Genomic DNA, 115343 nt, shown 5'->3' with positions numbered 1-115343 from the left:
GGGCAGTGTAAAAAAGTGCGCCTGCAGGTAAGCCATGTCAGCCCGCGCCGCATCTATCTTTCCCACGTGCAGCGCGCCATCCTGCGCGGTGATATTGATATTATGATCTTCATACACGATCGCAAAATGCAGCCTGGTACGTTGCAGCACCGATACGATCTTTTCTGTGTTGCGCACCAGCAGCGGGTAATCATTGTGCTCCAAAATGCCCGGCCAGTCTATCAGTACCCCATCTATACCACTATACTGCATAAGCAGCAGCTGGTATTCTATGAGTACCGTATCGCCGGAGGCATAAGGCCCGGTAAGCGGGTAATACAATGAAGCGATCTGCCGCTTGCCATCCTTGTCTATCACGTCCGGGTGCGCCGTGGCCATGGTCCAGTGAATGCCCCAGGTATTGGCCGGCGTATTGGTAGCCTTGGTCTCAAACCAGGGCATCAGGTGCACAAAGATCCTGGGTTTTGTATTCCCGGGTGGGTATGGCTGCGCCAGGGCTGCTCCCGTACAGAGCAACCAGCACAGCATGGTCATTTGCAATTTCATTACATTGATGGTTAATGGTGAACCGTTGAATGTTATTCGTGAATGGTTAATCGTCTTTGTTTGACCCGGATATTCCGGACATTGAACGATTAACCATTCCCCTTTAACTATTAACCTCTTTAGTCATTCCCCGGGTTCTGCTTCATCAGCGTATTCCTTTGCAGCTCATTGCTGGGAATAGGCCAGGTATAGGAACGGCTGTCGTCCCACTGGATGGCACCGCCTACCAGGGAGGTGCCGTAGTAAGCCGCTTCCGATTTACCAATGCGCCAGCGGCACACGTCGAACCACCAGTGGCCTTCATTAAAGAGCTCTGCCCAGCGTTCATAGTACAGCGGGTTACTGCCCAGCACCGGGTCATTGATCGCTTTTGTTTTTGCGGTAAGAGATGCATAATCCACGCTGGCATCCGGCGTGTTCACGGGCTTGTTATAGGCGCGGCGGTGCACTTTGTTGATGTATTCCAGCGCTACGGTGTTGTTACCCTGGTGCATCATGGTTTCTGCATACAGCAGGTAAATGTCTGCCAGGCGCAGGATGTAATAGTTAGCACCATCTGCGGCAGGACCGTAGTTGAAAATGTTGTTATCAAACGTGGCATACTTGCGGAAGCTCCAGCCATAGTGTGAGTCGCGCAGGCTGATGCTGCCAATGTTGGAACACTTGGCAATGGGCCGCCAGTTGGTACCATCCAGGCTGGCGCTGTCTATCCACGGTTGCAGTGCACATACTTCCAGGCGGGGATCTACGGTACCGTTGGTACGGTTTGCCAGGGAAGTGGCTTTGTAGGCCGGGTCTATGATGCGGGGCAGGTTGCTTACGGAAGAGTCCTTGCTGGCATCAAACTTCGGGTTCTTGATCATGGTGTAGAGCGGCTGTGGGAAACCAAAGCGTTTCAGGTTGGCATCGTGTATGTACTCGTTGCCATAGCCCAGGGAAATGGGGCTGTTCTCACTGCCATTATCCCCGATCACCGTTACCGCCCAGATGAGGCCCTGGCTGGTGGTAAGGTTGGTAAGTGGCTGGTCAAAGATGCCGTAACCACCGGCAGAGTTGCGGTCTACATTGATCTCGAACAGGGATTCTTCGTTGAACTCATTGGCCGCAATTGCCACAAATGCATCTTTGTATTTGGCATAAGGCATGAGGGATTTACCACTGTGCTGGATCACGTCTTCCAGGATGGGCTGTGCAGCCGCCCAGTTTTGGGTGTACACGTAAGCCTTTGCCAGCAGGCCTTTTGCGGCCCACTCAGTTACACGGCCCTTATTGTTTGCATCATAGCTTACACCTTTGAGCTGGGTAGCGGCGGTTTGCAATTCGCTTTCAATGAAGGCCCACACTTCGCCTACGGCGTTGCGGGCTTTCTGGGTACTGTCTATCCCATTGGCCACCGAAGTAATAATGGGCACGCCCATTTTATCGGCATTGGCGGTACCATTCAAATAGGCCTCCCCGTAAAAACATTCCAGCTCCAGGTAGTACAGTGCCCGTAGGAAATGTGCTTCCCCGCGCATCTGCTCTACGGCCAGGTGCGTATCCGGGCCACCATAATTTTTTTCGTAATAATCCGCACGGTCAAAGAACACATTGCACTCCTTCACACCGCGGTACAGGCCTGTCCACAGGTCATTTACATAACTGTTGGTGGCGGAAGGATGGTTCACCGTAAGGTCCGTCCAGGGCTGGTCTCCGCCGTAGGCCACGTCTGCTGTGTGCTCGCTGGCGGCAAAGTCTTTACACAACATTTCAAAGCCATCCAGCTCCATGGAGCGCCAGTTGCCATAAGCGGCAGCGAGCACCCCACCCAGTTCATTGGTATTTTTCGGGTAATTCAGGTTGGAATAAACATCCGTACGACTGATAGCGGATGGATCTTTAGCGCAGGAAACCAGCAGGAGTATGGCCGGCAGCAGCGCTGCAATTTTTTTATACATACTACAACGTATTAAGATCATGAATGAATAGGGTTACTAGAACGTGGCGTCAAAACCGACGGAGAACACGCGGGTGTGCGGATACTGCCAGGGCGCATCTATACCACGGGTGGTAACGCTGTACTGCGGGCCGGTGGGGCCAGGCACCAGCACGCCGCTCAACTCGGGATCGAGACCGCTGTACCTGGTGATGGTAAACAGGTTATTAGCCATCACGTACAGGCGCGCTTTCTGGATCTTCAGTCGGTTCAGCAGCGTGTTGGAAAAATTATAACCCAGTTGTGCATTCTTCAGTTTCAGGTAGGAGCCATTCTCTACAAAGTAACTGTTGGGCACATTGTAGTTCTGGTTCGGATCATTCACACCGTTGTAATTGATACGGGGTTGTGAAGTAAGCTGGTTGCTGCCGAAGTAGGAGGCATTGAACACCTGCGCAGTGGTATTGCCGTCAGAAAAGGGGAACTGTGCATAGGCTTTCACACCGTTGAACAGCTGCACGCCGGAAACGCCGTTGAACAGGAGGTTCAGGTCAAACGCGCCGTAAGCGAGGTTGATATTGGCACCGTAAGAGAACTTCGGGTTAGGATTGCCCAGCACCTGCTTATCGTCTGCCGTTACTTTACCATCGCCGGTGATATCCTGGTAGATCAGGTCACCTGCATGCGGTGTGTTGCCCAGCTGGGAGCCATGCTTGGCGGCTTCGTCATCTGTTTTAAAGATGCCCTGCACTTTGTAACCCCAGAACCGGCCAAAGGGCGCACCGGCGCGGGTGATGGTGAGGGGGTTATTGATCATGAGGCCAAAGCTGCCGTTACCATAATTATTATTACCATCCAGGATAGGGTTTGCATTCACACCATCCAGGTTCAGTACTTTATTCTTGTTGAAAGAACCGGTGAAGTTTACGCCGTAGCTGAATTTACCCGCATGGTCGTGATAACCCAATACCAGGTCAATACCCTTGTTGTTTACAGAACCGATGTTGGTTTCATACAGCGCGGTAATGCCGGAACTAAGTGCCACGGGCAGGCCATACAGCATGTCATTCGTGGTTTTGTTATACCACTCTGCCGTGAAGTTCAGGCGGTGGTGCAGGGCTTCCAGGTCAATGCCGATGTTGGTTTCTTCCACCTGCTCCCACTTGATCTTTTCATTGGGAATAAAGGTCTGGGTGATGCCTACACTGGGAGAGCCGCCCGGTGAGAAGTTAGCAGAATTTACCTGCTCATACGTGGTGAGGAAGTAGTAGCTGTTGATATTACTGTTGCCCAAACGTCCCCAGCTGCCACGCAGTTTCAGGAGGTCAATGAAAGGCACACCTTTCTTAAAGAAGTCCTCATCACTGATATGCCAGCCGGCGGAGGCAGAAGGGAAGACGCCATGCTGGTTACCGGGGCCAAACACGGTAAAGTTTGCATCGCGGCGCACGGCGCCGGAGATGTAATACTTGCCTGCATAATTATAGTTCAGGCGGCCAAACTGTGATTTCACGAGGCCATTGGGATCATAGCCACCAGTCACAAACGCATCGCTCTGGGAGGTGCGGATAAAGCCAAAGGATGAGCCGCCCACATTGGTTTCAGTGGCATCAATGCCATCATATTTATTCTGGATCTGCTCATACCCTACCAGTGCATTGATGGCGTGCTTGCCAAACAGGTGATCAAAGCTCAGGGTATAGTTGGTGAGCAGGGTCTGGTTGTTGTTCGTATACTTTTCCAGTTTGTTAGACGGGCTCTTTACCTGTCCAAAGTTGTACGGCTCCTGGAAGTAGTTCTGGGCTTCATTGTAGAAGGTGTAACCCAGCGTGGAGCGGAAGGTGAGGTACAGGGGCAGTTGCACTTCCACAAAGGCATTGCCCTGGAGGTTCAATTTCTTATTGAGGATGTGCGCCGTCATGATCTGGCCCACCAGGTTAGGACCGGAATAGCCGGTAGGGCTCTGGCCCCAGATGTTGGACTTGTCCGTCTTATCCGGGTTGTACACCGGCATGATGGGCGTGGTACGGAAAGGCGGGTTGATGGGCGTTGCATAAGGCGGCACCGGGTTGGTATTACGGCCCCAGATGTACAGTTCTTCACCGGCGCGGAAGATCTTGCCCAGTTTAAATTCGGAATTTACGCGGGCACCTATCAGGCGGGAAGCGTTGTTCAGGTACACGCCTTTCTGGTTGTTATAAAAACCAGACACCAGGTAGTTTGCATTGTTATTGGCACCAGATACAGACAGGTTGTAGTTCTGCTCATTCCCACTGCGGAACAGCTCTTTGGTCCAGTCGGTATTGGGCAGCGTATCAGTGTGGTCATTGCCCTGCAGGTAGGTAGGATCAATGGTGCGTTTCATCTTGATCCAGTTGTCGCGGTCCAGCAGCTGCAGGGTGCGGGGCTTGGTGATGCCATAACGGGCATTGAGGTTAATGGTGGGTTTGCCTACCTGGCCTTTCTTCGTGGTGATGATGATCACCCCACCGGCGGCGGCGCTACCATAAATGGCGGCGGCGCTGGCGTCTTTGAGCACGTTGATATCGGCAATATCCGCCATGTTAAAGTTTTCCCCGTTGGTCTGGCGTACCCCGTCCACGATGTAAAGGGGCTGTGCGTTGTTCAGCGAGGATACCCCGCGGATCAATATACTGGAGGGCGCGTCTGGTGCGCCCGAGCTCTTCACGATCTCCACGCCGGCCACGCGGCCCTGGATGGCTTCTGTAACATTGGTCACGGGCTGGCTTTTTACATCAGCGCCCTTGATGGAGGCAATGGAGCCGGTAACGTCTTTACGGCGCTGGGTGCCGTAGCCCACTACCACTACCTGTTCCAGTGCGGCGGTGGTGGGGTGGAGCTGTACATTGAGGGTGGTTTGCCCGGACAGGGTTATGGTATCCGCATCAAAACCCACATAGGAAACAATGATGGTGGCATGGGAAGGCACGGAGAGGTGGAAGATGCCGGCATTGTCGGTGCCGGTACCGCCTTTGCCACCGCGTACCTGCACGCCTGCACCGGGCAGGGGCTGGCCTTTATCGTCGGTGACCTTTCCCGTAAGGGACACCTGCTGTGCGTATGCGCCCGGCGCGAGCCAGGCCAGGAGGAACAACGTGAGCAGTGCTTTCAGTAAATGTCTGGTAAGCATGTAATGAGGTTTGTGCGTGTTAACGGTGTGTTGCATAACGGGTAAATGGGAACGGGGCTGAGACAACCGCCGCTCCATGTTGGAGGGACATTTATTCATTTTCATAAAGTGGTTTTCTGCTGCCGGGCAGCGGGTGACGTGGACGTAATGAATGCTGGTGGAACGCCGGTAGTGAACCGGTGCAGCAAAGAAATGGGTAGGTTAAAACCTGGGCAAGTTTTATAAGAGATATATAGGAAATATTGGGGAATTTCAGGGGGACACAGTGGATAAGGCATTGATATTAAATGCGTTCACAATACATTAAAATATTCTAAATATAACGTAAACGAAGGGGCATTCCGGGCCTATATAACAAGAAAAAGGCGCTTTACTTTATGGCGATAACGGATCATGAAAACTTAAGAAAGGGCTATGCAGGCGGGTACGCTACCGGGTGGGGCCCTGCAATATCAATGGCGTCTTTGAGTCCCGGTAGCCTGGAACCGGAGATATTCCATACGATGTCAAAAGTAGTCGTGTATAAGCCTTACGCTACATTGGTTTTATCTGTAAATGCCCGTTACTCCGCCTTTATCTCCATAATATGATGTTCAAACGCCTCGTTCGGCACTTTTGATCTATTCTTGATCCGGGTCTTATACGTATTGATCGTATTCACCGAATACTCCAGGATCTGCGCAATCTTCTCATTGTCATGGATCCCCATCCGGATGAGCGCAAAGATCCGCAGGTCTGTATTCAACAACTCCTGGTCTTTGAGCTTCACCTGGTCCGCGGGCTCAAACAGCCCGTTGTAGTCCTGCACAAAATTGGGGAATAGTTTCAGGAACACCTTGTCAAAATCGCGCAGCAGGTCTTCCTTTTCCTGCTTCAGGTTAATGTTATTCACCAAAAACCGGATCTCTTCCAGCTTCCGGTCATTCACCTTCTGGTCCAGCGATTTCTTAAACCGCTCCATTTTATTAAAGAACACGGAATTGACATTAAAGAAGTAGCCGATGTATTCCTCTTTAATCCGGTTGGCCTCCTCCAGCTTCGCATTGATCTCCCGCTGGTGGGTGGCCGATTCTGTGATGAGGCGCTGGGCGTGTTTCAGTTTATTGAACTGGCGGAAGATCACCACCGCCAGCCATACCACCACCAGCAGCAGGAAAGTGACGATGGCAGAGTAAATGAACAGCATTTGCTGCTGGCTCTCCACCCGGTTCACCTTTTCCGATTCTATCAGCGGCAAAATAGCGCTCATCTGCACCTTGCGCTGGCGGGCCCCGTAGAACATGGCATCGCGGATGGCTTGTTCAATATAGGCCGCGGCATGCTTTACATCGTCCTTTTTATATAATAAGGTAGCCAGGTTAAAAAGTGCAGCGGTTTCCTTGGTAGAGGTTTTAATATCCGCAATGGCAGCTTCTATCAGAAGGGAAATGGCCGTATCTACCTGCCCGCGCTGGATGTAGATGTCGCTCAGCGTGGAAGCGGTCACCGCATACTGGTGGGTGCTCAGCATAGGGTTGTTGATGATCTGCTGGAAACTGGTCAGTGCACTGTCCATGTTGCCACTGCGGATGTACTTCAACCCGTTGAAGTAAGCATACTGGAAGCTTTTTGCATCGTACAGCTGCAGGGCAGAATCCACGTAACGGTTAGCCAGGCGGGTGTACCCCGGGGTATGATAGGTGTCGTTGTCAAAATCGGCCAGGTCGTAATAATAGCGGGCCAGCAGGGTGTAGTATTCCGCGCGGAGGCTATCCGGCGCATCGTCAATATGCACCAGGCTCAGGGAATCATAGGTTTCCTTGAACATGCCGGACGACAATAATATAAAACTGAGTTTGATGCGGGCAAAGGTAACACGGGCCGGGTCCTGTAGCTGGGCGGCCAGGGTTTGCAGGGTGCGGGCATAGCGGTAGGCGGAGTCGTAATTGAACACCTTGTATTCGTCGTACAGCTGGCCGCACACGGCAAACCGTTCCTGCAGCGCCGCAGCAGGGGTACGGGCAAGGGTGGTTTGAAGGGCCTGGATGCGTTGCCGTTTCACCGCATCGTAGCGGGGCGCCTGGGCAATGGCTTCATTGAGGGTGCGCAAGGTGGAGGCAGGGGTACCCTGTGCCAGCAGTCCCAGGGGCAAAAACAGCAACCAAAGTATACGGGTTGGCAGATATTTCATAACGGATTTCAAGGATACGGCTTTGCCCCGGAATATCCAAATCCGCAGTTTTTCCGGATTGCGTAAACCTTTTTCCCGATGCGGAATTGCCTTGCGGCGGCTATGTTGAACCTTTGCGATCGTAAAAAAAATACCAGCGAAATGGGAAAAAGGAATACAACCGTTTGGAAAAGCTTACTGTTTCTGATGATGCTCTGTAGCATCCGCCCCGTGTGGGCCCTTGGCACGGAAGAAGGCGATGACCAGTTTGGCAGCGTGCACGGTGTGATCCGCACGGCAGATGGAACAGCAGCGCCGGCGGTGACTGTACAATTAAAAGGCACTCATAAAAACACCCAGACCGACGAGAATGGTCATTACGCCATCCGCCGCATAACCGCCGGCGATTATACCCTGCTGGTAAGCCTTATGGGCTATGCCCCGGTAGAAAAAGCCGTATCAGTAACGGCGGGCAGATCCTCCCAGGTAGACCTGGTGCTGGAAGTGTCTAACCAGCAGCTGAAGGAAGTAACAATTGCGGGTAATAAGCGCAATAAATTCACCCGCTCCACCTCCGGTGATGTAGGTAAAATGCAGCTGAACCGCCTGGAAAACGCCCAGTCCTACTCCGTAATCCCGAAGGAGCTGCTGGCAGACCAGATTGCCATCACCCAGGATGATGCGCTGAAGAATGCCACCGGCCTTACCAAGATGTGGGACGCCGTAGGCCGGCCCGGTGCCGGCGGCAGCATCTACCTGCTGCGCGGCTTCACTACCACTGCCAACTTCCGCAACGGCATGCCCAGCGTGGTAAATTCCAAGGTGGATGCAGTGAATACAGAAAGCATTGAAGTGATCAAAGGCCCCTCCGGTACTTTGTTTGGCAGCAGCCTCACTTCTTACGGTGGTCTTATTAACCGTGTGACTAAAAAGCCTTATGACGGCCGCGGTGGTGAAGTAGGCTTCACTACCGGCAGCTATGGCCTTAGCCGTGTTACGGCAGATCTGAACACCCCGCTGGACAGCGCCCACCAGGTAATGTTCCGCCTCAATGGCGCCTACACCAGCCAGGGCACCTGGCAGGACAACGGTTTTTCCCGCAGCGTAGCACTGGCTCCCTCCCTGAGCTATAAAGTAAATGACCGCCTGACCTTCAACTTTGATGCGGAAATTTACCACAACGTAGGTACCGGCTTCCCGATGTTCTTCTACCCTTACTGGCTCACTGTGAAACAACTGGGCGCCAGCACCCCTGACCAGCTGAACATTGACTACAAACGCGCTTACCAAAGCAACGACCTGTCTGTAACCAGCGACAACTACAACTTCTTTGGAGAAGCAGTGTACAAGATGTCCAATAACTGGACCTCCCGTACCCTGGTAACCACCACGCGCAGCACCTCTGAAGGCGCTATGCCCTACTTCTACCCTACTACCGGCGATTCCATCATCCGCATGGCCTGGAAGCCTTCCGGCTATGATAACAGCCTTGATATCCAGCAGAACTTCAATGGTGATTTTCACATTGGCAGCCTGCGTAACCGCCTGGTGGCCGGCCTGGATTTTTACCATTATAACTCCAATATCTATTACCGCGAGTTCGTGAACCAGGGCCAGTCCGACTTTTTCGACATCGTAAAGATGCGCGGTGCAGACCCGAACTACGTAAACCTGAACCGCGACCAGGTGGACCACCTGTACAACACCCTGCCCGCCCCGGCATACCCGTACACGATCATCTACCAGACCAATACTTACAGCGCTTACTTTAATGATGTGCTGAACCTGACTGACCGCCTGAGCGTGATGGCAGGTTTGCGCATCGACTATTTCGATAACAAAGGCACTTTCAACGTACAGACCGGCAAGATCAACGATGGCTCCGCCTACCACCAGACAGCCCTGTCGCCTAAGTTTGGCGCGGTGTACCAGGTGATCAAGGACAAGCTGTCTGTGTTTGGCAACTACCAGAACGGCTTCACGAACCAGCAGGGCGCAGACTCCGCAGGCCACACCTTCAAACCTGAACAGGCTAACCAATGGGAAGGCGGTGTGAAAGCAGGCCTGTTTGACGGTCGCCTGTCTGGCAGCATCAGCTACTACAATATTGATGTGAAGGACGTGGTGCGTGCAGATCCGTCCCACCCCTCGTTCTCCATCCAGAACGGTACCCAGCGCAGTAAAGGCCTGGAAGTGGAAATAGCTGCCAATCCCTTCTCTGGCATGAACGTGATTGCAGGTTATGCCTACAACGACAGCAAGTTTGTCCTGTCTGACAACGACTCCCAGGGCCGCCGCCCGGGTACTGCAGGCCCGGCAAACCTGGCCAATCTCTGGATCAGCTACCGCATTCCTTCCGGTGTGGCAAAAGGCCTGGGCTTTGGTTTTGGTGGTAACTACGCCAGCGAGAACAAGATCATCAATACGGCCAGCCAGGGCGTATTTTACCTGCCTGCTTACACCGTGCTGAATGCATCCATCAGCTACGACCGCGCTAAGTTCCGCGTGGCCCTGAAGCTGAACAACCTGACTGACAAGCAATACTTCACCGGTTATTCCACCTTCAATGCCCAGATGCCCCGCCAGTTTGTGGGCAGCGTAGCATTCCGCTTCTAATAAGCACCAATTTCCGCCATTATAAAACCGCAGGCCGCTGAAAAGCAGGCTTGCGGTTTTTTTGTAATACAAAGGATATCCTTGTACCGCCACCAGCCCACCCCGCTGGCTCAATTTTTTTTATTTTTTTTCTCTTCCGGCCCAGCTCCCCAGCCCTTCCGGTAAAAGTCTCAACAGGTATTATAAATAATTGTATTTTAATATATTACACTGAAGAGTATGCTGTTAAAGTTGGCCTCCCCACCTGTAAGCAAATTGTTAAATGAGTGATTAGCAATGTAGTTGCTACTTTCCGGGACGGGAGAATGTCGTATCTTTGCCCCATTGTTTTACGCACATCCGGAAGATGTGTATCCTATGTAACTAGTCTTGTCCTAGCCAATTTTTTTAAGACACCATTTGATTTACGGTCCTGACCTATTCTAAAATTTAAGCTACATGATCAAACGCCTGAAACGAGTTTTGTTTCCCGTAGTCCTTTTTACAAGTTCAGTTGTCGCGCTGGCAGCATCCCATCCCAGGAGCATTCGTCACCATGGTACAGTCATTGTGAAAACAGTTGCGCATAAATCCGCCGCAGTAGTGCGTTCCGAGGAAATGATGAAGGTATATGACAGCCTGCAGTTGAATGCAACCGGTCTTTCTGAAGGTGCATTCTTTTCTGCATTAACCGGCCTGCAACAGCTGGTGGCAGAGGGTAAACTGCAAAACGACAGTATCATTTCCATCGTGGACTTCAGCCTTCCTTCCACGGAAAAGCGCCTGTTCGTGATAGATCTGAACAATAAGAAATTGCTTTTTAATACGCTGGTATCCCATGGCCGTAACTCTGGCCTGAACAATGCTACTTCTTTCTCCAACAGGCCTAACAGCTTCAAGAGCAGCCTGGGATTCTATATCACCGGCCAGACCTACACCGGCAAGCATGGTCTTTCCCTTCGGCTCATTGGCGAGGAACGCGGCATCAATGACAATGCAGAACGCCGCGGCATTGTGATGCACAGTGCGGATTATGTGAATGATGAGTGGGCGCGTGGTACCGGGCGCATTGGCCGCAGTGAAGGCTGCCCGGCCATCCCGGAGGAGATCAGTGATGAAGTGATCAGCGCTATCAGCAATGGCAGCTGCCTGTTCCTTTACAGCCCGGACAAATTCTACCTGGCGCACTCCCGTTACATTTCCAAAGCCTGACACTTTTCAATATCCATAACGAAAGGCCGTCCCCGCAAAACAGGGACGGCCTTTTTTGTATACGGACTTGCACCTACCGTATCATAATTACAGCATTGCAATTACAGGATCGCCATTGCACTATTGCAGTTCCACTGCGACAGCCGGCCGCTTTGAGATAGCCAGCAATCCCAGGAAGGTGAGTGCCGCATTGATGATCAGCAGCTCCACTCCTACCTGGTAGCCGCCCAACAGGGTTTTAGAGTAAAGTGACAACACATAGCAGCACACCGGTGCCGCCAGGCACACGCCCAGCACCAGCCAGTTCTCTGCAATGGTGCGTTTGGTAAATATGCCAAAGGCAAAAAGCCCCAGCAGCGGGCCATAAGTGTAGCCTGCCAGTGCCAGGATAATATCGATGATGGACTTATTGTTCACCCACTTGAACACCATCACGCAGATAAAGAAGATCAGTGCCATGCAGATGTGTACTGTCTGGCGGGTGCGGGTACGCTGTTTTTCGGTGAGGTCTTCGCGTTTCTTGAGGCCCAGGATGTCAATGCAAAAAGAAGAGGTAAGCGCTGTGAGGGCACCGTCTGCACTGGGAAAAAGCGCGGAAATGAGGCCGATGATAAACACAAAGGCTACAATGGCGGGCAGGTGCAGGGACAATGCAATGGCCGGAAACAGGTCATCCCCGCTGGCCTGCACGCCGCTGCCCAAGGCATCTTTATACAGGTACAAAAGGCCACCCAGGAAAAGGAACAGCACGTTCACCATCACCATGATCACACTGAAGGTGATCATGTTCTTCTGGGAATCTTTGAGACTGCGCACGCTGATGTTCTTTTGCATCATTTCCTGGTCCAGCCCTGTCATAGCCACGGTGATGAAAGCGCCACCCAGGATCTGTTTCAGCCAGAAGCTGCCGCCGCTGGCATTGGTATCAAACACGCGGGTATAACCTTTGGCGTGCAGACTGCTCCAACCTTCCCCTACGGAGAGGCCCAGGAAATGCAGGATGTAATAAATACACACCAGCAGGCCCAGTAGCATGAAAGTGGTTTGCAGGGTATCGGTGAATACGATGGTTTTTACACCGCCTTCAAAAGTGTACAGCAGGATCATGAGCAGCAGTACAAAGGTGGTCACGGCAAAAGGTACGTGCAGGTTGTCCAGGATGAAGACCTGCAGCACGTTGATCACCAGGTACAGCCGGGCCGTAGCGCCCACGGTGCGGGATATGATAAAGAACAATGCACCTGTTTTGTATGACCAGGTCCCAAAACGGTGTTCCAGGTAGCGGTAAATAGAAGTGAGCTGCATGCGGTAATACAGGGGCAGGAGCACGTAGGCTACCAGGAAGTAACCAATGAAATAGCCGATCACGATCTGCAGGTAGGTGAAGCCGGAAGTGCCCACCTTGCCCGGCACGCTCACAAAAGTAACCCCGCTCAGCGAGGTGCCGATCATGCCGAAGGCCACCAGCATCCAGTTGGAATTGCGGTTGCCGATGAAGAAGGAATCATTGTTGGCATTGCGGCTGGTGTACCAGGCTACGCCCAGCAGCACGCAGAAATAGGCAGTAACGATAATGAGCAGTAAGGTAGCAGACATGTTTCAGTGCACGTTTTCAATAAAAGCCCGCGCCGCAGGCCAAGACAACATTTACTGCCAAAAATAGGGAGAAAATACGGAGTTTTCCGGGTGATTTAAAATGGTGTGGGCATGACTAAAACCGCGTAAAAAGAGAGAAGAAACGCTGCAACAGCTCCTCCAGGGGCGTTCCGCTTAGTTTCACAATGAGGGTGACCAGCATTACCAGCAATAGGACACCCAGGTATATTTTGCGGGAAGTGCGGGCCATTTTGTTGCGGAACAGGTTATACGCCAGCACCGGCACTGTAAGGATGAATATGATGCCTGCCACGAGCACCCAGGTAGGGTCATCTACCAGGAAGATGACCAGCCCCGCCAGCATAGGCGCGGTAGACACGATCCTGGTAATAATGCGGAGCGCCCGGTTTTCCGGCTTGCGCTGGTCTTCCGGCAGGAACGTTTTAAGTGTTGCTTCTATCTCATCAAAGTGTTCCAGGTCCTGGGGTATCCAGATCTTGTCGGTACTGCTTACACCGGTCACGATAAGGCCATTGCGGTACCAGCTCACGTTGCTCACTTCCAGGAAGTGAATGGTCATATCCCGGGTGGTGGGAAGTTTGCGGGTAATGCTGGTGCCGTCATAAAGGAAGGTAAGACCAGCCAGTACTTTTTTGCTGCGTTGTATGCCGGCGAATAGCAGGAACCCGTATACGCCTGCCACTGCAATGATGGGAAGGTAATCATTGAAGTTGAACAGCCCGTGGCTGGTCCATACCAGGTATCCGATGTAAAGGATACCAGTAACAGCTATAAGTATCACCTGGGCCCGTACGCTGCGGCGGCTCATGCTCCGCAGGCCCTCCGGTGTAAGTTTCAGTTCTTGCATAGTAATCCGGTGGGTTAATGCAGAACAATTTAAGCAATTCAGGGCAATGTGCACAATGCCCTGTAAATGGCCGGCCGGGCCAACCGTCCGCGAAGCTACCGGCGGATGGCCACAATATTCTGGAATGCGAAGATCTCAAAGGCGATGACGTCATACGGTCCCAGCGCGCAGGGCCCATCAGGCAGCAGCCGGTAAAAATCATAATCCGGCAGCAGGTCTGCAATGTCTTTGAAAAAGGTGCGGGCTATCACGTTCATCTCGTTAAACTCTACCTGGATCACTTTGATCGTACCATTGGCAATACACCGGGCCGCACCTTTCAGCACGTTCAGTTCATTACCTTCCGTGTCTATTTTCAGCAGGGCGATCTCGCGGATACCGTTATCCGTCACAAAATCATCTACCGTGGTGAGGGTGATGTTTACGGCATCCGCCGCTTGCTGGCGCAGACCGGTGATCACCTCCTCGTACATACTGGCGTGTTCGGAGCCGCCGTTATCCGCGTAATCATAGATCACCGCAGTAGCCACCTCGTGGCCGGCACCGATGGGTACGGGAGTGAAATCATGTTGTTGCGCCGCCTGCTGCAGGTACCTAAAGGCTACCGGGTGCGGCTCAAAGGCGTAAACGGGCAAGGATACTTTGCTGGTGCGAAGCAGGATGGAGTAGTGGCCCACATTAGCGCCTACATCCAGCACTACCCCCTTTTCCAGGTGGCCGCTGGCCAGGAGGAAGCGGATGAAGGCACGCTCACCGCTCACCTGGTCATCTTCATAATTTAAGATGCCCAGGCCGCGAAGGCTTAGCTTATACAACAACAGGTTGAGCCTATAGAGTGCCTTTCGGGCAAAGAGGAATACGTATATTCTTTTGATCACTTTCTCTGCTATATTCATATGAAGTAGTTTCTTGGTGTTTTTGGGGTGCCCGGTTATGAAACCGCTCAAAGCGTTTTAGCTTATTTAGCTGATATAGTTGCGGGCGTTTTCAAAGTGCTTCGGTTTGCCCGGTGGAGGTATTGAACACGGGCAGCCCCCGCAAACTGGCCAGCCGCCCGGCCCCGGAGAGAAAGTTCAGTCGCCCTTTCCGGTCACGGCTTTCCCGGAAACGGGACTCCACATAACCTTCCGCCACAGAAAATATCTTCAAGGGCCCTACCCGTTCTTTGCGCACGAAATAAGCATTGTTGCCATAAGTATTAGAACCAACAAACGCATATCCTTTCTCCTCGGCCAGCTGGCAGAGCGCCGCCAGTGAAGCACCAAAATACAAATGGCTGTAATGCGCCGCCGAACGGGTAAACCCCGGCTGGTAGGGTACGGTAACAGGCCGTTCCGGCCCAAACACACTGTTGTATTCCACGATCACGATCACGGGCTGCACTACATCCAAAGCCTTCCATACCCAATAATCATTGCCATCAATATCAATACTCAGCAACCCTGTTTCTCCGCGCATCCCCTGCGATGCGATCAGCTCATTAATGTTCTCTGCTGTAATAAAAGCCTGCAGGGTTTTCAGGTCATACCGGTAGAAGATGTCATCTGCACGGATATAGTCAATCGCCCTGGAAGAGCCGTCAATGACCAATCCCGACCAGTTGTCATTCCGCAGCAGGAAGCGGGTGTTGGACTCTACGTAATCCTCCACGCCAAATTCAATGAAGGTCTTTGTACGGATGTCTATTTTGTTGATGAGATATTGTATAATACCATCATCCCCTGCCTGGGAGAACACCTTAAACTCCGCGGGGCCCAGGCTGTCCAGCACGGGAAGCTGTTTGTTTTGCCGGGAAAGTAAGGTACCTAAGAGCAGAAGATCTGTTTGCTGGTGTTTCCTCGTGCTATTCAAATAGTGGTACAGTATTTTCAGGAGTCGTTTCAAGGCCTGGCTTTTTTTTTAATTGTAGGAGTACGCTGTTTAATATTTCTTAGAACTCATGGATGCTTTCCGGGGGCGTAGTGTCCTGCCACCGGTATTGCCGTATTTCTTCCCCACCATCCGCCACACCAGATTTTGTGCAACGCATGATTTTAATTAACTTGTTCATCGTCTGCGAATGTGTGCTTTTCATAAAACCTTACAATTACTTCCCCGCTGTTCAAGCCCCCTACCGTTATCATTTTTCATTGTCTTACCTGAATTACATCCTATGACATTGAACACCTCCGCCCCGCGTTATTTTTTCAGCCTGGATATGATCAGGGGCTTTGCTGCACTCATTGTAGTGCTGTGCCACTGGCAGTTCTTCTTTTACAAGGACTACACCACGATGGAGATCCCGCTCTCCTCCATGCCGCTGCCAGGCTATCGCTACCTGTCCATTCTCTACACTTATGCCCCTTTTGCGGTGGACCTCTTCTTCCTGCTCTCAGGATTTATCTTTTTCTGGTTTTACGCAGATAAGGTGGCTAACCGTGACACCTCCTTCAATCATTTTTTCTGCTTTCGCCTCAGCCGTCTCTATCCTGTGCACCTGGCCGCCCTTGTTGTTATAGCCTTGCTGCAATACGCCATGATACAAACCAGTGGCGCGCCTTTTATCATTCAGCATAATGACACCTGGCATTTTATACTGAACCTGCTCCTCATCCACTGCTGGGGTTTTGAAAAGACCCCGGCCCTCAATGGGTTCAACGGCCCCTCCTGGTCGGTATCCGTTGAGTTCTTTTTATACCTGCTGTTCTTTGCTGTCAGCTATGCCAGGCTGCAACATAAAAAAGGCGTGCTCATAACCCTCGTAGTGGCCGGGGCCGTGCTGCAATACTTCTATTCCATGATAGGGCAGGGCATTTATTCCTTTTACCTGGGTGCCCTGGTTTATCATGCCTACAACTGGATGCTGCACAAAAAAAATATGCAACAAATCACCCGGTGGGTAACCGGCCTGGCATTGCTGGTGTGGATCATGGTATTATGGGAATACTATGCCCCTTACCTGCGCCCTGCCGCCATGCGACTGATGCAGTACTGCATGCCTTCCCGCAATGAAACGCAGTACACCAGCCTGTTTAACCTGGCCCGCAATACGTTTGTGCGCACCATTGTATCGCCGGCAACCATCCTCACACTGGCCCTGCTGGAAACCGCCCGTGGCGGCCTGCGGGTAAAATGGCTGCAGCTCCTTGGTAATATCAGCTATGCCTTGTACCTGCTGCATTTTCCACTCATGGTGCTGTTTGCGCTCGTCACTAAAATGCTGCATATCCCGCATGCAGTGTTTCAATCCCCGTTAACGATGCTGCTCTTTTACGCGATCCTTATTCCCCTTAGCACTGCTACACATTATTATTTTGAACTGCCTGTCCAGCAGTTCTTCAGGCGGCGTTTGTCTAACAGGCCGGTGCAGGTAGCGGCGGCCACTGCACGGGCGTAGCCGGTTTCCCCGTGAAACCCGGTTGCTGCAAACCAGCTAATCCCTCATTCCAAAACCCTCAATGCTGCTGCTTCATAGCGCCGCATGATCTCATCTATCGCAAGGTTTTCGCGGGCATATGCACAGGCTTTTGTGACAATATGCCTTTGTTCCTGGTAAATAGCCTGGTAGATCCCTTTGTTCAGTGCCTCCTGGTCTTCTGCCGGCACCACCAGCCCTATCCCATACCGGTGCACCAGCTCGTACAAGCTGGTACCGGGATTGGCCGTCACCACGGCCACGCCGCCCACCGCCAGGATGGTAGTGAGTTTGGAAGGCATCACCAGGTCGCTCACACTCATTTTCTGGATCACCAGGTGCACATCGGCCATATTGAGAAAACGGTTAAACTGCTCCGGAGGCCGGGTTTCAAGGAACACGATGTTAGAAAGCCCCATGGCCAGGGCCTGCGCTTCCAGCAGCATGCGGTACGGACCGGAGCCACACACCAGGAACCACAATCCTCCATGCTCCCGGAATGAATGTGCTGCATGCAGGATGGCCTCCAGTCCTTGTTTCTCACCGATTGCCCCGGCATACAGCACAATTTTATCGCCTTCGGCAAACCCAAATTCTTTTTTCAGTTCCGCCCGGTTATCCAGCGGGTAAAACGATCTTATATTGGCCCAGTTTGGAAAATACACCACCATGTCATGCACCACTTTGTCGCGGATCTTTTGCAGCATTCCTTCCGAAATGCTGCTCACCACGTGGGTGTGCCGCAACATGTATTTTTCCAGGCGGAAGAGAAAGTTGAGCAGGCCTGCGTGCCGGATCATGCCCAGGTCTCGGGCGGCTTCTATCTGCAGGTCCTGCACATGATGCAGGCAGTGGCCGCCCCGCAGCCACCGGTATACCACGCCCAATAGCCCCAGGTGAAAAGGTGGTGCCACCGTCATCACCACATCAAACTTTCTGCCCGGCATCAGCCATAGCATCCGCCCCAACGCAGCCAGCACAAAGGTGAGCTCCTGCAATATCCTCCGCTTGCCGGAAGGCGCCACCGGCGTGTATTGCGGGCAACGCAGCACGGTAACCCGGCCCCCTGCGGCCGTGGAAGGGCCCTGCTCCCGGCTGTACCAAAAGCGCCTGCGCCGGTATGGTTCCTGCACCCGCCATTGGGGGTAATACGGATAAGTAGTAAGCACGGTGCACTGGTATCCCTGCTCCGCCAGCCACCGGATCATTTCCCCGTTATACTTGCCTATGCCCACGGGCTCCGGTGCATAGTTTGCCGTAATGAGTAGCAGCTTAATACGCATTTTCGTCGCCTTTAATCATGTTAATTGCTGTCTGGAAAATGATCTGGCAGTCGAGCCAGAAGCTGTAGTGTTCAATGTACCAGATGTCCAGGTCCACCCGCTCGCGGATCCGGCTGGCGTGGCCCCGGCAGCCATTCACCTGCGCCCAGCCGGTAATGCCGGGTTTCACCATCTGCCGCAACATGTAATGTTCCACGGTTTCCCGGTATTCTTTATGCTGGGAGGTAACGTGCGGGCGCGGCCCTACAAACGACATTTCCCCGATCAGTACATTATAAAACTGCGGCAGCTCATCCAGGTTGGTCTTGCGCAGGAAACGGCCTATGCGTGTTACCCGGCTATCGTTGCGCAGCGTGTGCCCCGCGCCGCTATTTTCACCGAGCGCCCTGTGTACCATGGAGCGGAACTTGTAACAGGTGATCTTCTTATTCCGCAATCCCCACCGCTCCTGCCGGAAGAGCACCGGCCCCCGGGAGGTGAGTTTGATCAACACGGCAATGAGCAGGAACAGCCAGCTGAAGGCCGTGAACATGAACAGGGAAAAGGCCACATCAAAAGCGCGCTTCAGCCGCTGCCGTCCCGGATCGTCCAGGGGCGTGGGCCGGATATCCACCACCGGGAAATTGCCCAGCAGGTTCATATTTCCCTTCAGCTCCAGGTAGCGGTGCACATCCGGGATGATCTTTACTTTTTTAGCGGCCCTTTCACTTTCCGTAATAATGTGTGCTGTTTTTGCACCGTCTGTTTCCGGCAATGCCACGATCACATCATCTACTTCATTTGCTTCCAGGATGCTATTGAGCTCTGATAATTTACCCAGGTAGTGGGATGCGGGCATTTCACGGTCGTCTACAAAGCCCACGCAATGGTATCCCAGCTGGTCGTTGGCGCGGATGGCTTCAAAAAAGTTCATAGCCATTTCCCCGGCACCTACGATCAGTACTTTGCGCGCGTGCTGCTTCCGTGCCTGTAGCCGCAGCACTGTTTTCTTTACCAGGTATTTGATCACCAGCACCCCCACAAAAATATTGGCCGAATAAAGGATGGTGAACGTACGGGCGTGGGGGTAATTCTTAAAGCAATAAAAGAACAGGAAGGTGAACACGCAGAGATGCAGCAGCACCGTTTTCAGGATGGCCACAAACTCAGATGCATAAGTGCCCGACTTGTGATAGTCCTGGTACAAATGCACGGAAGTACCGGTAATGGTCCAGGTGCAGGCGCTGAACAGGAAGAGCAGGAGGTTAAGGTGCAAACTGTCCCCGTCTGCAATGTGCCGCTGTGTTAATACAAACGCCACTGCCAGCACTGCATGGTCAATAAATTGTCTTAAAAACTGGTTCGCATGTTTCATGGAGGATGGCTTTCACAAGGATAATGTGTAACGGTCTCCAAAAGGGGCAAAAGGTTATGCGGCAAATAAGGTCAGGACTACTTTTTTTTATATAAAAGATCCATTTGTAAGATCTGTAAGGTGTCGGCCTGGTAATAGCCTACCGGGCCTATAAATTCAAATCCCAGTTGTTTTACAAATTGATGCATGTCGTCAAACAATGGCTCTCCATCATACATGGGCACAAAGGAGGTTTCAAACAGCAGGTAGTCTACCGCCTGTAAGGTAGTAGTGGCGCCCTTCAGCACTTCCTGCTCAAACCCCTGTACATCCAGCTTCAGGAGCACCGGTGGCACCAGTGCAATGGCTACATCATCCATGCGCTGCACCGGCACGGTGATCTGCTGCACCGTGGCAGTGGCCGGCACCACCTGCCGTTGCAAAACAGAAACGGGCAGGGCGGAGCTGGCGTGGGAATAATGGTTTTGATAGAAGTTCAGCGCACCGCTGCTGCTGCCCAATGCAAAGTTGTAAGTACTGATCCGTGCCGCCTTGCGGGTATTGCGCTGCAGTGCGGCATACACTTCCGGTACGGGCTCAAAAGCATGTACCGTGGCACCGGGATAAAAATGGGCGGCAGACAATGCAAACTGCCCCTGGTTTGCCCCTACATCGAGGATGGTCTGCACCGCCGGTATGTAATGCCTGCAATTGTGCAACAGCTGGGTGGAGGCAACAGACCCGCCGGGCTGGAACAGCGCGCCCAGGCCCCTGCCGGACTGCAGGAACACCTTTGCCGCATCTGTCATTTTAAATAACACGTTCATGAGGAAAATTTATGATACCCGCATTTTGATTAAAACTTTACTGTGCCTGTTATCTTAAATACCATGTTCAGGAGGAAAATTTATGATACCCGCATTTTGATTAAACCTTTACTGTGCCTGTTATCTTAAATACCATGTTCAGGAGGAAAATTTATGATGCCAGCATTGCTGATAAAATCCAATGGTAGCCTGTACACTCTTTTCCCAGGTAAATAGCCGCGCCCTGGCCAGGCCGTCCTTTACCAGCTGCTGCCGGAGCACCGGTTGTTCCAGCCGCAGTATTTCCGCGGCAAAAGCAGTGGGTGAAATTTCATCCACCAGCAGTCCCGCATCTCCTACCACTTCCGGCAGGGAGGTAGTACGCGCGGCCACCACGGGGCAGCCGGCTTTCATGGCTTCCCCCGGTGGAAATCCAAACCCCTCGTATGCGGAAGGGTACAACAGGCACCAGGCCTGGTTATACAACCGGTTCAGCTCCTGGGGCGATGCCCGGGGCACCACCCTGAAACGCCCGTCCAGCAAATGTTTCAATCCTTGCAATTCCTGCACGCTCCATTGTTCTCCTCCCACGGCCACCAGTGTATACTGCACCGGCAGCTGCTGTACCGCAGCCACCGCCATGTCAAAATTTTTATACTGCCTGCGCCCACCTACATACAGCACGTAAGGCGCTTCCGTATGCTGCTTTTCCGCAAGCGGAAAAAACGTATCTGCAATACCGTGATGCACTACACATACACGCGAAGGATCGGTATCCGGGTAAAAATGCAGCAACTCGCGGCGCGTGCTTTCCGAAATGCAGATAATACCATCCGCCCGGCGGATGCCATACCGTTTCTGCTGCTGGTTTACCAGCGCCCTGGGAAACCGGGTAGCCAGCTTCCGCTCATGGGCCAGGTCGTGGATGGTGAGGATGTTCACCACATCCTGCTGGGGCGATACCCGCAGGTAACCACCATGGAAAAGGGCTGCCCGCGGCAGCTTGTACCGCAGGGGCAAATAACGCAGGCAGGCAGGCGGTATCCAGCTTTCCCGCACACAGGGATATGCTGCATAATTGAGCCGCTGTTCAAAAATATTTTCTGCATTCAGCCCCGCATTTAAGAAGCGTACGGGCAGCTGTGCCGCGCATAACCCGCGCAGCAGCTCATACCAGTACACAGAAACACCGCCTGTATGCTGGATGGTAAAGACCAGGTTATCCAGGAACAGCTCCATCTGTATCTGTTTTTTTATACGCGCATACCAATGCGGTGATGATCAGGAAAAGGTCTATCTGGCTAAAGAAAAAGCACACCCACACAAATGCAAAATAACTGCTCTCAAACAGGCTGATGCCCGGGTAAGTGCGGGTAAGCACTATGAAAAAACAGATCAGTGAAAAGATGCCAAATTCCGCCAGGATGTAGAACCATCGCATGTTCAGGTTATGCCCTCCCACCCCATTGAGCCGGTATTCGTAATTCAGTTGTCCAAAGAAATACCGCGCCGGGATAAAAGTGCTGTTGCCTGCGCCATAGCCGGACAACAACAGGTAAGGCTCATCCCGGAAAAAATCCACCACGGGCAATTCCATATCCCTTTGCAGGGGCATGCCCAGGAAAACATTGTCTTTCTCCCAGAACTGGGTGTCATAGCGGTATACAGAACGTTTGAGCACCAGCTGGTAAATGCCGCTTTGCTGGTTTTGCGCATACAGCTTGATGAAATATTCTTTACAGGCCGCCACCACCATGAACACACCGATCACCAGCCCGATGGTGGACAATATTTTGCTCCTGGCGGAATGCAGGTGCCCAAACACCAGGTAGGTGAACAAGGCCGCGAGCATATTGATCCAGAACGTTTGTGACACGGTGAGCATGCCCATGAGCACACACAGGGCCGCCAGCCTGTACTCCCGGTCCCTCATAAAAAGCGGTACACACAGGGATATAAAGGCACTGTACACCTTGGGCTCTCCAAAAAGCGCCTGCACCCGCAGTTTCAGAAAGGAACCCGATTGCTCTATCAGGTAACGGTGCTGAAGCCCCAGCACCTCTCCCATCGATACACTGCGGAACACATAAATGCTGATGACCTGCAAAGCCACGATCACGAAGGAATACCGCGCAATCCTTTTCATGATGCGGGTAAACATCTCAAACGATAACACTTCCCGTTCCTGTACCAGCTTGGCCCCGATGGCAAAGAGGGGCAAATAGGTTTTCACATAGAAGTACACGGGCCGCAGGTAGAAGGCACCCTGCTTCCCCGGTGGATAATAAAAAGGATCTTTATACAGCTGCACCAGCAGGAAGATCACCACATTGGACAAAGCGGGCAGCAACAGCAGCAACAGGTAGCGGCGCTGTATTTCCAGCCTGCCGGTGACGAGCCGGTGCCCCTGCTCCAGCATAAACACAATGCCCACGAAGAACGTAGCCGTGAAGGTAGGCCCCACGCTTAGCATGGTGTAAGCCTCCATGGAAAATGCATAAAGGATGGTTTCCAGTGCACTGATGCGCCGCTGGTAGTGCAGGTACAGCAATACCGCCGCAATGACCAGGGGCATGGATTGCTTGAACATCTCCACGTAAGGATTGCTGCTCACCAGGAAACTATAGATAACATCCTCGTTCATACACTCAGGGTAATTCGCTTATATAACTCATGTAAAAATGCATTGCCCCGGATAGCCTGTTTTAACTGGTACGACAGGGAACCGGTATTAAACAAGGTGCGGGTCGTAAAATCATCTGCTTCCCGGTCAATGTCCTGCTGCGCAGGGTGCACCACCCCGGGCAGGCTGCCATACACCATTCTTTTGAACCAGGCAGGCTCCTTGTGCGTGTGGGTGGCACCTTGCCCGTAACCAATATTCCGCACCAGGTTTACATTGGGCGCAATGGCCCAGCCCTGGCGGAACCACACGCTGAGGAACCATTGTATATCCCACGTATCGATCTGCTGGTCCAGGATGGCCCGCATATCGGTGCGGAAGTGGCGGTGCAGCCCCGCCTGCGGATATTGCCGGTATGATTGCAGGGTGAAGTCGTACTGCGCCCATGCCCGCCTCCATGTGGCCCAGCCCCAGATATGCGCATAGCGCGAAAAGTAATAAGAGCCGGTACCCCGCTGTATCCCCATCTGGTAGTTGCTGCCGGCTATGTGCATCACCCGGGCATCGTGGCGGTAGTGTTGCAGCAATGTTTCGCAATAGGAAAAGAAACTGGCATCGGGCACGCAATCATCTTCCAGGATCATCCCTTCCGTCACCGCCTCAAAAAACCAGTGGATAGCACTGCTCACGGCCTTACCGCAACCCAGGTTCCCTTCCTGGAAACGGGTATGTAACTCACAGGGCCAGTCTACCCGCTCCAGCAAAGCCTTTTGTGTGGCGGCACACAGCGCAGCATCCGTAGCATGGCCGGGCCGCGGCCCATCCGCGGCAATGAACAACTGCCTGGGCTGCTGCTCCCGGATCTTTTCAAACACCTGCAGGCTTTGCGCCGGGCGGTTAAAGACCAGGAATAATATGGGTGTGGACAGTTTCATTATTTAACAGCCTCCAGGGCCACTGCATTTTCAAATCTTGATGCCTCTTCTACCAGGCGGAACATCGGATCGGGACAATCATTGAACCCGCAGGCACGCACCTGTGTAAAGCCTGCCTGGCGGAATACCTGCGCCAGTGAGAACTGGTCCCACATGTACAGGTGGTCACTGTTGCCCAGCGTGGCGGTGAGCAGGCCCCGCAAGCCCCTTGGCCTGCGCCGCTTGCCCAGCATGGTCCTTTCCAGGAAGCGGGTATTGGCCTGGCTGTCCTGGCTGGCCAGGTCATCCACATACGCACGCGCCGCCCATGCCAGGTCTGGCACCACGCAGCGGAAATATCCGCCCGGCTTCAGCAGGTGATAGGTGTTGCGCACGGCCAGCAGGCAGTCATCGTACGATAAATGTTCCAGCACATGGGAGCAGTACACGCCATCACAACTGCCGGCTGGCACGCCGGGCAAGGCTTTCAGGATATTGCCCTGCAATACATCCTCCGGGAAGGTTACATGCATGCGGTGTTTCAGCAACGGGCCCAGCAGCGGCAGCTGCTGGATGCGCAGCGTGGGCGACGCATCAAAATTTTTCCAGCCTGCCGGCGCGGAAAACGGGCCGCATCCATATTGAACGTATAGCTTACCCATGTAGGTTCCTGAAAAAATAAGTGTAATAGGTTTTTGCAAAAACAGTGTATCCCACCTGCTGCATGAACACGCCCAGCTCAGAGGCCTCCATATCCGCCAGCAGGAAAGGGCTGGCTTCCACCAGCACGTAAGCCGGCCGGTACTTGCTCCAGTTGTTGGAGCGCAGTACTTCCATGTCCAGTCCTTCCGCATCGATGGTGAGGAAGTCAATGGCCTGGCCGGCAGGGAGGTAATGATCCAGGATATCCGCCAGGGGCCAGGTAGCAATCTCTTTTTTGTGAATGACCCTGTACTGTGGCTCCTGTGTATATTCCTTTACTTTCTCGCCGGAAAAGGTGTTGAGCGCAGGTTCATTAAAAATGTGGTAGGTAAGCTGCTGGCGGGTGGCAGACACGCCCATTTCCAGGTTCACATCCAGTGGCCGGTAGCGGTCAAACAGGGCCTTGGTACCGGGCATGGGATCTATGTTAATGCCCTTCCAGCGCCTTTTGTAAAACAAGTAAGTATTAGACACCCGGAAGGGATGGTGTGCGCCTACATCCACATACACGCCTTCCCGCTTTTCGTGGAAGATGCGCTTGAGGAGCAGGTCTTCCCCCTCCGAGCTGTAAGCCGGGACCAGGTACCGTAGCCGCGGCGCTACCCGCGATGTAATGGCTGCCGCTATTTTCTTCATGCGCTCCATTGATGAAATGTGTTTCACGTAAAAAACTGCCCGGTAAACAGGCGGAAAGAACCGGATAACTGGCGCAGGTCGTCCAGCACCAGCACCGGGGAAAACATCCTGCGCGTAAACACTGGCAGCTGCCCTGTTTTATCCAGCAGCATCAGTATGCCGGATACTGTTGCATACGCCACCACGGTGGCAATGGCCGCGCCCACGCCGCCCATCACGGGAATGAGCGCCAGGTTCACTACCACGTTCACGATCAGCCCCGCCACATTGCTGTAGAGGTACATTTTATATTGCCCTTCGATAAACATATACTGCACAAAAACTGCGTTCAGAAACACCGGTACACTGGCCCAGATGTGGATCATCAGGATGTGGGAGGCAGCGGCATACCGGCTGCCATATAAGAACGGCACGGCTACCGGGGCGGTGCACATGACCCCTGCGGCAATGGCAACGCTGGTCCAGAAAGACAGGCGCAGCCATTTTTCCACCATTTCCACGTAGGCTTTACGGTCGCTGTTCTGCTTTGTCATCAGCCCTGGCAACATGGCCACAGATATTACGGTGGGAAGGGCGTACCACAGCTCCGATATTTTTGCCGCGCTTACATACTCCCCTACCTGTGCGGGACTGGCCAGTACATCCAGCAGCACCAGGTCTACCTTCACCAGCAGCACTACTACCAGGTTGGAAAAGATGAGGGGCCAGCCTTCGGTCAGCAGGGTGCCGGCCAGCACCAGGTCTATCCGCAGCTTTCTGATAGCCGGCAGGCTGCGGCGGTACCGGATCATGATCACCGCATAAGTGACCACCAGCTCCAGCAGTGATACCCACAGGAAAGCCAGCAGCGTACCATCCAGGAATATCACGGCCAGTTTAATCAGGCAAAACAGCAGGAACACGGTCACCTTGGGCAGGATCACCTGTTTAACCGTATGTTTCACCTGGTAGAAATAATCCAGTACATCAAATGATTGCAACACTACGTTCATCGATGAAAAAAGGGTACAATAGAAATACAGCGGGTTATTCCTTTTAGTCAGTAACACAAAGGCCATGCTGATCAGCATACAAACCAATCCCGCCACCAGGCGCATACCCACCAGTGTGTTCACGATCACGTCTTCCCTTTGTTCCTGGTGGATAAATTCCTTCACCGCCATCTTGTCTGTGCCCATCATGGCCAGGCTGCCTACGATCAGTGTGAGCGCCAATCCATAATTCCAGATCCCGAATTCCTGCGGGCCCAGGTGCCGCGCAATCAGCGCCAGGACAATGATGCCCGGGAAAAGCTTACTCAGCTTATCCAGCAATAACCAGCCGCTATTTTCAAATAATTTATGCAATGCGCTGTTTCATTTTTCTTACCAGTGATAACCACGTAACGTTGTTCTTCTTGTTTTCCCCGTAGGAGTAATGATCATAATAGTAGTAGGGATAAAAGGTGTGCTGCTCTATGCCGTTGAACACAATGCCGATCTTTTTGAAAACACCTTTTTTCACGGATTCAGACACCGGCAGCAGTTTTGATTTCAACGTGAAATTATACCGCACCACAAACAGGGCGCAGTCCACTTGTGCGGCCAGGCTCTTTGCATCAGACACAATACCAATAGGCGATGTATCAATGATCACGTAGTCAAATTGCGCTTTCAGTTTATCCAGCAGGGCGGCCATCCGCTGGCCTTCTATCAGTTCTATAGGATTGGGCGGGATGGGGCCTGCAGACACGAGGTACAGCCCTTCTGATCCCGGAACTTTTTTAATGATCTCGTCTACCGTTTTATTACCAATGATATAATCCGTAACCCCGTTATTGTGATCAAAACCCAGGAACCTGGATAGCTTGGGCTTACGCAGGTCCAGCTCCACCAGCACCACTTTTTTATTGTTTACGGTGAGGGCATTGCCCAGGTGGGCGGAAAGAAAGGTTTTGCCTTCACCGGAAATGCTGGATGTAAGGAGAATGGTCGTGGGCCCGGTTTGCGCGGTGAGCAGGAATTTCAGGTTGGTACGCATACTGAACAATTGCTCCACCAGCAGGGACCCGTTTTTCAGGGACAGGTCGCCGGAGCCTTTTGCTTCCTGCTGGTAGATCTCGGCGATCACCGGCAGGTCAAACACGGCTTCTATTTCTTTCTTATTCAGCACGCGGGGGTTCAGGAAATATTTCAGGTACACGTAGGAACTGGCCAGCACCAGGCCCGCGCCGATAAAGCCTACAAATGCCAGGGTTTTATTAGGTGAAATGGGTTTCTCCGGCACAAAGGCGGGGGCAATGATCTTGTTGTCCACCACGTTGCTGGCGTAAGCCACCGCGGCTTCCTCTTTTTTCTTCAGCAGGTAGAGATACAGGCTTTCCTTTACCCCCTGTTGCCGTTTAATGTTGATGTATTCCCGGGCGTAAGTGGGGATGTTCGCTATTTTTCCCTGGATCTGGTTCACCTTTTCCTGGGTTTGTTTTTGCACCACGCCGGCATTCCGCCGGTACCCGGCTATATAATCCCTGATGGTCTTACGGGTATCAGTGATCTGGGCGTCCAGGTTTTGCAGCATAATGCTGGTAGGTTTCAGGGTGAGTGAAAGACGGGCCTTTTCTTTCAACGCTTCCTCATACCGGTTGATCATGGCGGTGAGGGTCTGATCCACATTGCCCACGGGCGCAAAAGGGTAGTTACTGGTGGGATCATTTACATAGGCTTCCACCTGGTCAAATACGGAGAGCTGCAGGTTCGCTTCATTGAGCTGCAGGTCTGCCTCCTTTACCTGTTCCAGCGCCAGTTTAGAGCTGGCATCAATATCTGTGATACCCCGCTGCACTTTAAAATTTTCTTCCTGCTTTTCCAGCAGCCCCAATTCTTCCCGGAGTGAATCGATCCGCACGCCCAGGAACTGGATGGTTTTCAGCGATCCCCTGTTCTTGTCGTCTAGCGTGTAGTCATTGTATTCATCCAGCAGGGCATTCAGGAAAAAGGCCGCCCTTTCCGGCACCGGGTCTTTGTAGCTAACCTCCACCACGGTGGCATCCCGGTTTACCAGCGCGGTGCCAATATCCTCGATCTTATCATTGGCCAGCTCCATCACAGAGTCCACGCGGATGCGGATAGTGCCCGCCGGCAATGGCCCGGAGCCGGTAATGCTGAATTTATCTTTGCCAACGGAAAACGCTTCCCCGGGTTTTACGGTGAATTGCGCATTGCCGCCAGTGTGATCATGCACCTGCTTTACCGCGAGCAAGCCATTTTCAGGCGTTACATCAAAGAGGTAATTGCCCACCTGTAAATTGTTGCTCAGCACCTGGATGGTGAGCGGAGCATGGTTGTACACTTCCTGGTTCTGTACGGCGCCTTTAATATAATAGCGGATGTTCAGGTTATTTTTACCCAGCACCTGCTGCAACAGGATGGGAGATTTGATCACCTCCATCTCATTTTCCATATTCTTGCTGCTGTTGAAAAGGGAAAGCGATTTAAGCGCATCCATTTCCTCGTTGGGACCTTTTTTTTCGTCTTTCAGGTACAGCTTGGCGTCAGACATGTACATCGGCTTCTTGTACTTCAGGTAGAGCAGTGTGCCGCCCACTGCAAGGGCAATGGCCAGCAGGTAGAGCGGCCAGTGGAAGATCATTTTATGCAACAGATCATTGAGATCTATCGCGGCGTTCCGGTTCTTTGTAGCAGTATCTTGACTCATAAACCTGCGGATCATTTGTTAAGAAGAAGGATAGTAGCGATCAGGGAGGCTACGCCAATGATGGCCGGTAGCAATACCACTGTTTTGGAGGCGCCAAACTTCCGGTTGGCACCCGGTTTCACATAGATCACGTCATTGTTGGCGAGGTAATAGTAAGGGGATGAAAGCATCCTGCTGTCATTCAGGTTCAGGGTGGTATAGTTCTTAACGCCATTCACTTCCCGGATGATCATGATATCGTCGCGCCGCGCAGTAACATTCAGGTCGCCGGCCATGCTCAGGGCATCCAGGACGGAAGCCCGCTCCGCCCCTATCCGGAAAGAACCGGGATGTGCCACATCGCCTATCACGGACACCCTGAAATTGACCAGGCGCGTGGATACGTAAGCGTTACGGACGGTCTTATCCAGCTCCGCGGAGATCTCCTGGCTGATACCGGTGGTGGTCTTGTCTTTCACGTACACGGTGCCGATGACCGGCAGGGTAATGTGGCCGGTACTGTCTACCAGGTATCCCTCCTCTATGCCATTGCCGGCGGCTATGGCGGTGGTAGGAAGGGTGGGGTTAAAGATCTGGGACACCTCCTTATCCATAGTGGTGATGGTGACCTGTAAAACATCGCCGGGCTGTATCCTCAATTGTTGCAGGCGATTGACGGAGTCGGCCCCGGTGGCAGCGGCAATGTCATTGAAGTATGTTATTTTCTTTGTGCCAATGCAACCGGTAAATATCACAAACAGAATGATCAGTGGCAGACTGAATTTGAATCCCATAGGAAGTAGTTATGTGCTGCTTTTTTAAGAACAAAACGGGTTATCTGGATAACGGCTGAACAAAATGGGCCTGCCATTGCTTCACCATGGTGGAAGAAGCGTTGGGGTGCATTGAAAGCATTAAAAAGTATATGGGTGCATTCCAAACGGGAAATATGCCGGGGCTCATAAGATAGTATACTGTGCCAGTCACTGCATCCCCATTCATCTTGACAGAATAAATTAAGCACAATAGTTAGTGAACACCAACTCGGTCCCGACATTGAACAAACTAAACATCAAGATCGGAAACTGAATAAAATGGATACATAGGGAAATCCGCCATCCACCCTGGCAGGCCGTGCAGCAAAACGCGCTATCTTTACATTGGAACTTATGGACACGGAACAGCCTAAGAGAAAGATTATCCACATTGACATGGACGCATTCTATGCTTCCGTGGAGCAGCGTGATTTTCCCGAACTGCGTGGCAAGGCCCTGGTGGTAGGCGGCTCGCCGGAGGGCCGGGGTGGCGTGGTGGCCACTGCCAGCTACGAAGCCCGCAAATTCGGGGTACGGTCCGCCATGCCCTCCAAGCGCGCGCAGCAGCTGTGCCCCCACGCCATTTTTGTACGCCCCCGCTTTGCCGCCTACAAGGAAGTGTCTGCCCACATCCGGGAGATCTTTAGCCGCTTTACCGACCTCATTGAGCCCCTTTCCCTGGATGAGGCCTACCTGGATGTAACGGTGGACAAGCTAAACATTGGCTCTGCCCTGGAAATTGCCAAACAGATCAAGCAGGCCATCCGGGATGAGTTGCAACTCACCGCATCGGCCGGCATTTCCATTAATAAGTTCCTGGCCAAAATAGCTTCCGACCTCCAGAAGCCGGACGGGCTCACCTTCATTGGCCCCTCCGCCATTGAATCGTTCATGGAAGCACTACCCGTAGAAAAATTTCACGGGGTGGGCAAGGTTACTGCTGACAAAATGAAACAAATGGGCCTGCATACCGGGGCCGATCTGAAAAAATTATCCGAATCACTGCTGGTGCAGCAATTTGGCAAAGCGGGCCACTTCTATTACCAGATCGTGCGGGGCATAGACAACCGGCCGGTGCAGCCCCACCGTGAAACAAAATCCGTGGGTGCAGAAGATACTTTTGCGGAAGACCTGGAAACGGAAGCGGCCATGAACGCGGAGCTGGAACGCATTGCGCCCCTGGTGCACGACCGCCTGCGCCGGCATGGCCTCAAAGGCCGCACGGTAACGCTGAAAATCAAGTACCATGACTTCCAGCAGATCACGCGCAACCACTCTTTCCTGCACGCCACAGACGACCTGGAACAGATCCTGGACGCCGCTAAAAAGCTATTGCTGGCCACCCTGCCGGATGGGAAACCCGTACGCCTGCTGGGTATCACAATGTCCAATTTCAGCGAGGCTCCTGTGAAAAAAAACAAGCCGGAAAACCCCGGTCAACTCACCTTGTTTTAGCACGTATATGCACAATATTTCATTTGCAATTTGCAAACAGGCAGTGTATTAGCAGAAATTATTTTTTTTATCGGCCCGTTCTTTGTGCAGCTTTCCACAATTAGTTTACATTAGTGGCAAATGGAAGCCATCCGTCGTTGCACACGGCGTATTTTTTTCAATTTTATTTATATATCCGTTGCCTTTTTGCTTAATTATTGATGGCCCGGTTATACGCAACTTTGGATTTACAAACACATCGAAATGGCAAATTATTTTCCCTTCACCATCAGTGACTACAAGGGCACATTTGGGATTGTGGCGGCTGTAGAAAGCCCCGAACTAAACTCCCGGTATTTCGACATTTTCCATAAGTACCACTACGAAGGAAATGGCTATACCTGGGAAGGCATTATCCGGCAGATCCTCGAACAAAAAGCACCCGACCTGCTGCCGCATCTGGAATACGATACCCTGGAAGGCGGCTTTTACGCCTATGCCGATACCAAGGAAAACCAACTCCGGTTTTTAGCTATACTGGTGCCGGTTTTCAATGACGATGAAGCGCTGGAAGACTTCGTGTCGCAGGCAGATCCCGCCCGCATGACCGCTGGTGAACGAGGATAATCGCAGCTAATTTTTCCATAATAAAAAGGCCCGGAAGGAATATTTCTTCCCGGGCCTTTATGGTTTATGTACGTGCCAATCAGAGATGCACCGTTCCAGGCTTTTTACAATGAGCCAGCAGTTATCAGGGATTAGTGGACCAAAGGCCTGCCTCTTTCACAAACACGCGGCGGTTCAGCTTCAGCTGCATCACGATCAGTTCTGCAAGATCTTCCGGCTGCATTACCTTTTCCGGGTTGCCATCTGTAAGTTTCAGTTCCAGGGCCATGTCTGTGGCAATGGTGCTGGGTGTCAGGGAGGTAACGCGGATATTGTGTTTACGCACTTCCTGCATGAGGGACTCGCTCATGGCAATGAGTGCTGCCTTGGAAGCGCTGTAGGCACTGGTAGCCGCCGCGCCACGCTGGCCTGCGGTGGAAGAAATATTTACGATGTCGCCGGTTTTGCGGTCTATCATGGAAGGTAGCACCGCGCGGGTCACATAGTAAGCGCCAAACAGGTTTACCTTCACGATCTCTTCCCAGCGGGCGGGCTCCAATGCCAGGAAGCCGCCAAAGGACGCGATGCCTGCATTATTGACCAGGATATCCACAGGGCCTTCGGCCAATACCTTTGCCACCGCATTATTTACGGAGTTGATATCGGCTACATCTGCCGTTACCGTAAAAGCCTTGCCGCCGGCGGCTTTCACTTCTGCAGCTACAGCGTCCAGGTCTGCGGCCGTACGCGCCAGCAGGCTTACTTTCACCCCTTCCTTCGCCAATGCCAGGGCCAGCGCCCGGCCTATTCCTTTGCCCGCACCGGTGATGAGGGCATGTTTTCCGTTTAGTGATTCCATAACCAGATTGTTAGATGATCAGATGGACAAATTTAATTAAGATTTTCCTGCAGCTCCTTGATCGTCATATTATATAACACACTGTGCCGGTTTTGTACACGCTGTACCAGGTGCACGTGCGCAATGTACTGCTGCACGATCTGGATCTTATCGCTCGGTGTTACCACCAGCAGTTGTAAGTGCAGCTGCCTGCACAGCTCCATCAGGTACGTTGCTTTTTCTTCATCCTGGTTGCTAAAGCTTTCGTCCACCGCGATGAAGCGCAGGCTCTTGCTGTTCTTGCCCTCCCGGGTAATGCCAAACTGGTAGGCGATGGCAGAGCACAGGATGGTGTAGGTAAGCTGCGCCTTTTCGCCACCGGACAACTGTCCCATCTGGCGGTAGGTTTTCTTCAGCTCTTTAGTTTCTGTATAGATCTCGTCGGCCCAGAACTCAAACCAGTTGCGCACATCCATTACGCGGTTGCGGTAGGTTTCGTTCTTGTCCAGTTCATCAATAAGGGGGCGCACTTTCTGCGCAAAGTGTTGCGATTTTTCTTCAAAGCTGGTCTGCTGCCAGTTAGACGACTGGGGCAATGCATCCAGCAGTTTGGCGCGGAACTCCCGGATGTCCGTCCCCGCCGGCACATAGCGCTTGCCCAGCTGGATGAAGGTATCCGGCAGGCGGTTAAAGTTGATACCGCCCAGGGAATGATTCAGCTTGGAAATACTGTTGCTGATATCCCGCTCCCACTTCTCCATTTCTTCATGCAGGCCGCCTATCTTATACGTGATGGTATCGTTAATGAAGGTTTCAAATTCCCGCTTGTATTTGGGCAGGTTTTCGGTTTCCAGCTTTTCCAGCCAGTCCACGTATTCCTGCGCGTAGCGGGCATCCTGGGGCAGGTGCTGCACCTCCCCTTCCCACTCCGGGGAGAACTTCTGCTTTATTTCTATGGAGGGGTTTTTAATGCTCTGGATGCAGCGGTCCAGCAGCCTTTCCTCTTTGTGCAATACTTCGCGCTGCTCTGCCAGGGTAAACTCCTGCTGGTTTTTGAACTGCTGGTATACGGGATCAATATCCTGCAGGGTCACAAAACCCAGGCGGGTAGCGTGTTGCTGCTGGAACGACAGCAACGCGTCTTTATCTTCTGCGGTGATGTGGTCCATCAGGGGCGATAGTACCGCCAGTTGCTGCTGCAGGGCCGTCAATGCATTTTGCTGCAGGGCTTCACTGCGGATGAGGCGCTCCTGTTCCGCGGCCACATTATCCTTTTCCTGTTGCAGTTCCTGCAGTTGCGCCTTCAGCTGGTCCAGTTCTTTATTGGCGCTGCGCAATCCATTCACCTGCTCCATCAGCTTGTGGATGCTGCGTTGAATGCCGGCCGTATCCAGGCCGGAGAAGCCGGGTGTTTCTTCAATACGCATCACCGATACAAACTGCTGCTGCAGGCGGCTGGCCTGGCGGCGGCATTTCTCCAGCTCCTCATCTGCCCGGGAAACCTGCGCTGCCAGCGTGTTGCGGCGACTGATCAGGAAATCCCTTTTCTTTTCATTGTTCCACCCCATCACAAAACGGCTGGGATCTGCTTTCTCCGCACGGTCATCTTTTTCATGCCGGTGGCCATTTTTAATAAGCCCTTGCAAAGTGATGGCCCGGTCATAGCGCTCCATGCCCCGCTCATCATCCAGGCAGGCAAAATTGAACTGGCGGATCACGTGCTGGGCCACCCAGTTGCCAAGTTTATGCTCCGGGTGAAATTCCAGTTTTTCTGCCACGGTACCCTCTTCCGGGTACTGTGGCAGGGGTATTTCCGTAATGTGCTCATACACGATACGGGTGCGCAGGTTGTGATTATTAACATGCTTGTTCACTTTCCTGTAATGCTTATCCGGCACCAGCAGGCGGAGCGCAAAGGAGTGCAGCAGTTTTTCCAGGGATGGCTGCCAGTCCATTTCGGCGGCCTGCACCTGCATCAGCTCCCCGGCAAAGGGCAGTTCACTGGTATCTATCTCCAGGGCTTCACAAAGCTCCTTACGGGCGGCCATGAGGTGGGCGGGAATATTGTTCCTGCTTTGAATCAGGTTCTGTAATTCACTTTCCAGCGCTTTCTTTTCTGCGCCTGCTTTCTCCCGGCTGCTCTGGGCGGTGTACTGGTCTTCTTCATTCTGGCGCTGCCGGTCTTCCAGCTCCAGCTTCCTGCGGCGGGTAGCTTTCTGGATGCGCTGGAAAGTGGCGTCATCCGCTGGCTGGATCTCTTCCAGTTGCAGGGAGTGGCACCATTGCGCAAACGTAGCCACGGCGTGTTCCGCGGCGGCCAGTTTACCTTCCTGGTCCTGTATTTCCTTTTCCAGCTGTTGCAGGCGCTGGCCGGCCTGGTTCTGGTCAATATTGTTGCGGGTCACGCGTTCGGCTTCCTGTAGTTTTTCCAGCCGGGTTTTCATTTCCTGCAACTGCTGCCGGGTTTTGCGGATCTCCACCTCGCTTTCCTCCAGGCCGGCTTTCAGCAGCTCATGTTTGGTAAAGGTGTTCCACACAGCGGCGGTTTCCAGCACGGCCTGCGTAGCGGCAATAGCATCGCGGGAGGCGCTGAACAGTTCCATGTGCTGCTGGATGGGCTGCAGCAGCCGGATCTGGGCTTCCACCTTTTCAATATTGCGTTGCGCATCCAGCAGGGTGGCCAGGTGCTTTTTCAGGTCCTGGAACTCTTCTTCCATATTGCGGGGCTCCAGCATGTGCATGCGGATAAATTCATCCAGGTTACCCAATACTTTGATGCCCACCGTCTGGTTAAATAACTGTAACGCCTGTACGCTTTGCATGCCCAGTACGTGCACCATCTGTTGTGCATACTTACTGGCGGCATCAAACCATTCTATTTGCTTGCGGCCGGCGCCTTTGTTGTAGCGCTGGTCCAGGGAGCGTTTCCAGGCGCCACCCAGGTCAAACGGTTTAAAATCCTCCTCGATATGCAGGGCCTTATGGGCAATGCCGAATACTTTTTTCATGTCCCCGTTCACAAAGTAGCGCACCTGGAACAGGGTTACGTACTGCTCCGCCTCGTTGGCAAAATGCGCCAGCAGGATGCTGTATGCCTCCTCCCGCGATTCGCGCAGGTACAGGGTTTTCACGGTACCGCTGGCCTCGTGGTTCATGGTGCCGTAGCCACCCATTACGTAGGTTTCTTCTGTACGGTCACCCTTCTTTTCGGAACCGGAGCTTTGGTTATAAAAACGGAATTTCTTTTCCGGGACAATAAGCGTCAGCAAGGCATCCACAAACGTGGTTTTGCCGCTACCATTAGAACCGGTGAGCAGCGAGGTTTCCCCCATGGGCTTAATGCTGTGCACCACATCGTCAAAGGTGCCCCAGTTGTAAACCTCCATGTATTGCAGGCGAAAGCCATTCTTGTGTTGATCGGTGCTAAAAACGTTGAGTTGCATCTGCTAAAAAATTTCCAAAAAACAATTTCCTATATCAGGGAAATCCCAAGATCAATTTCCGGGTAAGGGCTTTCAGTTCAGTTGATCATCTCCCAAAAACGGTAGTGGTGGCTCGTCTTGCGGGTTGTCACCTGGCGTTTCCGGCGAGGTAAGTACTCCGTCCGGGATCTGCTCATTGATATCTGAAACAACGTTGTGGATTGGAAATTGTGGATTGGAAGTTCCGGCGGTAATATCAGCGCCTGTTTCCAAAGAGCGCCGGTAGCCGGTCAGTGCTTCCAGGAAGGTATCCAGCTCTTCGCTGCCTACACGGGCTTTGATGATCTTTTTGATGCGGAACTTTTGTTCATCGGCTACTTCATGTTGTTCAATGCAGTCGAGGAAACCATTTTCAGCGGTGCGGTCTATGAGGCGGTCCATTTCCTTCAGGAACTTTACGCGGCTGACATTCTCCTTGAAAAACAGCTCTGCGTATTCCTTGATCTCCCGGCGTTTGCGGATCAGCTCACGGGTAGTGGCGGCGCCTACTTCAAATTCCGCCATCATTTCCCGCAGCAGTACCAGCATGATGCTTTCTTCGTAAGAGAGGGCGCGGCGCGGAATCCAGCTCACGGCATTCTCTTCTTCATCATTGGTGATATGTTTTACATAGGCATACCCATCCTGCTCGTCCAGTACGAGGGAAAGCCCCAGCGGGAGCAGGAAAGCGCTCAGTTCCGATTTATGCTGCAACAGTTTTTCCCAAAGACTTTTATCTACGTATTCCACCGGGCCTTTCAGCAATTTGACAAACACCGGCACGAAGGGCAATATTTTCTGCGGTTCGCTCATTGACTTTTATTTACTAAACAAGAGGTAAGGGACTTCGATAAACCTGGTAGCTTCCACATCCAGTGGTATCAGCTCCGTAATGTTGGGCAGCACCTGTACGCGGCCACCTTTATCGCGCAGGAAGCCGTAATAGCTTACGATCTCCGCCACCCCATTTTGCAAGGGGATGGTTTCCAGCACTTCCCGTAAAGTGGCGGTGGGCCTTGCTTCCAGCACATCTTCCACTTTTTTCCAGAGTTGCTTGCGGTCTATATACACATTGCTCATCATGCGGCTGAAGCGTTCCATATCCGCAATCTGTTCCAGGGCACCGTTGGGTTGTTTTACATTCAGTTCCGTTTTCTTCGGCTCTATCTGCAGGCGGCGGTCCATCACCATTTTAATGGGCACACTGTCTGCTATTTCCAACCCTGCGGGCACATTCTCGTCCATCAGGGAAAACACCATTTCCTTGATGGCGCTGATCTGCTGGCGCAATCTTTTATGACGGGCTATTTCTTTTTCGGTGATAATGCGGCTTAGTTTTTCGGCCATCTTATCGTTAGCATCATACACGGCCTTGCCTTGTTCCAGCAGCAAGGATTTTACGCTTTGCAGGAAGGTCTCATCGGCAGGAATGTTGCGGCTTTTCACCAGCTCCAGGAGTTGTTCAGTAAGTTCTTTCCAGTCCTGCTGGCCTTCCCGGGAGATGAGGAAATCCCAGAAGGCATAGAAACTTTTACCCTGGCTGCTGCTGCGCAATGCATCATAGGCCTCAAAAGCAAAGCCCACGATGGCGCCTTTATGCTGGGTGGCACGGGTGTGCTGCTCTACGATGGTGCGGTGGATGTGTTTGAAATTGTCCTCCACTTCCCGGAAATCGCTCACCAGGTCGTAACACAGGCGGGTAAAGAGTTCCAGGCGTTCCTGCACCTGGGCGTTAGTATAGTTGTCCGGTGCCAGGCCCAGTTCTATGGCTTTGATCTCTTTGTCAATTTCAGCGCGTTTGTCTTTGAGGATCTCCAGGCGTTTGGTACGGTCGTCCTCTGTTTTTTCCACTACGTCACGCAGGGAGTTGAAGAGCAGTTTAAAGCGGCTTTCAGTGCCCACGTGGTGGCGCCCCTGGAGGGTTTGCAGCCACTGGAACACTTTTTCGGTGTGGGCGGAGAGCTGGTATTGTACGTTGCCATCTGCGTCCTGGAGGTCCTGCAGCAGGCGTTTCTGCACCCAGCTAAGCACGTATTTGCGGGCGCGGGATTCTTCATCTTCACCAAAACTGATGCGGGCCTCTTCAAAATCTTCCGTTCCATCTTCCTCCACGGTCAGGTGCTCGGCCAGCAATTGAATGAGCAATTGCTCGCTGATGAGGAAGCGGCTTTCTTCCTTGAATACATGGTGCAGGAAAGGCAGCACCCAGCGCCCGCTGCGCTGGCGGAGCATCAGTACGGCCGGATGGGTATCAAATAAAAAAGCGAGATCTGCTTGCTTCATAATAATGGTTACAGGCGCGGGTACTCCAGCGCTGGCAATAGCGTGGTTTTCAAAAGTGACGCACTAATATAACAAATTTTAAAAATGTGTTATAACTACAGCGGTGACACCTACGCTGGCAGACACGGAAAAAAGGGAGCCTCGCTGCGGAATGTTCCTGCCAGCGATCAGCGCCCTGGTTTTAATGCCCGTCATGCGGCATTCACAGGGTGCAAAGAGAAGAAAAAAGGTGGAATGGAGAACGGATGGGGATAAGTGGGGGAAAACTTGGGCGCCGGGCCGGCGGACGTAAAAACCGCCGGTTTCTCAGGCGGTCCTTGCCGGCTTCCACCACCGGTACACCACCACGCCTGCGCCCAGCAACAACAGGAAGGGCCATACGGTGACGATGCCCAGCAACACATCCCGCAGGATCATAGCGCCCCGGCGTGCAGCCCCGCCCAGCGCTGTCCCAAAACCCGCGCGGGTAATAGCTGCCGCATTAATAATGGTTTCTGTATGGGCCACCTGGCGCTGGTAAAGATCTACAGACAAAGCGGCGTAGGCCACCTGGTCATCCAGGGAAAGATTTTCCACCTGGCGGTCTATGTTTTCCTGCGCTTTGTCATCCTGGTAATTTGCAGCGCCCAGTGCATTCTTATCCGTGGTGACCAATTGCCGCGTGGCAGCTTTGTTGGCCACGTTTGCCTTCATCCGGTTAGCCAGCATGGTGAGCGTAACATCTTCCTGCTTTAGCTCCCAGTGACCGGTGAATGGTGCCCAGCGCGCAATGCTGTGCACCACGGAATCCAGCATTGGCGCAGGTACCCGCAGTTCCAGGTGGGCCTCCGGCTGGTATACGGTTATCATGCGCAAAGAATCGCCATGGTATGCATAGGTATTGCTTTGCTGCTCCACGTTGCGCAACGTGCTTTGCAGCACCATGCCGTGCAGGTTACCGGTAAGCCCTTCCACCTGCATGGTAAATGCCTGCAGATCCTCTACCCTGGCGGATATGGAGGCCGTACGCAACATCCTGCGCGCGGGACTATTGAGGGGCATAATCATGTTGGAAGAAGGTGCTGCCTGCGTGATCGCTACTGCCGTAGAATCTGCACTGGCAGCTTCTGAAAAGCTTTTGCGGGATGCGCTCTGGCATGAGAAGAGCGCTAGCAGCAAAGCTGCTGCATAGTAAGGTTTAACAACGCGCATGATGAATGATTTTATATCCATATATACGCCCGCAGCACGGAAGGTAACCTTGTGGAATTGTTAAAACTGACATCATTTTACAGCCGTAGTGCTATAATAATGCCTGCGCGTTTCTATTGCATTTTTCGTACTTTAAAGCACTCAAGTTATTATTCCATGACAGCATCTAACAGAAGAAAATTCCTCGGCACTGCCGCTGCCCTGGTGGCAGGTACTGCCGCCGCCAAAGCCGGTGCCACCGCGCCCGCGCCGCAAAAGCCATTGATCCACCACGCCATTTTCTGGCTCAAGGACCCGCAGTCCGCCGCAGACCGCGACAAGCTGGTAGAAGGGGTTAAAACCCTGGCAAAGATCCCCACCGTACAAAGCCTGCACGTAGGCATCCTGGCCAGCACTGAAAAGCGCGATGTAGTGGATAACACCTGGTCTGTGTCTGAAGTGATGTTCTTCAAAGACCTGGAAGGCCAGGCCACTTACCAGACGCACCCTGTCCACCTGGCGTTTGTAAAAGCATACGGGCACCTGTGGGAAAAGGTAGTGGTGTATGATGCGATTACGGTATAACAACATTCCTGTAAGATATAAAACAGAAAGCCGCCTGCATGTAGCAAGCGGCTTTCTGTTTTATTTACGGTGTGAGGTTTCTTATTTCCCAATGCTGTTCAATTCCTTCATCACTGCTTCATCTAACACAATGGCTGCCGCCGCCAGGTTTTGTTCCAGGTGCTTTACACTGGAAGTGCCCGGGATGAGCAGGATATTGGGTGAATGGTGCAGGAGCCAGGAAAGCGCCACCTGGTGCGGGGTGGCGTTCAGTTGTTTGGCAATGGCTTCCAGCTTGCCCATGCTGGTGGCATTATTTGCATTGAGTGGGTTCCAGGGAATGAAAGCTTTACCGGTTTCTTCGCAGTACTTTAAAACGGATTCCCAGTCGCGGTTATCTACGCTGTATTTGTTTTGCACAGACACGATCTCCACGAAGGCTTCCGCCTTTTTGATCTGCGCCACGGATACCTCGGAGAGGCCAATATACTTGATGAGGCCATCCTGCTGGGCCCTGGCCAGGAACTCCATCATTTTTTCAAAAGGCACATTGGGGTCAATGCGGTGCAGCTGGTAAAGATCGATCCGGTCCAGTTTCAGGCGTTCCAGGCTGCCGGCCAGAGCGGATTGCAGGTGCTCCGGGCGGCCGTTCATCTGCCACTGGTTAGGGCCGGTGCGGTCAAAACCACCCTTGGTGGCAATAACAAGACCGGGTTTGTAAGGATGCAGGGCTTCTGCAATCAGTTCTTCCGATACATGGGGACCATAACTGTCTGCCGTATCTATAAAATCCACCCCCAGTTCCACGGCGCGCTGCAATACACGGATGGCTTCCGCGTGATCTTTGGGTGGCCCCCAGATCCCCTGCCCGGTAATGCGCATGGCGCCATATCCCATTCTTTGCACGGTCAGCGCTCCCCCGATGGTGAAAGTTTTTTGAAAACTTGTGCTGCTCATATTAAAAATTTAAAGGTGATTATGTACATTGTATGCCGGAAGGGCATCATATTTGGTGCCAGTAGGAAGTCAATTATAAGGAAGCGACCGCCGCCGGCAAGCGGCCCTCTCACCAGATCCACCACAGCACTGCGTTTGCGGCGTGGCACGGACAGGCGGCGGATGTTGTTGCTATCTAAGTTCATAGTGATCCCGCTACTCAAAACCATCGCGTATATGACAACTAAAAAAGGACTGGCCGTCATGCTGGCACTCGCAGGAGCCGTGGTGCTCTGCTCCTTCTCCCTGCGGCAGGACGATGAAAAGCCCAAGAACCTCAAGGTACTGTCTAAACACAGCACCAAAGAAGAGGTGGACAGTGTGATGCACAGCTTCAAACTGGCCCTGGGCGTTAAATGCGGCTACTGCCACGCACCCCAGAAAGACAATCCCAAGCGCCTGGATTTTGCCAGTGATGACAACCCGAAGAAGGACGTAGCGCGTGACATGATGCGCATGACCGCTACCATCAACAAGAAATTCTTCAAAGGCATGAGCGATTCCCTGGGCCATCCCATTAACGCGGTAAGCTGCGTCACCTGCCACAATGGCCACGACGAGCCAAAATCCGTTCCCGACGAGCCTACACAAGGTGGTCCTGGCGGCCCTGGCGGTCCCGGTGGCATGCATTGATCCTGTAAACGCATTCGCTGCAAAGCGGTATTTATAAAAAAGCATTTACGCCTGCGGGTGTAAATGCTTTTTTTATGGGTATCATCCTCCTTATTCTTCACGGTCTGCATCCAGGGCGTGGAGCAGGTCTGTGCCCTCCCCGGCCCGGGTTTGTTTGATCATTTTATAGACCAGGGTAAACGAGTGCCCGTCTTCATTGGGCCTGCGGGCGGAGAATACGTAGATCTGGCCGGCTTCTTCCACTTCCGTTTCCGGCATGGAAAACTGGTGCACAAATTCCATGGGCATGCCGTGGAAAAATGGCCAGTGTGGTTCATCCAGCCAGCGGGGTGGCTTGGTTACATGGCGGAATTGCCCATCCAGTGCGGCTTCCAGCCAATTACGCACTGCTACCGGCACGCCGCTTTGCACCCATTGCAGCGAGGGCGCAGGTAGCCCCGCCGCCTGGTAAGCGGATACAAGGCCCAGCGCAAATGCCGGTATGGTACTGGCTTTGCACTGGTGAATTGCCACCTCCAGCACCAGGTCACAGAAAAGCTGTTGTTGTTCTTCGGTCCATTCCATGCCATAAAAAACGTGCATTCCCCGGAAAAAACAAAGGCATTTAAGTGCGCGTCCCGGCTTACGGCGTCCATCATCATGGCGTGGAACAAACAAATGTATAGCCCCGTGGTGGCAGCCGGCATGGCTTAAGGCAAATGCATGGGCCACGATCAGCGTGGCCTAAAACAAACATTGGCCTGGGCAAACACCCAGGCCAATGCTATATCCGTTCCGCAAATGCGTATCACCACTCGCTGAAGTTGTTCTCTACAAATTCCTCGAACGAGGACGCCAGTACCTGTTTTTCTTCTGTGTCGTAGTCAAACAGTACCACTTTCCCTTCCGGGGTGATGGCCACCGGGTTACCGGCACCATCGTCTGCAAACACCATGCTTTCGTTGATCTCTGGGAACATCTCTGCATCGTTAAACAACCGGCGCCCGTTCAGGGTGAGGTCTATGATGGTTTCATTGCCCACGGAAGCACCGTTGTTGAAAGCATGGATGGCAATGCCTGCGTAAGCGCCGCCAAATCTTTCCACGAACGCCCGGTAATCCTTATCCAGCTTAATGTCCAGCTCCTGCTCTGCTTTTGCCAGCTGGGCCGCCGTGGCAGGCGTGCCTTTCAGCGTGGGATTCTTGTCCAGGAAGCTGCCTATCCTGTTTAATAATGCCTCGTTCATAGCGATAATATTTTTAGTGGCAGAATGCGATGCCCCTGTTGTTAAGTTCTGTGGCTGCCTGTGATTTCCAGTACTCCTGTTTCCATTTATTGAAGGCCGCCCTTTCATCTGCCGTAAGCCCGCCGCCTTTCTTTTTACCAAAGGGGTGCTGGCCAGGGTTTACATGTGGCTTGTCATGGTGCTTACCGGGCAATGCCACGATGGGGCCATTCGGGTTTTGTTTGTAGTGGTGCAGTACAATGGTATTGCCCTGCTTATCCACGCCAGACAAACCAAAGCCTTTTCCCTTCAGGGCATTATCATTGGCGTAGTACAAGGCTTTCAGCTGCTCATCGCTCATGTGGCTAATGTCTGTATAGCCACTCACCTGCATACTGAAGCCGTTGCTATCCGTGAAGGTGATGGGATTGGTGCTCAGGCCCAGTTCATCTATCCATGCATTGGAATCATGCACATATCCATATAACGCCACGCCACCCTGCAAACCAATGGGGTCCTGGCTGATGTAGTTGCCCCGCGCCGGATCGTAGTAGCGGAAGCGGTTATAGCACAAGCCGGTCTCCACATCTTCATACTGCCCCTGGAAGCGGAACGGGCAATCCGTTATACTCCCCTTCACTAAAGTACGGGCTTTGCCATAAATATCCAATTCGCAGGCCCATGCCTGGCGCCCGGTTTCGTCATACATTTCCACGGGGGTGCCCAGGTAATCCGTAACAATGGAATAGGCGCCGCTGGTGGTAAGTTTTGCGGCCGGCACAAAACTGCCGTCGTTGAACACCCAGGTGACCAGGTCTTCCACCGGCTCGGGGTGGCTCACCTGCAGGTCGCCCAAGGCGTCCAGGGTGATCACAGGGCGCTGCGCCGCGGCGTAGTGCCATTCCTGGATGGGCACATTCCCATCCCATAACCAACGGGTCACGGTGTCGCCATGCACTTTTTCCAGGCGGCGGCCGAGGGCATCGTAGGTGAAAGATACGGTAGTACCATCGGGGCGGGTCACTTCGCGCAGGGTACCGTTGGCATTCCAATCATATTTCCAGCTGGTGGCACCTCCGTCGTTCTTTTCCATAAGATTACCTTCCGCATCATAGTGGTAATGCCATCCCTGGTCCCAATCCAGCTGTCCACCGGCTTCATAGCGGCGGTCGTGGTGGTCGGGTTTATTGTAAACATTGCCCTGCACATCGGGGGATTTATATTGCCGCTGGCCATTTTCATATGTAGCCCAGGCCAGGTTGCCGAAGGCATCGTGGCCATAGGTTACAAAACCATTGGTCAGTTCATTGAACATGGTCACCAGGCGCTCATTGGCATCCCAATCATAGCGGCGCTTGCGGGCATCGCGGCTGCCACTGCGCACTACCTGGCGCAGCGGGTGGCCGGCATGGTCGTACTCCATGTGCACGGAAAGCCCACCGGGCAGCCACCGGTCTGTTTCCTGGCCCAGGGCATTATAACCCAGGCGCATACCCCAGCGCACGGCGCCCTGCGAGGCCTGCATATCCTGCAACTGGTTCAGCGGGGTGTAGCGCATCTGCAGGTCGGCGCCCAGGCTGCTTTTCAGGCTGGTGCGGGCGCCCTGCTTGTTGTACGCGGATTCCACCACGTAAGTTTGCCCGTTCAACTCGGTCTTCTCTTCCATCACGCGGCCCATGATGTCGTGCCGGAAGTATACGGAGGCCTCGCTATTGATCGCGGAGGTGAGTTGCCCGTTCTTGTTATATCCATACAGTTCCAGCCGGCCATCATGGTAAGTGGCGCGCACCATGCGGCCATTCCCATCGTGCTCATATTCGGTAAAGCGGTTGTCCGGCCGCATGATCTTCTTCACCCAGCCATTTGCGGCACGTTCATAGCGGCGGGAGCGCCCGTCAAAGCCTACTTCTTCCACGATTTCCCCACGGGCATTGCGCTCAAAGCGGTAACGCTCCCGGGCTTCGTTGGTGACCACTACCAGCTCTTCTTCCCCGTTATACTGGAACTGCAGGGAAGCGCCTTTTTCCGTGCGCCTGCGCAGGCTACCCAGCGGGGTGTAATCAAAGCTCACTTCATGCTGGCTGTCCCTTGCATGCACCACTTCTTCGTAAGCATTGTACTGGAGCCACACCACGTTGCCATCCGGCTGTTGTATGCGGGTGGGGCGGCCCAGGAGGTCGTATACGAAAGACTGCACACCGCCGGCGGCATTCACCCGGCGTATGCAGCGGCCCAGGGCATCATAATCCCAGCGGGTTTCATTGCCATCGGGCAGCACCACCTTCACCAGGTTGTGTTGCGCATCATACGCCAGCTGCGTTTTTTGCTGGCCTCTCTCCACTACGGACAGGCGTTGCCATTCATCGTACTGGTAGCTGGTAATGGCATTGTCCGCGCTGATCACCACATCCGGCAAGCCCGCGTCTGTATAGGTTTTCACGGTGCTGTAGCCGGTGGCATCGGTGTACATGGTGAGCCGGTCCTCCGCATCATAAAGGAATTGTTCTTCTGTTTTATCGGCGTATTGCACGCTGATGCAGTTGCCCCGCTCATCGTAGCGGTAGCCTTTCATATTGCCTTCCTCATCGATCACGCGGTACAGTTCTTCGTACTCCGTGTATTCCAGGAAACGGCTGTTACCAAAGGAGTCCGTTACCTGGGTACAGAGCAGGTCTTCATTGTAATGGAAAGTATCCACGCGGCCGCTGGGGCTGCGCAGTACATTGTAGCCATCGTGGTACGTGATCAGCCCTTCCAGCAGGCCGCCATCGCCCCAGGTGCGGGTGCAGCGGTGGCCATCGTATTCCCAGTAAAAAGACTGCCCGTTGCGGTCTGTTTTCTTCACCAGGTGATGACGCTCATATTCCAGGACGGTGGATTGTTGCAGTGCGTCCGTAATGCGGCAAAGATCCCCGGCATCGTTATAGGTGTAGGCCACCAGCTGTTGCTGGTCTGTAGCAATATCCACGATACGCCCTGCTTCATCTGTACGGACCGTGAGCACACGGCCGGCGCTGTCTATTATCCGGGACAGCATGCCGCTGGTGTATTCCGCGGTAATGGCAAAGCCTTGCTCGTTGCGCAGCGCCGCCAGCTGGTGGGATTTATTAAACACATACGTGAGCCGGCTGGCCTGGTCCTTTACTTCAAAATGGTCTGCGTAGCGATACAGCGTAAGACGTTCCACGCGGTTATAACTTTCTTCTCCCGGCAAAGGCATCATAAATCCAACGCCCCGTCCATCGGGCATGAGCATGGCCACTTCATCCACGTCCATGATCTTCAGCTGTGCATCAAAAAGGCAGGTAGTACCGTGGCCCAGCAGGCCCTTGTAGCCGCTATCGCTATGCCAGTGGCGCTCCCACTGCAGGGGCAGCATGCCGGGCAGTTCAAAGTCGGTGCCTACGTACAGCACATGGCCGGTTACCATATTCACCGGGTCCTTTGCACATTTTGATTTACTGGCTGCCTTATCCGCCGTGGCTTCCAACTCCTTGGCCGCTTTGCGGCCCAATACTTTATTCACGGCTTTGCCGCCCATCTTCATGAGGGCGCCAAAACCGTAGGAAGCAACCAGGTTAATGAGCAGGCCCATAAGGTCCGGCACATAAGGCCCGCCCAGGTTTACGGGAGGGCCGGTGGGCACGGGAATGCTGAAAGAGGTAGGTGCAAACAGCGATGGGATAGGCTTCCAGTTCTTACCGGGGTGCAGCGAGAGTGGGATGCCAATATCGTTGCACGTCATTTTGAGATAAGTGGTAGGACTGAGCAGGCGGCCCTCCGCGTGGGTATTATGACTGCCAAAGAAGTTGACAGATTCATGGGCGATGAAAGGTGTTTCCACAAACGGGCCGGTAAAGAGCGGGAAATGGCGCAGGAACACCAGCATACCGCTGGTATCGCTCACACCGCGTTTGCGCCCGTTCACCTGCACGGTGGCCCCGATGAAGGGAATGTAGTCCATGGGATCCAGCACCAGGCCTATGAAAGGATGGAGTGGATTAAACGGCGGCAACGTGTTAAAGTGAATGTCTATACCAAGGACAATGGTGAAGTGGTTGTTGGTTAAACTCATACGTCAAAACATTTTCCAGCGGTGAAGCGGCATAGCCACAAGGAGGTTATGTATGTATGGTTGCCACCGGCAATGGGATCAGGCATTTTCCAGCGGCATATTTTCCGGCGGTTTAATGGCGGTATATGCTTTCTTATGCTTTTTCACCTGCTCATGCCAGTCCGCCCCAAAGAGGCGGGTCATGCGTTCATTAGCTTCTGCCGCCTGTTCCTTGCGGCGTTGTTCCAGTGCCAGGTCGTAATAATCTTTGGCAAGTAAGAGGTATTCTGAAAGTTTGGCTTCTTCATCCGTGAGGCGCCAGCCCAGCTCATAGCCCTGCTGGGTGTACTTGCGGAATATGTCCATCTCTCCTTTTTCGTAAGCCAGGAATGCAATGGTTTTGCAAATGCTTACGCCGTAGAGCCAGATCTCCTGTTGCAGGGCTATGCCCAATTGCTTTTCCAGCCATTGCAGGGCTTCTTTCTTTTCGCGGGTCATATTGCAGTAGGCTGCCTTGTAGCCATAAGCCTGCATGAGCACTGCGGCATGCACGGCATCGCCCTGCTTGTAGAAGGGCTCCGTGATGCTCACTGCTTTATCCAGGAGCGTGTTAATGCGTTCCGATTCCTTGAACTGCATGAGGAAACCGGCGTACACCACATGGGCAGTGGCCCAGAGGCTTTTATTGCCGCTGCGCTGGGTGGCCTCCAGGGCCTTATCGCCCCACTGGCAAAGCAATCCTTTGTTATTAGCACGGGCGGCGCGGCCCATTTCAAAAAGGCATTTGCGCAATTGTACATCGGCATCGTTCGGGTTACCGGCGATGGCGATGGACTCCATGGCTGCTTCCACATCCAGGTCTGTAATATCAAGAGTGATGGCTTTATCGCGAAGGGTGTGGGCTACCGGTTTCAGTTCCGGCGCGTCCTGGTGGTCTACCACCATCAGGCCTACGGCCGGGGGTAGTATGTCCACCAGGCTTTGCAGCCATTTGCGAAACTCCGGGAAGCCGGACACGCTGTGCGGGATAAGCCCCAGCACCAGCGTTTGCTGCCTGCGGGCCAAGTGCTGGTGAAAATCCTTCAGCATGGATGCCAGGGTTTGCACGGTGGCATCTCCCTTTTCCACGCGCGCCAGCCAGGGCTCCGCGGCCCAGTGCTGACGCAGGGTGTTCTTTTCATCCTGCCACTCCTGCAACCATTGCTGCATAAGTTGTGGCGCATACTGTTCCGGTTCTTTAAAAGGCAGTACATGCACTACCAGCAACTCACCGGTACTGCCGTGAGCGGACGATTCCAGCCGGCAATAGCCATTGAGCAGGGAGGCCTGCTGCGGGCGGATCACCCAGCGGATCATGCGCCAGGCGGGTTGCAGCGCCACGGCTTTTTTCCAGCGGCGCTGCATGGTTTCCACCATACGGGCAATGGGATTATGTTCGTTACTCATGCTTAGCAGTTCAGGTTCAGGGTAGCGCCTTTAATGTCGGTGATGGTGTCACCTTTCATGGTCATGGTCTTGGCGTTCATTTCGTGCAGGGTGTCCGAAGTGGAGCTGATCTTCGTGGCCTTGGTTTCAATCAGCTTACAATCCGTGCCCAGCGCTATTTTCTGCTTGCCGTTCACGTCTATCAGCTTGTCGGAATGCAGTTGCACCTGCTCGGTGGTACCTTCTATGTTCACAAACTTTTTCCCCTTGATGGTGATGGAGCCGTCTTTGAGCATGGTGATGGAAGAATCGCCGGTGGTGAACACGATCTGGTCTGCTGCGGTGATGCTCACCTTGTTGCCGGATTTTTCAATCTTCACCTGGTTGGTGGCATCCGTTTGCAGCATCAGGAAGTGATCCTTATCATCAAATGTGAGGGTGCTGCCCTTGCGGGAGTTGAAGGCTTTGGTGCCGCTATTGGAGAAGCCGCCACTGTTGGCCGTTTTACCGCTAAACACGGAGCCCAGCACCATGGGACGGGCAATGTTGCCTTCCTCAAATGCGACCACTACCTGGTCTCCCTTTTCCGGCACCACGAAGAAGCCGCGGTTGCCGCCGGTTTCGCCACTGCCCGCGTTGGGGCTTACTACCCGCAGCCATTCGGTAGCGTCGTTACAATTGCATTCCCATTTGAACTGCACTTTAATGCGGCCTTGTTTATCGGGATCATCGTTCTCTATAACGGTGGCCAGCTGCATATCTGCAAAGGGCTTGTCGTATTCCTGGATGGGGATGCGTTCTGCATCGGCGGTGATGCCTTCAAAAGTATTGGTGTAATGGCCTACGCCATCCAGCTGGTGGTATACGGAGGTGACCAGGAATTTACCGAGCTGGCTGATGGAGAAGTCGGTATTATCGCGCACGCTCATGCTGATGTTCACGATCCTGCCCAGGCCCACCGCGGGGTTATCACCGCTACCCATGATCTGCAGCAGGTCTGCGGAGTTGGCCTTGTCTTCGTTGTCTACAAAAGTGTCTATTTCCTGTTTGTTGTCGATGCGCACGGCCAGGGGCTGGCTGTAGGTGCGGCCATACAGGTCGTTGGATGCGCTTACGGCGTGGGCCAGGTCTGCGGGGCCTTTGGGATTGCCTTTGGCTTCTGCTTCAAAGATCTGGTCTGATTTGGGATGGTAGGCAAAGCGTTTGCCTTTGAGCGGCGCCACGCGCATGGAGTACTGGATACTGTGCACATCGCGACCGTATGTAAGGGCCACTTCTTCCTGTTTGTCCGGCTTGCCGAAGTTGAGGTTTTGCCCATCGTAGAAAAACCATTCGTGGTATTCCGCGGAGAGGCGGTTGAGGAATTCAAAATCGCTTTCGCGGTATTGTATGATGTAGTCCACCGGTGATTTGCGGGTGGGGTTCAGTTGCATCTTCAGGTCGTTGGAAGGCGCGTCCTCCGTGGCTTTGCGGATAATGCCAGCAAGGTCTTTGGCGAGGTAAGAGCCCAGGTCCGGCCCGCGGTCAATGAGTACGGTGGGGCTGTAACCGCTTACGATCACGGTGCCGTGGAAGCCGTGACTTTGGGAAAGCTCTACTTTGGTCACCTTGCCGGTAAACTGTTGTTGCTGGCCGTTGCCGTTGTCAAATTGTATAGTGAGGCTTTTTCCAATGAAGTTCCTGGATTTTTCCAGGGAGATCATGCCCGGAACGCCTTGCTGGTCGTTGTTGAAGCGCAGTTCAAAGTAATGGTGCGCATTGAAGCGTTGCTCCAGGGTGAACGAGGAAAAATGAAGGATGGGGGCTCCTTCGATGTTGATATTTACATTCAGTTTTCCGTCCATGATGCTTTATGTTTTATGATGTACTGTTTTTTTTGATATGGTTTTAAATGCCAGTGGGTTACTTGTCATCTGCTGTTTTTGCGGGCCAGCGTGAATAGAAGCTTACTGCTTTGTAGGTTCCATTCACTTTGCCGAATACAAACCCGAAGAACAGTTCCTTTTGCGGATCCCTTTGCTGCGCAAACTGGGAATAAGCTTCGTACATTGGCGATCCTTTATCCGTGAGCCGTTGCATGGTGGCGTAGTAATCATTACTGGCCACATTTTCCAGTTCCGTTACCTCTTCACTTTTCATCCGGGGCAGCAGGCGTTTTACATCATCAGAAAAAATGGCGTTGTAATACTGGTGAAATTCACTGCTGTCCACCCGGGCGCCTACTTTATCCACGGCTTTGTCCTGGTAGTCTTCCGAGGTCCATTGCGGCGCGGTCTGGAAAGGGAATTGGAGCATGCTTTTCAGTGCTGCTTCATCATTGCGGCGTACCGCTTGTTGGAACTTTTCAAAGAAGCTATCAAACTGTTTTTCATTGGCGCTTGCCGCAGCGGTGTCTTTGGGCACCGTGTCATTTGCGGCGTGTTGCACCAGTTTACCGGCCACGCTGTCTGCTTTTGCCAGGGCACTGGTATCGGCCAGCCCTGTGCTATCTGTAGGATTTCCCTTATGGCTTTCCTGCCCGCAGGCGGCCAGTAGCAACGTGGCGAATATTAATAACCATTTTATGTTCATGCATCGTTTTATGCTCGTCATGACCTGGGAATATAGATGATGCCCCGGTCTTCCAGGCGTTTGAGGATCACCGCGGCACCTACTTGTTTTGACACCAGTTCGGGGTCGAACTTGCCGTCTGCCGCGTATTTACCTTTCGTGTACTGGTTAGAGTAGCTCCAGAGATAGGGCGAGTTCATGCTACGGTTTTTGTAGCCTGCACCGTTGTATGCTTCTATGCGGTGCAGCATGGCGCCCAGGCTCCAGTTCTGCACTTTGTCCAGGTGTTCCAGTTTGAGTGCGTCCACCGCGCTTTCCTCCCAGGTGAAGGGAGGTCCATGGCCTACTTTGGGCCTGCCTGCGGGTACGTGGGTGGTGTAGCCGGTGAGCAGGTCCCCGTTATGTAAGTGTTTTTTAAAGCTGCTGCCGCATTCCATATAATGGGTAACCGCTACAAAGTACCAGGGAATGCCACGGGCGGTGCTGAACTGGAAGCCGAATGAACCATACAGGCTGCCCAGCCCGGGTGTAGTATTGAAACTGTTTGAAAACAGGTTTCCCCCAAGGCCGGTTGCGGCATTGAGGTCTTGCCCTACACCGGATGCTGTGTCCCCTGTAGCCGGCTGGTTACGTCCGAGCGCAAGGGCGCCTTGTATGCCCAGGTTACCGGCGGTGCCCAGGTCTGGCCCGGATACGGAGGGCACCTGCATATTGCGCAGCAGGCCAGGCATTTGGTTAGCGCTGCTGATGTCTCTGAGGGATGGAATGCCCTGGTAGGTAGCGCCGGGGAGCGGGGAATTGCCAAAAAGCCCCTGCCCGCCGAGGCCGGGGATATCCAGCAGGGAATTGGAGATACCCACGCCGCTGGCTTGTGCCACTACGGTTTCGTAGCGGGTGCGGTTGGGTGTAATATGATCATCAATCACTTTATCCACTTCTGCGATCTTTTCTTTTTTGATCACGCAGTCGTCAAATAATTTGATGTATTCAAGGTCCGTGGGCCAGGGGGGCAGCACTTTCTTCGCCTTTTTTTTGGCGGGGGCTTTTGTGCCGGGGGCTTTGGTCGCGGAGGTCACTTTTTTCTTCTTATGTCCCATGTCCCGAAAAGATTTTAAGTCGGCAATAAATGAAGTATGTTTCCACTAAAACTTTGCCGGAAATTTGCCGTAGTAACTAAGTATTTTATATTCGTTGTCAACTTTTCCAAACACAAATCCAAAATAACTACCGGCAAGTCCGGTATTGGTATATGTCCATTGTGCATATAGCTCAAACATTGGTGTTCCCTTATCTGTGATACGGTGTAATATGCGGTAATAACCTTCTCCATCCACCCCTTCCAGCTCACTCAGATCATCACTGTTAACCATACGAAACTGCTTACGCAATTCCGGGTAAAAGATGTTAGGATAATACTTATGAAATTCATCCTGTTGTATCAGGTCTTCTGCTGTATCAACCCTTTCATATTCAAGTCCGGTCAGCGTGCGAACGCTGGCCGTTTGTAATGGAAAATGAATTAGTGTTGTTAACTCCCGTTCATTATTCCGCCTCACTGCCCTTACAAACTTTGTAAAGAACTTATCAAACAATGCACGGTTCAGGTCTGAATCTGCAGATAACCCAGTATCTGGTGGCTGGTTCACCGCATTGGAATCCTTCTTCAGGCTATGCTTAACAATAGTATCCGCACCACGCCGTTCTGCCACACTGTTTCCTTTCCTGCCACCACAACTCAACAAGACTGCACCGATGAAGCCTGCTAATATCAGGGCCAACGTCTGTTTCCCGCCACGAAGCCGGCCGCCTCTTTGCGGGCGGAGGCGGAGACCTTTGCAAGCTGTATTTGTACAAAAAAAGCTTACCATCTTGGGATATAAATAAGATCTCGTTCTTCCATTCTTTTCAGTACCACGCCGGCACCTGCCTGGGCAGAACCTGCATTGGGATCGAACTTATGATCCGCAACAAACTTTCCTTTCACAAAAAAATTGGAGTAACTCCACAAATAAGGTGTATAACGATGGCTAAGCCTGTAGGCTGCACCATTATAATTTTCAATGACACGTAACACATTTGGCAAATTCCAGTGAGGCACCTTATCAAAATGCCGCACGGCCACCAAAGCATCAACTGCGCTTTCTTCCCAGCCAAATGGTGGAGCGTGGCCCACCCATGGATGACCAGGCGGAAAATGCTTGGTAAATCCAGTCAATGGGTCTCCATTATGAAGGTGCACGTTAAAGTTGCATCCACCTTCCATATTGTGGATTACGGCAACAACATACCAGGGTATCATCCGGCCTGTATGCGCGGTAAGCCGGAACGAACCAACGTCCTGTCCTTCATCTATATGAAACGGCTTATGCGTCGTTTGCAATTGGGTAAACAGTACAAACCGCAACGGTTCATCTGCCACGTTTCTTAACAAGTCAGGAACATAGAACCGTCCCTGTCCTGTCGGCTGTCGATTTAGATTACCAGGTGCCAGGATACGGAAAGGGTTGGCGTCACTGATGCTTATATGCGAACTTGCGCCAAGTGCCACCTTCTCATACCGTCCCCTGCTGGGCAATATTTTCCGGTCTATAATCCTGTCAACTTCAACAAGATGCTCTTTTGCTATCACACAGTTGTTGAAAAGCGAGATATATTCAGCATCTGAAGGCCATTCTATCTTGGGTGGCTTACTATCACCCTGTTTTTCCCGCGTTGGTGACTTTACCAAGCGCTTTTTAACTTTACCCATATATCAAAGCAGACAATGAATGAAATAATATGTTCATTCATAAATCGATCAGATACCAGGTTCAAAAAAGCAATGGTGTTAACACCGCGTTTAAAAACATAATAGGTGTGTTGCCCCTGGACAACACACCCGTGTTATAGACTGTTGCTAATCAATAACTATTTCGGCCAGTCGTTCACATGCTCCGCGTTGCCCAGTTTCAGGCTGCGGGCAGAAATAACGAAACTCAGCGTCATCGGGTTCTTGCCCACGATGTTGATGCCTTCGTTATACTGGATGATGTAGCTGTCTGAGAAAGTCAGTTCCTTCATCTTCGCATCCTCTTCAGATTTCTTGAAGGTGATCTTACCGCTGAAAGGTTTGAACTGGCTGTTCACCATGGACTCAATCACGGAAGTATCTTCGGTAGATTCCACTTCTACGTGGATCGTACCACCGTACACACCGGAAGAGGGACGGCCTTTGGCGTCCACATCGCGGTTCAGGGAAAAGCTGGCTTGCAGCACATCGTATTCTTTTGATCCGAGGGTAATTCTAGCTTTGAATGCCATGTCGAGAAAATTTAACTTTTTTAAAATGTTTTTTAATAATCGGTAACGTGTACTTCCACCGTACTCACGCCTACTTTCCGCAGCACAGACTCCAGTTCAAATCCTGCATCGCGTGCAGCAAAGGAGAGCGCATTGGTAGCCCCAAAGATGGGCTGGCGAGACAGCACCAGGTAGCCCTTGTCTTCCGGCAGGGCCCCGGTACTATTGAGCTGGAACTGCTGGTTGGCCTGCAGTTGCTCACTGTACAGCACCAGGCGGTTGCCTTCCCCCGGAATATGTTGCCAGTCCAGCTTATAAATGCCGGCGGGCAAACGGTTACCGGATAAATGGAAAGGGCCTGCGTGGCCTCCCGGTTCCAGGGTGTAACCCGTTACATCGTTGTGACCTTCCGCGCCACTGAGTTTAAACACGCCATATGTATAGCGGCTGTTCTCTGCTGTGCGGCTGATCGTCAACACAGGTACTGCTGCGGGTGCAGCAAAAATGGATGCTGGCATACACCTTCATGATGTGGGTAAAGCTAAAGCAATCAACCTTACGCAAAAGCTGAAGGGATAACAACCCGGTTAAAATAAACGAAAGAGAAATTACTGTGCCTGGCCCGGCCAGTCATTTACGTGCTCGGCTGCACCGAGTTTGAGCTTGCGCGCGGAGATGGTAAAACGCAGCTTCATGGGATCCGATCCAACAATGTTGAGCCCTTCGGTATACTTCACAATGTAAGCATCCTCGAAGTTCAGCTCCTTCATCTTGGCATCTTCTTCTGATTTTTTGATCAAAACCTTACCAGTCATGGGCTTGAACTGGTTATTCACCATCGCTTCAATAATGGAGGTGTCTTCGGTAGACTCCACTTCCACGTCGATGGTGCCGCCGTAAACCCCGGATGCCGGGCGGCCTTTGTGGTCAACATCCCTGTTCAGGGCATAATTGCAGCTGAGTACATCGTACTCCTTGCCTGCCATTGTTAATCTTGCTTTGAAAGCCATGTGATTAAAATTTATAAGGGTAACGAAATAACAAAGGGGAAATATGGTTTGCAACGGTGTATTGTGCGTTCGGTTCCGCCGGGTGATGCGATACAATTTCTGCTCCGTGAAGCAATGCGCTAAAATAGGTATTTTCTGATAAATAGTCAGGACTGCTTTGTTAATTTTTGGGTTATTAACATATACATCGAAATATTATTCAAAAATAATCACATGAATTTTTCTCCCAATGAATAAAGCTTCTCCCGCCACTTCTTTGCATATTCATTCATGGGTGAATGTACAAAACCAATCGTGCACGTTCTCACTGGATTGATCCTGCAACGCTCCAGCACTGTGCGTTTGATGGAGTGATACGTGGGCAGCTTGGTCTCCTGCCAGATCTTCCAGCTTTCTTCATCCAGCACAGACACAATGCGTGCTGTTTTGCCGCTGTACATCATGGCCGGCACCGGGGTTTTCGCAGACGCTACCTGGCCGGGGGCAAACAGGCGGTCAAAAAAACCTGACAACCGCGAGGGGATGGAGTCCTTATTCACCGTGCAAAACAGCACCAGGTGATTGGCCCACAAAATCTTTTCCAGCGCGGCCTGCAGATCCGGCTCCAGGGGGGATATAGTATTATTGAACTGCTTGTTGGAGTTGAACTTGAGGTCCATGATATGAATCTCCTTCACGATAGCCCCACCCCGCTCCGCACCTTCCTGGTAGGCGGCGGCAAACTGGTAACAGATCGAGTTTCTATCGGCATCACCGTGGAGTATTAACAGATTCTTCATGTTAAGACAAATATAACATTCAGAACCAGTATTTTAAAATCACTCCACGCCCCTATTGCCCACGCTCAACTTCCGTTTTTCAAAAACGGAACGCCGCCTGTCACAGCGCCCCGTTTCTTCATAAACCCATTATTTTTGTGCTTCGTATTCTGTAGCCCACGTAGTATGCTCGTCCTCCCCTTTGTAACCATCCAGCTTCACAACAAAGCTCTTGGCCGGGAAGTAAGGCGTAATGTGGATATCCAGGTGGATACGGTCTTTCTGGATCTCGTCCCTTTCAAAACGCATGATCTTGAAACGCTCTATCAGCCGGTCCGGTCCCTGGATGCTGTCCAGGAATTTTACGATCTGGGAGCGCAGGTCGTGTTCCGTTTTGGAATTCCAGTTCTCAAAGGCGCGGCGGTTCAGGAAGTCGAACAGCACCTTGGTAATGTAGTCGAACACGCGCACCACGGAATAGGTCTGGAGGCCAATGTTATCACCGGTGAACAGTGTCTTCGCGGAGAAGGCCATCACCTTGCCATATTCATTCACCATAGGCACCAGGCCCAGTTTTTCCAGTTGGGAGATCTCGCTTTTCTTCAGGTCAAAGCGCACACCGTCTGCCTCGTTGATGGCCCCGTGTTTTTTACCGGCGGTCACCTGCGACATCAGGGTGTAGTACATCTTACCCGCCAAAGATGCGGAGGGCGGCACGTGCAGGTCGTCTTCTTCGCCTGCTTCCGCCACTTTGCCGCGGCCCACCAGCCAGTTGGTGGTCATGATCACGTTCGATTTGAACGCATCGCCACCGGTCAGGTTAGCAGAAGTAAAGAGGTCTATCACATCGTCCGGCTGGTCCAGGTTTGCGAAGTCGGTTACCAGCATCACTTTATTATTATGTGCAATTTTGGACCAGCGCTCTATCACCTTGTTGGAACCCATGTAGCCGGGTATTACCAGCAAAGAGTAGTTATCGCGCAGGTCCAGCCTGTCATAGTTCTGCTTGAGTTCTTCTGCCACGTATTCAATAAAGCGGGGATTGTCCAGGTCTGTTACCTGGTCCATGCTGGCATTAAGGATCACCAGGTTGGTCAGCTTATCGCTTTCGGTGTTCTTGTAGAATTGGTGCACGGTGCGGTAGGCGGTCTCCAGGTCGCGGGTGGCTTCCAGGGTGCGGCCTATATTCTTTTTCAGCAGCGCATCCGCCGTATCTGCCTTTTGCTGGCACACTTCCTTCAGTTCACTTACATCGCCTTGCTGCGCCAGGAGGTCCTGCCAGAGCTGGATCTTTTTCAGCAGGGCTTTGCGTTCATACACTTTATCCTGGTCGGTGAGGAATATTTTCTTGCGGGCCTTGCGGTCGGGGTTGAGGTTCTGCACCCCGTCTATGATGGCTTCCAGGAAATCAAAGCCGCCTACTTTCACCAGCTTCTGCAGGCTGTCTTCCAGCGTGGCGGGCGCCTGGGGCGTGGCGTGCTGCAATGCGGACTGCTGCTGGTTTTCCTGTACGTTTTCTTTGGCTACTGACATAGCGTAGATTTTAAATGCGCGGGCGGTGCCCGGGCACGGATTAAAGGTAGTTTCCGGTTATAACAGGATCTGCGGGGATCGGGTACCGGACATGGTTACGGGTCTTAAAAATTCGTATAGCCGGGCCTGTTAGCCATTCTGCTGCAGTTCCCGGGCAAGGTTTTCCAACGCTGCGGCAAAAGCCTGGCGGGTCTCCGGGTTTTCCAGGGTAGCCTTCAGCGTTTTATTGGTCTTCAACTGGCGGATGATGTTCAGGTACATCTCACTTTCCACGTTCAGATCGCGCAGGTTATTGCTCTGCTGGATCATGCTCTTCACGCTGAAATCTCCCAGGTTATTGAAGTGCAAGGTTTCGTTGGACTCAGATCCATCCTCATTTTCAAAGGAAACATCCACCTGCGGTTTAAAGTGACGGAACACGTCTTCCACCGTTTTCAGGCCTTCCACGGTTTCCGGTTTGATGGGTTCAGTTTGGGTGAGTTGCTGCACAAACAAGGTCTTGTTCGGCGATATGTCAACAAACGCTTCTGACGTATCTATTTTACGTTCATTGCCTCCGATTTCGTAATTAAACATATCGTAATTTTTTGTTTTGGATGATCAACAAAGATTAGCACTCCTATAAAAATAGCAAATTTCCTTGCTTATCCCCCAAATGTGTTATTAATTTTTTTTATTAATGAATGGCCCATTCCAGGCTGTCTGAGTTTTCTTTGATCCCCACGGTGATGGTCTGCCCCGCATGCACATCGCCTGCGATGATATAGCGGGAAATGGGCCGCCGGAGCTGGTTACGGATGACACCGGTAATTTGCCGTGCACCATACCGTGGTGTAAACCCGCTAAGTGCCAATTGTCTCCGTGCCGCATCTGTGATCTCCAGCGTGATGTGCTGTTTCTCTAATGCATCCAGCAGGCTCTTAAGCTGGATGTTGAAGATCTTCACCACGTTATCTTCCGTAATGGGCCCAAACGGCACGATCTCCGACAGGCGCGCCAGGAACTCGGGCCGGAAGTGGCGGGTCATCAGTTCCAGGAGCTGCGTGGGCTGCGGCATCTGCCCGTTATTGAACTGTTCGGTGATCCACTCGCTGCCGATGTTGGAAGTAAATAAGATGAGTGCATTGGAAAAATCGCCTTCCTTGCCCAGGCGGTCGTGGATAATACCTTCATCCATGATCTGCAGGAAAATATCAAACACGGAAGGATGCGCTTTTTCAATTTCATCAAAGAGCAGCACTGCATACGGTTGCTGGCGGATCTTATTCACCAGCAGGCCGCCCTCTTCATACCCCACGTAACCGGGCGGTGCACCATACAGCAGGGCGGCGGAATGTTCTTCCTTGAACTCGCTCATATCAAAGCGGATCATAGCTTTTTCATCATTGAACAAGAACTCCGCAATGCTTTTGGCCAGTTCCGTTTTGCCGGTACCGGTAGGCCCCAGTAAAAAGAAGGAGCCAATGGGTTGTCCTTTTTTACCCAGGCCGCTGCGCGATTCCAGGATGGCGGCTGCCAATGCTTTCAAGGCATGGTCCTGCCCCACTACGCGCTGTTTCAGGTGGTCTTCCATATGCATCAGCTTTTCCTTTTCGGCAGTTTGGATCTTGCCAATGGGAATGCCGGTCTTGAAAGAGATCACCGCGGCAATATCCGCTTTGCTGGTCTCTGCTGTTTTTTGGGCAGCAAGACCCGTCAATTTCTTTAATGTTTCATCCAGATAGGTGTACCATGCTTCCCCATCCGCCAGGTCATCCGGTGCTGCCGTATCCAGGCGTCCCAGCAGCACAGGGCTCAGTTTGCGCTGCATGCTGTTGTGCAGCCATTGCAGGGCGGCCTTGTCCCCCTTGTCCGCGGTGGCCAACTGTTGTTGTAATTGCTCCAGCTCCTGGGCGGATGTATCGTTCATCATCTTGATGGCCGCCATGGTGCGGTCCAGCAGGTCAAAGGCGGCATCCGGCAGGCGGCGGTCTTTCATGTAACGGCGGGCCAGGCGCACGCATTCTGCCACGGCGCCCGGTTGTACTTTCAGCGCATGGTGCTGTTCATAACGTTCCAGCTGGCATTCCAGCATTTTAGTAGCGGTATCCAGGTCTGGCTCTCCCACCTGCACAATTTCAAAGCGGCGGGAAAATGCTTTTTCCGGTTCAATGAGCTTGCGGTATTCTTCAATGGTGGTAGCCCCTATCACCGTGATCTCGCCACGGGCCAGTTCAGGTTTCAGGAGATTACCCGCCCCGCTGCCAATGGAGCCCTTGGCGTCCAGCAGGCTATGGATTTCATCAATGAAGAGGATCACCTTTCCCCCCTGCTTGATCTCCGCAATGATATTTTTCAAGCGGTCTTCGATTTCTCCCTTGTAAGAAGCGCCGGCAATGAGGCTGCCGGTGTCCAGCTCCATGATCACGGCATCTTTCAGGATGGCGGGCACTTCGCCGGCCACGATCTGTTGCGCCAGGCCATCCACCAGTGCAGTTTTGCCCACGCCGGCATCGCCGGTAATGATCACATTGGGTTTGGAGCGGCGGCACAGGATCTCCATCACCATGCGCAACTCCTGGTCGCGGCCAATGATGGGATCTGTTTTCAGGTTGCGCGCATCCGCGGTGCGGTCTATGCAATATTTGGCCAGCGCACCACCGCTTTTGGCGCCGCCGTTGCCGGTGGCCATTACATGGCCGTTATTGGGCACCGCTGCCTGTTTCACCGCGCTGTCATCCAGGTACATGCTGATCAGTTCCCGTTCCTTGATGGGAAAGGATTTCATTTGCTCCGCCGGGAAGCCCACATTGGGTTTGGCCAGGGCGGTGAGCACACATACGGGGGTAATGAGATCCACGCCCATTTTCAGGCGTACATCATCTGCCGTCTCCAGCACTTCACTGATCTCCGGCGTGCCATTGATCTCGCTGTTTTCTCCCCGCACATTGGGGTATTCATCCATGCGCACTTCGGCCCATTCTGCCAGGTATTCGGGGTCTTTATCTATGGCGCGGAGAAAATCGCGCAGGCCCGTTTCCCGGTGCAGCAGCCCTGCCAGCAGGTGTGGCGGCCCGTAGCTGCCATGGTGCCGCTCGCGGGCCAGGGACTGGGCCACGTGCAGGGCGTGCTTTACCGATTCATTGAGATTGATCATAATTTTTGATTGTAGCGGGTGTTAGGTCTTAAATCTCAGGTCCCAGGTCTTAGGTAACTAGCGTGGCTTACATAAGACATAAGACTTAGGACTTAAGACCTAGGACCCGGGACCAAAACTAATACGCACTATTCATCGTTTCCCGTGCAGGCAACACTACGTCGCCGGCTACACGGTTTTCATTAACACCTATCTTTTCCGGCTTGCTGTTAAAGCGCCATTCATCCTGGAGGATATAGAAATAAGGCAGGCCGTTGGAAATAAAATAATCACCGGTTTGCAGTTGTACTTTCAGCACCTGGTTGCAATGGCGCAGGCCATTTACCAGGCTTTCAAAGTCGCGGGTGGACATGCCGTTCTTGATATCCTTTACGGTAAAGCGCTGCAATGTGTCCAGCCGGAAAGGCATGCCGGTGGCACGTTCCAGGTAGGCCGTAAGTTTCATTGCCTTGATGGCCGCCTTACTGGTACGGTCTTTCCATTGCAGGCGGCCGTACTGCAGGTAGGTCTGGAACAATTGTTTGCGGAAATTGCTGCGGTCTGCTTCCAGGTTATCGCCGGCCAGGCGGGAAAGCAGGTCAGATACCTGTAGCATTTCGTCGTGGCTCAGGATCAGCGCATATTCCAGCGGGGACCCCATGCCTACCATGCCGGGAGTTACCGTGGCATCAAAATAATATTTGAAGGCGTTATGCGGCAGCAGCTCACCCAGGTTACCGGGCAGGTTTGCGTTATGCTCTTTCATGGCGCCCATCACGGGGCGGGTAATATTTTCCTTGAGGCGGCCAGAGGTCATAAACACGCTGTCCAGCGAAGTGATGATCTGCCGGTTATCGTTGTACACCTCATTGAGAAAGCGTTTCAGGGCCGACATCATTTCCCGGTTGGTCTTCACCGCACCGCGGCCGGGGAATACGATGGCACCGGGAATGAGGCTGCCATCGGGATAATTGAGGTAGTACGATACGGAGTCCGTATATGCCGTATTGAATTGCTGGGTGGTAGCCAGGCCTTCGCCTTTTACCATGCGCAGTTTCTTGGCATCGGCCTGTTGCTGTGCGGCGCGTTCCAGCAGGGTTTTGGATTCCAGCACAAAATTATCGAACGATGGATCTGATTTATTGTACACCTGGAACACCAGCAGGCGGGCGTCTGTTTCTACCAGGCCACGCACCAGCCCTTCTTCCGGGGGGCGGGTGTTGCTACCGGGATTGCCGGTACTGCCGGCCACGATCACGATATTGGTCTGCATGGGATATTTCTTCAGCATCTCAATAGCTGCCTGCACCCCTTCGTAGTAAGGCTGGTCACTGATGGTGGCCGCGCATTGCTGGGTAATGGCCGCCTGCTTGTTAATAAAATCCACCACTTTGCTGTAAGTGCCATTGGGCTCAAAACTGTTGATGCCCTTGCCCTGGTAGCAGCCATTGGGGCCGCGGTAAACTACTGCGCCAAACTGGTACTCGCAGTTGGCAAAATTCTTAGCGCCAAAAACATCCGCAAAGTTCTGGATGGTATTGGTAATGCCGGGCAGGTAGTTCTTCATACTGCTGCCCCCATCCACTACAAACACTACGTTCACCCGGTTGCCAAAGCGGCGCAGGTGCAGGTAGTTGTTATAATCAATGCGGGAGCCTTTGATGTTGATCACCGTGTTGCCGGATTTATCAAAGACGTTTGTGGCCACGGCTGAGTGGAAAGGCTGGTCCAGTGATTTGCCATAGTCCTGCAACACGGGGATGGTGCGGAACACGGGATTGCCGGGGGCCAGCAACGGGTCCGTTTCAAAATGGCCGCCATAGGGCGCCACAGCGGTAAGGTGCTTATTGAATAACTGTGCAGCGATGGAATCTTCCGCAAAGCCGCCCCCCTTGGGCATGCCTATGTACAGGCGGCTGCCCCACAGGTGCACTACATCGGCAGACACCCAGCCAATGATGGCCTGGCGGGCGCTATCCGCCGTGAGCATGCTGGCGTGGCCCACGAGGGCCTTTTTATGGTCTTCGGAAAATTTATAGATGTAAACGAGATCCTGGAGCTTAAGCTTTTCTTTGAGCGGTGTTTGCAGCTCGGGGGAATTGAACACAATGATGGAATCGTGGCTGAAGAAGAACTTGGGCTGCTCTATCGGGGCTTCTGCATTGATGATGGCAAGCGCTTTCAGCGGAAAATGCGTGCGGTCGTCGGTGAGGGCCTTTTGCCACATGAGTACCTTGTTGCGCGGTATCCAGCCATAGCTAACGGCCTTGCGTTTATCTACGATCTTCACACCTTTGAGCACGGAAGGATCGTAGCTCATGAGGCGGAGGTAACCTTCTTTGGTATCGCTTACCAGGAAGGGCTGCATGAAGGGCAGCTTCTTGAACACGAGTGAACCACCGGGGGTGGTGGTGCTATAGTTGTCTTCCCGGTCGGAGAATACCACCCAGGCGGTGGTCTCCGTTTTCTTGGACGGGTCGCGGGTATCGGCGGTGGGATAGCGGAAATTGGCGGGACTATGGATGATGCGTTTGCCTGGGCTGAACTGCGCCCGGGCCTGCATGCATAACAGTAAACTGACAACAAATAAGAAACGGCTCATTGCTCTGTTGCGATTTAAAAAGCGATCAAATTGAAATTCTTTTTTGTGCTCCTCCCGTGAGGTTGTGCCGCCGGGAGAGAGAACTGCTAGTGCTGCGTAAGGCGGTGTTGCTGTACGTTCACCAGGTTTACGCATTGGGAATTGGGCACTACGCTCAGGGACACTTCATCGATGATGATCCCCTTGCTGAAGGTGAGCCCTATGCAATACGAATAAAAATCACTGCTCTTTTGCCCGGTCTCGTCCTGGGCTTCTGTTTTGGTGCGCTCGCCATTGCAGAGATACTTACGCACCAGGTAGTAGTAGTTGCCACGGAAATCGCGCCCATCGGCAATGTTCTGCAGCTTCACTTTGAAATCGTCCTTGAGCGCCTGGGCGCCGGCGCCGGGGGCTACCAGGTTGGCCAGGGGATCGTCCGGTTCCGTAATGGTGAGCAGGAAATACACGGGCAGGGCGCTGCGTTCTGTGCGCAGGGCTACGCGGTATTTGCCAGGTGTGTTGTAAGTATAAAACGCGGTACGGCCTTTCACATCCACGCGGCCGGTCTCGCCAAAAGACCATTCAAAATTCTGCGCATCCCCTTCTGCTTCCAGGCGCAATTGTTCACGCGTGGTGCCGGAAGTAGGGCCGGTAATACGGATGCTGTCCATCACGGGAGTGGCCACGGTATCTTTTACCACTACGGCAAACTGCTGCTGCAATTTGTCATCCACGGTAAGGCGCACCAGGTAGGTGCCGGCCTTCTTAAAACGGTAAAACCCATTCTGGGCATTGGAAAGCGCGCCATCACCAAACTCCCACATCCATTTACCAGCGCCCGGTGTATTGTCTGTATAAACAAGGTTTTCATTGAGAAAGATCTCATCTTTCAGCAGGTGGGCATTCAGGGTTCTGCTGGAGAAAAACAGTTTCATCAGCAGGAAAAACACCGCCAGCACCAGCACAGCAAGCAATACGTAGATATACACGCGATTGCGGCTGCCGTTCTGTATGGCATTCTTTTGAGTGGTTCCTTCCATATTTACATCATCGGTGTTAAAAACAGTACAGTCTTGTTACGACTGCGGGTTGCGGCCATTATTCAGCAGGGCGCCCTGTATGTTGCGCATGGATAAGCGGCAGCGGTCCAGGTCTGCGTTGAGTTTTTCGATATTACGGTTGTTGCCGCGTAGTTCTTTCTTATCGTAGAATAATGTTTCGAGCAGCTGCGCTTCTTCCAGGAATGCCTTGTAGCGTACATCATAGGAGCGGCGCTGGTAGGCCGCTTTAATGCTGGCAATGGAATTGAGGATATCGGATTCCAGGAAAAGGGCCTGTACATTGGGATCGAAGTCCATGATCTTTTTATAGGTGGTATCCACGGCCGGTTTCATCTCGGCCACCACGGCTTCAAACTGTTTCTCCTCCTTCACTTTCTGTGCCAGTTTTTCTTTCATTGCGGCAGTTTTCAGGTCGCTGCTATCAAACAATAACCAGGAAAGCAAACCGGTGGTGAAGATGGCCAGGATGCAGAGGAAAATAAATTGTTCCTGTCTTTCTTTAATACTCAGATGAGCCATACAGGGGGTCTTAATTTCATCAGTGTAAGCGGTTTAGGTCATTGATGGCCTTTTGCGAAGTACGGCTGCAGGCATCCAGTTGCTCCCGTAAAGACGCGCTCTGGTAGCGGGTTTGGGAAAGGGAGTCTTTAATGCTGGCCAGTATGATCACATTGCGGGTCATCTTTTCGTAGAACTCCTGGCTGGCCGTAGGCGCCAGGTTGGGGTCTGCCCTGCGCTCGTCCAGCAGGCCACGCACTTTGTTGTTGTCGGCCTGGATACCGTTGATGAGCAGGGCCTGGTTACTCAGCTCCTGGGCATCGGCATTTACATACTGCGTAAGGGCATTGAATTTTACCAGTGCATCATCGAAATGATGGGTCACCTCTTCGCGGTAATAGCCCATTTTTTCGTACTGGCGTGATTGCTGTGTGAGCAGGTTCATCTCGTGTCGCCCGGTAGTGAAGAAGCAGGCTACACAGATCAGCACAAACAGGATCAACGAAACGAAGTGAAGCACGAACTTGAGATAAGCCCGGTTCAGCTCGTGCATATTAATCGGTTTCATGTCTAATGCTTCGGTTTGGGTATGGTCACTTTTATGGTTTCCGCAAAAACCTTGGGTTGCATTTTAACAAATAATAATATTAAAGAAATACTGTTTACGTGTCCGGTTTTTCACATCCAGTTCGGGTTCACAAAAAGTAAGTAAACAGGACTGCCAATATACAACAAATCTGAAGTTGACAAATTTTATACCGGCATAATTATTAGATTTGATCTTATGTTAATGTTGCCCAATGAGTAATCCTTACTATAAAAAGCCGTTTGATTTTACCCGCATCTTTTCCAATAATACATTGGAATCATGTAACATAGGCATGTCTATTTCCCAACATATAGAGCTGATTATCTTCACCCGCTTCGGGGAGCACCGTTTTGTGCCGGACTATGGCTGCGAAGTGTGGGAACTTGATTTTGAACTCATTGTAAACCAAATGATGTGGGAAGATAAAATGTGCAAATCCCTGGCAAAGTCCATTGCCGGCCAGGAAACGCGTATCTATAATATAGAAGTAGAAATAAATGTACGGGACGTGGAAAAAGTTTTTCCGCTGAAACGGATCACGGAAATAAAAAAGCAGGTAGACATTATCGTAACCGGCAAAATGCTTTCTACCGGGGAAAATTATGTGTTCAATACGGCGTTGTTTTTGAGCCCTTTGTCCACGCAGTGAACCGTTAATGGTTAAGCGTATCATCATTATGGGCTAATTGCATGGCCGGCAATTGTAACCATATAACTTTTAACCACTTCAGCTACTTTAAAATACACCGTATCCATCGCGTACGTTATCTCCGCGTACGATTAGCTATTAACACTAAACTATTAACCTTTTTTTCATGCAATTCCCTCCCCACTACACCTCTAAAGAAACAATCCGGGCACGACTGTTGCAAAATGCGGCCGACTTTTGGGGAATACGTTCTACAGCTGACGTCGATCCGATGGTGAGACTATTGATCGAGGCGCTGTCCGGAGAACTTTATAATTTATCGAACGACCTTAAAAATACAGAGGGCCGGCTGCTCAATAAACTGGCGGCCCTGCTCACGCCGGACCTGCTCACGGCATCCCTGCCGGCGCACGCCCTCATGCAGGCATTGCCCCTGGAGCCGGTGGAACAACTTTCCGAGTACCGGCATTTTGTGCAGGGTGGCAAGCGCAGTAATGCCGCCGTGGGCGATACCGTGCAGGATGTATTTTTTACACCCGCGGTGCCGGTCACTATTTATGATGCGCACCTGGCCTGCATGGCGACGGGCAACCGGCTGTACACCTACGATCCACGCCGCGGCAAGCAACTCACCGCCGTGGCGCCCGCGGGCCGCTACCTGCCCATGCAAACGCTCTGGTTGGGGCTCCGCCTGCGGGATGGCATTGCTAACCTGGACCAGCTTTCCTTTTACTTCGACTGGAAAAACTATACGTTTGAAAATGACTGGTACCAGCTGCTGGCGCTGTGCACCTGCACCATCAATGGCGTGGCACAGCCCCTGCAAACCGGGTTTAAACACGGCGCCTCCACGCATGCGGGCCCCCGTGACCCGCTGGAACATACCTTGTCTTTTGATACCATGCCGGTGATCATCCGGGATGTGCTCTCTTTTTATAATCATCACTACCTTTCCTTTGCCGGCCAGCCGGTAATACCAGACCAGCAGGCCAGGATGCCCCACCCTCCCGGGTTTGCGGCGGTATTCCCGGAAAAGGAACTGGGCCAGTTGCAGGACCCGCTGCTGTGGGTGCAGCTCTCTTTCCCGGCCGCCATCGGTCAAAACCTGCTGGATAACGTAGACGTGTATACGAATGCATTTCCGGTGATCAACCGCCGCCTGCATAAGCTGAAGCATCGTTTTAAAGGTATTGGCAATATCATTCCCATCAAGCCGGATGTGCAGGAGCACTTCCTGAGCGTGGAATATCTTTCCGACAGCAAGGGCCGGAACTACCGTCCCGTGGCTTATCATCAAAACGAAGAACAGCAACAGGACGCCTACTCCATCCGCATGGGCGGGGCGGAGCGCTTTGACAGCCGCAATGCGCGGGAAATGATCAACTATTTATTTGAATTGCTGCGCGATGAAAGCGCTGCCTTCTCCGCCTATGGATACGATTTCCTCACAGATGTGCTCAAGAACCTGCAGCAAAACCTGGCCCTGGTGGAGCAGAAAGCGCAGCAGTCTTTAAGCGCCATGACAGAGGCCACGCGCTACGTGATCGTGAAGCCACAAAACCCCTCAGAGGTAATGCACCTGGAATACTGGACCACGCAAAGTGAGGCGGCCAACCAACTGCGCAGCGGCATGCCCCTGGTGCAGTTTGAAGGATCCGGCACACGCCCGGAGTCATTGGTGCTGCTCACCAAACCTGCCGGTGGCCGTAAATCAGCGGACCAGCATAATCTGCTGCAAGCCTATAAATATGGCCTCATGACGCGGGACCGCGTAGTGACGGAAGATGATATCAAAAGTTTTTGCCGCCATGAATTAGGCAGCCGCGTGGCGGACATACAGGTAAGGCGGGGGGTCATGGTGTCTGTAAACCCGAAAGAGGGCCTCCGCAAGACCACGGATATCCTGATCACGCAGCGGCCAGACTGGGCTTATACGGAAGAGGAATGGGCGTTTACGCAACGGAATTTATTGCAGAAGCTGAAAACGCGGAGTAGCTTGCTGACGGTGTTCCGTGTGATCGGTGTGGAAGCGGGCACCTCTAACTATCCCTGAGCATACGCTATTTGCCTCGCACTCCAGGCTATTAATTGCAAAAAGCCCCCTGCAAAAGCTGCAGGGGGCTTTTTAGATAAGCATGGATTTGATTTACAACACGATCAATTTACAGCTACCTTTTGCGTTATCACCCGTTACCGTCAGGATGTACACGCCTTTGGGCGGCTGTTGCGCCAAATGCAGTTTGTACGTTCCTTTCTGGGGGTAGAATATTTCCTGGTGCAGGATGCGGCCGTTCATATCCGCGAGGGTGGCCTGCATGCGGCTACCATTGGCATTACTTACACTGATATTGATATCCCTTTGCACCGGGTTAGGATACACTTTCACTTCCATATTCCCTTCAGGGGCCAGGGCGGCCTGTTTCAGGCGGCTGTTACCTGCCGTCATCACCTGGCTGCTCAAACTGCTGCTGCCGCTGGTGGCGGGTATCACCGTGACGCAAAGATCATCGAGATACAGGTTACCACCGGTGGTGGCTTTGGATGCCCAGAAGTTAAAGTTGGTAGTGCCGGCGGGGATCACTGCACGCTGGGTATACTGGGTCCAGAGCACGGCGCTCACGGTGGCCTGCATGCTGGTGGTTTTACTACCGGTAGCGGTTTGCATATCCAGGCTGAAGCCTGCCCAAACCGGGTTGCCGGTGATCTTGGCCCACGCGGTAAATTCAATGGTATCGCCTACGTTGAAGGTAAGTGCCGGCTGGCGGCTCAGGGTGCCGGTGAGCACCACGGCGGCGCGGTACCCGGAATGTACATCTGTAGTGGTCAGCGAACCGCCCTGCCAGCTGGTAAGGCCTGCTTCAAAACCGTTGTTGGTCAGCGCGCCGCAGCTGCCCGCGGCCACGATGGTGATGGTACTGGTATCGCGGTAACCGCCATCTACGGTGGCGCCTACAATTTTAACGGTGCCGGTAGCCTTGGCCAGCACCGCGCCGGTCGTGGCGTTCACCGTAGCCAGCGTGGTGTTCAGGCTTGTCCAGCTCATAGCCGTGTTAGATGCGTTTGACGGCTGCATGTTTGCCGTGAGGGTAAAGGTTTCACCTACCCCCATGATGGTACTGTCAGGCGTTACATTCACACCGGTCACCGGCACGGGCGGGGTTACTGTTACGGTGTCTGTAGCAATGGCGCCGCCGCGGTCAGACGGGGTGCAGGTGATGATAGCCGTGCCCAGGGCAATGCCTTTTACATTACCGCTGCCATCTACCGTGGCAATGGCCGTGTTGGACGACGACCAGGTCACTGCTTTCCAGGTAGCATTGGAGGGGGCTATGGTGGGGGTGATCTTCTTGGTATAACCCACTGCTACGGAAAGCGGTTTGGGCGTAAGGGTAATGCTGCTTACAAATACCGGCGTACCAATGGTGACGCAGAAATCGTCCAGGTACAAACGGCCACCACTGCCATTCTTATAGGTCCATACATTTACACGGGCGGTGTTGGGCGGAGACACGCGGGTAATGGACTGATTGCCCCACGCCGTAGTGGTGGCATTAAACACATCCTGCTCTATTTTTACGCCGGAAGAATCTACATAGTCAATGCCGTAGCCTGCCCATGTAGGGGAGCCGGACACTTTGGTAAAGGCGCTGAAGGTCACTGCTTTGCTGCCGGGTACCAGCATAACGCCGCTGCTGCTTACGCCGGCGTTGCCACCAGTTACCAGTACGGCTTGTGTGCCGCCGTGTACATCGGTGGTCTCCAGGCCGGCAGGCAATGCGCCGTTCACAGAATCGCCTACAATGTACCAGTCTGAAAGACCGCTTTCAAAGCCGGGATTGGAGAGAATGCCGCAGAAGGCTTTGGGGCCAATGGTATAGGCCCTGGTGGCCGTTATCCCATTTGCGGCTGCCGTAGCGGTGATGGTCACTGCACCGGGTGCCTTCGCAGTTACCAACCCGTTGGCATCCACTTTTGCTTTGGTTGTATCGCTGGAGGACCAGGTGATATTTTGATTGCTGGTATTGCCGGGGAAGAATGTCACCGACAAGCGCGTGGTATCGCCTTCATTCAGGGAGGTGGCGCCGTGGATCTGCAGGGAGTCTGGCAGCACGTTGATCACGCGTACGGTAATACTGGACGTATAGCCGCTATCCACCGCCGTGGCGGTAATGGTGGCGGTGCCCACACCCACGCCCGTAATCACGGGTGTATCCAGCGGTACTTTGGCTACCGTGGTATCGGAAGATGACCAATGCAACGTTTTATTGCTGGCGTCCACCGGGGTAACCACCACCGCCAGGGTGGAGGCATGCCCCTGCACAATGGTATCAGGGTTTGGTGTGATGGCGATGCCTTTCACGGAAATGGGGTTTGTAACGGTAACGGCTACACTGGCAGTATAACCACCACTTGCTGTGGTAACGGTAACGGTTACCGGGCTACTGGTCACGGCAATGCCGGTTACCACGCCGGTGCTGTCATTCACCTTTACTTTCGTGGTATCGGATGAAGACCAGTGCACCTGTTTATTATTGGCCCACGCTGGCGTTACAAAGGCCTGCAGCGTGGTGGTATTATTAGCCGGCACCGATACGGCAGCAGGCGTTACCACCACGCCCGTGGGGTTTACCAGTTGTGCAGTGGATACAAAGAACCCATTGCCGAAAGAACCGAAGAACACGCGCCCGTACAACTGCCGGTCTGCGGTCATTACATACAGCTGTGAAGCCGGCGGGTTAGCAATATTCACCCAGGTAGTGGCCGTATCATCAGAGCGGAAAATACTGTTCGCCACACCGCCTACCGTACCATACACGTAAATGGCAGGCAGGTTGGTGGCGCCTTTGCCTACGGCCACGCTGCGGGCGCTTTGCACATTGCTGACGTGGCGGAAAGAGTAGCCGCTGTTTGTAGAGTGGTACAATCCATTGCCTTCGATGGACAGCCAAACGTCGCCTTCCTTGCCGGGCGTGGTCTCCACTTTCACATAAGCCACCTTGCCTACATCCGGCAGGCCGGTAGCGCGCGGGGTGAAGGTTACACCACCGTCTTCACTCACCATCATCTTGCCCTGGAGGTAGATATAGAATTTTTTACTGTTCACCTTATCCGCTGCAAGGGGGCTCATTTCCGCGGGCACATCAAACACCTGGGAATAATCAATGTATATATCCCACCCAAATGCACTGCCCGTAAAGCCGCCGCACTTGGTCCAGTGGGCGCCGCGGTCAGTGGAGTACAATGGATTGTATCCCTGGGGCACCCACACGAGGGTCTCTGCATTGGCCGCTACGGCAATACGCCCGCCGCCGGCACTGTCCGGGCAGATCCACTGGGTATAGTGCAGGCCACCATCCGTGGAAAAGCCGCCCAGGCCTTTCCCCTGCCAGCCGCCGCGCCCTACCCTTACCATAAAGTTAGGATTGCTTTCCATTACGGCTGTACTGGTGAGTTCCAGCCCACTGGAATTGGCATAGGAAAAATCGACGGTCAGGTCTTTTGTAGGCGCGGCGGTAAGGGATTTGTGATCAAAGCCGCCTACGTCCGCCGTATTGGTAGAAACAATATTAGCACTGCCTGCGGGGGGCGACAATACCGGCCCGGTGGGCACCACTTCTTCGTGCCCCACCGCGCGCACTTTCCACACACCGGTGTTGGTCATTGCATTGGTGCCTTCATAGGCATTGAAAATATCGGTGAGCCATACCTTGGTGGAGTCAAAGTATTCCCAGGACAGGTCTACAATCGTATTGCCAATATTGCTGCCGCCGCGGTAGGGGTTCTCGCTGTTATCGCGGGTGCCCTGCACAGTGCTCCAGGTGCCGGAGGCGCCACCCTGGCTGCTTTTAAACATGCTGGCATTGAAATTACTGGAGCCCACAATGATATCCTGCGGGTTATGCGGGTTTTCCGCCACGGCGGCGTAATTGCCCACACTGGAAGCCGGCACCGGGGTAATATCTGTCCAGGTGATGCCATCGTACCGGTACACGTAGGTGCCGCTGGTGGCATATAAAATACCATTGGCCTGCAGCACGCCCCGGTTAAGGCCGGCAGGGCTGCCAGGCAGCAGCGTGTAGGTATCGCCGGCATCATCGCTCAGGTACACGCCATTGGCACAGGCAATGTACACCCGTTTGGTACGCCCGTTCAATTTGCCCTGCGCGGTGTCAAATACAATGAAGCGGCCATGCAGGGTATCCAGCTTGGTCCAGGTAGCGCCGGCGTCCAGGCTGCGGTAGGTGCCGGTAATGGTTTCTGCGCCGCTTTTCGGCAGGCGGGTGGTCACATACACGGTACTATCGCGCAACGGATCTACCACCAGGCGGGCGCCAAAACGTTTGTCGGAGTTATCATTCGGGTTTGTCCGCACGTTGAAATTAAGATCGGTCCAGGTCTGGCCGCCATCGGTAGATTTCATGACCGTGCCACCGTCTGATGAGCGGTTTAAGGTGGCGTAGATGATATTGCCCGTAGCGTCGTTTGGTGCCACGGCAATGTTGTTACAGGCGGCTGGCCAGTTAGACGCAGCCATGTTGTAGAACAGTCCGCGCCAGCGCTGGGCGGTACTGTCCCACCGGTAAGCGGTGCCTACATCTGTAGTGATGTAGTGGAGCTTTGGCACCTTGGGGTGGTGTTGAACAGATGTCACCAAACCGCCGCCTCCTATGCGGAGCACGTCGGTCTGATAGGTCTGTGCCACGGCGGGTAACAGACCGCAACATAAAAAGAGCAGTGTAAAAAGCCTTTTCATTCGACAGAAGTTTTTAGAGGGTTTGGGTTACTTGATAACGAGATATTTCTTTTCCTCCGTTAGTCCTTTCCAATTGTCCGTTCTAAAAGGCGATGCGGGTAATCCTTCGCTATTGTACAGGTTTGCATCCATGGCGTCGTCGGTCCAGCCGTACCTTACGGCCAGCGGGGTTTGTACGGCGTCACAGTGCACTACTACATTATTATTTTCTATGCGGGCCTGTGCCCAGTGGAATTGCTGGTCGGCCCCGGCCACCTGGAATCCCTGCAGGTAACCATAGCGGTTCCTCACCTGCAGTCCGCCAGCCGTTTCAGTAAAGTGCAGCACAATGTCACTGCCCTTCACCTCCATATCCTTGTACAGCGGGCCACAGGGCGCTACCGGCAGTTTGTAGGTGGTGTGCAGTGCGTTCATGGCCAGGCGCAGGCCTACATCCTGTTTGTTGGCAGGATGTACATCGGAAGGATTGCCGATATCTGTGGTAACGGCCATACCGGTATTGGGCAGGGCCAGGGTCATGTACTGCGCTTCGCGCAATTCTGCCCACGCGCTCCCGGTCAGCAGCGTACGGCCACCGGGATTGAAAGATGACAGCTGCACAAAGTAGAAGGGAAAATCCCCTTCCTGCCAGCGCTGGCGCCAGTCTTTGATCATGAGCGGGAACGTGGTGCGGTACTGGTAGGCGCGGTCACAATTGGCCTCGCCCTGGTACCAGATGGCGCCGCGGATAGCGTACGGGATGAGGGGGTTCAGCATGGCGTTAAACAACAGGGAGGGATAGGCATTGGGCCCCCGGGAAGGCACCATCAGGTAGTTGGTGTCTACCCGCGCTTTCCAGTCTCCCACAAGGGTAATGGGTGAAAGGCCTTCTATGAGTAATTGCAGGTCATTGTCTTCGCCGATGATACCACCGGCACCGCCGGTATCTGTCACTTTAATGGCTATCACATTCTCTCCTGCCTTCAAAACACCAGCAGGGATGTTGTATTTCCGGGGGGTGGCATACGCGCCCAGCATACTGCCTACCGGCAGGCCATTTATAAAAGTGCTGTCGCCATCATCTACGATCCCTGCATCCAGGCGGGCGGGCTTTCCCACCTGCTCCGCGGTGAGGGTAATGGTCTTGCGGTACCATACCACGCCGTCAAAGCCGGGCAGGCCCTGGGTTTCCCAGGCAGCGGGCGCTTTTAGTGTAGCCCAGTGACGGTCATCATAAGCGGCCCTTTTCCATTGGGGCACATCATTAGCGGTAATGTTACCGTGCTCAAACTGGAGCAGCAGGTCACGCAAAGCTTGCAGGCGTGCGTTGTTTTCACCGGCTATGTTACCGGGCTTGCTGCTTTCCAGGTCTTTAAAATCATCCAGGGTAGTAAGGGCTTCCCTGCTGGTCCAGGTTTCTATATTTGTGCCACCCCAGCTGGTGTGGATGAGGCCTATGGGCACCTTCAGCTCCTGCTGCAGCTTACGGGCAAAGAAATAAGCCACGGCGCTGAAGCTGCCTGCTGTGGCCGGGCTGCACACCTGCCATCCGTTTGATTCAATATCGTCCCGCGGGGTGAAGCTCACACGCTTTGCCACCGTCAGCTCCCGGATCTCAGGATAGTTGGCATTGGCAACTTCCGCGGGCGCGTTCATGGCATTGCGCAGCGCAAACTCCATATTGGACTGCCCGGAGCAGATCCACACTTCGCCCACGAGCACATTGGTAAGTTTCCTGTCCTGCACGGTCAGTTCATAGGGGCCGCCTGCCTTTTCGGGGTCCAGGGTAATGCGCCACTTACCGCCTGCATCGGCCCTGGTGGCCTTCACCTGGTCATGAAAACGCACCGCTATTTTTTCACGGGGCGATGCCCATCCCCATATGGGAATAGGTGCATCGCGCTGCAGTACCATGTTGTCTGTGAAAACCTGCGGCAGTTTTACTGCCGCAAAGGTTTCCACGCCTGCTATGAGTATAGCAAGCATCAGGCTGATCTTCTTCATAAAAAACATCGTTAGTTCCAGCCGTCCTTCACCTGTGCGGCTACGTTTGGATTGTAATTTTTTTCGTTATCAGGGATGGGGAACAGCACGTGCTTATCCTGGAAGGGCGTAACGCCCACCCCGGGATCCACGGCCTTTTCCCCGTTAATGGTCTGTTTGGCAATGCCCCAGCGCAGCAGGTCAAAGTAGCGGAACTCTTCTCCGCAAAGTTCCAGCTGGCGTTCATGCATCAGGATCTTCATGGCACTGGTCTTATCACCCAGGGTGGTGTACAATACGGCACCGCTGCGGGAGCGCACGCTGTCTATCAGGGCCAGGGGCTCATTGCCCGTATTACCTTGCTGGATCTGTGTTTCGGCCAGCATCAGCATTACGTCTGCCAGGCGGATCACCTGTGCATTGATAGGGCTCTTCGGGTCGCCGTAAGAGGCCACCTGGTTGTAGTATTCATATTTCTTCCAGCGGTAATCACCTTGTGGGTCACTGGTATTGAACGGGTATGCTTTAGGACCGGTAGCACACTGCTGGCAGTACACCGTATCGCCACCAGATGGGCCGGTGCCGTAGAAAGTGGAACGCGCACGGGGGTCTACGTAAGGCTGGCCGGTATGGGGATTGGTGTATGAAAATGCTTTCACGGCGGCGTTGCTCAGGTACACATTCTTCCAGTCGTTAAAGCCATACTCCATAGCGCGGCCGGTGTGCGTTTGCTTGCCCACCTGCTCTGCACCGTTGCCAAACATATAGTAAGGCGATCCCACTCCCCAGTCGGTCCATTGCTGGTCCATGATCTGGAAAATGTTTTCGGGATTGGTCTGGTTGGTGGTGGAGAAAAGGCTGTCGTATACGGGGCATAGTTTATAGGTATAGGGAGCCTGCAGCAGTTTTGCAAATTCTGCCTGTGCAGGCCCATATTTTTGCTGATACAGGTAAGCCTTGCCCAGTAACGCCGTCACCGCGCCTTTGGTTACGCGGCCCAGGTCTGAGGCGGCATAGGCTACCGGTAGTTCGTCTGTGGCTTGTGCCTCCTGGAGGTCTTTCTCTATCTGCTGCCACACCTGTGATTTGGGGCTGCGGGGCAGGTAGTTATTATTGAGGGTGGTCTTATAATCGGTATACAAAGGCACATCGCCCCACAGGGTTACCAGGTGCAGGTAGGCGTAGGCACGCAGGAATTTCACTTCCGCCACGTATTGGTTCACCTTGGCCCTGTCTACCGTAGCGGTAGGGTTCCATGCGGCGGCACGGTCCAGCACCAGGTTAGCGCGGAAGATCATGCGGTAAAGGGATTGCCACAGCCAGCCCAGGTCCTGGTTGTTGCTGCCAAAGGTATAGTCGCCCAGCTCCTGTTCAGGGCCCAGCAGGAAGCTGGCGCGCTTGGCTTCATTGCCCAGCAGGTCAAAGATGTAATAATATTCACGCGCCCACAGGCCGGGGTGCACCATCGTAGCGTAAGTGGCAATGGTGGCCTGGTTGATGGCATTGGAATTGGTAAAATACGTCTCGTATGCATAACTGCTCTGGTCCACCAGGTCCAGGCGCTTCTTGGAACAACCCACGCTCATTCCCACCAGGATCATCAGTATAAAAAACTTCTTCATAACGCTTGAATTTTAGAATTAAAAACCCACTTGTACACCAGCCAGGAACGTGCGTGGCTGCGGGATCTGCCCCAGGTCTATGCCGCGGTTGAACAACAGGTCACTACCCACCACTTCCGGGTCATAGCCGGTGTATCTGGTCACCGTAAAGAGGTTTTGTGCTGCAACGTACACGCGGAAAGATTTCACAGTGCCTTTGGAAACATGGGTAAGCAGGCTGGCCGGCGCATTGTAGCCCAGGGTGATATTGCGCACGCGCAGGTAAGCACCGTTTTCCAGCCACCAGTCGGACGGACGCAGGTTACCGCTGCCGGTAGCGCTCTGGCCCAGGCGGGGTAAAGCGGCTACATCACCGGGGTTGCGCCAGTGGTCCATGATGGCGGTAGTGGCATTGTGCCCTACCTGCATAGCTTGTGTATAAAGCTTCATCCCGTTCAGCAGTTTCATACCACTGATACCGGAGAGCACTACGTTCAGGTCAAACGCTTTGTAGGTAACGCCGGCGTTAATGCCGTATACATATTTGGGAATGGGATTGCCCAGGATCTCCTGGTCTTTGGCGTTCACCACTCCATCGTGGTTCAGATCTTTGTAAATGAAATCCCCTGGCAGCAATCCATCCTGGTATTTGGTGCCGGGCGTACCGGACTGCTTGGCTGCCTGTGCATCCAGCGCGGCAATTTCATCTGCATCCTTTGCCACGTGGTCTACGCGGTAGCCATAGAAAGACCCGATCACACTGCCGGCTGCAGTGTAAGTAGTAGCCGGCACCGGGCCGAACGCACCGCCCTGGATGGGCGCATTGAACTGCGCACCAAGGGAGAGCACTTTGTTAGTATTCACAGACCCGTTCACACTGACATTGAATCCAAAATCTTCGGTGATCTTATCATGGTAACCGATCATCAGTTCCACGCCTTTATTATCCACGCTGGCGGCATTCAGGGTCTTCTTCGGCTGGTTGCCCGTGGGGCTCACGCCCACGCTGGAAGGCAGGAAGGTGGTCACCAGCAGGCCGGTACTTTTACGGTCGTACCAGTCTGCCACAACGCTCAGGCGGTTCCTGAAGAATGACAGGTCCAGGCCTACATCTGTTTGCGCGGTCTGCTCCCACTTTAAGTCAGGATTACTTACTGTGACCAGGGTAACACCGGAAATAAACGACTCTGTAGCACCCAGGGAATACACCAGGGCACCGGTGGGCGAGCCCTGGTAGATCTTAGACGTATTCAGGAAGTTGGGGATATTGTTATTACCGGTTTGTCCCCAGCCTATGCGCAGCTTGCCTTCAGACAATGCGGGAAAACTGCGCTTGATGAAGTCTTCCGCGGAGAAGCGCCAGGAGGCACCGGCGGCGGCAAAGTTACCCCAGCGGTTATTGGCACCAAAGTTTGACGCACCATCGCGGCGGTAGCTGCCTGAAACGGTATAACGGTCGTTATACGTATAGCTTGCACGGCCGTAGTAAGAGATCAGGGAAGGCCGTGAATAGTTGTCGTAGGAGGTGGTCACCGCCTGGTTAGGCGCTACCGTAACGCCGGTGATATTATCATTGGGCTGGCCGGTACCACGGATGCCGGAGGCATAGGACCTTCCCGGGTCTATGTAGCTCTCCCCTGCGGTGAGGGATATGCTATGCATGGTACCCAATTGCTTATCATAAGAAAAATAGTTCTCCCACATGTAGTAGCTGTTCTGGGTGAAGTTCAACCCCGATTGGCGGGCCTGGTTCAGGTAGTTGGAACTTTGATACTGGGGCTGGTAAGTAGTGCTGCGGGTGGAGTTCACCTCCCCGGCAAACTGTGAGCGGAAGCGCAGCCCGTCTATCAGCCTTACTTCTCCGCTCAGCTGGGGGAAGAAAGACATGGAGTTAGACGTTTGCTGCTTCAGGTAAATTTCCTGGTAAGGATTATCAATGCTACTGAAATCCAATGCGGTGCTCACAATGGAGTAGCCACCCTGGATGAAAGGATCCTTAATGGGTTTGTAAGGTGCATATTGCAGGGCATTCTGCAGGTTGGCATTGTAACCCTGGCCAATGTACTGGCGGAACATCACGTTCTGCGTAAAACGGAAGCGGCCAAAGTTCTCTTCCAGGCTGGCCCTTGCCTGCAGGCGCTTGTTCACTGCGTGTTGCAGGATGGATTGCTGGGTGATGTAAGTGGCAGATACGGAATAAGTGACCCGCTCTCCTGCCCCGATGATGTTGAGGTCATTTTCATTTACCAGCGCGTTGCGGAACACGGCCTTCTGCCAGTCGGTGCTATCGTGCATCACCGCGTCTGTGCTGAATTTGGCAGGCAACACGCTGTTCTTGCTGGCGGCCAGGTCCTGCAGCACGCTTACATAATCCCTGGCCTTCAGCAGGTCCAGTTGTTTCCAGGCTTTGGAAATACCCCACTGCGAACTGAGGGTCAGCCTGGGTGGGCCCAGCTTGCCTTTTTTAGTGGTGATGATCACCACCCCATTTGCCGCCGCAGAGCCATAGATGGCAGTGGAGGAAGCATCTTTGAGAATGGTGATGTTTTCAATATCCTGGGTGTTGAGGCTGTTGAATAAATTCTTGGTGCCCTGTATCCCGTCTACCACGTAGAGCGGGTTTACGTCGGTAAAGGTACCGGTACCACGGATCAGGATCTGTGCATCCGCACCGGGGCCACCACTTTGTACTACCTGCACGCCTGCCGCCTTGCCGATGAGCAGTTGGGAGGGATTAGTAGCAGTTGTGCTACCTGCTTCCTTTACCGTCACCACGTTAAAGGAGCCTACTACGTTCTTTCTTTTTGCAGTACCGTAGCCTATCACCACGATATCATTGAGGGTACTGGTGGATTTTACCAGCTTCACCGCAAACGTAATAGTAGCGCCATTCTTCAGGGTTACGTTGTTTCGCTGCTGTGTTTCAAACCCTACGTAAGACACGCTGAAGGTGTAATGCCCTTCTTCCGGCAGTCCTGAAAAACGGAATACGCCATTGGTGTCTGTGCGCACACCGGCGCTGTACTTTGTTTTTTCATTCAGTGCCACCACGGATGCATTCGGCAACACTTCACCCAGGTCATCGCGCACGGTGCCGCTCACCTGGGGCCGTGCCTGCTGTGCCGTGGATAGCAGGGGAATGAGCCCCCACAACATGACAAATGTTAATCGGAAAATAACTTTCATAACGGAATGTGGATTTAATATGAAGGGCACTACAAGCCCCTGGCGCTTTTCAGCACCTATACGTGGAAACAATAAAAATTCTCCGGGACTAATTTCGTTTGATCACAAATCCATCGTCTTTGCGTGTCAGCTTCAAATTGTTTGGCAGGGTAAGGTCTGTCAAGATCTCGGCTAAGGAATCGGTGTTGTCAAATTTCCCATCGATATAGATGTCGGCAATGTCTGATGGATAATAGTAAATGCTTATTCCATAATAATTACTGAGTTGGTCTAATACCTGCGACATTGGTTGCTTATTGAACTGGTACCAGTCTGGTTTGGTGGTCGGGGTGCCACTGCTGCCGGCTTTTACCATGGCCTCGCGGCCGCTGCGCTCAAAATTGAACAGGGTGGCCTGCCGCGTACGGGTGTTAAAGGTCAATGCTTTTCCAGGCGTGAGGATGGCGTCATCCATCAGCTTCTTTTCATCCAGGATGGCCTGCACCAGCACTTTGCCGCTGTGGAGTTTTACGGTGATCAGCTCTTCATCCGGGTTGGCTTTTACATGAAAGAAGGTTCCCAGTACGGTGGTATGGATCACGCCACTGGCTACGCGGAAAGGCCGGGTCTTGTCGGCAATCACGGTGAAATCAGCTTCCCCGGAAAGGTCCACCAGGCGGCCGTCTGCAAACAGTTGTTCATAACGGAGAATGGCCGCCGGTTCCAGCACTGCTACCGATCCATCCGGCAGTTGAAGGGTCAGGGAGTGGTTGGTATTATTGGTCACCACGCGGGTGTTATGCGCTGTAATGGTGGTGCGGGCCACGGTGCCCTGTGTGGCCGGGCCCTGCGGGGTACGCAGCAGGTAAATGCCTCCCACCACTATGCCCGCCATGATCGCAGCTACGGCTATACGCCGTATGAGGGGAGTGCGGCGCCGGTTGATCTGACCATGAATATTACGCAGCCACAGGCGGGACACGGTTTGCGGCAGGTCGCCCGCTTCCATTTGCAGGAACTCCGCTTCCGGCACGTAAGTTTCCAGCACCTCAGGGTGTTCCTCCAGGTGGGCTGCTACCGCACTGGCTTCTTCCGGTGTGCACTGGTTGTGGAAGAACCGCGTTATTAATTCATCATTGATCATCATCTGAACTGGGCTGCTACTAAGGAATACGTTCCTGCGGCGTCAACTACTTAGTCTGGGGAAAAATATTTTTTCTTAATGGTTGCCGATCCACCATGCCAGGAGCAAAGGCCCCAGGTAGTGGCGCAACTGGCGGGTGGCCTGGAAAATATGGGCTTCCACGGTGCGGGATGACAAGGATAGTTCATGCGCGATCTGCTGGTAGCTCATGCCTTTAAAGCGGCTCATTTCAAACACTTTGCGCCGCATGGGGGGCATTTCTTCCATCGCTTTGGCCAGTTGCTGCTGCAGTTCTTTTTCGGCCATGCGGTTCCAAAGCTCGTCCTGGGGAATGAGGTAGCTGTTTACCACGTGGATCACTTTTTCCTGGTAGGCGGTGGTTTTGCGGAGCTGGTCTACCAGGGTAGTGCGGGCTATTCTGAAAAGTTGTATGTCAATGCCAAGGTTTTCGTCGAGGCTTGCACGGTAGTTCCAGCATTTGATGAAGGTCAATTGCGTAACTTCCTCGGCAAGGAAGGAGGATTTTGTTTTACGGAGGATGAAGTGGTATATCTTTTTATGATATGCGTAGTACACCTCGTTGAATGCAAGGAGGTTGTCTTCCTTCAAGGCGGCTATCATATTTATAACGTGGATTTGATCCTAATTTAAGTAAAGTAAATGTAAAAATATAGTAGGAGGACATCGCAATCAAAAAAAGGGGAAATCTCATAAGTAAAATGAAGGCTCTGAGCATCGCCTGTATGAAAATTTTCTCCATCAGGTACCTGAATGAAAAAGGGCTGTCCCGAAGTTTTGACAGCCCTTTTTCATGATCTCCATTTACGCATAACAACGTACTGCAAAGAGCCCCGGCGGCACCTTTCCATGCATGGCGTGGATGCGCAGTTCCAGTGCATCGGTGCTTACCGGTGCTTCAAATACCAGGCGTTTGAGTGTTTCGTGGTTATCCGTTACGGAGGCCAGCTCGTTGCCCTGGCCGTCGTGCAGGGAGAATGACTGTACACAGAAGGGCATGGCGCGCTCGGGGTGGCCCATCAGTACGGATTCCATAGGATGGTCAAAATCGTTATCGAAAGCAACCGTTACTTCGCGGATGTGCTGGGGACTGTTCCATTGGAAGGTAATGGCAGGGGCTTTGTCTTCCGGGGAAGCCAGCCAGGCGTTCGGGGCAGTTACCGGGCGGTCTGTCCCGTTGCGGATATTGCCCGCGGGGAAGACAATGCCCTGGCCCAGTTCCATGGCAATGTTCCTGCCACCAGGCCTTCTGCCGGGGCACCAGAACTCAAAGGCTTCCATACCAATGCCTTCCGGGGGTTCCTGCTTGCCAAAGTTAGATACCGCGGGATTTGTTTTATTGAACACGGATAAAATACCGGTTACCCGCAGGTCGCTGTCGGCCAGGGTGATGGCAGGGTTCTTCATAAAGCAAATGAACACGTAGCCATCGTTGGGCAGGGTTTCGCTGAAGTTAAGTGAAACCTCCTGTGCACCTTTTTTCAACGGTACCTGTAAGGTTTGCAGGGTTACATCCGGTGTGTGGTGCGTGTTGCGGCTGGTGGTGCGCAGCTCCACCGTGAGGGTGGTATCCTCGCTGGCAGTAGCCCATACTTTTACAGCAGGCATGGGGCCTGCGGGCAAGGGCAGCATCTGGGCGGCGGCATCGGCCAGGGAGATGGAGCCCGCGGTGGAGGGAGGTAATTGCTGCAACACGTACTCGCTGGAAGCCCGGATGGTAGCGGATTGCACCAGGTCTTCACTATCCTTCATGGGTACGCCGGGTATGTGCTGCCCCCTGCGTTGCAGGGCCGTTTGCAGGGCTTTCATATGCACCGGTGCTACGAGGTCCCTGGGCTGTAATTGTTTTTGCAGGCAGTGTACCGCCGCCATGGCGGAGGCCTGGCCGGTGTAAGCACCGGTGGCCATCACGCGCGATGATCCAAATGCCACGTGCGAGGCGCTGATGATGCGGCCTGCAAAGAATAAGTTATCTATGTTCCTGCTGTACAGGCAGCGGTACGGTACCTGGTACACCCCTTTTGCATGCCATTGGTTGCAGGCCGGCTTTTCGCTGAACACGCCATCTGCCGGGTGCAGGTCAATGGACCAGCCGCCAAAGGCTACCGCATCGTCATGCGTGCGCTGGTGCACGATATCGTGCTGCGTAAGCATGTAATCGCCTTCAAAGCGCCGGCTTTCCCGCTTGCCGGGGATCATGCCCACCCATTCCAGCGTGAGGGTTTCCGCTTCGGGAAATTCACCGGAATTTTTAATGTAGTCCCACACACCATAGATCACGCGCCACAACTCCCACTTGATCTTTTCTGTATCGTGCACCGTGTCCAGCCTTCCACCATATTCAATCCACCACAACTGGCAACCATGTTCCCGGGCGGTAAGCCGCCGGTAGCGGGGTATTTCGCTGATGTGGTCCAGCGCATAGGCAGGTGCCACAAATTTTACCGGCACGCCGGTGTCTTTGGAGTAGAAGTAAAGCGAGTGGCCCAGCAGTTCTCCGTATTCTTTCGTGGGCGCAAAAGGCTCTCCAAATTCGTCCGCCGTTTCTGCACCCATGCGGAAAGCGGCACCTGCCTGGAAGGCTACAATGCCATCGCCGGAGGCATCACAGAAGAAAGGAGCGCTTAAGATGTAGCGCGTGCTATTCTGGCTGCAAAAGGCCGTTACACGGGCTATTACATTGGGGCTGCTTTTGGTGGTCTCATACACCACGGTATTGAGCAGCAGGCGGATGTTGGGCTCTTTCCAAACTTTTTCCAGCAACACGGTATCAAAGATCACGGGGTTACCTTCGGGATTGCGCCACATGTTCTCCACCAGTATTTCATCTACCAGGCCACCTTCGCGCGCCCAGCGGTTGTTATTTCCCATGTGGGAAGTGGCGCCCAGGATCCATAAACGTATTTCGCTCGACGAGTTGCCGCCCAGCATGGGCCGGTCTTGCACCAGTATCACCTTCACCCCTTCACGGGCGGCCGTGATGGCCGTGCACACACCCGCCAGGCCTCCCCCTACTACTACCAGGTCTGCTTCCAGGCTTTCGGTGCGCGGGTCTCTTCTTTCACTGAACTGTTCCTTGATCATCATGATATCACTGAATTTTTTGACGATGAATAACAAAGCCCCCGGGCCGCAGCATGGCCAGTATGGCAGCTGCACTGGCTTTTGCTTGCAGGGTCACGGTGGTTTGCCCACCCGGTTGCAGCGCGGGAATACGGGCCTGCACCCCATTGTATTCCAGCAGGTAGCCATCCGTGGGATATACCGGGAAATCCGCACGGGCGCTCACTTTCACCACCAGCTGCTCCTGCTGCCAGGTAGCTGAAGTGATAACCAGGGGTGAAAATTCTGATTGCAGGTAATTATATAATGCGCGTGGGTTACGGTTTTGGTCCACGGCCCCCCATTGGCGGTAGCCATTGGGATTGGTATTCGGGTAGCGGCTCAGGTAATCATTGTAGGTCCACAGGCAGGCGCCTATCACGTAGTCTGCCTTGCGGAATGCATCAATGGCCGTTTTGCAATGTGCAATGCGCTCATCCTCCGACTTCACAAAGTCTGCCCGCTGGCCAAACTCGCTTACAAACAGCGGCTTGTTGGGATAGATTTCGTGGATGTGTTTAATGGCATTTTCATAATTGCCATACATGTTGGCGCTTACAAAATCCACATAATTGGAGGCTTCGTCTTCCGGCTTCTTCACCAGGCCGGGGTTGTGCACAAAGCAGCTGGCAAACGTCACCAGGCGGGAGTTGTCCAGCTCATTGGCATAAGCTTTCATATCCTTCACCCATTGAATGCCTTCGGGGCGGAAAGACTGGAACTCATTGCCCACGCTCCAGGCAATAATGCTGGGGTGGTTCCAGTCGCGCTGGATCATTTCACGGAACTGCTGGCGGAAAAGTTCCCGCATCCTGGGTCTGGCCATTTGCGAGGGAGCCAGTTGCCAGTTGCCTGCTTCTTCAATGATGAGCATTCCATGCGCATCCATCCAGTTCAGCGTTCTTTCAGATACGGGGTAATGACAGAAGCGGCTGAATTCCATGCCGGCTTCTTTCATCAGGCGCATGTCTTTTTCCACAACGGAGTCCGGCTCCATGGAGCCCAGGCCCGGGTAGTCCAGCGGGCGGTTAGCGCCCCCCATCTTGATGGGATGCCCATTCAGCAGCAACTGTGTGCCTCTCACTTCCACCTTGCGCACGGCAAATGTTTGCAGCAGGGTATCGCCACCGGCTACGCACTGTACGCGGTACAGGAAAGGATGATCCTGGTCCCAGAGCCGGGTGTTGCTGATCTTCGTATATGCGATACCGTTATTAGTATTCCATTTGGTGCGCAATACTTTCCCCTGCGGGTCCAGGAGGGTGTATTGTACCGGGGCACCGGCCTTACCATTCAGTGTGGGGCGCAGGGAAATGATGGCCGTGCCTTTTTGCAGGTCGGGATCTGTTTCCACTTTCACACGTTCAATGAAGGTACTGGTACGGCTCAGCAACCAGCAGTCACGGGTAATGCCGCCATAATTCATCCAGGGGATCAGCTGGCTGTTAATAGGATCGCCGGCTTCCCTGGCGGGGCGGGCCGCGGGAATGGTGGTGGTGTCCCAGTTGTTATCCACCTTGATGGCGATCGTGTTCCTGCCGGTCTTTAATTTACCGGTGAGCTCCACCTCAAACGGTGTATAGCCGCCCTCATGCCCTCCTACCAATTCGTTATTCAGGTAAATGCTGCACTTGTAATACACTGCTTCAAAATGCAGGAACAGGCGGCGGTTTTCCGGGATGGTGGCCAGCTCCATTTCCTTTTTATACCAGGCCTGCCCGTTAAAGAAAAAATAACGGGGATCCACGGAATAACAGTGCGGAAGGTCCACATAATCGAAAGTGGTTTTGCGGAAATCATCCCGGTACCATCCTTCGTTATCGCCCACTTTGAGCGGGTCTATGGCAAAGGCCCAATGCCGGGTGGGTAAATACAGGGTGTCTGTAGCATGGGTCTTTAATGCTATCAACAGCAATAAGAGGCTAAATAAGTTCTTCCTGGGCATGAGGTTGATCATTGGTAATTAAATGAATACGGATCTTTTGGGCGGCCCGCAGCGGGATGGCCGCCACCAATAAGATGGCAGCTGCAATGCCCGCCAGCAGCGACTTCCCTGTGGGGGTAATAAAACAAAGCACAAATAATAAGAGGGCGGTAAAGGCAAGTGCAAACGCGATCACCTGCAGGCCAAACCGGTTCTGGCGGCGGATGGCCTCCATCTCTTCGGGATTGGGCGGCGCTACCTCCTGCTGGCGGAACTGTGCATACCGCAGGTAATCCGCCGCCACGGTCCTGGCCAGCAACGTTGCGGCCACCAACAACAATAGCGGCAATCCCACGCCCAGCATCATTTCCTGGGAGCGGTCCAGCTTCAGGTGGAACAGCCAGGGCGTGATGAACTTGAACACGAGATTAATACCGAGACTTACCGCGGAAATAATGTAAGCGGTGCGGCCGGCCAGTTTCTTAGAGAACAAGGCCCACACGGGTGGCAGCAGCAAAGGCCCGCCGGTGATGGCGGCAATGCTCAGCACCACTTCTATCATGCCTCCTGCAGCCGGCACCAGCAGCGCTATGCCGATCATGCCCAGCCCCAGCAAAAAGGATGACCAGCGCCCCACCGCGATCAGTTTTTTATCTGATGCCAGGGGATTGATAAGGCCCTTATAAATGTCATTTGTAAACACGGCGGAGGTCACGTTCAGTGTAGTATTAGCAGTAGCGGAGGTAGAGAAATACATGCCCGTGAGCATAAGGCCCATGAGGCCGGGAGGCAGCACCAGGCGGCACACCTCCAGGTAAGCATTCTCCGTTTGCAGGCCCACTAAAGCCGGGTTGATGCTCCTGTAGATCATAGGCGGCAGCATCCAGATCACGGGGCTGATCACATACAAGCCGGCAAAGAGGAAGGCCACTTTGCGCGCCGCAGCGGGTGTATCCACACTGGTGTAACGCTGTACAAACGTCCAGTTGCCGCCAATGTAGCTGATGTGGTAGCAGGCAAAGGCAATGATAAAGCCCAGGTTGTACTCCCCATTCAGCGCATGAAAGAAATCCGCGGGCACCTTGTGCACAAAATTGTCCCAGCCACCGGCATGTTGTAAGGCCAGGGGCAGCACGATGAGCACTGCTGCCGTGAGGATCACAAACTGCAGGATGTCCGTCACCATCACCGCCCACAAACCACCAATGGCGGTGTAGGCGATCATCATAAGGCCCAGCGCCAATGTGCAGGCGGGCAAAGGATAGCCCAGGGACACACTCACCAGCAGGGCCACGGGATACAATACCGCGCCCTTGTTCAGCAAAGACACCAGCATGAAAATGTACACATAGAATTTCTGTACGGGCAGGCCCAAGCGCTGTTTTACAAATTCTGCGGCGGTGAGTGCGCCGGTTCGTTTCCAGCGGGGCGCCAGGAACAGGCCTGTTATCAGCCCGCCCAGGCCCATGGTCCACTGGATGGTCACGGAGGTCCATCCATATTTATAGGCCACGGACCCCCAGGCCACAAAAGTGCCCGCGGAGAAAAAGCTCATGAATAGTGACAATCCGCCTATGAACCAGGGCACCGCTTCGCCGCCCGCAAAGAACGACTTCAGGTTGCGCCCCGTACGGGCAAACAACAGGCCGATGAACAGCACAAAAGCAGAAAAAACAAATATCACAACCGTATCGATCGTAGCTGTCATGGGCTTATTGATTTACATGGATAACAATTACACGCAGGCCCGCCGCAGGCAGTGATAGCCGCCAGGGCCCTTGCGCATCCAGGGTTTGCAGGGGATGGCCTTTTTCATCCAGGAGCTGTGCACCGGTAGCTTTTATACCGGGTGTTACCGTAGCCAGCGTGGTGGTCACGGCATCATTGAGCAGCACCAGGTACAAGTTCTTATGCGATGCATCCCAGGCGCCGAGGTAGTCTACCTGCGGCTGGTCTATCCTCACAAAGTCATCATCCAGGTGCAGGCTTACCGCGGTACCAAAAATGTGCCCCGGCGCAAAACCATGGCTCAGGTGCGGGCCTACTTTGGGCGTTACAAACCCTGACGGGAAGCTAATGCCACCTTCACTGCGCAGCGCCATTTCAGACAGCAGGTAGTCAGTGATCCAGCCTATCTGCCACCAGGCATGATGCGGGTAAGGGCCTGCACCGGCATTCATCGCGCGCCAGTAGTAAGAGGCTACCTGTGTTTGCTGGTCCACAAACGCATCGCGCCCCCACGCGGCCGCTCGGGCCATATTGAGGAATAAAGAATCGTGCGTGATACCAAACATGCGCACAAACATACCGGCATGACTGGCCAGCAAAATGGGCCCTGCACCGTTAGCAGAACCAATAGTACCGCCATGTTCAAAGGAAAGCCCTGCCTGGCTGATCTCCCAGTCCTGGCGGGGTTGCCCGTTCACGATCTTGGCTTCCGTGGATGGAATGGGATGGGTATACACGGAGGCCGTGTATAAGCGGGCCGTAGTAATAGCAGCGGCCTTGTACTTTGCATCTTTAGTGAGGTCATACAGGTCCAGCAGGGATTGTGCGGTTTGGCCGGTAGCAAAGTCCGGCACAAAGCGGGCATCACCACATACCCCGAGGAAGTTGGCTTTGTTCACGGCATTGGCCACTATCCAGTCTGCGCCTTTGCGTGCAGCGTCCAGGTATTTTTTATCCTTTAAGACCCGGTAGGCCACCAGCAGCCCGTAAAAAGTAGGACGCAGGTCGCGGAGGTCTGTAAAGTCAGGTTGTTCGCTGGCATGATCATAGGCTACTTCCCAGTGCCCGTCTGCATGCTGCCAGGAAAGCAGCTTGTCTGCACCTAAGCGCAGGCGTTCTTTCAGCGGTGTATTACCGGGCTCAAACAAAAGAATGTTGCCCACATCCAGCATGGTGTAGTAGGTGAGGCCAATGGGCTCTACATACGGTCCCCATTCTTCTGTAAATTTCTTTGATTTCCACAGGTAATACTGGCCGGTGGCGGCGCCCTGGAAAAAGCCCGGCTCCTGCTGTTGCTGCGCCAGCTTAAAGTGCAGTGCATTGGGCAGGCGCTGGTTTTGCAGCAAGGTATCGCCGGTCATTTGCGCCAGCATCCACATGGCGCCGTAGTCTGCATTCTTCATGGCGTCTTTATCAGACCCCACTACTCCACCCAGGTAAGATTGTGCACCGATCCACTGGCCTTTATAAAATTCGTTGCGCCACATGGACGTGCTGTCATCATCCAGGTAGTGACGCATGGCCAGCATGCGTGCGGTGAGGGAATGTCTGGTTTGTTTCAGCGCCAGGAAGTCCGGGAAGTGATATACGTCGTTAATGGCATGCTGGTACACCGGGTACCAATCGCCGGTCTGCAGGGTGTAGCGGAAGTGAAAACTGCGTTGCTCGCCGGGGGCCATATAGGAGCTATCCTGTCCCAGTACGGGATGATACAAGGTGGGTGTAAGCGCCCCGCTGCGGTCCATCAGGGAAAGGCCCAGCTTCCAGTCATTCTGCGTGTAGTGATCTTTTTGCCAGGGATCACGGGCGGTGCCGGGTGCAGCAATCACACTGAGGGTGATGCCTGCTTTATTGCGGATGAGGGGCGATAAAGTACTGGCTGTACGTTCCCGCGCAATCACCGGTTTGTCCGGAATGCCCTGTCCATAAGCATATGCCAGGATAAGATCCCGCTGCAAGGCATGTCCCATGAAAATGCCGGGCACCATGCCCCAGTCCAGCGCTGCTTCCGGTGTGGTCATCAGCGTGGGGGTGGATAGAGCATAATAGCCCGCCTGCTTTGCAGTGAGCGTCATGTCTACCAAAATATCATGTCCATCCAGCTGCCAGCGTGCCTGCACCGCGGCACCTGGTTTCTCCGCGGAGAACAGGATGGTGCTATCATTTTGTTGCGTGGCATTTCCGGGGAAAAAGCGCAGTGCAGTACCTGCGGTGTTCATGGGCACAGGGCGCAGGTTATCGCGCCAGATGCCGGTGAGGTATTTGTATTGCGCCCCTGGAAAATTGCGGGGCTGATGATCGTAACCGGACGCGGTATCTGGTGCACCGGCGGAGTACAGCACGGTGTAGGCGCCAGACAATTGCTGCAAGGCATGCGTCTTGTCCAGGCTTCCTTTTACCAGGTGGTAACCATCTGCCTGTTGCTGCCATTGCAGGTCCAGCGCTGCGTTGTGGAGGCGCACCTGCTGTTGCGCACACAAGGGCGTGGCTGCCAGTAAGAGATAAAATGTAAAGCTATTTAACTTTGTCATGATTTTCCGTTTGCGCCAGTATGTTGCGGGCCACCGCGGCGCCCAGCGTATTGAGGCCCGTTTGATTGTAATGGATCTGGTCCGTCATCCATCCTTTTCCGGGGAAGGAGCCGGCCGCTGCATAAACTATTTTCGTATAGGGGTCTGCGTTTGCCACCTCCTGCTGTATATGCTGTACCTCCTCAAATCCTTTACGGGCGTGATCTTTATAGAAACCCGTCTGCACAATGTAAAACGGCAGGTTGTTTCCCAATGCAGCCCGGAAGCGGTGGATCACCTTCTGCAAGGCGCCTTTGTATTCCGCCGGCGTTAGTTTGCCATCGTTGATCGCATTGGCATCCCGCTCGCCCTGCACCCAGATAATGCCGCGGAGATCCAACCCGGTGGCGGCTTTGGCGGCACGGGCCTTTTCCACGGCATTATTGAACAGGGAGCCACTTTCATCCCAGGTATCCATATCTCCCAACCTTGCCTTTTCATGACAGGAGCTACCACCCCTGGAAGCCGGCACCATGATCACGGTGTCACCCGTTTGGGCGTACCAGGCAGCTGCAAAAGCAGGCCAGGCACTACCGGATTGGGCGGCTTCAAAGCGGTGATCCTGCTCTCCTACCGGGTCCTGCAGGTGCACCAGCGTATTGGTGCTCCAGCGGTATTCCATCGCTGCCGGTCCCGCCGCCAAAGACAGTGCTTTATCACCATGGCCGGTGCAGTTACTTTGCCCTGCTACCAGGAATAGTTGCCGCTTTGGCGGGAGAAGAAGTGAAAGAAGGATGCAGAGACAGGTCATGTGATGAAGGTGTTATGTTGTTAATTGTCTTAGGTCCCAGGCCCCTACTTCCACGGATCGTTCTGTACCAGCTTGGGATTTGCATTGATCTCCTGCTGGGGAATGGGAAAATACTGGTGCTTGGCCTGGGGCTGGCGCGTGGGGAATACATCGTTCACGGCCTTGGGTATCACCTGCAGGAAAGTATTGGTGCGCGTGAGGTCGTACCAGCGGTCTGCTTCGGCAAACAACTCCCAGCTGCGTTCCTGCAGCACGGCCTTGATGAAATCATCCTTGGAAAGGCCCGGGGTCAGATCATCCAGCTGTGCGCGGTGCCGCACGGTGTTAATATAATCATAAGCGGCGGCATCCGCACCATTCGCCCTTGCCTCCGCTTCTGCGGCAATCAGGTACACATCTGCCAGGCGCAGGATGGGAATATTGGTGGCATGGGAACCACCTACAGAGTTGGGGTCCATGTATTTTTTCACCAGTACCCCCTGTTTGGTAATAGGCGTAATGCTTGCCTGGTGTACCACGTTGCCGGCACGGTCAATATAACTGGTATCCAGCAGCAGGCGGCGGGTATCTTTCGGATCAAAGGAATTAAAGAAAGATTGATAGGCGAAAGCAGAGCCGTAGGAAGTTTTGCCATAGGCCGGTGCATTACTGTTCACCGGGCCGTATAAGCTCATGATCTGGGAGGAGCGCACCGGCTGGGCAGATTCCGCCTCAAAGGCAAACATATTTTCCACGCGGGCCAGGTCTTCCTTTGCAGGATCATATACATCGCGCACGTCTGTCATAAGCGTATAGCGCTTGCTGTCCAGTACTGCTTTGGCCATCTGGAGCGACAGGGCCCAGTCGCCATTGTACAGGGCAGCCTTTGCATACAGCGCCTGCGCTACCTGTTTGGAGGGGCGGCCCTTGGCCCAGGCAGCGGTATAATCTGGCAGGAAGAGGATGGCAGAATCCAGGTCTTTATAAATGCGGGCATATACATCCTTTGCATCGCTTTTAGGTGCATAGGCTGCATCCAGCGATTCACTGGGTTGCGTGCGCACTACTACGTTACCAAAGTTCTTGGTGAGCATCCAGTGGAAGAAGGCCCGCATGAACTGTGCTTCCGCAATGATCTGGGAGCGGCGGGTGGCATCCATATTGGTGGCCGGCACCTTAGCGATCACCCAGTTAGCGCGGTCAATGCCTTTATAACAGTTGGTCCACAGATCCAGCGGGCTTTCGTTGCCACGGCTGTAACTCAGTACGGTGGTATAAGCCGGGTCATAGCTGTACAGCGGGTAGGTATCGCGGCCCACCACCGGGCGGGGATATACCTGGTCCCCGCTGAAATCCGCTATGAGCAAGGGTGAGGGGCCGGAGTAAAGATCGCCCAGGGATGAGTACACAGCCGCGAGGGCTGCTTCCGCATCTTCCTGTGTTTTATAAAAAGTATTGGTATAGATAGATGAATACGGCGTTTCATCCAGTTTGCAGGCGCTGAAAAAACAAGCGATCAGGCCCAGTACGATGCATATGTTGCGTTGCATAAGATTACTTTTTGAAAAGTGTTAAAACGAAACCTGCACACCCAGCAGATAAGACTTGGCCAGCGGGTACACCAGGTTATCCACCCCAATGAGGGTATTGGAGTTACCGAACGTGTTCACTTCCGGATCAAAGCCGCTGTACTTGGTGATGGTAAACAGGTTGTTCACACTGGCATAAATGCGGGCGGAAGAGATCACTTTCTTAAACGGCACATGGTAGCCCAGTGTCAGGTTCTTGCAGCGCAGGTAAGAGCCGTCTTCCATAAAGCGGTCTGTAAGCGGGATACGGCCGCCCTGGAAGCCGCTCACATATTCATTACTCGGGTTAGTGGGCGACCAGCGGTTCACCAGCGCCTGGTACATATTGCGGTTGCCCAGCGGGTTTTCAAAGGTGTAACGGATCAGGTTATACACTTTATTGCCCTGCACACCAGAGAGGAATGCACTGAAGTCGAAACGTTTGTAGCTCACATTGGTAGAGAAGCCGTAAATGAAGGAGGGATTGGCATTACCGATCACACGCTGGTCATCCGCGGTGATCTGTTTATCATTGTTGAGGTCCTTCACCTTCACACCACCGGTGCGGCTGCCGGAACCCGCCAGGATGTCTTCACCCGTTTGGTAAATACCGTCAAAGATGTAAGTCTTGAACAGGCCCAAAGGCTGGCCCACTTTCAGGATGCTGTAATTGCTCACCGTGTATTCCTGTACACCACCGGCAAGGCTCAGGAGCTTATTGCGGTTTACGGTCACGTTGGCCGCCACACTCCATTTCACTTTGCTGTCCAGGATCGTTGCGTCCAGCCCCAGTTCCACGCCGCGGTTTTGCATGCTGGCAAAGTTGCCCGTGATAGCGCTATAACCGGATGAAAGCGGCAACTGCTGCACAAAGAGCAGGTCCTTGGTTTTCTTGTTATACACATCCGCTGTAAAATTCAGGCGGGAGTTGAAGAGGCTGAGGTCTATGCCAATGTCTGCCTGCAATGATTTTTCCCAGCGCAGGTCCGCATTCGGGATACCCGTGGGCGCAATGCCGCTGGAAGATACGTGGTTAAAGAAATAGTTGCCCGTAGCACCCACAGTAGCCAGCGACTGGTAAGCGCCAATAGCGCCCGCATTGCCCGTAAGCCCATAGCTGGCGCGCAGTTTCAGGTTACTGATAGCACGTATGTTGGCCATGAAGGGCTCTTCGGAAACGCGCCATCCCACTGCACCTGCGGGGAAGAAGCCGTACTTGTTATTCTCCCCAAACTTGGATGCACCATCCACGCGGGTAATGAGGTCTACCAGGTAGCGGTTCTTATAGCCGTAGTTGATGCGTCCCATGTAAGAGTCCAGGCGGTCCTTACTTCTCCAGCTGCTCACCGTGCGGTTCACTGCCAGTTGCAGGGCCTCGTTCTCCGTGGCATCGTTGGGGAAGTTAGAAGCATTGATGGTATTGTTATTTACGTTACCAGACTGGGTGGCAAATACACCCGTCACTTTCAGGGAATGATCCTTTTTGATGGTGGTCTGGTAAGTAAGAATGCTTTCATGCAGCAGGGATACATTGTAGGTATTGGACTTCACCGCGGTACCGCCACCGGCTATCAGGTCTGCCGAGTTCATGATGGAGCGCGGAGAGTAGTAGTCACGCAGGGTGCTGGAGATCACGGGGTCAAAATTGGCGCGGTAGGTAAAGCCTTTGAAGAAAGTAAATTCCGCATAGATATTGGCCAATGTTTGCGCGGTCTTTTCGCGGTTCAGGATCTGCGCAAGGCCCAGGGGATTTACCACTTCGCGGTAGCGGCCATCCATCTGGTCGCCAAAGGGCCACACCGTGCCATCTGCTTTGTAAGGCTTCAGGGTGGGCGGCGCCCCCATAGCGGCACCGAGGATGCTTTGGGTTACCGCGCCCGCATCAATACTGGTAGATGCAGTGGGCACCGTGCTATTGACGCTGTAGTTTGTATACAGGCTGGTACCTACTTTCAGGAGGTTGCTGACGCGGTGGTCCAGGTTGAGGCGGAATGCGTAACGGGTGTAATCAGAATTGATGATCACCCCATCCTGCTTAAAGTAGTTGCCAGACATGGCAAACTGTGTTTTATCATTACCGCCGCTTACAGAGATCTGGTGGTTCTCTATAGGTGCGTTGCGGAAGATCATGTCCTGCCAGTTCACGCCTTCGCCCAGGGTATCAGGGTTAGGATAAACACTGGTGTGGTAGATATCATTTTCCAGTTGTGCAAACTCAGTGGCGTTCATCATATGCATACGCCTGGTGGCATCCTGATCACCATAGTAGCCGCTGTAGGTAACAATGGCTTTGCCGGACTGGCCACGTTTGGTGGAGATAAGCACCACGCCATTGGCACCACGGGCGCCGTAAATAGCAGTGGCAGATGCGTCTTTCAACACCGCTACCGATTCAATGTCGTCCGGGTTGATGGTGGACAAGGGGCTCAGTTGTGTGATGCCGCCCTGCCCATCGCCGGAAAGCGGGGTGTTGGACAACTGTACACCGTCCACTACGTAGAGCGGTTCAGACGTGCCATTGATAGAGTTTACACCGCGGATGCGCATACTTACGCTGCCACCGGGAGCGGCAGAGTTTTGCGTGATCTGTACCCCGGGCACGCGGCCTTGTATACCCTGCACTACGTTGGCCACCGGCGTCTGGCGGATGTCGGCAGATTTTACAGAGGTGATGGCGCCGGCTACGTCCCCTTTCTTTTGGGTGCCGTAACCTACTACCACTACTTCACCGAGGGCCTTGGGATCTACTTCCAGAGCCACCACCAGGCTTTGCTGGTTGCCGATGGGAACTGTTTTGGAAAGATAGCCGGTAAAGGAAAAGACCAGCACGGGATGTGCCTTTGTGGAAGAGAGGGAAAAGGAGCCATCCAGGTTAGACACGGCACCTTCCGTGCCCTGTTGCACGCGAATGCTCACCCCTACGAGTGGGCTGCCGTTTTCTGCGGCCAGCACTTTACCCTTAATTACATGGGATTGGGAAAAAGCCCGCAGTGAGCATAATAATATTGGGAAAATTCCCAACATCAGCCACCGGGTCACCGGTACATATTTTGACATAGATGTGGAATTTTACTTACTCTCTCCCTGTAGCTCCAAAATGAAGCCCGTAGCGGAAAAAGCAGTATTGTTATAACGTGGAGGAAACTTACCGGGCTCAATTTTGCGAAACAAATTCACATGGCAAAGAAAATTGCGGTAAAGTTTTTTTTGGGAACGATCCCATTTTTTTGGGAATGTTCCCAAATGGTTATCTTTGAAAAATCAGGCTTTATTCCACGTAATATGAAGACGAAATACACGTCGATCATCGACATTGCCAAACAGCTGAATATTTCCAAATCCACCGTTTCCCGCGCACTCACCGGCCACCCCAATGTGAATCCCCGTACGCGCAAGGCGGTGCTGGACCTTGCCCAGGAAATGGACTACCAGAAAAACTCGCTGGCGCTCGGGCTTTCCCTGCACCAGACCAATACCATCGGTATACTGGTGCCCGAGTTTATGTCCACTTACTTCCCCTCGGTAATCCTGGGCGCCCAGGAAGTGTTCCAGGCAGAGGGCTATCAAACGGTGATCTGTCATAATAATGAGTCGTACGATGCAGAGGTGGCAAACGTGAAACTGCTGCTCTCCTACCGGGTGGATGGCATCATTGCATCGCACACAAAGGAGACGCGCAACTTTGACCACTTCCGCATGGTGCAAAGACATGGCATCCCGCTGGTGCTCTTTAACCGCGTGAGTGAAGAACTGAATGCCCCGAATGTAGTGATAGATGATTATGCTGCGGCCATGACGGCGGTGGAGCACCTTATTAAAACGGGGCGGCGCCGCATAGCGCACCTGGCAGGGCCGGATTCCCTGATCAACTCCAGGTTGCGGAGCCAGGGCTACCTGGATGCATTGAAGAAACACAAGATCCCCGTGGACCCCGCGCTGATGCTGTCTTACGACCTGAGTATTGAAAAGGTGCGCATTTATATGAAACATTTCCTGGACCTGCCACAACCACCGGATGCGTTGTTTGCGATCAATGACCCCACGGCCATTGCAGCGATGGAAGTGGTGAAAGAGAAGGGACTGCGCATACCGGATGATATTGCGGTGGTAGGGTTTAGTAATGACTTTTCAGCGCAGCTGGTGTCTCCCAGCCTGACTACGGTGTCACAGCCTACGATGGACATCGGGCGGGAGTCTGCGCGGTTGTTGTTGGGAGAGATGAAGCTGAAGGGGGATTATTCCGCACGGAAAGCGCCTTGTGTGCAGTTGAAGACGAAATTGATCGTGCGGGATTCTTCGGTGAAGAAGGAAGAAAGCGGGGCGAAGAGGAAGCGGGGATGATGAATGGCGGCTAACGCCCGCTTTATGAACACCTGCCGTAAGATTAAATTAAATAACACCCATAACTGATGGAACGTAAAATAATACTTGTCCCGAAAGACAAAGCAGCTCAAATCGCTTTAGATCACGACACGGCAACTCCATCGCAATTAATGGAACTGTCATTGAGCCAAACCGAATTTAAAGAATTAATAAGAACAGGTTTTTTTGACCTTATAAATCATATAGCCGGTGTAAATATTGATGACTACGAAGATGAGTGCATAGAAGAGAAAGAAAAATTAGAAAAAGTATTGCAAAGTGCCCTCTTTGCAACCAATGTCACAGGCAAAGTAGCTCAAATTAAATCTCTCTTTGAAGCAGCAATAAGCCGGGGCACCGGGGTCTATTTCTACTTTTAACCCCGGTGCAACAAACTGCCTGCCGCTGCGCCCCAATGCTCCTGATCGCCAGCAATACCGCCTACAGAACATCTCACCTACGCGCGGAAAATTCCCAGTCCCCGTTACGGCGGTACACATGCATAGCACCTGTGCCTCTAACCGAAGGGAAGTATTCCCCGTAACTGGCGTTTTGCAGCTTAATCCCTTCTGTGCAACGTGCGTTTATACATTACCGTTATATATGCTTAACCATTATCTAATGTTTAGTTAACAGCATGGTAACACGGCCATAACATACCCCTGCTACTTTTGCGCACTGAAATAAAACCATGCAAGAACTGTACTTCCACGTCCGCACGTGGAACCGGCCAATCCATGCTGTCAATGCTGTCAACCAATCACCATTATGAATAAGCGACCTATTCTTTTTGGGAGCATTGTGAGAAGTTTGCTTCCAATGCTCTTTTTTGTATTGCTGTGCAACCACGTCTGGGCGCAGCAATCAGGAATCATCTCCGGCAAAGTAATGGAGGATGGCAACCCGTTAGCTGGCGCCACCATTACGATCCCCTACACCAGGTATGCCACTACCTCCGATGTAAGTGGCCACTACCAACTGACAGTTCCCACCGGTACCTATACCGTCACCGCTTCATTTGTAGGTTTTACAAAAGCGGAAGTGAAGAACGTAAAAGTAACCGGTAATGTACCGGCTACGGCCAGCTTCACGTTAGCACCGGCCAGCTCGGAGCTGCAGGAGGTAACGGTAAGCTATGGTAAACAAAAGCAGCGCGAGGTGACCGGCTCCATTGCCACGGTACAATCCAAAAACCTCCAGGACATGCCTGTAATGCAGTTTGCACAGCAGCTGCAGGGCAAGGTGGCAGGCGTACAGATCAACCAGTACAGCGGCCAGCCGGGGCGCGGCATTGGCTTTATTATCCGGGGCGCGGCATCGTTCTACTCCAGCAACCAGCCGCTTTTTGTGATTGACGGCACCCCCATCACCGGTAGCATCAACAACATCAATCCCGCGGAAATTGAAAGCTTCAGCTTCCTGAAAGACGCATCTGCCACCGCGCTCTATGGATCCAGGGCTGCCAACGGTGTAGTGCTTATCACCACAAGACATGCAAAAGCAGGCGCATCTTCCGTAGAATTTTCTGCCAATTACGGATTCCAGAAAATACCCACCAACAAGCTGCCCGATGTCATGAATGCAAGACAGTTTGCCACTTTCATGAAAGAAAGAGGGGAAGATGGCCTGGCGTATGAACCTGGCTACAAAATTTCAGACGACTATCATGCGGCGTACGACAATCCCGACCAATACGGCGAAGGTACCAACTGGTTCAAACTAATGACCCGCACCGCGCCCATTCAAAGCTATGACCTGGTGATACAGTCTGCCCGGGAACACTCCTCCTCTACCGTGATAGCGGGTTACCAGGAGCAGCAGGGCGTTATTGTAAACAACGGCACCAAGCTGTATTCTGTAAGATTGAACCAGGACGTAACCCTGGCCAACAACAAATTAAAACTCGGCGTGAACCTTGCCCCAAGCTACCGGGTGGATCATAATAACCGCCTCAGTACAGACGGCGTAGGCGGCTATTTCGAAAGATTTTTTGAGGCAAGCCCGCTGGTTTCCCCTTACAACCCCGACGGCTCTTATGCACGCAACGTGTATTCTCCGGGTATGGTGGCTTATATCAACCCATTGGCCACGTTCAATCTTACCAATGACGATTATTACACCACCCGCATCCTGGGCAATGCCTATTTAAACTATGAATTTTTAAAAGGCCTGAGCATCAAAACAAACATCGCGGTAGATAAAGGCGCTGAGACCAGGAAGTATTTCCAATCCGGCCAGGTAACCGGCACAGAAGGACAGACCACCGGCACCAGTTCCGCTGTGGACAATGGTTCCTGGACGGCAGAGGCAAACCTGGTGTACCACAAAACCATTGCAAAAGACCATGAGCTGGAAGTCTTAGCTGGTTATTCTGCCCAGAAATTCAGCACTTACAGCAACACTTTAACCGGCCTTGGATTCCAGAGTGATGACCTCAAATACCTGAATGCCGCAACGAGCATTACCGGCGGCAGCAACGCCAGCGCGTACTCCATGATCTCCGGCATTGGCCGTTTGAATTACAGTTACAAGCAAAAGTATTTACTCGGCGCGGCTATCCGCCGGGACGGCTCCTCCAGGTTTGGCGAAAACCAGAAATGGGGCAACTTCCCCTCTGTATCCGCAGGCTGGGTGATCAGCGACGAAAATTTCATGAAGCCCGTAAAAACGATCAACTTCATGAAATTGCGCGCCAGCTATGGCATCACGGGCAATAATTTCTTTGGCAACTACGACCCGCAGGCCACCATCGGCACTTACTACTATGATTTCAATAACACCCTGGCCCAGGGCCAAACGATCAACCGCCTTGCCAATAATGACCTGCGTTGGGAACGCAACAAACAGTTCGACATTGGCCTGGAAGTAAGTGTGCTGGACAACCGCATCGACTTCACCTATGACTATTACCATAAAATATCCGATGGCCTGATTCAGCAACGCGCCATCCCGGTATCGTCCGGCTTTTCGCAGATCATTTACAACGTGGGTGGTCTGAAAATGTGGGGACATGAGCTGAGTGTGAGCACCAAAAACCTGGTGGGCGCTTTAAAATGGAACACCACCTTTATCATGTCGTTCGACCGGAACCTTATCACCAACCTGGTTGATCCCGGCTACATCAGGAGAAATAACACCGTCACCTCTGACTATTACCGCCAGCAAACGGGCCACCACCTGGGTGAATTCTATGGTTTCGTATTTGAAGGATTATATAAAGATGCGGCCGACCTGGCCAACTCCGCAAAATACCAGACCACTGCCGCCAATCCCAATGGCGTCTCTGATGTGGGTACCATCAAAATGAAGGATATTAATAAAGACGGGGTGATAGACGATGTGAACGACCGCACTTTCATTGGTGACCCCACGCCTACTTTCACCGGTGGTTTGGTGAACAGGTTCTCCTACAAACATTTTGATCTTAACATTGACATGACCTTCTCTGAAGGAGGCAAAATACTGAACGCCGCCAAATGGGCATACCAGACAAATATGGATGGCTCCAGGATCCCCCTGGCCGCAGCACTGGACCACTGGCGTTCTGAATCAAACCCGGGTTCCGGCATTTACCCCCGTACCAAAACGGGCACCACGGCACTGGGAAGATCTGTTAATTCCCAGTGGGTTGAAAATGGTTCTTACTTAGCGGTGAAGAACATCTCTCTGGGTTACAGTGTGCCGCTGAAAAGCAGCATGATCTCCAATTTACGGGTGTATGCATCGGTACAGCAGGCCTTTGTATTTACGCATTATTCCGGCATGAACCCCGAGATCAACGTGGGCGGTTCAGATCCTACCATCGGCGTGGGCATTGATGAAAATGCCTATCCTATTCCCAGAACATTCTCCCTGGGCCTCACCACTACATTCAAATAACTTAAACGCTTCAGATAACATGAGACGATCCGTTTATATCACCTTAATAATAGCCGTAGCGCTGACATCCTGCAAAAAGGATTTCATAGAATTAAGCCCGGAAGATGCTTATACGGCGGGAACATTCTATAAAACAGAAAGCCAATTCAGCGCTGCTGTAACCGCTGCATACACGCCACTGGGCGATGTATTGGTAAACGATTACTTCACGTCTGAGATGCACTCTGACAATACCGTGTACCAGCCCATTCCCGGCAACCGGGGTACTGCCATTGTACAGCGGGAAAACATTTCAGATTTCACCAACACTTCTACCAACGATTACGCAAATGCAACGTGGCAGCATAGCTATACCGGCATTTCCCGCTGCAACATTGTGATAGACCGCCTGCCGGCCGCCCAGATCTCTGATTCTGCAAAAGCGCTCTTTGACGGCCAGGCCAAATTCCTGCGGGCATTGAACTATTTCAAGCTCGTACGCCTGTATGGCGGCGTGCCCCTGTTCCTGCACGAGGTGACCACCGCAGACCAGGCATTCAAAGCACGCTCCACCACGGATGAGGTGTATACACAGATCATTGCAGATGCACAGGATGCCATTAAAGAATTGAAGGCGCCGGCAAAATTCCCGCAATCAGGCGAAGCTACAAAGGGTGCCGCCACCATCCTGCTGGCAGAAGTGTACATGGTACAGAAAAAATGGGGCGATGCGGAAGCACTGTTAAATACCCTGCTTACCATGGGTTACGACCTGAATACCGACTACGCGGCAGCATTTTCACCAGACAACAAGAACAGCCGGGAGTCCCTTTTCGAGATCCAGTTCCTGGGTGGCACCGCCACGGGGTCCAGGCCTAATGTATTGTCTTTCCATTTCCTGCCCAGAAGTACAGACACTAAATTGCTGACGGGCATCACGATCAACAACACCAGCACCGGTGGGTGGAACACGCCCACCTGGCAGCTCATCAATGCTTATGAGCCCGGGGATAAGCGACTGGAGGCTTCTATTGGCGTTATAGAGGGCACTTACAATGCCAGTAATTACCTGGTTTATTCGGCGGTAAAAAGTGTAGTGAATTATGTACCTGCAACAGGCAAAACGGGCGTGCCTTACATCAAAAAGTACCTGCATGCTCCCCTGCCTGCTACCACTGGTTCCAGCGACAACTTCCCCATCTACCGTTTTTCAGATGCTTTGTTGCTGCTGGCAGAGGCATTAAACGAAGAAGGTAAATCAGCGGAGGCATTAACACCGCTCAACAGGGTGAGAACAAGAGCGGGACTGCCGGATGTTACCATCACAGACCAGGCACACCTGCGCGATACGATCTACCACGAGCGCAGGATTGAACTGGCTTTTGAGAACCACCGCTGGGAAGATCTTTTGAGAACGGGCAAAGCGCTGACCACGATCAACGATTTTGGCGTGGTGATCAAGAAAGAACAGACCTTCCTGGCGTCTGATGCTTATGTGATCGACGGGCACAATCTCCTGTTCCCTATTCCGCAACCGGAGGTGGGATTGAATCCTAAAATGAAACAGAATGACGGGTACTTTTAACAGATAGTAGCGTTTTAAAAAAAGAGCGATGAAAAATATTTTTCATCGCTCTTTTTTTATTCCTCTATGTCAAGCGCGTCTTTGTAAGACTGCTTATAGTACTTTTTCAGGTTTTCTTTCAGCCGCTCCCTGTCTGCAAACGGGGTTCCATCCAGCCACTTATCCACGCCCTTCATAGACACTACGGCATCCCTGGCGGAAAACTTATCAAACACCAGGCACTGGTCGTTCTCTGCATAAAATAATCCTTCGCCCCGGAACACGATCAGCATGCGGTAGGTGATGCCCTGTTCATGGTAGGTGTATACTTCCTTTTCCCCCAGCCCTATCAGCTGTTTTGCCAGGGCAGCTTTTTCTTTATGATTCATCCCTAATGACATTTAAATACATGACCAAATAACGATTTGCTTCCATCTATCCTTCTTCGTATAATGGCCTTTACATTGCCATTCCGCATTAACGCCGGCTTTTCGATGCGCCACCACGTTCTTTCTCCATACGCTCCAATGCGCTTTGCCCCGGTAGAAAACACGTTCACCTCACCGGAAGCATTGTCTGCAAATCTTTTAGACGCAATATCCCAAATCTCGGCGGCTTCTTTACCACTCAGGGGGCTACCGGGGCTAAATAATTTCAGGTCATCCAGGTATTTCCCGCCCACGGTTTGCTCCAGCGTAGTTTTACCGTTGGCCGCAGCCCATGCCTGCGCTGTTTCCATCCGGGAGCCGGACCAGAATACGGCCCCGTCTTTTGTTGTAGAAAAATCCAGGTGATTCGTGGCCAGGTCTTTCAGTGTATTAAAGTCAGGGACCGTTGGACCCAGGCCATCTGTATCTACCCAGGTATTCACGTCCTTCACATAGCCGTACAATGTTGGGTTATCGCCCGCCAGCTTCACCGGGTCCGGGCTGATATAATTGCCCTCCCCGGGACTGTAGTAGCGAAACCGGTTGTAGTACAATCCCGTCTCTGCATCTTCATACTGGCCCTGGAAGCGGAAGGGACAAGCCCCGGGATCGCCTTTACCGCCACTGCGCACCCCGCCGTAAATATCCAATTCAGCCGCCCATACCTGTTGCCCGCTTTCGTCATACATTTCCACGGGCGTGCCCATGTAGTTTGAAATAATGGAATAAGCGTGATCGCCGGTCAGCTTTGCTGCCGGAGCCAGGCTGCCGTCTTTAAACACCCAGGTGATCAGCCCTTCCACCGGCTCAGTGCCACTTGCTTTCAGGTCGCCCCATGCATCGGTGACCAGCACTGGTCTTTCCGTTGCGGCATATTGCCATTCCTGGAAGGGTGTGCGGCCATCCCAGATCCAGCGCGTTACTGTACCGCGGTATTGCTTTTCCATGCGCCTTCCCAGCGCATCATAGGCAAAGGAAACGGTCTCGCCATCCGGCCGCGTCACTTCCTGCAGCATGCCATTGGCATACCATGCATATTTCCACACGGTACCCGCGCCATTGCTTTTTTCTATAAGATTCCCCTCCGCATCGTAACGATAGTGCCAGCCCTGGTTCCATGCCAGGCGCCCGCCAGCTTCATAGCGGCGGTCCCGCTGCGTGGCGCTGGTGTAAATGTTCCCCGCCGCATCCGGTGTTTTGTATTGGCGCTGTCCGTCTTCATACTCCGCCCAGGCCAGGTTATCAAAGTCATCGTGCCCATAGGTGATAAATCCATTCGTCAGTTCATTCAGCATGGTCACCAGCCGGTCATTTGCATCCCATTCGTAGCGCCGGCGCCGGGCCTCCCGGCCACTGGTCCGTACCGTTTGGCGCAATGGATGTCCTGCGTGATCATAAGCCATATGCGCAGATAGGTTACCCGGCAGCCAGCGGTCGGTTTCCATCCCCAGGTTATTGTAATTAAGGCGCATGTCCCAATGCTGCTGCCCCTGCGTTGCTGTCATCCTGCTAAGCAAGCCCATAGCGGTGTATTCCATTCCCAGGTCAGCCCCCAGGCTGCTTTGCAGGCGGCAGCGTTGCCCCGTCCTGTTAAACACAGATTGCACCGTATATTCCTGCCCGTTAACCACCGTGCGCTCTGTGATCACCCTGCCGAGGTTATCCCGGTTAAAATAGACCGCTGCATAATCGTTAATGGCGGACGTGAGCAGGCCGTTCTTATCATAGCTGAATACCTCAAAAGTCCCATCATGATATTCCAATCTTATAATGCGGCCATTGGCATCGTACTCACAGGTGGTAGAGCGTCCTTCCGGCCTTGTTACCTTACGGATCCAGCCATTGGCATACCGATCATACTGGCGCTGCTGCCCGTCAAAGCCCGTTTCCTTTACAATTTCGCCACGCCCGTTGCGCTCAAAACAATACCGTTCCTGTACTTCATTGGTAATGCACATAAGTTCATCCTCCCCGTTGTACTGCAATTGCCAGGTGGCGCCCCTTTCCGTACGCCGGCGCAGGCTGCCCAGCGGCGTGTATTCAAAAAGGATATCATGCTGGCTGTCCCTCGCGTGCAATACTTCCTCATAGGCATTGTATTGTAACCAGATCACATTTCCATCCGGCTGCTGTATGCGGGTAGCGCGGCCCAGCAGGTCATACACCAGCGACTGTACCCCACCACTTGCGTTTATGCGGCGGATGCAATGGCCCAGCTGATCGTACTCCCACCGGGTTTCACTGCCATCCGGCAGTGTCACGGACGCCAGGTTATCCTGTGCATCATATTGCAGCAAGGTTTTCCTGTCTCCATTTTCTATCCCCACCAGGCGGTGGCGGGCATCGTAACTATAACTGGTAATCGAATTGTCTGCGTTGATGACCACCTCCGGCAGCCCCAGTTCATTGTAGGTACGTACTACCGTATTCCCTGCGCCATCGGTATGCATAACCATGCGGTCGGTTTCATCAAAAATGAATAGCTCTTCCACTTTATCCGGCAGTATGATGCTAACGCAATTGCCCCGGTCATCATAACGGTACCCGGTCATGTTTCCTTCTTCATCAATACTACGGTACAGTTCTTCCCATTCCGTGTAATCCATAAAGCGGTTATTGCCCAGGGCATCCGTGATCTGCGTACAAAGCTGATCCTCATCGTAATAAAAAATCTCGCTACGGCCGCCGGGGGAGTGCATTACATTGTAGCCAGCATGATAGGTGATTTGTCCTTCCAGCAGGCCTCCGTCTCCCCAGGTACGCACACAGCGATGCCCCTCATATTTCCAGTAAAACGACTGTCCGTTGCGATCCGTTTTCTTTATCATATGGTGCTGCTCATACACGATGCAGGTTGCCTGTTGCAATGCATCCGTGATCTTACAAAGGTCGCCAGCTTCATTATAGGCATAGCCTGCCAGCAGTTGCTGCTCACTATGAATGGCCGTGATACGGCCTTCCTGGTCTGTAAAGATCTTCAGCACCCTGCCGGCACTGTCTATCACCTGCGACAGCACACCGCTGTGGTATACTGCTTTGATGGCAAAGCCCTGCTCATTGCGCAGCATGGCCAACCGGAGGTCGCCATTGAAGACGTATATGAACTGTGCCACATGATCTTTCACTTCAAAGTGATCGCCGCAATGCCGCAGGGTAAGGCGTTCTATGCGGTTGTAATTTTCTTCTCCCGGCAGGGGTAATTCAAAACCTGCTGCACGCCCGTCCGGCAGCAGCATGGCTATTTCCGTTCCATCCATTATTTCCAGCCGCGTATCAAACAGGCAGGTGGTACCATGCCCCAGCAAGCCCTTAACACCACTGTCGCTGTGCCAGTGCCGCTCCCATTTCAGGGGCAGTATGCCAGGCAATTCAAAATCGCACCCTGTGTACAGTACATTCCCCGTCACCATGTTCACAGGGTCCTTCAGGCACTTCATCTTTTTAAAAGCCTTATCCATCGTGGCACTGAGGGCTTTTGTGGCTTTGCTGTTCAATGCCTTGCTCAGTAGCTTCCTGCCTCCTTTCAGCAATGCGCTGAATCCAAAAGAGGCTACAAGATTGATCAGTGCCCCTGTAAGGTCCGGCACAAAGGGGCCACCCAGCATTACAGGCATCCCGATGGGAATGGGGATGCTGAAAGAAGTGGGCGCAAATAAGGAAAACATGGGCTTAAACTTCTCCCCGGCATGGGCAGACAATGGGATGCCGATGTCGTTACACGTCATCTTCATATAGGTGGTAGGGCTCAATCGCCTTCCCTGCCCATAGGTATTCATGCTGCCAAAGAAATTCACGGACTGGTGGGCGATCAGCGGCATCTCCACAAAAGGCCCGGTGGCAATGGGAATATGTTTCCAGGTGACCAGCATGCCGCTGGTATCGGACACGCCGCGGCGCATGCCGTTCACAATAATGCTGGCGCCTATGAACGGAATGTAGTCCATCACATCAAACACCAACCCGATAAAGGGTTGCAGTGGGTTGAAAGGCGGTAATTCAGTAAAGTGGATATCTATCCCAAGGATGATGGTTCCGTGTTTGTTCACGAGGTTCATACAAATGCATTATGCAGTTAACAGTGGTACACGTACATTGCGATAGGAGTTAAAAAGGGTCAACAATGTGCCAAGTGTTCCGCATGGGTAAAAATATAAAATAAAACGATGATTTAGGTATCCTTACAAAAATCCGGTAACATTTCCAGGCATAACAAATATCAGGCCCATTTGCATCGCCCGGAAGGCTCATGAAAAATTTGTCTGTATTCCCACAAAAAAAAAATTGAGACCACCCATTCCCGGGTGATCTCAACACATTTTTTTACACATTTTTCTAACTCACGCTCCTGCAATTTGCACCTTATACACCGCATCGTCCTCCAACACACTGATCACCTGCTGCAAGGTGCTCCTGAACGCCGGCGCAAGGCCCATTGCCTGGTCTTTCAGCTCCCGCAGCAAGGCCGTAACCTGGCTGCCCGTCAGCGACACGGTGCTCTTATAATCGCGGACCTTTGCCAGCACACTGTCCGTGGCCAGTTCAATGGATCCAAAAATTGCTTTCTGCAGGTCTTCTGCCAGTTCAAATACTTCCCTGCGTTTGCCTTCTCTAAAGATTAAAAAATCCAGTCCCATGGTTGTATTAAATTTAAATGGCTAAATGATCCGGTCCAGCAGGTCTGCCGCCCGGCCTTTCTCATAATCCGCCACATCTGTATCCAGTGGCGTGTTCAGTACATCTGTAAAATAAGTTCTCGCGGTATCCAGCTGGCCTTGTAAGTAGTACACCTCTCCCAGTACGCAGCTGGCACGCACCAGCAACACCGGCATCCGTTCCTGCCGGGCCATTGCAATGATCTCCTCTAAAATGGTCACAGCCCTGCCCGTTTGTCCTGCATCCAGCAGGCGCAGGGCCTTATGCATTTCCTTGTCCATAAGCACACTAATTCCAACCAAAATTTACATAAAAAAATGTTCCCGTAATATGATCTTTTCATGAAAAATCCCGTTCACCTTCGGCAAACGGGATCTTATATTTTTTTTAACAATGTATGCTAATCGAGTAAAGTCCAGCTGCGCTTGGCTTGTACCTGCTCTATGGTCTTCTGCTCTGCCACTACGATGTTCTCCCTGCGCTGGCCAATAAATTCCAGGCTGCTCAGCTTATTCCACAGCGCACTCAGTACCTGCATAAAATCCAGCACCTGCGCCATGGATTGGTGGATGTTGTAATGATCGTACACCAGGTCCACCGTGCGGGCCAGCAGGTCTTCAAAGTTGCCGGGGGTCACGTCTTTCCATTCATAAAAATATTTCAGCATTTCTTCTTTCTCCCGTGCACCGGGGTAGTTCATCACCGTATAAAAAATGTGCGCCAGGTTAGAGAAATAGCTCACTACCTGCACCGGGGGCTGCTGGTGGGCCACATTCCGGTAGGTGAAGAACACCTGTGCTATGTAGTCCAGCATGCGCTCTGCCAGCAATTTAATATTCCCGGCCAGGGGCGTACGGCTGTCCCGCGCCGTTACCTTATCTATGATCTTGAAGCTGCAGATCTGGATCTCGTTCAGCAGCGTGCTTAAACGCTCGTAGTAACGGATGAGTGCCGGGTGGCTGATGATGGCCGCGCAGGGCGGAATGTAATTTTCATTGACAGACACGCGCCCATGCTGGCGCAGCAATTGCCCTATCACCAGGTGGTTGAGGCCCATTTCGCCTGCTTCCACCTGCTCTCCGGGCAAGATGTTCAATGCATACGCATGCGCAGCAAACGGGTGGCGGGGCGGCGTTTCTCCGGGATCTGGCACGCCGGTGGGCACCCGCTCGTAGGGGTTTACACTGAGCACAATGCTGTAACGTGTTACCTGCCCTTCGTCCTGGGGATCGGCATCGGCAAAGCTGTAGTGCTGCACCAGCTGGTCTGCATATTCCTGGGGCAGCAGGTGAATGCGCAGGCCTCCCGCGGTCACGGCATTGCATTGGCGCAGCCGCACCTCCACCTGGTTGGTCACCCGCTCTGTAATTTCAAAATCACAGCTCTGGCGCTGACCGCGGAAAGGCGGCAGCAGGCCAAAGTCGTAACTGCGCAGGAACAGCGATGTGGCATCGCGCAGGGTGTCGGCAAAATGGTCTTCTGTGTCAATGAACTGTTGTTTGGATATTTTCATACCATCCACCCAGTTCACTGCAGGATGTCTTACAGGAAATAACATAAGCTTTTCATTTACATCAAAGCGCTACAGGATCACTACGCGGTCTTCACCGCCCAGTTCATGTTCCAGCCGCGTTACACGCCTTGCATGAATGGTGTATTTCTCACTCACCTGGTTTTGCGCTACGGATATGTCGGGATTAATAAATTGCTTCTTTTTAAAGAAGGATGGCTTCACATAAAAGATCCATCCGTAAGCATCCCCTTCCGGCCCTTCAAACTGTACACCTGCCCGGGGGAATTTGGTATTGTAATCATCTATGAACTTCTGGAACCATGCGCCAAACACCATGTCCGGCGGCGCTTTCACTTTCACCTTCAGTGGGCTGGGATCATTCACCGCCTTGAACAGCTCCACTTCCAGTACTTTCAGTTTATCAAGATCCACGTCAAACAGGTCCATGGACACGGCCTGGCGAGGATAATACCAAACGGTATAAATTTCTGACGGGATCTCCAGCATGGCCATGTAAGCCCACCAGAACACGAGCGGCACCAGGAACACCAGCGCCGATGTAGCCGCCAGCCAGCCATAATCCAGGTCGTTAAGCCAGTTGAAGGCCAGTTTAAAAAGGAACACGCCCAGCCCCACCGCAATCACCGCGCACAATACCAGCATGCCCTTGCGGTGCTCCAGCACCTCGGGGTAATGTTTAGACAAAAGCCACACCGCCAGAATGCCCAGCAATAAATAAATAACCTGCGCGCCCAGGTAGCCCCATGGCATAAACTGCAGTCCCAGTGCACCGCCGAAACCCGGCACCGCCAGCACCAAGCTGGTTAGGAGTACCGTCACCACCAGGCGACGGCTGCTCATTAATTTGTTTTTCTTATTGAGGACCACCATCACGGCCCCCATGATCATAGTGAGAAGGGGAAAAAGAATGTAACTGGTAAAAATCGGCTTAACATCCATCGTTATTCGGTTCCGTAATTGTAACTGACGTTTATAAAGAGAAAAATAAGTTTATTTTTGGAAGCATCGCCTGGTAGGGTTTGATTTTTGTGGGTGTTACTAACAATTAACCAGTTTCAGCTGTCGTTTTTCAAGACAACAAAAATAAGTGAATTATTAATTTATGGACGATATCCGCTCCTTTAATATAAACAATTTTAATACCGATTACAAGCCGGCCGTGCTGGCGGCGGAGCTGATAGAGGCCGGCGCCGTGGATCTTAACGATCTTTTCATATGGCCGGTGGGCGGCGGGCAGCGCAACTTTTCGAAAGACATCCTATCTATCGACTGGTATGCACCGGTATCGGGATATAAAGATTTTGTATGTATAAAAAGCAGCCGGGAAGGCCTGTACGACATGTTGCCGGAGGGGCTCTTCCATCCCTCCGTGCCCTATGCCTCTACCCGCAGTACGGAAGAGATCATAGACCAGATCCGCATCCATAAAGAACAGGAAAAATCTGCCCGCCTGTTTTTCCTGCCCCTGGAAGCGGAGATCAACCAGTTCCGCATTCTCATTGAACTGCACGAGAATAAAATTGATAAGAAAAACATCTATAACGACCTGGTGGAGATCTTCCGCCCCGGGTGGGAGATCTTTGAGCTGCTGGATGCCCAGCAGGCCAATATTTTCCTGCACATGATCCCCTTCCTGCACCAGACCAAGGGAGACCTGGAGCGCCTGCAAAACCTGGCCACCCTGCTGCTGCAGGTACCGGTGCATATTGCCCTGGTCCCCGCACCACAGGCCACCCTGGCAGATGGCGCCAGTATCCTGGGGGAAGCCGGCCTGGGGGTAGACCTGGTGACCAGCCCCACCTTCAACGAGGGCGATGACATGGTGCACATCCGCATAGGCCCCCTCCCCGCGGCCAGGGCCCTTACCTTTTACGATGGCACCCGTGCCGATAAAATAATCCGCACCCTGGTAGGCTACTTTGTGCCGGCAGATGTGGATGTGTCCGTAAGTGTGGAAATATTACCCGAAGAGCGGAATTTATGCCTGGGCCCGGCAGTATTGGGGTTTGATGCTTACCTGGCGTAGCAACGCGGGGAGGTCATTTCCCGCCTTCTTCAAAGGGAGGCCTGCTCCCCTATTTAAATAATTCCGTAGCCTGCTTATACATGGACAGAAAATTGGCTTTCTCTTCCGCACTCACCTTGTAGGTGGCATCTCCCATCACCCAATCCCGGAAATAAGCCGTCACCAGGTGGTCTGGTGTATCCACTTCCATCTTGGCAATGAGGCGTGCATACCCGCCAATGAAGATACCGCGGGACGACACCCGGTTCAACAAAAAGTCCACGCTGTTTTCCCAGCTATAAAAAGCCAGGAACAGGCGCACCTTCCCTGTCTTTGCTTCTTCCTTCTCCACCACCCCGGCCAGCATGTCATCAAAAATAGAAGACCAGCGGGCGCCATCCGCCTGGGCACCGGCATAATTGTTATTAATGCCCCTGGTGCCGTTTGCACTTTCATTCCTGAAAATGATATACACGGAACGTTTGATTTCGCGGGGTGCGTCCTGCCCGGCCAGGTAAGAGATCACGTCTTCCATGGGTACGGAAGTCTGTTCATATTCGAGCACAGGAAGCTCCGGGTATGCATTCATCGGGATAAAATAATTTAGGCACATGCGGCCATGCCGGTCATGTCAATGGTTTAGATGGAATAGTATGCCGCTAATATAGTGTTTTAACTTTTGACAAAGCGATAAAATTCACTAGCTTGGTCCTTCACTTTGTTTATACCTGCTATGATCAGACAAATCTGCTGTGGGGCCGCACTGCTACTGGGCCTGGGCTCCGTACATGCGCAATCCCTGTATATGCCGCGCAACATCAAACAAGCCTACGATAAAGGCACCCGCTCCCTGGATGGAAAGCCTGGTGCGCATTATTGGCAAAACCATGGCCGCTACGATATCCAGATCACTTCGGCCCCGCCCAGCCAGATGATCAACGGCCGGGAAACCATCATGTACCGCAACAACAGCAAGGACACGCTGAAATGGCTGGCCATCCGCCTCATCGATAATATCCATAAGCCGCAGGCCTCCCGCGCCAACTACGTGAGCGCAGATTTCCTCTCCAGCGGCATGCAGGTAGACACTGCAAAGGTGAACGGCCAGCCCGTGGAGTTCAATAACAACGTGGGCACCGTGTCCCAATTGCGCCTGCCCCAGGCCCTGCTGCCCGGCGATTCTGTGAACCTGTATTTCTCCTGGCGCCAGGAACTCTCCAAGGAAAGCGGGCGCGAAGGCATGATCGCGGAGCATACCCAGTACCTCGCGTATTTCTACCCACGCGTGGCCGTGTATGATGATTACAATGGCTGGGACGTGGTAGAACATACGGACCGTACCGAGTTCTATAACGACTTTAATGACTACCGTGTAGCCGTTACCGTACCTAAAGACTTTATTGTGTGGGGCACCGGTACGCTGCAGAATATGAACGAGGTGCTGCAACCCGCCACTGCGGAGCGTTTGCGCCAGTCGTTCATTACCAATGATGTGCTGCACATTGCCTCCGCAAAAGACCTGGCAGATAAGACCGTCACGGCGCCCAACAGCCAGAACACCTGGATATGGACGGCGGAGCATATTACGGATGTAGCGATGGGCATCAGCAACGAATACCTGTGGGATGCTTCCAGCGCTGTGGTAGACAGCAGCACTATGCGCCGTGCCAGTATGCAGGCGGCTTATAACCCTGCATCGGAAGACTTTACAAGATCAGTAGCCAACGGCCAATACGCCCTCACGTGGTTTTCCCACCACTGGCCGGGCGTGGCATATCCTTTCCCGAAGATGACCGCCTTTCAGGGCTTTGCCGATATGGAATACCCGATGATGTGCAATGACAGCCACGTGGATAACGCCCGCTTCGCGGAACTGGTGCAGGACCATGAAATGGCCCACACCTGGTTCCCTTTCTACATGGGCATCAATGAAACCCGTTATGCTTTCATGGATGAGGGCTGGGCCACCACTTTTGAATACCTCATTGGCATTGCGGAAACAGACCAGGCAAAGGCGGACAACTTTTACCGGGCCTTCCGCGTGAACCGCTACATCAATGATAAATCCACGGAAGAAGACATGCCCATCATCTCCATGTCTAACCAGGTAAGCGGCATGGGCTACGGCAGCAATGCGTATGGCAAGCCTTCCATGGCCTATCTTTCCTTAAAGGACCTGCTGGGCGATGACCTGTTCCGCAAAGGCCTGCACACGTACATGGACCGCTGGCACGGCAAGCACCCCATTCCCTGGGACTTCTTCTACAGCTTCAATGATGCCACGGGCCAGGATCTCAACTGGTTCTGGAACGCCTGGTTCTTCAGCTATCACTACATTGACCTGGCCATCGGGAATGTGAAGACCGGCAACCGGGATACCCGCATCACCATCAACAATGTAGGCGGCTTCCCCATCCCGTTTGACGTAGTGGTTACTAACGCAGACGGGAGCACGAAAAAGTACCACCAGACGCCGGCTGTATGGAAGGCGAACGGTAAGCAGGCCACGATCACAGTACCTGCCGCCAATGCCCAAAGCGTAAAACTGGATAACGGCATTTTCATGGACGCTACCCCGGCGGATAACAGCCGGAGCGCCCGGTAAACCTATTGCGCCACTCCCTTTACGGCGGCCATCCACCTGCGGATGGCCGCTTTTTTATTACCTTCACGCCCTATGTACGAAGCACTTCGCCAATATATCAATGACTACGCCCAAACCACGCTGGACGATGCCACATTTGGCCAGGTGCAGCAGGCCTTCCAGTTCAAGAAACTGCGGCGGCGCCAATACCTGCTGCAGGAAGGTGAAGTATGCCGCTACCTGGCATTTGTGCTCAAAGGCGCCCTGCGCATGTACAGCGTGGATGAAAAAGGCAACGAGCACATTGTAGCCCTGGCCGTGGAGAACTGGTGGATAGAAGACCGGGAAAGCTTTTACATGCTTACACCCTCCCGCTTTAATATTGATGCGGTGGAAGATGCAGAAGTGCTCCTGCTCACCAACGCCCACCTGCAATTGCTGATGGACAGCGTGCCCGCCATTGGAAAAATGCAGCGAACCATGGACCTGCGCAATGCCATTGCCACCCAGCGCCGCCTGCACGCCACCCTTACTTACACGGCAGAGCAGCGCTACCAGGAGTTCCTCCAGCAGTGCCCCACTGCTTTCCAGCGCTTCCCCCTCCGCATGATCGCCTCCTACCTGGGCATTTCTCCAGAAACCCTCAGCCGCATCCGCAACAAAAATTGACCTGGATCAAGACTTTTTCTTGTGCTGCGTCATTGGAACGTGGGTGGTTTCCGGTGCATCTTTGCATTACAAAAAAGGAGAACATGCACATGAGAAAAAATATTGCCAGCAGCAACAGCGGTATCCAGGCCAGTGTAGGTAAATTCCTGGTAAACCGCCTTATTCCCAACCACTATGTGGACGGTGTAGGCCCGTTCGTGTTCCTGGATCGCTTGTATCCTTATACGCAAAAGCCCGGCACGGCTAAAAAGCCTAACGGCGACTTTGCCCACCCCCACCGTGGCATTGCTACTTTCAGCTATGTTTTCAGCGGGGAACTGGAACACTACGACAGCCGCGGCCATCACGACGTTGTAGCTGCAGGCGGCGCCCAGTGGATGAAAGCCGGTAACGGGATTGTGCACGATGAACAGGTGAGCGCCCACCTGCAGGAAACCGGCGGCACTCTGCACAGCCTCCAGTTCTGGATCAACCTGCCCGCTGCTAATAAAAAAGAAACGCCCGCCTACCGCGGCCTGCAGCCGGATGAAGTACCGGAAGTGGACTTGCCGGGCCTTGCAGGCAGCCTGCGGGTGCTCATCGGCGAGTATGAAGGCAAATCCTCTCCTATCGAGATGTACAGCGGCCAGTTTAACTACCATGTAAAACTGCAACCCGGCGCCAGCACTACCATTGCCATCAAGGCCGGCTGGGAATCTGCCGCCTTTGTGCCCACCCGGGAAGTGCTGATCAATGGCGAAGCCTTCAACAACAGTGAGCTCATTTCCTTCAACGATGAAGGCACGGAGATCACCCTGGAAAACCGCGGCACGGAAGTGGCAGACATCCTGCTCTTCGGGGGTGAGCGCTACGAAGAGCCCATCTTTGCAGAAGGCCCGTTCGTGATGAACAGCCGCCAGGAAATTGCTCAGGCGTATGC

Annotated in this window: 82 protein-coding genes (2 of these 82 cut by a window edge); 17 read left to right on the top strand and 65 right to left on the bottom strand. The window is 53.0% G+C overall.

Annotation, left to right across the window (positions count from 1 at the left end):
* From DCC81_RS14325 to DCC81_RS14310, 4 genes are all read right to left on the bottom strand, one after another.
* Nucleotides 1-546, bottom strand: partial view of a glycoside hydrolase family 71/99-like protein gene (locus DCC81_RS14325; RefSeq protein WP_133177671.1) — the 5' portion only. The gene continues 648 nt to the left of window position 1, outside the view; the window shows 546 of its 1194 coding nt (coding positions 1-546); the start codon lies at nt 544-546; its stop codon lies beyond the left edge, outside the window.
* 119 nt (nt 547-665) lie between these two features.
* Nucleotides 666-2483, bottom strand: a complete 1818-nt coding sequence (locus tag DCC81_RS14320; RefSeq protein WP_108687298.1) for a RagB/SusD family nutrient uptake outer membrane protein — start codon at nt 2481-2483, stop codon at nt 666-668.
* 36 nt (nt 2484-2519) lie between these two features.
* On the bottom strand, nt 2520-5612 hold the full coding sequence (locus DCC81_RS14315) for a SusC/RagA family TonB-linked outer membrane protein (protein ID WP_108687297.1): 3093 nt from the start codon (nt 5610-5612) through the stop codon (nt 2520-2522).
* Nucleotides 5613-6174: 562 nt separating this feature from the next.
* Entirely contained in the window at nt 6175-7782 is a 1608-nt protein-coding gene (locus DCC81_RS14310; RefSeq protein WP_108687296.1) for a DUF6377 domain-containing protein, read from the bottom strand.
* A gap of 186 nt (nt 7783-7968) precedes the next feature.
* Between DCC81_RS14310 and DCC81_RS14305 the strand changes: the two genes are divergently transcribed.
* Complete coding sequence (locus DCC81_RS14305) at nt 7969-10377, top strand: TonB-dependent receptor (RefSeq protein ID WP_205686334.1); 2409 nt, start codon at nt 7969-7971, stop codon at nt 10375-10377.
* Nucleotides 10378-10959: 582 nt separating this feature from the next.
* Nucleotides 10960-11568 (top strand): murein L,D-transpeptidase catalytic domain family protein, encoded by a 609-nt coding sequence (locus DCC81_RS14300; protein WP_240612989.1) that lies wholly within the window; start codon nt 10960-10962, stop codon nt 11566-11568.
* 120 nt (nt 11569-11688) lie between these two features.
* Here DCC81_RS14300 and DCC81_RS14295 read toward each other — a convergent pair whose 3' ends face one another.
* The 4 genes from DCC81_RS14295 to DCC81_RS14280 form a co-directional block, all read right to left on the bottom strand.
* Nucleotides 11689-13164 (bottom strand): sodium:solute symporter, encoded by a 1476-nt coding sequence (locus DCC81_RS14295; RefSeq protein WP_108687294.1) that lies wholly within the window; start codon nt 13162-13164, stop codon nt 11689-11691.
* A gap of 115 nt (nt 13165-13279) precedes the next feature.
* Nucleotides 13280-14032, bottom strand: coding sequence for a hypothetical protein (locus DCC81_RS14290; protein WP_108687293.1), 753 nt, complete (start codon nt 14030-14032; stop codon nt 13280-13282).
* Nucleotides 14033-14127: 95 nt separating this feature from the next.
* Complete coding sequence (locus DCC81_RS14285; protein WP_108688249.1) at nt 14128-14928, bottom strand: FkbM family methyltransferase; 801 nt, start codon at nt 14926-14928, stop codon at nt 14128-14130.
* A gap of 91 nt (nt 14929-15019) precedes the next feature.
* On the bottom strand, nt 15020-15916 hold the full coding sequence (locus DCC81_RS14280) for a hypothetical protein (RefSeq protein ID WP_108687292.1): 897 nt from the start codon (nt 15914-15916) through the stop codon (nt 15020-15022).
* A 268-nt stretch (nt 15917-16184) separates the two neighbouring features.
* Here DCC81_RS14280 and DCC81_RS14275 point away from each other — a divergent pair, with 268 nt between their 5' ends.
* Nucleotides 16185-17408: an acyltransferase family protein gene (locus DCC81_RS14275; RefSeq protein WP_165806583.1), complete on the top strand. Its 1224-nt coding sequence runs from the start codon at nt 16185-16187 to the stop codon at nt 17406-17408.
* Nucleotides 17409-17452: 44 nt separating this feature from the next.
* Here DCC81_RS14275 and DCC81_RS14270 read toward each other — a convergent pair whose 3' ends face one another.
* From DCC81_RS14270 to DCC81_RS14220, 11 genes are all read right to left on the bottom strand, one after another.
* Complete coding sequence (locus DCC81_RS14270) at nt 17453-18709, bottom strand: WcaI family glycosyltransferase (protein WP_108687290.1); 1257 nt, start codon at nt 18707-18709, stop codon at nt 17453-17455.
* The gene (locus DCC81_RS14265) at nt 18699-20063 is read right to left on the bottom strand and encodes an undecaprenyl-phosphate glucose phosphotransferase (RefSeq protein ID WP_108687289.1); all 1365 of its coding nucleotides are present in this window, start codon (nt 20061-20063) and stop codon (nt 18699-18701) included. The genes DCC81_RS14270 and DCC81_RS14265 overlap by 11 nt, the downstream gene beginning before the upstream one ends.
* A 77-nt stretch (nt 20064-20140) precedes the next feature.
* The gene (locus DCC81_RS14260; protein WP_108687288.1) at nt 20141-20869 is read right to left on the bottom strand and encodes an FkbM family methyltransferase; all 729 of its coding nucleotides are present in this window, start codon (nt 20867-20869) and stop codon (nt 20141-20143) included.
* 138 nt (nt 20870-21007) lie between these two features.
* The gene (locus DCC81_RS14255) at nt 21008-22087 is read right to left on the bottom strand and encodes a glycosyltransferase family 4 protein (RefSeq protein ID WP_108687287.1); all 1080 of its coding nucleotides are present in this window, start codon (nt 22085-22087) and stop codon (nt 21008-21010) included.
* Complete coding sequence (locus DCC81_RS14250; protein WP_108687286.1) at nt 22068-23492, bottom strand: hypothetical protein; 1425 nt, start codon at nt 23490-23492, stop codon at nt 22068-22070. Before DCC81_RS14250 ends, DCC81_RS14255 begins: the two co-directional genes overlap by 20 nt.
* Entirely contained in the window at nt 23489-24406 is a 918-nt protein-coding gene (locus DCC81_RS14245) for a hypothetical protein (protein ID WP_108687285.1), read from the bottom strand. Before DCC81_RS14245 ends, DCC81_RS14250 begins: the two co-directional genes overlap by 4 nt.
* Nucleotides 24406-25047 (bottom strand): class I SAM-dependent methyltransferase, encoded by a 642-nt coding sequence (locus tag DCC81_RS14240; protein WP_108687284.1) that lies wholly within the window; start codon nt 25045-25047, stop codon nt 24406-24408. The genes DCC81_RS14245 and DCC81_RS14240 overlap by 1 nt, the downstream gene beginning before the upstream one ends.
* Nucleotides 25040-25732: an FkbM family methyltransferase gene (locus tag DCC81_RS14235; RefSeq protein WP_108687283.1), complete on the bottom strand. Its 693-nt coding sequence runs from the start codon at nt 25730-25732 to the stop codon at nt 25040-25042. The genes DCC81_RS14240 and DCC81_RS14235 overlap by 8 nt, the downstream gene beginning before the upstream one ends.
* 14 nt (nt 25733-25746) lie before the next feature.
* The gene (locus DCC81_RS14230) at nt 25747-27069 is read right to left on the bottom strand and encodes a flippase (protein ID WP_108687282.1); all 1323 of its coding nucleotides are present in this window, start codon (nt 27067-27069) and stop codon (nt 25747-25749) included.
* Nucleotides 27062-29416, bottom strand: a complete 2355-nt coding sequence (locus tag DCC81_RS14225; RefSeq protein WP_165806582.1) for a GumC family protein — start codon at nt 29414-29416, stop codon at nt 27062-27064. Before DCC81_RS14225 ends, DCC81_RS14230 begins: the two co-directional genes overlap by 8 nt.
* 11 nt (nt 29417-29427) lie before the next feature.
* Nucleotides 29428-30189 (bottom strand): polysaccharide biosynthesis/export family protein, encoded by a 762-nt coding sequence (locus DCC81_RS14220; RefSeq protein WP_108687280.1) that lies wholly within the window; start codon nt 30187-30189, stop codon nt 29428-29430.
* Nucleotides 30190-30564: 375 nt separating this feature from the next.
* Between DCC81_RS14220 and dinB the strand changes: the two genes are divergently transcribed.
* Both dinB and DCC81_RS14210 read left to right on the top strand, forming a co-directional pair.
* Nucleotides 30565-31665 (top strand): DNA polymerase IV, encoded by a 1101-nt coding sequence (gene dinB, locus DCC81_RS14215; protein WP_108687279.1) that lies wholly within the window; start codon nt 30565-30567, stop codon nt 31663-31665.
* Nucleotides 31666-31908: 243 nt separating this feature from the next.
* Nucleotides 31909-32271 carry an Imm51 family immunity protein gene (locus DCC81_RS14210; RefSeq protein WP_108687278.1) on the top strand — a complete coding sequence of 121 codons (363 nt, stop codon included), beginning with the start codon at nt 31909-31911 and terminating at the stop codon, nt 32269-32271.
* A 124-nt stretch (nt 32272-32395) separates the two neighbouring features.
* Here DCC81_RS14210 and DCC81_RS14205 read toward each other — a convergent pair whose 3' ends face one another.
* From DCC81_RS14205 to DCC81_RS14185, 5 genes are all read right to left on the bottom strand, one after another.
* Nucleotides 32396-33109, bottom strand: a complete 714-nt coding sequence (locus DCC81_RS14205) for a 3-ketoacyl-ACP reductase (RefSeq protein WP_108687277.1) — start codon at nt 33107-33109, stop codon at nt 32396-32398.
* Between the two features lie 32 nt (nt 33110-33141).
* On the bottom strand, nt 33142-36531 hold the full coding sequence (locus DCC81_RS14200) for an ATP-binding protein (protein ID WP_108687276.1): 3390 nt from the start codon (nt 36529-36531) through the stop codon (nt 33142-33144).
* 72 nt (nt 36532-36603) lie between these two features.
* Nucleotides 36604-37362 (bottom strand): DUF4194 domain-containing protein, encoded by a 759-nt coding sequence (locus tag DCC81_RS14195; protein ID WP_108687275.1) that lies wholly within the window; start codon nt 37360-37362, stop codon nt 36604-36606.
* Nucleotides 37363-37368: 6 nt separating this feature from the next.
* Nucleotides 37369-38832, bottom strand: a complete 1464-nt coding sequence (locus DCC81_RS14190; protein ID WP_108687274.1) for a DUF3375 domain-containing protein — start codon at nt 38830-38832, stop codon at nt 37369-37371.
* Between the two features lie 306 nt (nt 38833-39138).
* The gene (locus tag DCC81_RS14185; RefSeq protein ID WP_165806581.1) at nt 39139-40023 is read right to left on the bottom strand and encodes a DUF4349 domain-containing protein; all 885 of its coding nucleotides are present in this window, start codon (nt 40021-40023) and stop codon (nt 39139-39141) included.
* A gap of 156 nt (nt 40024-40179) precedes the next feature.
* Between DCC81_RS14185 and DCC81_RS14180 the strand changes: the two genes are divergently transcribed.
* Nucleotides 40180-40587 (top strand): Dabb family protein, encoded by a 408-nt coding sequence (locus tag DCC81_RS14180; RefSeq protein ID WP_108687272.1) that lies wholly within the window; start codon nt 40180-40182, stop codon nt 40585-40587.
* A gap of 81 nt (nt 40588-40668) precedes the next feature.
* Here the strand turns inward: DCC81_RS14180 and DCC81_RS14175 are convergent, their stop codons facing one another.
* Nucleotides 40669-41523: an aldo/keto reductase gene (locus DCC81_RS14175; protein ID WP_108687271.1), complete on the bottom strand. Its 855-nt coding sequence runs from the start codon at nt 41521-41523 to the stop codon at nt 40669-40671.
* Between the two features lie 216 nt (nt 41524-41739).
* Between DCC81_RS14175 and DCC81_RS14165 the strand changes: the two genes are divergently transcribed.
* Entirely contained in the window at nt 41740-42195 is a 456-nt protein-coding gene (locus tag DCC81_RS14165; protein ID WP_108687269.1) for a c-type cytochrome, read from the top strand.
* A 90-nt stretch (nt 42196-42285) separates the two neighbouring features.
* Here DCC81_RS14165 and DCC81_RS14160 read toward each other — a convergent pair whose 3' ends face one another.
* The 20 genes from DCC81_RS14160 to DCC81_RS14065 form a co-directional block, all read right to left on the bottom strand.
* Entirely contained in the window at nt 42286-42777 is a 492-nt protein-coding gene (locus tag DCC81_RS14160) for a hypothetical protein (RefSeq protein ID WP_108687268.1), read from the bottom strand.
* Nucleotides 42778-42982: 205 nt separating this feature from the next.
* Entirely contained in the window at nt 42983-43420 is a 438-nt protein-coding gene (locus tag DCC81_RS14155; protein WP_165806580.1) for an SMI1/KNR4 family protein, read from the bottom strand.
* 13 nt (nt 43421-43433) lie between these two features.
* Nucleotides 43434-47474: an RHS repeat-associated core domain-containing protein gene (locus tag DCC81_RS14150; protein WP_108687266.1), complete on the bottom strand. Its 4041-nt coding sequence runs from the start codon at nt 47472-47474 to the stop codon at nt 43434-43436.
* A gap of 78 nt (nt 47475-47552) precedes the next feature.
* On the bottom strand, nt 47553-48899 hold the full coding sequence (locus DCC81_RS14145) for a hypothetical protein (protein ID WP_108687265.1): 1347 nt from the start codon (nt 48897-48899) through the stop codon (nt 47553-47555).
* A gap of 2 nt (nt 48900-48901) precedes the next feature.
* On the bottom strand, nt 48902-50722 hold the full coding sequence (locus DCC81_RS14140) for a type VI secretion system Vgr family protein (RefSeq protein WP_108687264.1): 1821 nt from the start codon (nt 50720-50722) through the stop codon (nt 48902-48904).
* A gap of 58 nt (nt 50723-50780) precedes the next feature.
* Nucleotides 50781-51449, bottom strand: a complete 669-nt coding sequence (locus DCC81_RS14135) for a hypothetical protein (protein WP_133177670.1) — start codon at nt 51447-51449, stop codon at nt 50781-50783.
* A 17-nt stretch (nt 51450-51466) separates the two neighbouring features.
* The gene (locus DCC81_RS14130; protein ID WP_108687262.1) at nt 51467-52525 is read right to left on the bottom strand and encodes a hypothetical protein; all 1059 of its coding nucleotides are present in this window, start codon (nt 52523-52525) and stop codon (nt 51467-51469) included.
* A 45-nt stretch (nt 52526-52570) separates the two neighbouring features.
* Nucleotides 52571-53206 carry a hypothetical protein gene (locus tag DCC81_RS14125; protein WP_133177669.1) on the bottom strand — a complete coding sequence of 212 codons (636 nt, stop codon included), beginning with the start codon at nt 53204-53206 and terminating at the stop codon, nt 52571-52573.
* 83 nt (nt 53207-53289) lie between these two features.
* Entirely contained in the window at nt 53290-54177 is an 888-nt protein-coding gene (locus DCC81_RS14120) for a hypothetical protein (protein ID WP_108687260.1), read from the bottom strand.
* A gap of 158 nt (nt 54178-54335) precedes the next feature.
* A complete protein-coding gene (tssD, locus tag DCC81_RS14115; RefSeq protein WP_108687259.1) occupies nt 54336-54728 on the bottom strand; it encodes a type VI secretion system tube protein TssD in 393 nt (130 codons plus the stop codon).
* 32 nt (nt 54729-54760) lie between these two features.
* Nucleotides 54761-55225, bottom strand: a complete 465-nt coding sequence (locus DCC81_RS14110; RefSeq protein ID WP_108687258.1) for a hypothetical protein — start codon at nt 55223-55225, stop codon at nt 54761-54763.
* 90 nt (nt 55226-55315) lie between these two features.
* Nucleotides 55316-55717, bottom strand: coding sequence for a type VI secretion system tube protein TssD (tssD, locus tag DCC81_RS14105; RefSeq protein ID WP_108687257.1), 402 nt, complete (start codon nt 55715-55717; stop codon nt 55316-55318).
* A gap of 209 nt (nt 55718-55926) precedes the next feature.
* Nucleotides 55927-56496, bottom strand: a complete 570-nt coding sequence (locus DCC81_RS14100; RefSeq protein ID WP_108687256.1) for an NAD(P)H-dependent oxidoreductase — start codon at nt 56494-56496, stop codon at nt 55927-55929.
* 129 nt (nt 56497-56625) lie between these two features.
* On the bottom strand, nt 56626-58008 hold the full coding sequence (locus DCC81_RS14095) for a DUF5458 family protein (protein WP_165806579.1): 1383 nt from the start codon (nt 58006-58008) through the stop codon (nt 56626-56628).
* Between the two features lie 129 nt (nt 58009-58137).
* Nucleotides 58138-58584 carry a type VI secretion system contractile sheath small subunit gene (locus DCC81_RS14090; RefSeq protein WP_108687255.1) on the bottom strand — a complete coding sequence of 149 codons (447 nt, stop codon included), beginning with the start codon at nt 58582-58584 and terminating at the stop codon, nt 58138-58140.
* Between the two features lie 100 nt (nt 58585-58684).
* Nucleotides 58685-61144 carry an ATP-dependent Clp protease ATP-binding subunit gene (locus DCC81_RS14085; RefSeq protein WP_108687254.1) on the bottom strand — a complete coding sequence of 820 codons (2460 nt, stop codon included), beginning with the start codon at nt 61142-61144 and terminating at the stop codon, nt 58685-58687.
* A gap of 118 nt (nt 61145-61262) precedes the next feature.
* On the bottom strand, nt 61263-63725 hold the full coding sequence (gene tssR, locus DCC81_RS14080; RefSeq protein ID WP_133177668.1) for a type VI secretion system protein TssR domain-containing protein: 2463 nt from the start codon (nt 63723-63725) through the stop codon (nt 61263-61265).
* Between the two features lie 86 nt (nt 63726-63811).
* Nucleotides 63812-64744 carry a PKD domain-containing protein gene (locus tag DCC81_RS14075; protein WP_108687252.1) on the bottom strand — a complete coding sequence of 311 codons (933 nt, stop codon included), beginning with the start codon at nt 64742-64744 and terminating at the stop codon, nt 63812-63814.
* A 36-nt stretch (nt 64745-64780) separates the two neighbouring features.
* Nucleotides 64781-65284: a type VI secretion system transmembrane protein TssO gene (locus DCC81_RS14070; RefSeq protein WP_165806578.1), complete on the bottom strand. Its 504-nt coding sequence runs from the start codon at nt 65282-65284 to the stop codon at nt 64781-64783.
* 19 nt (nt 65285-65303) lie between these two features.
* Nucleotides 65304-65831: a hypothetical protein gene (locus DCC81_RS14065; RefSeq protein WP_133177667.1), complete on the bottom strand. Its 528-nt coding sequence runs from the start codon at nt 65829-65831 to the stop codon at nt 65304-65306.
* Between the two features lie 232 nt (nt 65832-66063).
* Here DCC81_RS14065 and DCC81_RS14060 point away from each other — a divergent pair, with 232 nt between their 5' ends.
* Both DCC81_RS14060 and DCC81_RS14055 read left to right on the top strand, forming a co-directional pair.
* On the top strand, nt 66064-66501 hold the full coding sequence (locus tag DCC81_RS14060; RefSeq protein WP_108687250.1) for a GPW/gp25 family protein: 438 nt from the start codon (nt 66064-66066) through the stop codon (nt 66499-66501).
* 166 nt (nt 66502-66667) lie between these two features.
* Nucleotides 66668-68554, top strand: coding sequence for a type VI secretion system baseplate subunit TssF (locus DCC81_RS14055; RefSeq protein ID WP_165806577.1), 1887 nt, complete (start codon nt 66668-66670; stop codon nt 68552-68554).
* A 93-nt stretch (nt 68555-68647) separates the two neighbouring features.
* On the opposite strand, the gene DCC81_RS14050 is transcribed toward DCC81_RS14055, so the two are convergent.
* From DCC81_RS14050 to DCC81_RS13990, 13 genes are all read right to left on the bottom strand, one after another.
* Nucleotides 68648-73255 carry an Ig-like domain-containing protein gene (locus DCC81_RS14050; RefSeq protein WP_108687248.1) on the bottom strand — a complete coding sequence of 1536 codons (4608 nt, stop codon included), beginning with the start codon at nt 73253-73255 and terminating at the stop codon, nt 68648-68650.
* Between the two features lie 27 nt (nt 73256-73282).
* Complete coding sequence (locus tag DCC81_RS14045) at nt 73283-75238, bottom strand: sialate O-acetylesterase (RefSeq protein WP_108687247.1); 1956 nt, start codon at nt 75236-75238, stop codon at nt 73283-73285.
* A gap of 11 nt (nt 75239-75249) precedes the next feature.
* Nucleotides 75250-76839, bottom strand: a complete 1590-nt coding sequence (locus tag DCC81_RS14040) for a RagB/SusD family nutrient uptake outer membrane protein (RefSeq protein ID WP_108687246.1) — start codon at nt 76837-76839, stop codon at nt 75250-75252.
* A gap of 18 nt (nt 76840-76857) precedes the next feature.
* Nucleotides 76858-80004 carry a SusC/RagA family TonB-linked outer membrane protein gene (locus tag DCC81_RS14035; RefSeq protein WP_108687245.1) on the bottom strand — a complete coding sequence of 1049 codons (3147 nt, stop codon included), beginning with the start codon at nt 80002-80004 and terminating at the stop codon, nt 76858-76860.
* An 88-nt stretch (nt 80005-80092) separates the two neighbouring features.
* Complete coding sequence (locus tag DCC81_RS14030; RefSeq protein WP_108687244.1) at nt 80093-81130, bottom strand: FecR domain-containing protein; 1038 nt, start codon at nt 81128-81130, stop codon at nt 80093-80095.
* 72 nt (nt 81131-81202) lie between these two features.
* Entirely contained in the window at nt 81203-81748 is a 546-nt protein-coding gene (locus DCC81_RS14025; RefSeq protein ID WP_108687243.1) for a sigma-70 family RNA polymerase sigma factor, read from the bottom strand.
* 201 nt (nt 81749-81949) lie between these two features.
* Complete coding sequence (locus DCC81_RS14020; RefSeq protein ID WP_240612988.1) at nt 81950-84232, bottom strand: FAD-dependent oxidoreductase; 2283 nt, start codon at nt 84230-84232, stop codon at nt 81950-81952.
* Between the two features lie 4 nt (nt 84233-84236).
* On the bottom strand, nt 84237-86204 hold the full coding sequence (locus tag DCC81_RS14015; protein WP_108687242.1) for a glycoside hydrolase family 2 protein: 1968 nt from the start codon (nt 86202-86204) through the stop codon (nt 84237-84239).
* Nucleotides 86170-87879: a sodium:solute symporter family protein gene (locus tag DCC81_RS14010; protein WP_108687241.1), complete on the bottom strand. Its 1710-nt coding sequence runs from the start codon at nt 87877-87879 to the stop codon at nt 86170-86172. The genes DCC81_RS14015 and DCC81_RS14010 overlap by 35 nt, the downstream gene beginning before the upstream one ends.
* 4 nt (nt 87880-87883) lie before the next feature.
* Nucleotides 87884-90430, bottom strand: coding sequence for a glycerophosphoryl diester phosphodiesterase (locus DCC81_RS14005; RefSeq protein ID WP_205686333.1), 2547 nt, complete (start codon nt 90428-90430; stop codon nt 87884-87886).
* Nucleotides 90414-91220 carry a sialate O-acetylesterase gene (locus DCC81_RS14000; RefSeq protein ID WP_108687240.1) on the bottom strand — a complete coding sequence of 269 codons (807 nt, stop codon included), beginning with the start codon at nt 91218-91220 and terminating at the stop codon, nt 90414-90416. Before DCC81_RS14000 ends, DCC81_RS14005 begins: the two co-directional genes overlap by 17 nt.
* Nucleotides 91221-91264: 44 nt before the next feature.
* Nucleotides 91265-92749: a RagB/SusD family nutrient uptake outer membrane protein gene (locus tag DCC81_RS13995; protein WP_108687239.1), complete on the bottom strand. Its 1485-nt coding sequence runs from the start codon at nt 92747-92749 to the stop codon at nt 91265-91267.
* Between the two features lie 21 nt (nt 92750-92770).
* On the bottom strand, nt 92771-95824 hold the full coding sequence (locus DCC81_RS13990; RefSeq protein ID WP_108687238.1) for a SusC/RagA family TonB-linked outer membrane protein: 3054 nt from the start codon (nt 95822-95824) through the stop codon (nt 92771-92773).
* Nucleotides 95825-96049: 225 nt separating this feature from the next.
* On the opposite strand from DCC81_RS13990, the gene DCC81_RS13985 reads away from it, so the two are divergent.
* The 4 genes from DCC81_RS13985 to DCC81_RS13970 all read left to right on the top strand — a co-directional run bounded on the left by DCC81_RS13985 (nt 96050) and on the right by DCC81_RS13970 (nt 102572).
* Nucleotides 96050-97108 carry a LacI family DNA-binding transcriptional regulator gene (locus tag DCC81_RS13985; RefSeq protein ID WP_108688244.1) on the top strand — a complete coding sequence of 353 codons (1059 nt, stop codon included), beginning with the start codon at nt 96050-96052 and terminating at the stop codon, nt 97106-97108.
* A 68-nt stretch (nt 97109-97176) separates the two neighbouring features.
* A complete protein-coding gene (locus tag DCC81_RS13980; protein WP_108687237.1) occupies nt 97177-97509 on the top strand; it encodes a hypothetical protein in 333 nt (110 codons plus the stop codon).
* A gap of 388 nt (nt 97510-97897) precedes the next feature.
* Nucleotides 97898-101008 carry a SusC/RagA family TonB-linked outer membrane protein gene (locus DCC81_RS13975; RefSeq protein WP_240612987.1) on the top strand — a complete coding sequence of 1037 codons (3111 nt, stop codon included), beginning with the start codon at nt 97898-97900 and terminating at the stop codon, nt 101006-101008.
* Between the two features lie 19 nt (nt 101009-101027).
* Entirely contained in the window at nt 101028-102572 is a 1545-nt protein-coding gene (locus tag DCC81_RS13970; protein ID WP_108687235.1) for a RagB/SusD family nutrient uptake outer membrane protein, read from the top strand.
* A 56-nt stretch (nt 102573-102628) separates the two neighbouring features.
* On the opposite strand, the gene DCC81_RS13965 is transcribed toward DCC81_RS13970, so the two are convergent.
* The 6 genes from DCC81_RS13965 to DCC81_RS13940 all read right to left on the bottom strand — a co-directional run bounded on the left by DCC81_RS13965 (nt 102629) and on the right by DCC81_RS13940 (nt 110105).
* Nucleotides 102629-102940 carry a hypothetical protein gene (locus DCC81_RS13965; RefSeq protein WP_108687234.1) on the bottom strand — a complete coding sequence of 104 codons (312 nt, stop codon included), beginning with the start codon at nt 102938-102940 and terminating at the stop codon, nt 102629-102631.
* A gap of 2 nt (nt 102941-102942) precedes the next feature.
* A complete protein-coding gene (locus tag DCC81_RS13960; protein ID WP_108687233.1) occupies nt 102943-107034 on the bottom strand; it encodes a DUF6531 domain-containing protein in 4092 nt (1363 codons plus the stop codon).
* 282 nt (nt 107035-107316) lie between these two features.
* Nucleotides 107317-107613, bottom strand: a complete 297-nt coding sequence (locus DCC81_RS13955; protein ID WP_108687232.1) for a hypothetical protein — start codon at nt 107611-107613, stop codon at nt 107317-107319.
* Between the two features lie 21 nt (nt 107614-107634).
* Nucleotides 107635-107913 (bottom strand): hypothetical protein, encoded by a 279-nt coding sequence (locus DCC81_RS13950; protein ID WP_108687231.1) that lies wholly within the window; start codon nt 107911-107913, stop codon nt 107635-107637.
* 119 nt (nt 107914-108032) lie between these two features.
* The gene (locus DCC81_RS13945; RefSeq protein ID WP_108687230.1) at nt 108033-109190 is read right to left on the bottom strand and encodes a hypothetical protein; all 1158 of its coding nucleotides are present in this window, start codon (nt 109188-109190) and stop codon (nt 108033-108035) included.
* Between the two features lie 24 nt (nt 109191-109214).
* Nucleotides 109215-110105 (bottom strand): TssN family type VI secretion system protein, encoded by an 891-nt coding sequence (locus DCC81_RS13940; protein WP_133177665.1) that lies wholly within the window; start codon nt 110103-110105, stop codon nt 109215-109217.
* A gap of 163 nt (nt 110106-110268) precedes the next feature.
* Here DCC81_RS13940 and DCC81_RS13935 point away from each other — a divergent pair, with 163 nt between their 5' ends.
* Nucleotides 110269-111192: a type VI secretion system baseplate subunit TssG gene (locus DCC81_RS13935; protein ID WP_108687228.1), complete on the top strand. Its 924-nt coding sequence runs from the start codon at nt 110269-110271 to the stop codon at nt 111190-111192.
* Between the two features lie 49 nt (nt 111193-111241).
* Here DCC81_RS13935 and DCC81_RS13930 read toward each other — a convergent pair whose 3' ends face one another.
* Nucleotides 111242-111760 carry a hypothetical protein gene (locus DCC81_RS13930; RefSeq protein WP_108687227.1) on the bottom strand — a complete coding sequence of 173 codons (519 nt, stop codon included), beginning with the start codon at nt 111758-111760 and terminating at the stop codon, nt 111242-111244.
* A 144-nt stretch (nt 111761-111904) separates the two neighbouring features.
* Here DCC81_RS13930 and DCC81_RS13925 point away from each other — a divergent pair, with 144 nt between their 5' ends.
* From DCC81_RS13925 to DCC81_RS13915, 3 genes are all read left to right on the top strand, one after another.
* Nucleotides 111905-113776, top strand: a complete 1872-nt coding sequence (locus tag DCC81_RS13925) for a M1 family metallopeptidase (RefSeq protein WP_205686332.1) — start codon at nt 111905-111907, stop codon at nt 113774-113776.
* Between the two features lie 72 nt (nt 113777-113848).
* Nucleotides 113849-114424 (top strand): Crp/Fnr family transcriptional regulator, encoded by a 576-nt coding sequence (locus DCC81_RS13920; protein ID WP_108687226.1) that lies wholly within the window; start codon nt 113849-113851, stop codon nt 114422-114424.
* An 83-nt stretch (nt 114425-114507) separates the two neighbouring features.
* Nucleotides 114508-115343, top strand: the 5' portion of a protein-coding gene (locus DCC81_RS13915) for a pirin family protein (protein ID WP_205686331.1). 40 nt of this gene lie beyond the right edge of the window; the window shows 836 of its 876 coding nt (coding positions 1-836); the start codon lies at nt 114508-114510; the stop codon falls past the right edge of the window.

Origin of the sequence: Chitinophaga parva (assembly GCF_003071345.1) — a bacterium.
Taxonomy (GTDB): Bacteria; Bacteroidota; Bacteroidia; order Chitinophagales; family Chitinophagaceae; genus Chitinophaga; species Chitinophaga parva.
This window is presented reverse-complemented; position numbering and strand designations above follow the sequence as displayed.

Bases quoted from the DNA above. Each gene is read 5' to 3' on its own strand.
- DCC81_RS14190 (WP_108687274.1), bottom strand. From the start codon at position 38,832: ATGAAGCAAGCAGATCTCGCTTTTTTATTTGATACCCATCCGGCCGTA.
- DCC81_RS14320 (WP_108687298.1), bottom strand. From the start codon at position 2,483: ATGTATAAAAAAATTGCAGCGCTGCTGCCGGCCATACTCCTGCTGGTT.
- DCC81_RS13995 (WP_108687239.1), bottom strand. From the start codon at position 92,749: ATGCAACGCAACATATGCATCGTACTGGGCCTGATCGCTTGTTTTTTC.
- DCC81_RS14050 (WP_108687248.1), bottom strand. From the start codon at position 73,255: ATGAAAAGGCTTTTTACACTGCTCTTTTTATGTTGCGGTCTGTTACCC.
- DCC81_RS14200 (WP_108687276.1), bottom strand. From the start codon at position 36,531: ATGCAACTCAACGTTTTTAGCACCGATCAACACAAGAATGGCTTTCGC.
- DCC81_RS13935 (WP_108687228.1), top strand. From the start codon at position 110,269: ATGGACGATATCCGCTCCTTTAATATAAACAATTTTAATACCGATTAC.
- DCC81_RS14270 (WP_108687290.1), bottom strand. From the start codon at position 18,709: ATGCGTATTAAGCTGCTACTCATTACGGCAAACTATGCACCGGAGCCC.
- DCC81_RS14090 (WP_108687255.1), bottom strand. From the start codon at position 58,584: ATGTTTAATTACGAAATCGGAGGCAATGAACGTAAAATAGATACGTCA.
- DCC81_RS14055 (WP_165806577.1), top strand. From the start codon at position 66,668: ATGCAATTCCCTCCCCACTACACCTCTAAAGAAACAATCCGGGCACGA.
- DCC81_RS13970 (WP_108687235.1), top strand. From the start codon at position 101,028: ATGAGACGATCCGTTTATATCACCTTAATAATAGCCGTAGCGCTGACA.
- DCC81_RS13950 (WP_108687231.1), bottom strand. From the start codon at position 107,913: ATGGACAAGGAAATGCATAAGGCCCTGCGCCTGCTGGATGCAGGACAA.
- DCC81_RS14120 (WP_108687260.1), bottom strand. From the start codon at position 54,177: ATGGGTAAAGTTAAAAAGCGCTTGGTAAAGTCACCAACGCGGGAAAAA.
- DCC81_RS14000 (WP_108687240.1), bottom strand. From the start codon at position 91,220: ATGACCTGTCTCTGCATCCTTCTTTCACTTCTTCTCCCGCCAAAGCGG.
- DCC81_RS14185 (WP_165806581.1), bottom strand. From the start codon at position 40,023: ATGCGCGTTGTTAAACCTTACTATGCAGCAGCTTTGCTGCTAGCGCTC.
- DCC81_RS14035 (WP_108687245.1), bottom strand. From the start codon at position 80,004: ATGAAAGTTATTTTCCGATTAACATTTGTCATGTTGTGGGGGCTCATT.
- DCC81_RS14095 (WP_165806579.1), bottom strand. From the start codon at position 58,008: ATGTCAGTAGCCAAAGAAAACGTACAGGAAAACCAGCAGCAGTCCGCA.
- DCC81_RS14310 (WP_108687296.1), bottom strand. From the start codon at position 7,782: ATGAAATATCTGCCAACCCGTATACTTTGGTTGCTGTTTTTGCCCCTG.
- DCC81_RS14085 (WP_108687254.1), bottom strand. From the start codon at position 61,144: ATGATCAATCTCAATGAATCGGTAAAGCACGCCCTGCACGTGGCCCAG.
- DCC81_RS14020 (WP_240612988.1), bottom strand. From the start codon at position 84,232: ATGATGATCAAGGAACAGTTCAGTGAAAGAAGAGACCCGCGCACCGAA.
- DCC81_RS14045 (WP_108687247.1), bottom strand. From the start codon at position 75,238: ATGAAGAAGATCAGCCTGATGCTTGCTATACTCATAGCAGGCGTGGAA.
- DCC81_RS14205 (WP_108687277.1), bottom strand. From the start codon at position 33,109: ATGGAATCACTAAACGGAAAACATGCCCTCATCACCGGTGCGGGCAAA.
- DCC81_RS14305 (WP_205686334.1), top strand. From the start codon at position 7,969: ATGATGCTCTGTAGCATCCGCCCCGTGTGGGCCCTTGGCACGGAAGAA.
- DCC81_RS14285 (WP_108688249.1), bottom strand. From the start codon at position 14,928: ATGAATATAGCAGAGAAAGTGATCAAAAGAATATACGTATTCCTCTTT.
- DCC81_RS13930 (WP_108687227.1), bottom strand. From the start codon at position 111,760: ATGAATGCATACCCGGAGCTTCCTGTGCTCGAATATGAACAGACTTCC.
- DCC81_RS14140 (WP_108687264.1), bottom strand. From the start codon at position 50,722: ATGGACGGAAAACTGAATGTAAATATCAACATCGAAGGAGCCCCCATC.
- DCC81_RS14260 (WP_108687288.1), bottom strand. From the start codon at position 20,869: ATGAACGTGTTATTTAAAATGACAGATGCGGCAAAGGTGTTCCTGCAG.
- tssR (WP_133177668.1), bottom strand. From the start codon at position 63,725: ATGAGCCGTTTCTTATTTGTTGTCAGTTTACTGTTATGCATGCAGGCC.
- DCC81_RS14100 (WP_108687256.1), bottom strand. From the start codon at position 56,496: ATGAAGAATCTGTTAATACTCCACGGTGATGCCGATAGAAACTCGATC.
- DCC81_RS14010 (WP_108687241.1), bottom strand. From the start codon at position 87,879: ATGACAGCTACGATCGATACGGTTGTGATATTTGTTTTTTCTGCTTTT.
- DCC81_RS14295 (WP_108687294.1), bottom strand. From the start codon at position 13,164: ATGTCTGCTACCTTACTGCTCATTATCGTTACTGCCTATTTCTGCGTG.
- DCC81_RS14165 (WP_108687269.1), top strand. From the start codon at position 41,740: ATGACAACTAAAAAAGGACTGGCCGTCATGCTGGCACTCGCAGGAGCC.
- DCC81_RS14075 (WP_108687252.1), bottom strand. From the start codon at position 64,744: ATGGAAGGAACCACTCAAAAGAATGCCATACAGAACGGCAGCCGCAAT.
- DCC81_RS14065 (WP_133177667.1), bottom strand. From the start codon at position 65,831: ATGAAACCGATTAATATGCACGAGCTGAACCGGGCTTATCTCAAGTTC.
- DCC81_RS14130 (WP_108687262.1), bottom strand. From the start codon at position 52,525: ATGGGACATAAGAAGAAAAAAGTGACCTCCGCGACCAAAGCCCCCGGC.
- DCC81_RS14275 (WP_165806583.1), top strand. From the start codon at position 16,185: ATGACATTGAACACCTCCGCCCCGCGTTATTTTTTCAGCCTGGATATG.
- DCC81_RS14040 (WP_108687246.1), bottom strand. From the start codon at position 76,839: ATGAAGAAGTTTTTTATACTGATGATCCTGGTGGGAATGAGCGTGGGT.
- DCC81_RS13920 (WP_108687226.1), top strand. From the start codon at position 113,849: ATGTACGAAGCACTTCGCCAATATATCAATGACTACGCCCAAACCACG.
- DCC81_RS13940 (WP_133177665.1), bottom strand. From the start codon at position 110,105: ATGGATGTTAAGCCGATTTTTACCAGTTACATTCTTTTTCCCCTTCTC.
- DCC81_RS13945 (WP_108687230.1), bottom strand. From the start codon at position 109,190: ATGTTATTTCCTGTAAGACATCCTGCAGTGAACTGGGTGGATGGTATG.
- DCC81_RS13960 (WP_108687233.1), bottom strand. From the start codon at position 107,034: ATGAACCTCGTGAACAAACACGGAACCATCATCCTTGGGATAGATATC.
- DCC81_RS14290 (WP_108687293.1), bottom strand. From the start codon at position 14,032: ATGCAAGAACTGAAACTTACACCGGAGGGCCTGCGGAGCATGAGCCGC.
- tssD (WP_108687257.1), bottom strand. From the start codon at position 55,717: ATGGCTTTCAAAGCAAGATTAACAATGGCAGGCAAGGAGTACGATGTA.
- DCC81_RS14110 (WP_108687258.1), bottom strand. From the start codon at position 55,225: ATGCCAGCATCCATTTTTGCTGCACCCGCAGCAGTACCTGTGTTGACG.
- DCC81_RS14265 (WP_108687289.1), bottom strand. From the start codon at position 20,063: ATGAAACATGCGAACCAGTTTTTAAGACAATTTATTGACCATGCAGTG.
- DCC81_RS14240 (WP_108687284.1), bottom strand. From the start codon at position 25,047: ATGGGTAAGCTATACGTTCAATATGGATGCGGCCCGTTTTCCGCGCCG.
- DCC81_RS14220 (WP_108687280.1), bottom strand. From the start codon at position 30,189: ATGGGATTCAAATTCAGTCTGCCACTGATCATTCTGTTTGTGATATTT.
- DCC81_RS14210 (WP_108687278.1), top strand. From the start codon at position 31,909: ATGGCAAATTATTTTCCCTTCACCATCAGTGACTACAAGGGCACATTT.
- DCC81_RS13925 (WP_205686332.1), top strand. From the start codon at position 111,905: ATGATCAGACAAATCTGCTGTGGGGCCGCACTGCTACTGGGCCTGGGC.
- DCC81_RS14235 (WP_108687283.1), bottom strand. From the start codon at position 25,732: ATGGAGCGCATGAAGAAAATAGCGGCAGCCATTACATCGCGGGTAGCG.
- DCC81_RS14195 (WP_108687275.1), bottom strand. From the start codon at position 37,362: ATGAGCGAACCGCAGAAAATATTGCCCTTCGTGCCGGTGTTTGTCAAA.
- DCC81_RS14135 (WP_133177670.1), bottom strand. From the start codon at position 51,449: ATGAACATAAAATGGTTATTAATATTCGCCACGTTGCTACTGGCCGCC.
- DCC81_RS14245 (WP_108687285.1), bottom strand. From the start codon at position 24,406: ATGAAACTGTCCACACCCATATTATTCCTGGTCTTTAACCGCCCGGCG.
- DCC81_RS13975 (WP_240612987.1), top strand. From the start codon at position 97,898: ATGAATAAGCGACCTATTCTTTTTGGGAGCATTGTGAGAAGTTTGCTT.
- tssD (WP_108687259.1), bottom strand. From the start codon at position 54,728: ATGGCATTCAAAGCTAGAATTACCCTCGGATCAAAAGAATACGATGTG.
- DCC81_RS14250 (WP_108687286.1), bottom strand. From the start codon at position 23,492: ATGAACGAGGATGTTATCTATAGTTTCCTGGTGAGCAGCAATCCTTAC.
- DCC81_RS14070 (WP_165806578.1), bottom strand. From the start codon at position 65,284: ATGGCTCATCTGAGTATTAAAGAAAGACAGGAACAATTTATTTTCCTC.
- DCC81_RS14015 (WP_108687242.1), bottom strand. From the start codon at position 86,204: ATGATCAACCTCATGCCCAGGAAGAACTTATTTAGCCTCTTATTGCTG.
- DCC81_RS13955 (WP_108687232.1), bottom strand. From the start codon at position 107,613: ATGGGACTGGATTTTTTAATCTTTAGAGAAGGCAAACGCAGGGAAGTA.
- DCC81_RS14150 (WP_108687266.1), bottom strand. From the start codon at position 47,474: ATGAGTTTAACCAACAACCACTTCACCATTGTCCTTGGTATAGACATT.
- DCC81_RS14155 (WP_165806580.1), bottom strand. From the start codon at position 43,420: ATGAACGAGGCATTATTAAACAGGATAGGCAGCTTCCTGGACAAGAAT.
- DCC81_RS14225 (WP_165806582.1), bottom strand. From the start codon at position 29,416: ATGAGTCAAGATACTGCTACAAAGAACCGGAACGCCGCGATAGATCTC.
- DCC81_RS14060 (WP_108687250.1), top strand. From the start codon at position 66,064: ATGAGTAATCCTTACTATAAAAAGCCGTTTGATTTTACCCGCATCTTT.
- DCC81_RS14160 (WP_108687268.1), bottom strand. From the start codon at position 42,777: ATGCACGTTTTTTATGGCATGGAATGGACCGAAGAACAACAACAGCTT.
- dinB (WP_108687279.1), top strand. From the start codon at position 30,565: ATGGACACGGAACAGCCTAAGAGAAAGATTATCCACATTGACATGGAC.
- DCC81_RS14175 (WP_108687271.1), bottom strand. From the start codon at position 41,523: ATGAGCAGCACAAGTTTTCAAAAAACTTTCACCATCGGGGGAGCGCTG.
- DCC81_RS13965 (WP_108687234.1), bottom strand. From the start codon at position 102,940: ATGAATCATAAAGAAAAAGCTGCCCTGGCAAAACAGCTGATAGGGCTG.
- DCC81_RS14030 (WP_108687244.1), bottom strand. From the start codon at position 81,130: ATGATGATCAATGATGAATTAATAACGCGGTTCTTCCACAACCAGTGC.
- DCC81_RS14315 (WP_108687297.1), bottom strand. From the start codon at position 5,612: ATGCTTACCAGACATTTACTGAAAGCACTGCTCACGTTGTTCCTCCTG.
- DCC81_RS14005 (WP_205686333.1), bottom strand. From the start codon at position 90,430: ATGACAAAGTTAAATAGCTTTACATTTTATCTCTTACTGGCAGCCACG.
- DCC81_RS14025 (WP_108687243.1), bottom strand. From the start codon at position 81,748: ATGATAGCCGCCTTGAAGGAAGACAACCTCCTTGCATTCAACGAGGTG.
- DCC81_RS14180 (WP_108687272.1), top strand. From the start codon at position 40,180: ATGACAGCATCTAACAGAAGAAAATTCCTCGGCACTGCCGCTGCCCTG.
- DCC81_RS13985 (WP_108688244.1), top strand. From the start codon at position 96,050: ATGAAGACGAAATACACGTCGATCATCGACATTGCCAAACAGCTGAAT.
- DCC81_RS13990 (WP_108687238.1), bottom strand. From the start codon at position 95,824: ATGTCAAAATATGTACCGGTGACCCGGTGGCTGATGTTGGGAATTTTC.
- DCC81_RS14255 (WP_108687287.1), bottom strand. From the start codon at position 22,087: ATGGAGCTGTTCCTGGATAACCTGGTCTTTACCATCCAGCATACAGGC.
- DCC81_RS13980 (WP_108687237.1), top strand. From the start codon at position 97,177: ATGGAACGTAAAATAATACTTGTCCCGAAAGACAAAGCAGCTCAAATC.
- DCC81_RS14145 (WP_108687265.1), bottom strand. From the start codon at position 48,899: ATGAGTAACGAACATAATCCCATTGCCCGTATGGTGGAAACCATGCAG.